Origin of the sequence: Halobacteriovorax sp. YZS-3-1 (assembly GCF_047084945.1) — a bacterium.
GTDB lineage: Bacteria > Bdellovibrionota > Bacteriovoracia > Bacteriovoracales > Bacteriovoracaceae > Halobacteriovorax_A > Halobacteriovorax_A vibrionivorans.
The window spans coordinates 879,632-994,974 of sequence record NZ_JBKIYI010000002.1 but is presented as its reverse complement, the minus strand read 5'-3'; the positions used below and the strand labels follow the sequence as shown (position 1 = coordinate 994,974).

103 protein-coding genes (1 of these 103 cut by a window edge) are annotated in these 115,343 nt (G+C 36.0%); 57 read left to right on the top strand and 46 right to left on the bottom strand.

Going from position 1 to position 115,343, the window contains the following annotated elements:
• The 3 genes from ACMAZI_RS14825 to ACMAZI_RS14815 form a co-directional block, all read left to right on the top strand.
• Positions 1-830, top strand: the 3' portion of a protein-coding gene (locus ACMAZI_RS14825) for a FecR domain-containing protein (protein WP_120404626.1). It extends 550 nt beyond the left edge of the window; only the last 830 of its 1,380 coding nucleotides appear in the window; its start codon lies off the left edge, out of view; it ends in the stop codon at positions 828-830.
• A gap of 132 nt (positions 831-962) precedes the next feature.
• On the top strand, positions 963-2,534 hold the full coding sequence (locus tag ACMAZI_RS14820; protein ID WP_412474418.1) for a hypothetical protein: 1,572 nt from the start codon (positions 963-965) through the stop codon (positions 2,532-2,534).
• An 11-nt stretch (positions 2,535-2,545) separates the two neighbouring features.
• Positions 2,546-4,822 carry a CHASE2 domain-containing protein gene (locus ACMAZI_RS14815; protein WP_412474417.1) on the top strand — a complete coding sequence of 759 codons (2,277 nt, stop codon included), beginning with the start codon at positions 2,546-2,548 and terminating at the stop codon, positions 4,820-4,822.
• 31 nt (positions 4,823-4,853) lie between these two features.
• On the opposite strand, the gene ACMAZI_RS14810 is transcribed toward ACMAZI_RS14815, so the two are convergent.
• The 4 genes from ACMAZI_RS14810 to adeD form a co-directional block, all read right to left on the bottom strand.
• Positions 4,854-7,997 carry a hypothetical protein gene (locus ACMAZI_RS14810; protein WP_412474416.1) on the bottom strand — a complete coding sequence of 1,048 codons (3,144 nt, stop codon included), beginning with the start codon at positions 7,995-7,997 and terminating at the stop codon, positions 4,854-4,856.
• A 184-nt stretch (positions 7,998-8,181) separates the two neighbouring features.
• Entirely contained in the window at positions 8,182-10,233 is a 2,052-nt protein-coding gene (locus tag ACMAZI_RS14805) for a thiamine pyrophosphate-dependent enzyme (RefSeq protein ID WP_114706287.1), read from the bottom strand.
• Positions 10,234-10,367: 134 nt separating this feature from the next.
• On the bottom strand, positions 10,368-10,871 hold the full coding sequence (locus tag ACMAZI_RS14800; protein WP_412474415.1) for a hypothetical protein: 504 nt from the start codon (positions 10,869-10,871) through the stop codon (positions 10,368-10,370).
• Entirely contained in the window at positions 10,861-12,621 is a 1,761-nt protein-coding gene (adeD, locus tag ACMAZI_RS14795) for an adenine deaminase (protein ID WP_412474414.1), read from the bottom strand. The genes ACMAZI_RS14800 and adeD overlap by 11 nt, the downstream gene beginning before the upstream one ends.
• 55 nt (positions 12,622-12,676) lie before the next feature.
• Between adeD and fbaA the strand changes: the two genes are divergently transcribed.
• The 3 genes from fbaA to ACMAZI_RS14780 all read left to right on the top strand — a co-directional run bounded on the left by fbaA (position 12,677) and on the right by ACMAZI_RS14780 (position 15,517).
• Positions 12,677-13,702 (top strand): class II fructose-bisphosphate aldolase, encoded by a 1,026-nt coding sequence (fbaA, locus tag ACMAZI_RS14790; RefSeq protein WP_114706290.1) that lies wholly within the window; start codon positions 12,677-12,679, stop codon positions 13,700-13,702.
• Positions 13,703-13,797: 95 nt separating this feature from the next.
• Positions 13,798-14,727 carry a TIGR01777 family oxidoreductase gene (locus ACMAZI_RS14785; protein WP_334679195.1) on the top strand — a complete coding sequence of 310 codons (930 nt, stop codon included), beginning with the start codon at positions 13,798-13,800 and terminating at the stop codon, positions 14,725-14,727.
• 19 nt (positions 14,728-14,746) lie between these two features.
• A complete protein-coding gene (locus tag ACMAZI_RS14780) occupies positions 14,747-15,517 on the top strand; it encodes a sulfite exporter TauE/SafE family protein (protein WP_114706292.1) in 771 nt (256 codons plus the stop codon).
• Here ACMAZI_RS14780 and ACMAZI_RS14775 read toward each other — a convergent pair.
• The 3 genes from ACMAZI_RS14775 to pepN form a co-directional block, all read right to left on the bottom strand.
• Positions 15,504-16,016, bottom strand: coding sequence for a hypothetical protein (locus tag ACMAZI_RS14775; RefSeq protein ID WP_412474413.1), 513 nt, complete (start codon positions 16,014-16,016; stop codon positions 15,504-15,506). The genes ACMAZI_RS14780 and ACMAZI_RS14775 overlap by 14 nt on opposite strands.
• Positions 16,017-16,092: 76 nt before the next feature.
• Positions 16,093-16,878, bottom strand: a complete 786-nt coding sequence (locus tag ACMAZI_RS14770) for a nitroreductase family protein (protein ID WP_114706294.1) — start codon at positions 16,876-16,878, stop codon at positions 16,093-16,095.
• A 12-nt stretch (positions 16,879-16,890) separates the two neighbouring features.
• A complete protein-coding gene (gene pepN, locus ACMAZI_RS14765) occupies positions 16,891-19,506 on the bottom strand; it encodes an aminopeptidase N (protein WP_412474412.1) in 2,616 nt (871 codons plus the stop codon).
• A 172-nt stretch (positions 19,507-19,678) separates the two neighbouring features.
• On the opposite strand from pepN, the gene ACMAZI_RS14760 reads away from it, so the two are divergent.
• On the top strand, positions 19,679-20,410 hold the full coding sequence (locus tag ACMAZI_RS14760) for a PilZ domain-containing protein (RefSeq protein ID WP_114706296.1): 732 nt from the start codon (positions 19,679-19,681) through the stop codon (positions 20,408-20,410).
• On the opposite strand, the gene ACMAZI_RS14755 is transcribed toward ACMAZI_RS14760, so the two are convergent.
• The gene (locus ACMAZI_RS14755; RefSeq protein ID WP_412474411.1) at positions 20,376-21,338 is read right to left on the bottom strand and encodes a hypothetical protein; all 963 of its coding nucleotides are present in this window, start codon (positions 21,336-21,338) and stop codon (positions 20,376-20,378) included. The genes ACMAZI_RS14760 and ACMAZI_RS14755 overlap by 35 nt on opposite strands.
• 105 nt (positions 21,339-21,443) lie before the next feature.
• Between ACMAZI_RS14755 and spt the strand changes: the two genes are divergently transcribed.
• The 3 genes from spt to ACMAZI_RS14740 are packed head-to-tail and all read left to right on the top strand — an operon-like array spanning position 21,444 to position 24,770.
• Positions 21,444-22,652, top strand: coding sequence for a serine palmitoyltransferase (gene spt, locus ACMAZI_RS14750; RefSeq protein ID WP_114706298.1), 1,209 nt, complete (start codon positions 21,444-21,446; stop codon positions 22,650-22,652).
• 16 nt (positions 22,653-22,668) lie between these two features.
• On the top strand, positions 22,669-23,799 hold the full coding sequence (locus ACMAZI_RS14745) for an N-acetyltransferase (protein WP_114706299.1): 1,131 nt from the start codon (positions 22,669-22,671) through the stop codon (positions 23,797-23,799).
• Positions 23,796-24,770, top strand: coding sequence for an NAD-dependent epimerase/dehydratase family protein (locus tag ACMAZI_RS14740; protein WP_412474410.1), 975 nt, complete (start codon positions 23,796-23,798; stop codon positions 24,768-24,770). The genes ACMAZI_RS14745 and ACMAZI_RS14740 overlap by 4 nt, the downstream gene beginning before the upstream one ends.
• Here ACMAZI_RS14740 and ACMAZI_RS14735 read toward each other — a convergent pair.
• The 4 genes from ACMAZI_RS14735 to ACMAZI_RS14720 all read right to left on the bottom strand — a co-directional run bounded on the left by ACMAZI_RS14735 (position 24,767) and on the right by ACMAZI_RS14720 (position 29,465).
• Complete coding sequence (locus ACMAZI_RS14735) at positions 24,767-25,381, bottom strand: sterol desaturase family protein (protein WP_114706301.1); 615 nt, start codon at positions 25,379-25,381, stop codon at positions 24,767-24,769. The genes ACMAZI_RS14740 and ACMAZI_RS14735 overlap by 4 nt on opposite strands.
• A 363-nt stretch (positions 25,382-25,744) precedes the next feature.
• Positions 25,745-26,824, bottom strand: a complete 1,080-nt coding sequence (locus ACMAZI_RS14730; RefSeq protein ID WP_114706302.1) for a metallophosphoesterase — start codon at positions 26,822-26,824, stop codon at positions 25,745-25,747.
• Between the two features lie 2 nt (positions 26,825-26,826).
• On the bottom strand, positions 26,827-27,789 hold the full coding sequence (locus ACMAZI_RS14725; RefSeq protein WP_114706303.1) for a GGDEF domain-containing protein: 963 nt from the start codon (positions 27,787-27,789) through the stop codon (positions 26,827-26,829).
• A gap of 8 nt (positions 27,790-27,797) precedes the next feature.
• On the bottom strand, positions 27,798-29,465 hold the full coding sequence (locus tag ACMAZI_RS14720; protein ID WP_114706304.1) for a hypothetical protein: 1,668 nt from the start codon (positions 29,463-29,465) through the stop codon (positions 27,798-27,800).
• Positions 29,466-29,678: 213 nt separating this feature from the next.
• Between ACMAZI_RS14720 and ACMAZI_RS14715 the strand changes: the two genes are divergently transcribed.
• Genes ACMAZI_RS14715 through ACMAZI_RS14705 form a run of 3 tightly spaced genes read left to right on the top strand, consistent with a single transcriptional unit; the run spans position 29,679 to position 31,830 of the window.
• The gene (locus tag ACMAZI_RS14715) at positions 29,679-30,740 is read left to right on the top strand and encodes a L,D-transpeptidase family protein (protein ID WP_114706305.1); all 1,062 of its coding nucleotides are present in this window, start codon (positions 29,679-29,681) and stop codon (positions 30,738-30,740) included.
• A gap of 11 nt (positions 30,741-30,751) precedes the next feature.
• Positions 30,752-31,486, top strand: a complete 735-nt coding sequence (locus ACMAZI_RS14710) for a hypothetical protein (protein WP_114706306.1) — start codon at positions 30,752-30,754, stop codon at positions 31,484-31,486.
• On the top strand, positions 31,486-31,830 hold the full coding sequence (locus ACMAZI_RS14705; RefSeq protein ID WP_114706307.1) for a bactofilin family protein: 345 nt from the start codon (positions 31,486-31,488) through the stop codon (positions 31,828-31,830). The genes ACMAZI_RS14710 and ACMAZI_RS14705 overlap by 1 nt, the downstream gene beginning before the upstream one ends.
• Before the next feature lie 64 nt (positions 31,831-31,894).
• On the opposite strand, the gene ACMAZI_RS14700 is transcribed toward ACMAZI_RS14705, so the two are convergent.
• Positions 31,895-33,283 carry a M16 family metallopeptidase gene (locus tag ACMAZI_RS14700; RefSeq protein WP_412474409.1) on the bottom strand — a complete coding sequence of 463 codons (1,389 nt, stop codon included), beginning with the start codon at positions 33,281-33,283 and terminating at the stop codon, positions 31,895-31,897.
• Positions 33,284-33,288: 5 nt separating this feature from the next.
• A complete protein-coding gene (locus tag ACMAZI_RS14695) occupies positions 33,289-34,680 on the bottom strand; it encodes a M16 family metallopeptidase (protein WP_158536814.1) in 1,392 nt (463 codons plus the stop codon).
• 66 nt (positions 34,681-34,746) lie between these two features.
• On the opposite strand from ACMAZI_RS14695, the gene ACMAZI_RS14690 reads away from it, so the two are divergent.
• The 8 genes from ACMAZI_RS14690 to ACMAZI_RS14655 all read left to right on the top strand — a co-directional run bounded on the left by ACMAZI_RS14690 (position 34,747) and on the right by ACMAZI_RS14655 (position 44,099).
• A complete protein-coding gene (locus tag ACMAZI_RS14690) occupies positions 34,747-35,535 on the top strand; it encodes an MBL fold metallo-hydrolase (RefSeq protein ID WP_412474408.1) in 789 nt (262 codons plus the stop codon).
• Between the two features lie 87 nt (positions 35,536-35,622).
• Complete coding sequence (gene ald / locus ACMAZI_RS14685) at positions 35,623-36,732, top strand: alanine dehydrogenase (RefSeq protein WP_334679201.1); 1,110 nt, start codon at positions 35,623-35,625, stop codon at positions 36,730-36,732.
• 357 nt (positions 36,733-37,089) lie between these two features.
• Complete coding sequence (locus ACMAZI_RS14680; protein ID WP_334679203.1) at positions 37,090-38,328, top strand: hypothetical protein; 1,239 nt, start codon at positions 37,090-37,092, stop codon at positions 38,326-38,328.
• A gap of 286 nt (positions 38,329-38,614) precedes the next feature.
• A complete protein-coding gene (locus ACMAZI_RS14675; RefSeq protein WP_240406493.1) occupies positions 38,615-40,216 on the top strand; it encodes an ABC transporter substrate-binding protein in 1,602 nt (533 codons plus the stop codon).
• A gap of 13 nt (positions 40,217-40,229) precedes the next feature.
• Positions 40,230-41,255 (top strand): ABC transporter permease, encoded by a 1,026-nt coding sequence (locus ACMAZI_RS14670; RefSeq protein WP_120404609.1) that lies wholly within the window; start codon positions 40,230-40,232, stop codon positions 41,253-41,255.
• Complete coding sequence (locus ACMAZI_RS14665) at positions 41,255-42,154, top strand: ABC transporter permease (protein ID WP_412474407.1); 900 nt, start codon at positions 41,255-41,257, stop codon at positions 42,152-42,154. Before ACMAZI_RS14670 ends, ACMAZI_RS14665 begins: the two co-directional genes overlap by 1 nt.
• Positions 42,155-42,172: 18 nt before the next feature.
• Positions 42,173-43,138: an ABC transporter ATP-binding protein gene (locus ACMAZI_RS14660; RefSeq protein WP_412474406.1), complete on the top strand. Its 966-nt coding sequence runs from the start codon at positions 42,173-42,175 to the stop codon at positions 43,136-43,138.
• A 19-nt stretch (positions 43,139-43,157) separates the two neighbouring features.
• Entirely contained in the window at positions 43,158-44,099 is a 942-nt protein-coding gene (locus ACMAZI_RS14655) for an ABC transporter ATP-binding protein (protein WP_412474405.1), read from the top strand.
• A gap of 28 nt (positions 44,100-44,127) precedes the next feature.
• Here the strand turns inward: ACMAZI_RS14655 and ACMAZI_RS14650 are convergent, their stop codons facing one another.
• Positions 44,128-44,655 (bottom strand): hypothetical protein, encoded by a 528-nt coding sequence (locus ACMAZI_RS14650; RefSeq protein WP_412474404.1) that lies wholly within the window; start codon positions 44,653-44,655, stop codon positions 44,128-44,130.
• A 157-nt stretch (positions 44,656-44,812) separates the two neighbouring features.
• On the opposite strand from ACMAZI_RS14650, the gene ACMAZI_RS14645 reads away from it, so the two are divergent.
• Positions 44,813-45,106, top strand: coding sequence for a hypothetical protein (locus tag ACMAZI_RS14645; RefSeq protein WP_412474403.1), 294 nt, complete (start codon positions 44,813-44,815; stop codon positions 45,104-45,106).
• A gap of 59 nt (positions 45,107-45,165) precedes the next feature.
• Here the strand turns inward: ACMAZI_RS14645 and rpmG are convergent, their stop codons facing one another.
• Positions 45,166-45,342, bottom strand: coding sequence for a 50S ribosomal protein L33 (gene rpmG / locus ACMAZI_RS14640; protein ID WP_120404605.1), 177 nt, complete (start codon positions 45,340-45,342; stop codon positions 45,166-45,168).
• 115 nt (positions 45,343-45,457) lie between these two features.
• Between rpmG and ACMAZI_RS14635 the strand changes: the two genes are divergently transcribed.
• From ACMAZI_RS14635 to ACMAZI_RS14620, 4 genes are all read left to right on the top strand, one after another.
• Positions 45,458-45,754, top strand: coding sequence for a hypothetical protein (locus ACMAZI_RS14635; RefSeq protein ID WP_120404604.1), 297 nt, complete (start codon positions 45,458-45,460; stop codon positions 45,752-45,754).
• A 131-nt stretch (positions 45,755-45,885) separates the two neighbouring features.
• Positions 45,886-46,155 carry a type B 50S ribosomal protein L31 gene (locus ACMAZI_RS14630; RefSeq protein ID WP_120404603.1) on the top strand — a complete coding sequence of 90 codons (270 nt, stop codon included), beginning with the start codon at positions 45,886-45,888 and terminating at the stop codon, positions 46,153-46,155.
• Positions 46,156-46,222: 67 nt separating this feature from the next.
• Positions 46,223-46,642, top strand: a complete 420-nt coding sequence (locus tag ACMAZI_RS14625; protein WP_120404602.1) for a hypothetical protein — start codon at positions 46,223-46,225, stop codon at positions 46,640-46,642.
• 193 nt (positions 46,643-46,835) lie between these two features.
• Complete coding sequence (locus ACMAZI_RS14620) at positions 46,836-47,345, top strand: hypothetical protein (protein WP_120404601.1); 510 nt, start codon at positions 46,836-46,838, stop codon at positions 47,343-47,345.
• A gap of 65 nt (positions 47,346-47,410) precedes the next feature.
• On the opposite strand, the gene ACMAZI_RS14615 is transcribed toward ACMAZI_RS14620, so the two are convergent.
• The 3 genes from ACMAZI_RS14615 to pyrE form a co-directional block, all read right to left on the bottom strand.
• Positions 47,411-48,439 (bottom strand): small ribosomal subunit Rsm22 family protein, encoded by a 1,029-nt coding sequence (locus tag ACMAZI_RS14615; RefSeq protein WP_412474402.1) that lies wholly within the window; start codon positions 48,437-48,439, stop codon positions 47,411-47,413.
• 87 nt (positions 48,440-48,526) lie between these two features.
• Entirely contained in the window at positions 48,527-49,798 is a 1,272-nt protein-coding gene (locus ACMAZI_RS14610; RefSeq protein ID WP_120404599.1) for a citrate synthase, read from the bottom strand.
• 139 nt (positions 49,799-49,937) lie between these two features.
• On the bottom strand, positions 49,938-50,570 hold the full coding sequence (gene pyrE, locus ACMAZI_RS14605) for an orotate phosphoribosyltransferase (RefSeq protein ID WP_412474401.1): 633 nt from the start codon (positions 50,568-50,570) through the stop codon (positions 49,938-49,940).
• Positions 50,571-50,748: 178 nt separating this feature from the next.
• Between pyrE and ACMAZI_RS14600 the strand changes: the two genes are divergently transcribed.
• The 3 genes from ACMAZI_RS14600 to ACMAZI_RS14590 all read left to right on the top strand — a co-directional run bounded on the left by ACMAZI_RS14600 (position 50,749) and on the right by ACMAZI_RS14590 (position 54,583).
• A complete protein-coding gene (locus ACMAZI_RS14600) occupies positions 50,749-52,116 on the top strand; it encodes a hypothetical protein (RefSeq protein ID WP_412474400.1) in 1,368 nt (455 codons plus the stop codon).
• 129 nt (positions 52,117-52,245) lie between these two features.
• A complete protein-coding gene (locus ACMAZI_RS14595; protein ID WP_114706333.1) occupies positions 52,246-52,677 on the top strand; it encodes a DUF3015 family protein in 432 nt (143 codons plus the stop codon).
• 46 nt (positions 52,678-52,723) lie between these two features.
• Positions 52,724-54,583, top strand: coding sequence for a DUF4105 domain-containing protein (locus ACMAZI_RS14590; protein ID WP_412474399.1), 1,860 nt, complete (start codon positions 52,724-52,726; stop codon positions 54,581-54,583).
• A 9-nt stretch (positions 54,584-54,592) separates the two neighbouring features.
• Here ACMAZI_RS14590 and ACMAZI_RS14585 read toward each other — a convergent pair whose 3' ends face one another.
• Complete coding sequence (locus ACMAZI_RS14585; protein WP_114706335.1) at positions 54,593-55,945, bottom strand: hypothetical protein; 1,353 nt, start codon at positions 55,943-55,945, stop codon at positions 54,593-54,595.
• Positions 55,946-56,034: 89 nt separating this feature from the next.
• Here ACMAZI_RS14585 and sfsA point away from each other — a divergent pair, with 89 nt between their 5' ends.
• Positions 56,035-56,781 carry a DNA/RNA nuclease SfsA gene (gene sfsA / locus ACMAZI_RS14580; RefSeq protein ID WP_158536815.1) on the top strand — a complete coding sequence of 249 codons (747 nt, stop codon included), beginning with the start codon at positions 56,035-56,037 and terminating at the stop codon, positions 56,779-56,781.
• On the opposite strand, the gene ACMAZI_RS14575 is transcribed toward sfsA, so the two are convergent.
• The 6 genes from ACMAZI_RS14575 to ACMAZI_RS14550 form a co-directional block, all read right to left on the bottom strand.
• Positions 56,776-57,597: a hypothetical protein gene (locus ACMAZI_RS14575; RefSeq protein WP_114706337.1), complete on the bottom strand. Its 822-nt coding sequence runs from the start codon at positions 57,595-57,597 to the stop codon at positions 56,776-56,778. The genes sfsA and ACMAZI_RS14575 overlap by 6 nt on opposite strands.
• 95 nt (positions 57,598-57,692) lie before the next feature.
• Positions 57,693-58,739: a quinone-dependent dihydroorotate dehydrogenase gene (locus tag ACMAZI_RS14570; RefSeq protein WP_120404592.1), complete on the bottom strand. Its 1,047-nt coding sequence runs from the start codon at positions 58,737-58,739 to the stop codon at positions 57,693-57,695.
• Positions 58,739-59,662 (bottom strand): hypothetical protein, encoded by a 924-nt coding sequence (locus tag ACMAZI_RS14565; RefSeq protein WP_114706339.1) that lies wholly within the window; start codon positions 59,660-59,662, stop codon positions 58,739-58,741. The genes ACMAZI_RS14570 and ACMAZI_RS14565 overlap by 1 nt, the downstream gene beginning before the upstream one ends.
• Positions 59,663-59,677: 15 nt before the next feature.
• Complete coding sequence (locus ACMAZI_RS14560) at positions 59,678-61,069, bottom strand: hypothetical protein (protein WP_412474398.1); 1,392 nt, start codon at positions 61,067-61,069, stop codon at positions 59,678-59,680.
• 47 nt (positions 61,070-61,116) lie between these two features.
• Positions 61,117-64,758 carry a DNA polymerase III subunit alpha gene (gene dnaE / locus ACMAZI_RS14555; RefSeq protein ID WP_114706341.1) on the bottom strand — a complete coding sequence of 1,214 codons (3,642 nt, stop codon included), beginning with the start codon at positions 64,756-64,758 and terminating at the stop codon, positions 61,117-61,119.
• A 77-nt stretch (positions 64,759-64,835) separates the two neighbouring features.
• Positions 64,836-65,273: a YqaA family protein gene (locus ACMAZI_RS14550; protein ID WP_412474397.1), complete on the bottom strand. Its 438-nt coding sequence runs from the start codon at positions 65,271-65,273 to the stop codon at positions 64,836-64,838.
• Between the two features lie 107 nt (positions 65,274-65,380).
• Here ACMAZI_RS14550 and ACMAZI_RS14545 point away from each other — a divergent pair, with 107 nt between their 5' ends.
• From ACMAZI_RS14545 to ACMAZI_RS14510, 8 genes are all read left to right on the top strand, one after another.
• Positions 65,381-65,854 (top strand): CBS domain-containing protein, encoded by a 474-nt coding sequence (locus ACMAZI_RS14545; RefSeq protein WP_412474396.1) that lies wholly within the window; start codon positions 65,381-65,383, stop codon positions 65,852-65,854.
• Between the two features lie 136 nt (positions 65,855-65,990).
• On the top strand, positions 65,991-66,617 hold the full coding sequence (locus ACMAZI_RS14540; RefSeq protein ID WP_114706344.1) for a hypothetical protein: 627 nt from the start codon (positions 65,991-65,993) through the stop codon (positions 66,615-66,617).
• Positions 66,618-66,642: 25 nt separating this feature from the next.
• On the top strand, positions 66,643-67,269 hold the full coding sequence (locus tag ACMAZI_RS14535) for a hypothetical protein (RefSeq protein ID WP_114706345.1): 627 nt from the start codon (positions 66,643-66,645) through the stop codon (positions 67,267-67,269).
• A 19-nt stretch (positions 67,270-67,288) separates the two neighbouring features.
• On the top strand, positions 67,289-67,909 hold the full coding sequence (locus tag ACMAZI_RS14530; protein ID WP_114706346.1) for a hypothetical protein: 621 nt from the start codon (positions 67,289-67,291) through the stop codon (positions 67,907-67,909).
• 38 nt (positions 67,910-67,947) lie between these two features.
• Positions 67,948-68,772, top strand: coding sequence for a TIGR02147 family protein (locus tag ACMAZI_RS14525; RefSeq protein WP_412474395.1), 825 nt, complete (start codon positions 67,948-67,950; stop codon positions 68,770-68,772).
• Complete coding sequence (locus ACMAZI_RS14520; protein WP_412474394.1) at positions 68,772-69,848, top strand: hypothetical protein; 1,077 nt, start codon at positions 68,772-68,774, stop codon at positions 69,846-69,848. The genes ACMAZI_RS14525 and ACMAZI_RS14520 overlap by 1 nt, the downstream gene beginning before the upstream one ends.
• 115 nt (positions 69,849-69,963) lie before the next feature.
• Entirely contained in the window at positions 69,964-70,884 is a 921-nt protein-coding gene (locus tag ACMAZI_RS14515) for a hypothetical protein (protein WP_114706350.1), read from the top strand.
• A gap of 307 nt (positions 70,885-71,191) precedes the next feature.
• Complete coding sequence (locus ACMAZI_RS14510) at positions 71,192-71,539, top strand: hypothetical protein (protein ID WP_114706351.1); 348 nt, start codon at positions 71,192-71,194, stop codon at positions 71,537-71,539.
• Here ACMAZI_RS14510 and soxR read toward each other — a convergent pair.
• Positions 71,522-71,971 (bottom strand): redox-sensitive transcriptional activator SoxR, encoded by a 450-nt coding sequence (gene soxR / locus ACMAZI_RS14505; RefSeq protein WP_412474393.1) that lies wholly within the window; start codon positions 71,969-71,971, stop codon positions 71,522-71,524. The genes ACMAZI_RS14510 and soxR overlap by 18 nt on opposite strands.
• A gap of 92 nt (positions 71,972-72,063) precedes the next feature.
• Here soxR and ACMAZI_RS14500 point away from each other — a divergent pair, with 92 nt between their 5' ends.
• Entirely contained in the window at positions 72,064-72,804 is a 741-nt protein-coding gene (locus ACMAZI_RS14500) for an SDR family NAD(P)-dependent oxidoreductase (RefSeq protein ID WP_412474392.1), read from the top strand.
• 42 nt (positions 72,805-72,846) lie between these two features.
• Here ACMAZI_RS14500 and ACMAZI_RS14495 read toward each other — a convergent pair whose 3' ends face one another.
• From ACMAZI_RS14495 to ACMAZI_RS14475, 5 genes are all read right to left on the bottom strand, one after another.
• Positions 72,847-73,206, bottom strand: coding sequence for a cyclophilin-like fold protein (locus tag ACMAZI_RS14495; RefSeq protein ID WP_412474391.1), 360 nt, complete (start codon positions 73,204-73,206; stop codon positions 72,847-72,849).
• Between the two features lie 358 nt (positions 73,207-73,564).
• On the bottom strand, positions 73,565-75,118 hold the full coding sequence (guaA, locus tag ACMAZI_RS14490; RefSeq protein WP_114706352.1) for a glutamine-hydrolyzing GMP synthase: 1,554 nt from the start codon (positions 75,116-75,118) through the stop codon (positions 73,565-73,567).
• Positions 75,119-75,132: 14 nt separating this feature from the next.
• Entirely contained in the window at positions 75,133-76,611 is a 1,479-nt protein-coding gene (gene guaB / locus ACMAZI_RS14485; protein ID WP_114706353.1) for an IMP dehydrogenase, read from the bottom strand.
• 91 nt (positions 76,612-76,702) lie between these two features.
• Positions 76,703-78,016 carry a hypothetical protein gene (locus tag ACMAZI_RS14480; protein ID WP_412474390.1) on the bottom strand — a complete coding sequence of 438 codons (1,314 nt, stop codon included), beginning with the start codon at positions 78,014-78,016 and terminating at the stop codon, positions 76,703-76,705.
• Positions 77,982-78,701 carry a hypothetical protein gene (locus tag ACMAZI_RS14475; RefSeq protein ID WP_114706355.1) on the bottom strand — a complete coding sequence of 240 codons (720 nt, stop codon included), beginning with the start codon at positions 78,699-78,701 and terminating at the stop codon, positions 77,982-77,984. The genes ACMAZI_RS14480 and ACMAZI_RS14475 overlap by 35 nt, the downstream gene beginning before the upstream one ends.
• 234 nt (positions 78,702-78,935) lie before the next feature.
• Between ACMAZI_RS14475 and ACMAZI_RS14470 the strand changes: the two genes are divergently transcribed.
• Entirely contained in the window at positions 78,936-81,137 is a 2,202-nt protein-coding gene (locus tag ACMAZI_RS14470; protein WP_412474389.1) for a protein-disulfide reductase DsbD family protein, read from the top strand.
• Here ACMAZI_RS14470 and ACMAZI_RS14465 read toward each other — a convergent pair.
• The gene (locus ACMAZI_RS14465; protein WP_412474388.1) at positions 81,134-81,955 is read right to left on the bottom strand and encodes a flagellin; all 822 of its coding nucleotides are present in this window, start codon (positions 81,953-81,955) and stop codon (positions 81,134-81,136) included. The genes ACMAZI_RS14470 and ACMAZI_RS14465 overlap by 4 nt on opposite strands.
• 169 nt (positions 81,956-82,124) lie before the next feature.
• The gene (locus ACMAZI_RS14460; RefSeq protein ID WP_120404581.1) at positions 82,125-82,403 is read right to left on the bottom strand and encodes an HPF/RaiA family ribosome-associated protein; all 279 of its coding nucleotides are present in this window, start codon (positions 82,401-82,403) and stop codon (positions 82,125-82,127) included.
• A 216-nt stretch (positions 82,404-82,619) separates the two neighbouring features.
• Between ACMAZI_RS14460 and ACMAZI_RS14455 the strand changes: the two genes are divergently transcribed.
• Together ACMAZI_RS14455 and ACMAZI_RS14450 are read left to right on the top strand one after the other, a co-directional pair.
• Positions 82,620-83,135, top strand: coding sequence for a MotA/TolQ/ExbB proton channel family protein (locus ACMAZI_RS14455; RefSeq protein WP_412474387.1), 516 nt, complete (start codon positions 82,620-82,622; stop codon positions 83,133-83,135).
• Entirely contained in the window at positions 83,132-83,533 is a 402-nt protein-coding gene (locus ACMAZI_RS14450) for an ExbD/TolR family protein (protein ID WP_114706360.1), read from the top strand. Before ACMAZI_RS14455 ends, ACMAZI_RS14450 begins: the two co-directional genes overlap by 4 nt.
• A gap of 21 nt (positions 83,534-83,554) precedes the next feature.
• On the opposite strand, the gene ACMAZI_RS14445 is transcribed toward ACMAZI_RS14450, so the two are convergent.
• The 3 genes from ACMAZI_RS14445 to ACMAZI_RS14435 all read right to left on the bottom strand — a co-directional run bounded on the left by ACMAZI_RS14445 (position 83,555) and on the right by ACMAZI_RS14435 (position 87,297).
• Positions 83,555-84,685, bottom strand: coding sequence for a glycosyltransferase family 4 protein (locus tag ACMAZI_RS14445; RefSeq protein WP_412474386.1), 1,131 nt, complete (start codon positions 84,683-84,685; stop codon positions 83,555-83,557).
• A 44-nt stretch (positions 84,686-84,729) separates the two neighbouring features.
• Positions 84,730-86,202 (bottom strand): LysM peptidoglycan-binding domain-containing protein, encoded by a 1,473-nt coding sequence (locus ACMAZI_RS14440; RefSeq protein WP_114706362.1) that lies wholly within the window; start codon positions 86,200-86,202, stop codon positions 84,730-84,732.
• A gap of 96 nt (positions 86,203-86,298) precedes the next feature.
• Entirely contained in the window at positions 86,299-87,297 is a 999-nt protein-coding gene (locus ACMAZI_RS14435) for an enolase C-terminal domain-like protein (RefSeq protein ID WP_412474385.1), read from the bottom strand.
• Positions 87,298-87,353: 56 nt separating this feature from the next.
• Between ACMAZI_RS14435 and ACMAZI_RS14430 the strand changes: the two genes are divergently transcribed.
• The 3 genes from ACMAZI_RS14430 (at position 87,354) to ACMAZI_RS14420 (ending at position 91,145) form a co-directional block, all read left to right on the top strand.
• Positions 87,354-88,286, top strand: a complete 933-nt coding sequence (locus tag ACMAZI_RS14430; protein ID WP_412474384.1) for a hypothetical protein — start codon at positions 87,354-87,356, stop codon at positions 88,284-88,286.
• A 14-nt stretch (positions 88,287-88,300) separates the two neighbouring features.
• A complete protein-coding gene (locus tag ACMAZI_RS14425; protein WP_114706365.1) occupies positions 88,301-89,944 on the top strand; it encodes a hypothetical protein in 1,644 nt (547 codons plus the stop codon).
• A gap of 100 nt (positions 89,945-90,044) precedes the next feature.
• Complete coding sequence (locus ACMAZI_RS14420; RefSeq protein WP_114706366.1) at positions 90,045-91,145, top strand: type IV pilus twitching motility protein PilT; 1,101 nt, start codon at positions 90,045-90,047, stop codon at positions 91,143-91,145.
• Positions 91,146-91,379: 234 nt separating this feature from the next.
• Here ACMAZI_RS14420 and ACMAZI_RS14415 read toward each other — a convergent pair whose 3' ends face one another.
• The 4 genes from ACMAZI_RS14415 to ACMAZI_RS14400 all read right to left on the bottom strand — a co-directional run bounded on the left by ACMAZI_RS14415 (position 91,380) and on the right by ACMAZI_RS14400 (position 96,257).
• A complete protein-coding gene (locus ACMAZI_RS14415; protein ID WP_114706367.1) occupies positions 91,380-91,625 on the bottom strand; it encodes a hypothetical protein in 246 nt (81 codons plus the stop codon).
• A 20-nt stretch (positions 91,626-91,645) separates the two neighbouring features.
• A complete protein-coding gene (locus ACMAZI_RS14410) occupies positions 91,646-93,844 on the bottom strand; it encodes a carboxy terminal-processing peptidase (RefSeq protein ID WP_114706368.1) in 2,199 nt (732 codons plus the stop codon).
• 113 nt (positions 93,845-93,957) lie between these two features.
• Positions 93,958-95,148 (bottom strand): tRNA uracil 4-sulfurtransferase ThiI, encoded by a 1,191-nt coding sequence (thiI, locus tag ACMAZI_RS14405; RefSeq protein WP_412474383.1) that lies wholly within the window; start codon positions 95,146-95,148, stop codon positions 93,958-93,960.
• Positions 95,149-95,156: 8 nt separating this feature from the next.
• On the bottom strand, positions 95,157-96,257 hold the full coding sequence (locus tag ACMAZI_RS14400) for a cysteine desulfurase family protein (RefSeq protein WP_412474382.1): 1,101 nt from the start codon (positions 96,255-96,257) through the stop codon (positions 95,157-95,159).
• 145 nt (positions 96,258-96,402) lie between these two features.
• Between ACMAZI_RS14400 and ACMAZI_RS14395 the strand changes: the two genes are divergently transcribed.
• Together ACMAZI_RS14395 and ACMAZI_RS14390 are read left to right on the top strand one after the other, a co-directional pair.
• Positions 96,403-96,885: a hypothetical protein gene (locus tag ACMAZI_RS14395; RefSeq protein WP_114706371.1), complete on the top strand. Its 483-nt coding sequence runs from the start codon at positions 96,403-96,405 to the stop codon at positions 96,883-96,885.
• A 58-nt stretch (positions 96,886-96,943) separates the two neighbouring features.
• Positions 96,944-97,741, top strand: coding sequence for a phosphatase domain-containing protein (locus ACMAZI_RS14390; RefSeq protein WP_114706372.1), 798 nt, complete (start codon positions 96,944-96,946; stop codon positions 97,739-97,741).
• A gap of 50 nt (positions 97,742-97,791) precedes the next feature.
• Here ACMAZI_RS14390 and ACMAZI_RS14385 read toward each other — a convergent pair whose 3' ends face one another.
• A complete protein-coding gene (locus tag ACMAZI_RS14385) occupies positions 97,792-99,351 on the bottom strand; it encodes an AMP-binding protein (RefSeq protein ID WP_412474381.1) in 1,560 nt (519 codons plus the stop codon).
• A gap of 47 nt (positions 99,352-99,398) precedes the next feature.
• Between ACMAZI_RS14385 and ACMAZI_RS14380 the strand changes: the two genes are divergently transcribed.
• The gene (locus tag ACMAZI_RS14380; protein WP_412474380.1) at positions 99,399-102,062 is read left to right on the top strand and encodes a PEP/pyruvate-binding domain-containing protein; all 2,664 of its coding nucleotides are present in this window, start codon (positions 99,399-99,401) and stop codon (positions 102,060-102,062) included.
• A 26-nt stretch (positions 102,063-102,088) separates the two neighbouring features.
• Here the strand turns inward: ACMAZI_RS14380 and ACMAZI_RS14375 are convergent, their stop codons facing one another.
• Positions 102,089-103,126: a DUF3419 family protein gene (locus tag ACMAZI_RS14375; protein WP_120404572.1), complete on the bottom strand. Its 1,038-nt coding sequence runs from the start codon at positions 103,124-103,126 to the stop codon at positions 102,089-102,091.
• Between the two features lie 63 nt (positions 103,127-103,189).
• Here ACMAZI_RS14375 and ACMAZI_RS14370 point away from each other — a divergent pair, with 63 nt between their 5' ends.
• Both ACMAZI_RS14370 and ACMAZI_RS14365 read left to right on the top strand, forming a co-directional pair.
• Complete coding sequence (locus ACMAZI_RS14370; RefSeq protein ID WP_412474379.1) at positions 103,190-104,125, top strand: hypothetical protein; 936 nt, start codon at positions 103,190-103,192, stop codon at positions 104,123-104,125.
• The gene (locus ACMAZI_RS14365) at positions 104,115-105,029 is read left to right on the top strand and encodes a GNAT family N-acetyltransferase (RefSeq protein ID WP_412474378.1); all 915 of its coding nucleotides are present in this window, start codon (positions 104,115-104,117) and stop codon (positions 105,027-105,029) included. The genes ACMAZI_RS14370 and ACMAZI_RS14365 overlap by 11 nt, the downstream gene beginning before the upstream one ends.
• Here ACMAZI_RS14365 and ACMAZI_RS14360 read toward each other — a convergent pair whose 3' ends face one another.
• Positions 105,030-105,530, bottom strand: coding sequence for a hypothetical protein (locus ACMAZI_RS14360; protein ID WP_412474377.1), 501 nt, complete (start codon positions 105,528-105,530; stop codon positions 105,030-105,032).
• Positions 105,531-105,957: 427 nt separating this feature from the next.
• Here ACMAZI_RS14360 and ACMAZI_RS14355 point away from each other — a divergent pair, with 427 nt between their 5' ends.
• Genes ACMAZI_RS14355 through ACMAZI_RS14340 form a run of 4 tightly spaced genes read left to right on the top strand, consistent with a single transcriptional unit; the run spans position 105,958 to position 111,204 of the window.
• Positions 105,958-108,324 carry a phosphotransferase gene (locus ACMAZI_RS14355; protein ID WP_412474376.1) on the top strand — a complete coding sequence of 789 codons (2,367 nt, stop codon included), beginning with the start codon at positions 105,958-105,960 and terminating at the stop codon, positions 108,322-108,324.
• Complete coding sequence (locus tag ACMAZI_RS14350; protein ID WP_412474375.1) at positions 108,317-109,942, top strand: AMP-binding protein; 1,626 nt, start codon at positions 108,317-108,319, stop codon at positions 109,940-109,942. The genes ACMAZI_RS14355 and ACMAZI_RS14350 overlap by 8 nt, the downstream gene beginning before the upstream one ends.
• A gap of 3 nt (positions 109,943-109,945) precedes the next feature.
• Positions 109,946-110,206: an acyl carrier protein gene (locus ACMAZI_RS14345; protein ID WP_114706381.1), complete on the top strand. Its 261-nt coding sequence runs from the start codon at positions 109,946-109,948 to the stop codon at positions 110,204-110,206.
• Entirely contained in the window at positions 110,191-111,204 is a 1,014-nt protein-coding gene (locus tag ACMAZI_RS14340; protein ID WP_334679240.1) for a diiron oxygenase, read from the top strand. The genes ACMAZI_RS14345 and ACMAZI_RS14340 overlap by 16 nt, the downstream gene beginning before the upstream one ends.
• 35 nt (positions 111,205-111,239) lie before the next feature.
• Here ACMAZI_RS14340 and ACMAZI_RS14335 read toward each other — a convergent pair whose 3' ends face one another.
• Both ACMAZI_RS14335 and ACMAZI_RS14330 read right to left on the bottom strand, forming a co-directional pair.
• On the bottom strand, positions 111,240-111,608 hold the full coding sequence (locus tag ACMAZI_RS14335; protein ID WP_114706383.1) for a response regulator: 369 nt from the start codon (positions 111,606-111,608) through the stop codon (positions 111,240-111,242).
• Complete coding sequence (locus tag ACMAZI_RS14330; protein WP_412474374.1) at positions 111,590-112,867, bottom strand: CFI-box-CTERM domain-containing protein; 1,278 nt, start codon at positions 112,865-112,867, stop codon at positions 111,590-111,592. Before ACMAZI_RS14330 ends, ACMAZI_RS14335 begins: the two co-directional genes overlap by 19 nt.
• 115 nt (positions 112,868-112,982) lie before the next feature.
• Between ACMAZI_RS14330 and ACMAZI_RS14325 the strand changes: the two genes are divergently transcribed.
• The 3 genes from ACMAZI_RS14325 to rpsD all read left to right on the top strand — a co-directional run bounded on the left by ACMAZI_RS14325 (position 112,983) and on the right by rpsD (position 115,163).
• Complete coding sequence (locus ACMAZI_RS14325; RefSeq protein WP_412474373.1) at positions 112,983-113,492, top strand: rhodanese-like domain-containing protein; 510 nt, start codon at positions 112,983-112,985, stop codon at positions 113,490-113,492.
• Complete coding sequence (locus ACMAZI_RS14320; protein WP_114706386.1) at positions 113,489-114,358, top strand: aminotransferase class IV; 870 nt, start codon at positions 113,489-113,491, stop codon at positions 114,356-114,358. The genes ACMAZI_RS14325 and ACMAZI_RS14320 overlap by 4 nt, the downstream gene beginning before the upstream one ends.
• Positions 114,359-114,530: 172 nt before the next feature.
• The gene (gene rpsD / locus ACMAZI_RS14315) at positions 114,531-115,163 is read left to right on the top strand and encodes a 30S ribosomal protein S4 (protein WP_114706387.1); all 633 of its coding nucleotides are present in this window, start codon (positions 114,531-114,533) and stop codon (positions 115,161-115,163) included.
• Positions 115,164-115,343: the final 180 nt, after the last annotated feature.

Here is a 115,343-nt window from a genome sequence, read left to right as displayed (position 1 = left end):
CACCTACTTCCGTAATGGTTAAAAGAGGTCAGTTATCAGGAGTTATGCCTGCAATCGACTCAAAACCAATTGCTCCAGTTAAAATTAATAAAAAACAACTTAAGGCCCTTGAAAATAACGATGGCTCAAAAATGACAAATGCTAAGGATAAGAAGAATAAGAAAGCAAAGCCAATGGCAAGAAATATTATCCCTCCAGGAGTTGATAGCAAGAGCTTTAGTGCTTCAACTAATACAGAAGTAGCTGATCAGATGGCAAAAGTTGACAGCAGCATTAGAGGCCCTGCTAGTGAAGCAAAGAAAAAGAAGAAAATTCAAATTTCACAAGATACTCCTAAAGGCTCCTTAAAAGATGGTGGCTATGTTGATACGGAGAACGCACTTTATATTCCACCGCCAAAGAATGCAGCGATGGACCCAATGACAAATGAAGTAATCGTTCCTGTTCAAATGGGGAGTTTTGATAAAGAAACAGGTATGTACACAAATGACTACTATGAAGTTGATGAAAGCGGTAATTTTATCGAAAAAGAAGATGATTCATTAACGAGACTACCGGCTTCAACATCTACTATGGATACAACAAATTCAGACATGAAAGAAGTAACTAATGTATACGATGTCATGGACGAGCAAATGGACGATACAATGAAGATGGACGATACAACAATATCTCTTACTGATCCAAATCGAACGACAGCTTCAACAGAAGAAGATAAAATGATGGAAGATACGATGAGTGATCGTGACGATATGATTGAAACGACAAAGGACCCACTATCTTCAACAAATCGCGCTGTTATCCGTGTTATCTTAGAAAAGCAGCCATAAACCAACTAGAAAAATCAACTATAGGTCGCATTAAGTCTAATGCGGCCAAATTCCCTCTGTTCAACTGCCCTAATTATCAGTAAAATTAATTGGCAAGCACCTAAAATTATAATTAAAGTTAAAGGAATGACTTTGAAGAAATTATTACTTCTATCACTATTGAGCTGCTCTCTATTTGCTCAAGGCCTACAATCTATATATCAAGAATTTGAAAATGCTAATTACGAAGATGTAATAGAAAAGCTTAATGAAGAGCAATACAAGAAAAGACAAGATCAGAAATACTTAGGAGTAAGAAGTTATCTTTTAGGAGTCTCTCACGCTAGACTTCAAGACTTTCAATTGGCCATAAAATACTTTAAGGATGCATTAAAGAATAAGAATGACGCTAAAGAAATCTATTATGAATTAGGGCAGGCCCAATACGCAATTAATCAACTTGATGATTCCATTAATAACTTTAAAAACTCGATAAAAATAAAGTACAAAGTTGAACAATCAACCTATTACATTGCATATATCAATCAGCTTAAAGAGGATCTTCCACAAGCAAAGAAATACTACAAATTACTTTTAAAGAATAAAGATACTTCAATAGAGATGAAGCAAATTGCTTATTATCAAGTTGCCCTTATAAACTTAGATATTGCAAAAGGTACCAATAGAGCATCTGAAATTGTTGAAAAATACATTCTTCCAGATCTTTACCGTGCTATTAATATACTTCCAAATAGCTCCACTGCTGATGATATTGATAAGAGAATTTTGGATATAAGAAAAGAGTTCTATTTAGAAGAAGATAAACTTGTTAACGGTGCTCCCCTACCAAGTCAAAGACTAAACCTAGGTGTAAGTGAAAAGATTGCTTATGATAATAACGTGACGAGATCTGATGACCTTCCATCTTCAACTGGTACAAATAAAGATTCATTCTATTCTCAAACACGCTTTAATATTAGTAAGGCCTATAATTTTAAAAGAAGATATACGCTAACGCCTCGATTTGAACTTACAAGTACGACTTACTCAGACCGAAATGATACTGCTATTTTTTCAAATGATAGTTATAATATCACTCCAGAAGTCGACTTTTCTTTTGCCTATAAATATAAGAAGAAACCTGCTCGTTTTTTTCTAAACTACACATATGATTATCAGGCCAGAGATATTAATAGTGAAAAAGATAGACAATATACTTATCGATCAAATCAATTCAGCTTAGGTACAGAACTACCACATTTTGAAATTGGCAATACATCAATCTCTATTAAGTCTCAAAGTTTTACTTACTACAACGACAGCTTAAACCGTTCATCAACAATTTTCTCAATCGATCAAATTATTAAAAAGAATTATGGTATCTTTATTCTTCTCTACCAATACGATATGAGTGATTACGAAAATAATGAGACACTTAGTACAAACTCACACTTATTTAGACTTGATTATCTCTATCCTGGAATATTTCCTAATACGACTTTAAATATTGGCCTTGCAGATATGCTTATAAGTTATGATGACGTGACACAAGATGCGGCAAGAGGTCTTGAGAGTAATATTAGTTTCAATACAAAGTTCATTCGAGTCATTAATAGAAATCTATCTTTTAATGTTGAATACCTCTACACAAATAATATATCAGATGAAGATGCCAGTAATTATACGGCCCATCAAACATCATTTGAATTAAATTACGATTACTAAAATAGGTTTTTATGAAGAATATTGTTAAGAATATTGGGCTTTTTATAATTATTATCTTTTCATGTGTCAGTGTGTTCTTCTCACTTTACAGTAAAGACTATGAAGCAAAATGGCGTGATCTAACTTCATATGCATCATTTTTTGAAAACCGTTTCTATGATTTTAGAATGCTTCAAACAATGCATAAGAGAAAGCCACACCCAAAAATCATCCTAGCAGATATCGATGATGACTCAATTAAAAAATTAAACTCATGGCCAATCCCTCGAACAAAATGGGCAGAAATGCTTAAGAAGTTACGTGGTTATGGAGCAAAAATTGTTGCATTTGATGTTTTCTTCTCGGAAGACTCAATGACATGTAATGGGCAAAACCCTGATGATGATCTCGTTGCAGCTATCGAGTATTTTCAAGAAGTACCAAATAATAGAGTTATTCTTCCATACAATCTACAAGTCGGAGGAACAGAACATTACACATCAATTCCAGATGATCTTTATATTTTTGCTCTAACGACAAAAGTTGGAGGGGCAAATTATGAGATGTATCCAACATTTATCTCAGACTCAGTCTATCCTCTACAAAAGCTTATTGATGCAGAAACCTCACTTGGTTTTATTGAAGCAACAGCAGATACAGATGGTGTTATTAGACATTATAAAGCACTCGCCTTCCCTTACGGTGAAGTTCACGTTCCTTCATATGGACTAACTGCCTATATGCACTGGATTGGGGAATTTGACGAATACGATGATCCATCAAAAATGGATAAAGTCTTTAAAACCCAACTTGATCTCAGTACCGCCGGTGGGAAGCCCATTTTAAAAACAAAGAAAGGCGATATTGAATTAAATCTCAAAGGTGAAACAAAGGTACGTTGGACAGGTGGAGAAGAAACCTACAAGCGTATTCCAATTTATGACATTATCACAAAGGATCCAAATGATGAGGAGCTAAAAGACTTATTTGAAGATGCTCTTGTCTTTGTGGGTGCAACTGCTTATGGTGCACACGATTTAAGAAATACGCCAGTTCACCCAATGCTTCCAGGAGTAATGGTTCATATGAACTTTGCTCAGATGCTTATTGATGGTTATTATTTTAAACCATTTAAAGAGTCGGCTAAACTATCTTGGCTGCTACTTATTATTTCAGTTATTATTCTTCTATTAGTTCAATTAAAAGAAAATCCAATTTATGACTTGGCCATCTTAGTTGTACTCGTAACGGTATTATTTTATGCAGATACTTATTACTTTGTTGAACAAGGATATGAAACAAAATTATTTTGGTGCTTCTTTGCGCTAACAATGTGCTATGGATGGAATACCATAGTAAATTTCTACATGGCCAATCAAGACAAGGCCTTTCTAAAGAATGCATTTGGGAACTATATTTCTCCAGAGTTAATCGATGAAATGTATGAATCAGGTCACGCACCGACTCTTGGTGGTACATCTGGAATTAGAACCGCCTACTTCACAGATATTCAGGGCTTCTCAAGCTTTTCAGAAAAGTTAAGTGCAACTCAATTGGTTGAATTACTAAATGAATACTTAACAGCAATGACTGATATTCTCTTAGAAGAAAAGGGAACTCTCGATAAGTATGAAGGAGATGCTATTATCGCTTTCTTTGGTGCTCCAATGGAATTACCTGATCATGCCCAAAGATCATGTATGGTGGCCCATCGTATGCAAGAGAAGCTACTAGAGCTTCGAAAGAAATGGGTCTCTGAAGGAGATAAATGGCCAAAGATTGTTCATGATATGCGCATGAGAATTGGTATTAACTCTGGTGATATTGTGACAGGAAATATGGGATCCGCTTCACGTATGAATTACACAATGATGGGAGACTCTGTAAACCTTGCAGCGAGATTGGAAGAGTCAGCAAAGCAGTATGGTATCTTTACTCAAGTTGCCAAAGAAACAGTTGAGATGGCCGGTGATAAATTCCTCTGGAGAGAACTTGATACAATTAAGGTTGTAGGAAAATCAATTCCTGTAACGACATATGATCTCCTTGGGCTTAAAGAGACTGCTCCTGACTACCTTAAAGAACTATCAGAGAAATTCTCAGCTGCAATTTTATTATATAAAGCACAAAAGTGGGATGAGGCCATTGAATTATTCAAGGTAACTCTTGAATTAGAGTATATGCGTTTTCCTGATCTAAAAGGCGTAAAAACAAATCCTAGTGAGATTTATATTAAGCGTTGTGAGGATTATAAGAAACTTCCACCTCCACCAGAATGGGATGGGGTTTTCACATTAACTAGTAAATAAAAAAGGCCCATTTTATGGGCCTTTCTTTATACTAATTCTTTTTCATATAATCATATTCAATTTTAATACTAACTTCTTTTAAATCTATTTGTGTCTTAGGATACGATTTATTGATAAACTTAACTTTATACTCTCCTAAAAGTGAAGGTCTTGCATAGAATTGAGATGCCTCATTTTCAGATAAATCTTCACCAATTAATCTTTCAAGAAAAGAATAATTTAACTTTGATGGTTCAAGGACACTGTGATGTCCTGAAATAGTATCAACACTAACACCCCATTCATAAGTTCTTTCTTGTCCGAGCTTATAGGTAATTCCATTTTTTTCTATAATATGGTCATTGCCATGTTCTATAGTTAAGAGAAACTTAGAAATTGATTGATCGCTATAAGAATCATTGAAGTCTGTATCAATTGTTACATCACGAATCTTTAGATTTTCTTGCCCTGAGAAATGGTCTTTTATTGAATACAGATTAAGAAAGATCTCATTACCTTTGTTTAATTCTCTAATCTGAGCATCATTGAGATGGATAGTAGTTGAGTCATTAATTAACTCTTCGCTTCGTAATGAATTAATTGATTTGAAAAATATTTTTGAGAGATTATCCTGATTTAATCTATAGTAGGTCATTAAATCAGAACTCTCATTGCCATCATTCATCAATATATCATTTTCCATTTTTTCAATAATAGAACTCAAAGACTCGTAAAAGCCAACTTCTTCATTATTGAATAAACGATATTGATACGAACTATACAGATTGTAGTTATAAAAAAGGATTCGATATTTAGCATCATCAATAATACTTTCAAAGTCCTGACCGAGTAAAAAAGTATTTCGCTCCAATAAGAGAAACTTTTCATTGGAAATGTTAGCAATTTTATTAAAGCCTTCATTAATATCTGACATTATTTTAGATACTCTAGAATTTATTTGGCGTACTTTTTGAGCTGCACTTTTTCTATTTTCGAGAATATTATTTAATAATAGAGTTAACTCATTAAACATCGGATCAGTTTGCTGAAGACGTAAGATTTCCTTTTCTACTTCATCTTTTGGATAAGAGATTTTTCGATATGAATTAATTTCTGCAAGAGTATTTTCAACGATAGGATAAGCGAACTTAGTAATATCTTTCATATATGTTTCTAATATCTTATTTCTTTCCTCTCTCTTATTTTCTTCATCTAATTTATCACGAAGTACACTATATCTAATTTTTTGAAATCCATTGTTCCAATCTTCTTTAGACTTAGCAATTGTTGGTTCGATCTTTTTTACAGCTTTATAAAGGCCACTTACATTTTTAATAGTATCGCTGAGACTATTAGAATCAATCCCTTTATCAATAAAACTCGTCAACGCCTCTACGGAGGCTCCCAATGCAGGTTTTCCAACAGGGATAACTGAAGCTACAGTTGCAATTGATTTTAAAACTTTAGACAACTTCGCTTTTCTTCTTCTATCTATTATATTATCTCTCGCTCTTTGTTCAATAATAGCTTGAACTCTGAGCAGTTCAGCAGTAAAGACTTTTTCGTCTCTTCTTAACTCATCAATCAACGTATTAACATCTGGTATTTGCCACAGAAGTTTTGGAATTTGATTATTACTCTTTTCAAGTTCCTTATATATTGAATCCTGTAAGTTTGATAAGATTCGTAACTTATCTTTGGTGTCAAGCTTCTTACTCTTACTTAAAGTCGCAAAATAAATTACCTCTAAAGCATTTAATAACTCATTTTTATAGATAGAGGTTGATGTCTCTAGGCTAATTAGAGGTACATTATTTAAAGAATTACCAAAATAGTTATTACCAAGATTGAGGTTTTGAAGATTTGATAAAATCGAAAGACAATGATTAGTTCGTACCACGTCCTCTGATGTAAAATCAGTGCAAAACTGTGATAGTTTTAAGAAGTAAGAGTGTGCTTGAACAACATGATTTCCAAGAAATAAATCCTTACCATACTTTATTGCATTAGCAAGATATCCATTTGTTAGCCAGTGATCACCTAAGGTAGTTTCTAATAATTTATAACGGCCATCATTTCCAAACTCTTTTTTGGCTTTTGGTGAATCAATATCTTTTCCTGGCCTAAACTCTTTAATCTGACGCTGTCTAAGTTTACCACTCACCCAGTATTCATGAATTGCAGGATTAGGAAGTCCAGCAGCTCCTCCTTTATAGTCAGGAGCACGCTTACCTGATTTTCCACCAACACTTGTAAAATACTTTGATTCAATTGAGATACGGCTTAATAGATTCCCTCCATCTCCACCGATACCAGGTCTTCCACCTGATACAGCATCTCCACCATCTTGTGGCCATTGCTTTTTACCAATTTCTTTATCCACTCTTACACTTACAGGTATCGTAAAAAATCGATTTGGATTTCGAGGATTAATATCTTCAACGATCTGTGTCGCGTATTGCTTATAAACAACACCATCTCCTAAATCGTTAAGACCAGGGATTGATCCATTTCTCCCATCTTTACCAGGGCCAGCATCTTGGCCTTTTCCACCAATTAAATTAAAGATAACTCTTTCATGTCCCCTAATATCGAGCTTAGAAATATTTAACTTGATATCACCTGCTTTTAATCCCTTTCTACCATCTTCAAAGCTGTTAGCATTATCTGGGAGAAATGTTGGTGTTGTTGAAAGAGAACCAAGAGGGCCTATGATAAGTTTTTTTGCATTAATTGTAACATTTGTCGAAGGAAGCCAAATTTTAGAATTAATGACAACTTCTTCAGCATTAATTTCAAGAATTTTAATATCAAGATTATTGGCCAAATAAGTATAAAGTCTATTACCTTCATTAATGACAAGTTTTATACCATTAAGCTTTGCGTATCTTGGACCCTCTTTAAATTCAATATTATTAAATTGACTTGTATCAGAGACTCTTTGATAACTAAAATCGACGTATTTCAAGTCTGAAGTATTTTTAATACTAAATCTCTTACCAATAAAAGGTATTGCAGAAGGAGCTAAGACTGACGTACTAAGCTGGACATCATCTTGAGATGAACGATTATTATCTTCACTACTTTGTGTGTTCTCATTATCATTTGAGATAGTCGAAACTTCATTAACTTGATAAGTATTCTTATCTCCGCAAGAAATTAATAACAAAATAGCAATGATAGATATAATCTTCAAAGTAGCCTCAAAAATATTTGTATATATGAAAATGTACATTAATGAGGAACCCGTATCCAATAAATTCTATATAATTGAAAGTTTTACATCAAATTGTACAAAAATCTTACGTGATATCTGATACTTACCTATAAAAAAGGCCTACATAATGTAGGCCTTTGCATTATGTAAATTTTGCGAATGCTTAGTAATTTAATACTTTTATGGCCGTTTCTACAACACGATCAGTGTTTGGAAGGATTGCTTTTTCAAGGATTCTATTGAAACCAACTGGAGTGAAAGTCGAACCAACACGTTGAACTGGAGCATCAAGAAGCTCAAATCCTTTATCGTTAATCATGGCCGCAACTTCACCACCAAATCCACCAAAGACCTTATCTTCGTGAACAACAAGTGCTCTATTTGTTTTCTTAATTGAAGCAAGAATTCCCTCTTCATCTAGTGGAGCAATTGATCTAAGGTCTACAACTTCTACGCTGTAACCTTGTTCAGATAATTTCTCAGCTGCTTCAAGACAGTGATGAACAGTATTTCCATATGTAATTAGTGAAAGATCTGTCCCCTCACGTCTTACACGACACTTACCAAAAGGAACTTCAAAGTCCTCTGGTACAACAGTCATAGCTTGTTTTGCGTTATATAGAGCTTTTGGCTCTAGATATAGCGTTGGACCTTCACTTCTCATTGCAGTTCTTAAAAGACCAGCAGCATCGTCAGCAAATGCTGGGCATACGATACGTACACCAGGGATACCTGCAAGATTACCTTCTAAGTTTTGAGAGTGGTAAAGACCACCACCGATATATCCACCAGAAGCTAATCTGATTAGAATATTTGGAGCAAAGGCACCGTTTGATCTCCAGTAGTCATGAGAACACTCTACGTATTGCTCCATTGCTGGCCAGAAGTAATCAGCGAACTCTGCACCTTCAACAACAACGCGGATATCTTTATTATAGCGAGAAAAACCGTTTGCCGTTCCTAGGATATAGTCTTCAGCGATTGGGCCATTAAATACACGCTCTTTACCGAATTCTTGTTGCATTCCTTTAGAAACATTGAAGATACCACCCTTGTCTTTGTTGGCCATATCTTGTCCCCAAATATAAGTGTCAGGGTTGTTTCTAAATTCTTTCTTTAGTTGTCCATTAATTGCATCAATGAACTTCATCTCTTCACCTGACTCGTTATGAGTTCCATCAACATACTTCGTTGGAACGTGTGGTTCAGGAAGTACGAAATCATAGATTGACTCAGGAGTTGGATTTGGAGCTTTCATTGCTTTCTTGTGTGCTTCAAGAAGTTCAGCTTTTGCAACAGCATCCATTTCATCAAGCTCTGCTTCAGTAAAGATCTTCTTTGCAATAAGCTCTTTTCTAAATGCAACTAGCGGATCTTGTGCTGCTGCTTCTGCTCTTTCTTCTTCTGAACGATATAGCTCGTGCTTATCAGAGTTAGAGTGAGAGTGAATACGAACACAACGAGCGTGAACAATTACAGGCTCTTGTTGAGTAGCTGCAATTTCTCTAGCTGTTGCCATTGCATTCATTGAATCAAAAATATCTTTCCCATCACAATGGATGATTGAAAGGTTTAGGAAACCTGTGAAGTTATCTGCAACGTATTCGTTAGCTGTTTGATCACATTTTGGAACTGAAATACCGTATCCATTATCTTGGAATACGAATACGACAGGAAGCTTCTCGCGAGATGCACCGTTGATCGCTTCATAACAATAACCTTCAGAAACTGAAGACTCACCTTGTGAAGAATAAACAACACCATCGTGCTTATAACGATTAAATGCTCTTGCAGTACCTACAGCGTGAAGTGTGTGGTTACCTGTACATGAAGAAACATTATGAATATTCCACTCAGGCTTTGCAAAGTGGTTAGACATGTGACGTCCACCAGAAGCAAGGTCAGTTGCTTTTGAAATACCATTTAAAAGAATTTCTTCAGTAGTTAGACCAGCTGAAAATGCTGTCATCATATCACGGTAGTATGGGTATAAATGATCCTTACCAAGCTCAAATGTTTGACCGATAGCTAGTTGAATTCCATCATGTCCAGCATATGGTGCGTGGTAAGACCAACCAATTGCTTGTTTAAGATAGTTTGGTGCACGGTTATCTAACATGCGTCCAAGTGTCAGTAGTTCATACCACTGCTTTAGTGTGGCCTTATCTGTATTTTTCCAAGTGTACTTCTTCTTAGGCTTAAGAACATTTGCCATTTCAAACCTCGTATTTTCATTTAGTTATAAATCTTGAGTGAGACGGAATTTAACCATAATTTACTAAATTTGGGAAGCAAATATGGGACAGGTATAACAAGGTAAAACGCAACGCATAAAGCGTGAATAAAGAGCTACTTACAGAACTTTTTATGACCTGCCGCACAGGCATATTCGAGATACTTTTTAGCAAATTCTGGTGAGGTGTCTTCAATGAGTGGAGCAAGCTTTCCACATGCCAGCATAATCCCTCCAGCACCATTTCGACAGGCCTTTTCTAAGAGTACTTGATAATCAGCGCTTGTTATTTTTGAAAAATTTTTACTCGCATACTCATAACACGATCGAGGGTCATCAAGGTCACACAAACGTTTTAGATATGTTTGATGAAGCTCATTGTCATTGTCTTTTTGAGCATAGAAACTTCCATCACGACAAGCTTGTAATTGACGTCCTTGGGGAAAATCGTCACGAAAACATATAATTTTTGCATCAGAGCGAAGCTTATTTGCCTCAACTTGAACTACCCGCTTTTCTAAAAGGGCCATGATAGGATCAAGAAATATGACGCTAATACCAACAATAATAGTTAGGAATAACCAACCAGGAATATAATCTAATAACTTTTTAATCTTCACATTTAAGATCGATGAACTCAAACTTCGTTACATCAACTAATCCCATATCTGTTATTTTTAAAGTTGGAATTACAGGTAGTGCAAGGAAGGCCATTTGAATAAATGGTTCATTTACTGCTACTTCAATTTCCTTACAGGCTTCTTTTAATTGAATAATTCCTTCATTAATTGTTTCAGCTGACTCTAAACTAAGAAGTCCAGCAATAGGTAGAGATAGAGATGCTGTTACTCTCCCCTTATCAACGACACAGAAACCACCGGCATTTTCGATAATTTCGTTTGCCGCAGTTGCAATATCCTGTGGAGTCTTTCCGATGACGACAATATTGTGAGAATCATGAGCAACACTTGAAGCAATGGCCCCTCTCGTAAGCCCCATCCCCTTTACTAAACCAAGGCTTGGTTTTCTTTTTTGACCGTATCTCTCAATCACAGTGATATATGAAATATCATCTTCAGCAAATTCTTCACCATCATACTTAACTTTTAAGTGATTAGTGATGATTTCATCTTTTACAATTTCCATCACATTATAAGTTCCAGCACTTAAATCATAATTAAAATCTGTCGGTGCTAAGAAGCTTCGTTTGATTGTATTCTCTTTTGGAGGTTCAGACTTATTAAGTTTATCCATAACTTTAGATGGAAGATCTAACTCACTTACAAGCTCACCTTTTTTGAAAACTTCTTTCACATCGACATCTTCAAGTTTTCCAACAAGAACAATATCTGCTTGCTTGCCAGGAGCAATTAAGCCTAGCTTCTTTAACCCAAAATGTTTTGCTGCTGAAAAGCTTGATAGCCTATAAGCAATATGAGCAGGTGTACCAAGCTCATTAATCATCTTCTTAATCATATAATTGATATGACCTTCATTGAATATTTCATATGGATTGCGATCATCAGTACAAAGAAGGCACTGACAAGAGTTGAACTCATTTACAACAGGAGCAAGAGTTTTTAAATTCTTTGCAACAGAGCCTTCACGAATGATTAGTCCCATCCCCTTTTGAAGCTTCTCTTTTGCTTCATCTGCAAAAATAGTCTCGTGACAATTCTGAATCCCTGCTGCGATATAGGCATTAAGCTGTTTTCCACGAAGCATTGGTGAGTGCCCATCAAGATTTAGCTCTGCAAATTCTTCGACTTTTTCAAGCACACCTTCTACACCATTAATGACCCCAGGAAAATTCATCATTTCAGCAAGGCCAAGAACACGAGGATGCTCCTTGTATTTCTTCATATCAATAATATCAAATTGCCCGCCATTTGTTTCAAACCCAGGTAGTGCAGGAATACACGAACTAACCTGAACAAATAGATTTTGATCCATTAATTCACTACATCTTAAAAACCAAGAAAACCCACGATCTCCCATTACATTTGTAATTTCATGTGGATCACAAATGGCCGTTGTTGTTCCAAGAGGCAGCGTTAGTCTTTCAAACTCAAATGGATGCATCATTGAAGATTCAACATGAAGGTGTCCGTCAATAAAGCCAGGAACCGCTGTCGCTCCCTGGGCATCATAAATACGTTTTGCTGGTTGATCGTCGTATTCCTTACCAATTCCAGCAATCGTTTTACCAGAGATAGCAATTGAGCTCTCAACCACTTCACCATTGACGAGATCAAGGATTTTTACATTTTTAATAAGTAAATCAATTTCACCATCGCCGCGAGCAGTCTTTAAGACCTCTCTTAACTCTCTAGGTGATAATTTTTGTGTTTCCTTATTTGCAAGTGACATCTTTGACCTCTATAATGTTTTTGAACTCACTTACTATAACTAAAAGGAGCACTGGATGCCAATAGCTACTTACGAACAATATTGCGATATGTTAGATAGCGCAAAAAAAGGCGGATACGCATATCCGGCCATTAACGTCACTTCAACGTCAACTGCGAATGCAGCAATCAAGGCCTTTGCCGATATGAAATCAGATGGAATCATTCAAGTCTCAACTGGCGGAGGAAAGTTTGCATCTGGGCAAGGTCTAAATGATGAAGTCCTTGGCGCCATCTCTCTTGCGCAACACGTTCACCTTGTTGCAGCTAAATACGATGTGCTCATTGCTCTTCACACTGACCACTGTCATCCAGAAAAAGTTGATAGCTTCCTAATTCCACTAATTGAAGAAACAGAAAAGAGAAGAGCTCAAGGCCAGCCTAATCTATTCCATTCTCATATGTTTGATGGATCAGTCCTACCAACAAATGAAAATATCGAAATGAGTAAGAAGCTTTTAGAGAGATGTGCTAAGAGTGAAATCATTCTCGAGATTGAAACAGGTGTTGTAGGTGGTGAAGAAGATGGTGTTAATAACGAAGATGCACCAGCTGATAAATTATACACAACTCCAGAAGAGATGGTTGAGGTAACAAAAGCACTTCGCCCTCTTGGTAAATTTATGTATGCTGCCACTTTTGGAAACGTACACGGAGTTTATAAGCCAGGAAATGTTAAGCTTCGTCCAGAAGTATTAAAAGAAGGACAAGCAGCAGTTGCAAAAGAATTAGGTGCAGATGCTGAAAACTGGCTTGTTTTCCACGGTGGTTCAGGAAGTGAACTTTCTGAGATTCACGAGACACTTGGATATGGAGTTATTAAAATGAATATCGATACCGATACTCAATATGCCTACTCTCGTCCAGTTGTGGATCACATGTTCAAGAATTACGATGAAATGCTTAAGATCGAAGGTGAAGTTGGAAACAAGAAGAAGTACGATCCTCGCGCTTGGATGAAGAAAGCAGAAAATGCAATGACTGAACGTATTTCACAAGCTTGTCGTGACCTTAAGTCCGATGGAAAATCAATCATTCTATAATTAAAATGTTCATAAATGAGTAGGTACAATTAAATCCTAGTGCCTACTCATAGTTTCTCGACAAAATTATCACATTCTCTTTCTATACTGACGCCATGAAAGTATTAATAACAGGTGGTACAGGCTTTATTGGCTCATTTCTAACAAACTCATTCTTAGAGCATGGTTATGATGAGGTACGTATTTTAACTCGCAACCTAGAAGGAAAAACAAGCACTCCTAAAGTGAAATACTTTGAGTGGGATGTTGAAAAAGGTCAAATGGATATGGCCGCACTCATGGGTGTTAATGCAATTATTAATTTGGCCGGTGAAAATATTGCAGATGGTAGGTGGACGACAGAGAAGAAGGATCGCATTTATAATTCAAGAATTAATGCGACAAACCTTCTTTATGAAAAATTAAAGCAGCTGCAATCCAGAGGTCTTCCTCTTCCCAATAAACTCATTAGTACTTCGGCCATTGGAATATATGGTGACCGAGCAGATGAGGAACTTAAAACAGATAGTGATGCAAGTGATGACTTCTTGGGACAAGTTTGTCGTGACTGGGAAGCGGCCGCAAAAAAAGTTTCAAAGCTTGGTATTAGTGTGAAAATTATTCGAGTTGGTGTCGTCCTCTCAAGTGAAGGAGGTGCACTAGCAAAGATGCTTCCTGCTTTTAAGATGGGAGTTGCTGGAAGAATTGGTGACGGCCATCAGTATATGAGCTGGATTCATATTAGGGATCTCGCAGACCTATATCGATTCTTGGTTGAACATGAAACGGAAAAAGATATTATTCACGGTGTTGCACCAAATCCAATAGAGAATATTGACTTCACGGAAACTCTTGGACGTGTTCTTCATCGGCCAACTTTCATTCCATTACCGGAGATTGCTGCGAAAACAATATTTGGTGAAATGTCACATGTCTTACTAGATAGCCAAAAGGTTTCATGTGAAGAAACAAAGGACTGTGGCTTTGAATACTCATTTAATTTTCTTGAGGCGGCATTAAGAGATACTCTTCGCAATCGTATCTAAAATAAGGCATAATGCCTTAATGGAAGATATCTCTCTAATTCAAGGAATTGGAATATTTATATTTATACTCTTTGCAGGCTTCATTGATTCCATGGCCGGAGGTGGTGGGCTTATAACAATACCGACATACCTTGCAGCAGGAGTTCCCGCACCTTTTATTCTTGGAACTAATAAATGTGTTTCATGTTGTTCAAAGTCCTTATCAATTTTTCGCTATATAAAGAATAAGAAAATCGACTTTAAGTTTATTCTTCCCCCTACGATAGCAGCATTCATTGCTTCCTTAATAGGTGCACGACTAAGTTCTATTCTAGATTCAAAGCATATGGTCTACATATTAATCCTCGTTATACCTTTTATTTTCATCATGAAGTATTTGAAAGGAAGACGTGGACTTGTGGACCCAAGTAAACTTGAAAAAACTCAAGTAATCATCAGATCATCGATAATCGGCTTAATGATTGGTGGCTACGATGGCTTCTTTGGCCCTGGAACAGGAACGTTTCTCATTATCTCCATGATGTTCTTTCTTCATTTTGATATTTTAAAAGCTTCACCACATGCTGCGTTTATTAATTACACAAGTAATGTTGCGGCCTTTATAACCTTTCTTATAAAAGGAGTAATCATGTGGAAAGTTGTGGCCATTGCACTTCCGGCCGGTTTAATTGGAAACTACCTTGGATCAAACCAGGTACTTAAAGAAAATAGGACAACGGTAACAACAGCATTTAATGTCGTCCTCGTTGGCCTATTAGTAAAATCCATTTATGACATTAGTATGATGTAGGACAAGTAACTTTCTTTAAAATAAAAGAGAATCCGCGGTCAATATTTCTGATATGAGAAATCAACTCAACGCTCCCCTCGTAGAAATCACCTCTTTTTTCTATAAAAAAGCTCATACGATGATCCACTTTCTTATAGGCATAAGTTCTTGAATCTCTCATATAGATATCTTCATCAATTTCATAAGAAAGACTGGCCTCACCTGACTCATACTTTCCTAAGTTCTTAAAAAATACCATTGGTGAGTAGGAATAATAGACTTTATCTCTAACACCTTGAAAGAAAGTGAAAACATTAATCTGCTCTGCACGATTAGACTGAATATTACGGTAAGTATAAGAAGTCCCAAAGTCCTCGAAGGTTGATAAATTACGTTCGTAATCTGGCCCATACGAGATAGATGAATCATTAATTTTAATTGTTTCAAAACACCCCATTAGATCATTTGGAGTTAATGCAAAAATATTAATAGAAATTAATAAGCATAATAAGTACTTCATAAGAAAATCCTTTTTCTATAATTGAATTACTATTTTAATAAAGATCTGTGTAAGAAACAAACAACCAATTCTTACATTAGTGCTTCTTAATGAACTCTTCCTTAGGGAATCGAAATTGTGGCCCATATACCCCATTTTCAGATCTCTTCCCAACGCCCAAGATCATCGTAATATGATCATGACATCCTAGACCTAGTAACTTCTTTGCTCTCTTAGCATCAAAGCCTTCCATCGGAAGAGTGTCATATCCCTGAGCTCTTACAGAGAGCATAATATTTTCACAAGCTAATGCTGTTGTTTTATGGGCCCAAGTTTTAAGTTCGGATGGAAACATTGGCTCGCGAAAGATCACTTGAAAAAGACCAATTGTATTGAAGAAGAGCCATTTAAAAGGAGATAAGATTCCAAAAGGTCCCATATAACCATAGGCCATCGGAGTGACCTTACTATAGTAGGCCTTTACTGCCTTTGGCACTTCCAACCCTTTCTTTTTATTTACCTCTTCTAACGAAGAAATCATTCGTTTTGAATTCTTTCTCCAAGTATCAGTCTTTGCCACACAGACAATTAAGTGTTTGGCCGTCTTAGCTCCATTTTGTCCAAAACAAAACTTTGCTAAACGACTTCTCGTATCGTCACTTTTAACCCAATGGAATTCCCATGGTTGTAAGTTTGATGAGTTTGGTGCCAGCAGTCCATGTTCGATTGCCTTTTGAACAACTTCATCAGGAACTTCTTCATCACCAAAAACACGGACACTTCGACGTGAAGTGATAACCTTTTCAAATTCCTCAAAGTTGATCTCAGGAGCAACCTCTGTGTAATTCAACTCAAGTTTCTCTGTAAAAATGTCATCACTCACGTCTAATATCCTTTATGAATTTAATGTTTTAGATAATTTTTCGTAAACATTCTTAGATGTTTTATCACTTTCAACAATAACAGTAAGTTCGGCCTTTGCTATCTCTTTAAGATCAGCAGGCATCTTACGGTAATCATTAAATGCACCAGCAAGTCTTGAAGCAGATTGTGGGTTAATTGCATCAACCTTTCTAATCATTTCAGCAATTAATTTCATCCCTCGTCCACTTTCATGGTTAAATTGAACTTTATTACGTGCAAATGAACCAATTAGAGCTGAAACAAGATTTGGAACATTCATATCAAAGACTTCGTCTTTCATTAGCTCTTGAACCTTATCAAAAGTAGTATCATCGCAAGATGAAGCTTGCACACTTAGCCACTTTTGCATAACAAGAGTTTGGTCTTTGAACTTATCATAGAACTCTTTTAATGATTCCTGACAACCTGGTAAGTTTTCATTAACCATAACACTTAATGAGTTCATCATATCTGTCATATTCGTTGCGTACTTGAAGCATTCACGAGCAAGCTCTTTATGCTCTTCAACTGTTGAAAGACACGCTAGAGCAAATCCTCTTAGCTTTCTCTCTCCCATCGCCTTAGCATCAACCTTAAATGGTCTCTCTGTACTAAGCTCATTATAAATTGAAGCTAATTCTAATTTGTAAGTATTAGCAAGAAGCTTAAATAGCTTATCTTTTGCTTCATGGATTGCACGGTAATTTGGAATATCAATTGTTGCAGCAACATCAATCATCGATGGAAGAGAAAGACAAACTGCCTTAAATTCTTCATCAATATTATTATCATTTAGAATCGATCCCCATGCTTTAATGAATAGTTCATCAACTTGATGATTTTCATCTTTTAGCATGGCGTGAATATTCTTTAAGGCAAGAGCTTGTCCAGCTTCATAACGGTTAAAGTCATCATTATCATTTGCCATTAAGAAAACGAAGTCCTCATCAGTTAAGTCAGAGCGAAGAACAACTGGCGCACTAAAATTTCTATTTAGTGAAGCAACTGGTCTTTCATTAACATTGGCAAATACAAATGTCTCAGTATCCGCTTTTATATGAAGGAGTCCACGATCGAGATCATTTTGATCATCACGGTTCTTTAAAGCTAATGTCATATCATTTCCAGCACTGTCAAGAAGCCCTAGCAAGAAAGGCATATGAAAAGGCTCTTTCGTTGGCTGCCCAGGAGTTGCAGGAGTCGATTGATTAACTGTTAAAGTAAATTCTTTAGCTTCTTCATCATATTTAGTTGTTATATCTAAAACAGGTGTTCCCGCTTGGTCATACCATCTTCTAAATTGTGAGAAGTCATAATTATCATTGGCAACACTCATAGCATGAGTGAAGTCTGCCGTTGTTACGGCCTGTCCATCATAAAGCTCAAAGTACTTATCCATCCCTCTTTGGAAGCCTTCTTCACCTAGAAGTGTATGGTACATACGAATTACTTCAGCACCTTTTTCATAAATCGTCATTGTATAGAAGTTATTCATTTCGATATATGACTTTGGCTGAATTGGGTGTGATTGAGGACCTGCATCTTCAGGAAATTGAGCGGCCTTTAGGTTTCTCACATCATTAATACGACATACTGATCTTGAATTTAGATCGGCAGAGAATTCTTGATCTCTAAATACTGTTAGACCTTCTTTAAGTGTTAACTGGAACCAGTCACGACAAGTTACACGGTTTCCTGTCCAATTGTGAAAATACTCATGACCAACAACTGACTCAATACCAAAGAAGTTTCTATCTTCAGCAGTTTCTTTTGAAGCAAGTACATAAGCTGAATTAAAAATATTAAGGCCTTTATTTTCCATCGCCCCCATATTGAATGAATCAACAGCGACGATCATATAAATATCAAGGTCGTATTCGAGTCTAAATCTTTCTTCATCCCACTTCATCGACTTCTTAAGTGATTCCATTGCATGATGTGATTTTTCTTCATTACCTTTATCAACGAAAACCTGAAGCTTAACGTCACGTCCAGACTTCGTTTTGAATGTATCTTCAATAACAGCAAGATCACCTGCCACAAGAGCATATAGATAAGCAGGCTTTGCAAATGGATCATTCCATACAGCAAAATGCTTTCCATCTTCAAGATCTCCACTTTCAATTAAGTTTCCATTTGAAAGAAGAAATGGATAGTCTTTCTTATCTGCAATGATCTTTGTCGTAAAAACACTTAAGTTATCTGGACGATCGATAAAGTAAGTTATTCTTCTAAAGCCTTCTGGTTCATTTTGTGAACAAAACATCCCACCTGACTTATAAAGGCCATCAAGAGCAGTGTTTGCTTTAGGGTTAATTTCATTATGAATCTCTAAAGTGAAAGCTTCGCTAGGAAGACCAGTAAGAGTTAGAATCTCGTTTTCTTCCTTATAATTTGAAAACTCTTCTCCATTAACTTTTACGCTTTTAAGCTTTAACTCTTCACCATTTAATTCAAGAGTATTTCCATTAACTGGTGTGATTTTCATTTTTGAAAAAACTTGAGTTTGTGTATCATCGAGATGAAATTCAAGGTCCACTGTTTCAATTTTATGAGTTGGGGCCTTGTAGTCGGCCAAATACTTGACTACTGGAGTTTCTGTTTTCATACGTACGTCCTTTTTAACTATCTATAAGTATCTAAAATAACGATTTTGCTCATTATAAGGCATTTATTTCTAGAATTTGCCACAATTTGAACTGAATGAAAACTTTGATTAAAATATATTTAATATTAAATAGTTAACGCAATAATTCAATAATTTAAAGTGAGCTAGTAAGATGGATGCTAATAAGAAATTTTATTTCTCTGAAATCCCCAAGGATGAGAGGTTAAGTTTTTTAAGAAGGGCCGTAAGTGACGGACTTAGCGTAGAGGTTTGGCAAAAAGGTCAAGACAAAGACAAAGTCGAAAAATTTAAAATAAAATCTCTCGATGAAGACAACCTTGAACTTTCAGTAGATTTTGACGCAAGCATCATTGCGAAACTTGCTGGTTCAAAGAATAAAGAAAGTGAAGTTCTAATTAAAATCACTTTTAAGTCTGTATACCTATTCTCTAGCTCGTTTCTAAGTTTCAATTCAGCAAGTGAATTATATAGTCTTAAAGCTGATCGACCTTTCTATAAAAGTCAGCAACGTACTAACTATCGACTACACGCAAACTCATATATCCCTATTCAAATTAAAATTGAAGAAGATGTATTTGACTGCAATGATATTTCTGCTGGTGGAATAAGCTTTAATTGCTCTTCTGAATTCAAAGAGAAGTTTGCAAAAGAGACCATCTTTGCCAAGGCCACTGTAAGACTTGCTTCTAAGCGCTTTGAGATTCCTCAACTTAAGATTGCAGCAACTTGGCCAAATGATTCTGACTCAGAAAAGCCTTTAGGTATTGGTGCCGCTTTTCAAAATATGGATAAAGATGTTGAGGAAGACCTCGTTCTTTCAATTAACTCTGAGGCCCGTGGAGAAGAGCTTAGAAAGCAGGCGGCGATGAAGAAAGGCACTTAGACTCCTTATTGCTCTTAAGCTTTAAAGACGAAAAATACTTATCAAGTTCTTCTTGATTAAGAGTCTCTTCTAATACCTTCTTATTTTTATGATCTATCAAATCTTTAAAAGACAATATCGTTGATATTTGAGGACAACCAATAGGCATAGAATTAATAAAGGCGTTTATTGCAACTTTATTGTCACTAGCTAGAAACTTCTTATAATAAATATCATGCCATCCATTTTGATAACGAGCTAAGTAAACAGCGACACCATCAAGATTCTCATCTATTTTAAAAAACCTCTTAGCAATAAAGGTTTTCAGTCCCTGATGATTTGGGATTGCACTTATAAGTGGCCCTAGTTCTTCATATTTTAAGACTTTAGCATCTATTAACTCTAAGTATTTCTTTAAATAGTCGGCCTTATCATACCAAGGAAGCGGTAACTTAACTGCCATAAGATAATATGACTTAATTGAGAGCTGTGAATCAAAGGAGTTGGCCAATTTTAAAAGCTGGGCCTTATTTTGTTGAAAGTAGTCATGACATAGACGGTGATGGCAACTTGCAAGACCTTTCATATACAATTCAAAAGATACTTTAGAGGCCTTATCAATTTGTATTTCACGACATCCTCCGACACTAATTAAGCTTGCGCAGACATAGAATAAGTCGTTTCCATATGTATCAAAGAATTGATTAAAGTTATTATCAATCTTCTCTTTTAGAGTTTTTCTAAATTCAATTGGGCCATTAAGTGAGCTAATAAGTTGTTTTTTCGTACACAAAGTACTTAAATCACAAGGTATTTTCCAGTCTTGAACTTCAGAACTTACAGTCTGAGAGACCTCTTTATCTCCCCCAATACACGATGCACAAATCGTTAAGATGATGAAGTGAATCATGGCACTTAAAATAGAAGAAAAGTTGAATAATTTAAACATGATAAGTACTACCTTAACGCATATATCTAAGTTGACTTGTCAACAATATATGGATAAATTCACTGCTACTCTATTTATTAATACAATTCTAATGAGATGTGAAATATGTCGTTGAAATTTTCAAGTGCAGCTGACCGTTTAATGGACAAAGCAAATATGCTTAAGTCTAAAGATCTTTATCCATTCTTTCGTCAAATTGGTGACTCAGAAGGAACGGTTGTAAAAATTGATGGCCGTGATCAAATCATGATCGGCTCAAATAACTACCTTGGTCTAACTCACCACCCACATGTGAAAGAAGCGGCCATAAAGGCCATTGAAAAATACGGTACAGGTTGTACTGGTTCAAGATTTCTTAATGGAAATTTAACGATACACGAAGAACTTGAAGAAAAGCTAGCTACATACCTTGGGCATGAAAAGGCCCTTATCTTTTCAACAGGTATGCAAACGAACCTTGGTGCTCTATCTGCTATTTGTGGGCCAAGAGATTGTATGCTCTTTGATTCTGAAAATCATGCTTCAATCATTGATGCTTCACGTTTAGCAATGGGAACAACTTTTAAATATCGTCACAACGATATGGAGTCTCTTGAAGAGCAACTTGAAGCTAATATCGATCGCTTCCAAAAAGTTATCATCGTAGCTGACGGTGTTTTCTCAATGACTGGTGATATTGCAAACCTTCCAGAAATGGTAAGACTTGCAGAAAAATATGGTGCCTATATCTACGTTGACGATGCTCATGGTATCGGTGTGATGGGAGAAAAAGGTGCAGGAACGATGAACCACTTTGGTGTAACTGATAAAGTACACTTAAATATGGGAACGTTTTCTAAATCATTTGCTTCTATTGGTGGTGTACTTTCAGGTGATGCTGAAACTATCAACTACGTAAAACACTTAGCGAGATCATTTATGTTCTCTGCTTCAATGGCCCCTTCAGCAGTTGCGACAGTATCTGCATGTATCGACGTTATCAATGAAGACGACACTCTTCATGAGAAACTATGGGATAACGTACAATTTATGAGAAATGGATTCCAAGAAATTGGGTTCTATACATATAATTCGCAAACACCAATTATTCCAATCTTCATCGGTGACGATGTGAAATCGATGCTTGTAACAAAATTCCTAAGTGATCACGGAGTTTTTGCAACTCCAGTTGTTCCACCAGCAGTACCTAAGGGAGAGGCCCTTATTAGAACAAGTTATATGGCAACTCATAGTAAGAGTGAGCTAACAAAAGTTCTTGAGGTATTTGCAAAGGCCAAGAAGGAATTTGATCTTCCTTCAACAATGGGACACTAGAAAGAAAGGAGCTTAGATGGCCATCTATATTGAGAAAGTAGACGTTTTAAACGATAAAAAGGCCCGTAAACGATTCATTGATATTCAATTTGAAATATATAAAGATGATAAGTTTTGGGTTCCTCAATTAAGAATGGAGCTAAATAAGTTATTCAAGTCAGGCCACCCTTTCTACAATACGGCCCAATGTGCTTTCTATATCGCCATTAAAGATGGAAAAGATGTTGGAAGAATCATGGCCATCAATAATCATAACTATAATAAATTTCATAATTCAAAAGAAGGACATTGGGGATTCCTCGATGCCATCGACGATATAAAAGTTTTTGAAAGCTTATTTAATGCAGCTGCAGAATGGTGTTCATCACTAGGCATGGAAAAGTTTATTGGCCCATTTAATCCTTCAACAAATTATGAATGTGGAACACTAATCAAGGGATATGGAGAGATTCCTGTTCTTATGATGATGTATAATTACGAATACTATCAGCAACATATTGAGTCTCTTGGCTTCACAAAAGCAATGGATCTACTTGCTTATCACATGAAAACCGAAACTCAGATGCCTGAAGTTATTAAAAAGATTGCAGAGCGTGCAGAAAAGAAAGAGTCCATTACTTATCGTTGTGTTTCTAAAAAGAGATGGCAAGAAGAAATAAAACTCATGTATGAGATTTACAACGATGCTTGGGAAGAGAATTGGGGATTTGTCCCAATGACCAAGGATGAGTTCTTTGCCATGGCCGCAGACCTAAAAACAGTAGCAGATGAAAAGCTTATTTTATTCGCTCTTGTAAACGGTGTTGAAGCTGGCTTTATTGTATGCCTACCCGACTTTAATCAAGTTCTACATAAAATCCCAAATGGAAAGCTATTACCAACAGGTATATTTCAAGTCCTAAGGGCACCTAAATTAATCGACGGTGTTCGAGTTATTACAATGGGTGTGAAGAAGAAATACAGGCTTTATGGACTAGAATCAATTCTCTATTTCCGAGCTCACGAAAATATTGCAAGCTATAAGAAGTATAAGAATATTGAAATGAGTTGGATTTTAGAAGACAACTTAAATATGAATAAACCACTTCTAAAAATGAATGCGGTACCATATAGGAAGTATCGTATTTTTCAAAAAGAGCTCGTATGAAAGTTTTAATTACTGGAGCGACTGGCTTTGTTGGCTCCCACCTATGTGATAAATTATCAGAACAAGGACATGAAGTTTACGCTTTAGTAAGAAATGAACAAAAAGCACTAAACTTAGAGCTGCCTGGAAAATATATTACAGGAAACCTCGATGAAGAATCAATTTCATCATGGGTAAAGAAACTTCCCTCAGATCTCGACTGTGTTATTCACACAGCTGGTGTTGTCTCTGCTAAGCATTCATTAACATTTGCAAAAACAAATCAGCTAGCAACACAAGATTTAATAAATGAATTAAGTAAGCGTTATGAGAAATTACATTTTCTTTTAATCTCATCACAAGCAGCTGCTGGACCATCTCAATCACCTATTGATGAGGCCCATGAATGTAATCCAGTGTCAGCATATGGTCATTCAAAACTAGCAGCTGAGCAGGCGCTAAGAGAGCTAGCTCCTGAAAGTTGGAATAGTACAATCATTAGGCCTCCAATGGTAATTGGACCAAGAGATAGTGCCGTACTTGATGTCTTTAAGATGGTAAAATCAAGATTTGTCACTGGCCCTGGCCTTGGATTTAGATCAAAACGCTACAGTGTTGTTAATGTCTTTGACCTTGTTGATGCAATTATCTTATGTGCAAAACAACAAAGTCCAAAGAATGAAGTTTACTATGTCACATCTGTTGATGAAGTAACTTTTGAGGAATTAATCAATGCAATCTCAAGTACTCTTGGTGTGAAGAAAGTATTCTTTATGTCTATCCCAATTTGGATACTAAGAATTGTAGCAGGTGCACTTTATACGCTGCCTATTCACCTTCCATTAACGAGAGATAAGATTAATGAGCTTGAGGCACATGCGTGGCTTTGTAAAAGTGAAAAGATCAAGGCCTTAGGACATATACCTCAACACGATCTAAGATCGACTATTGAGATGACAGCAAAAGATTATCAAGGGCGCAACTGGCTCTAATAACCTTCTTCTTTTTCTCCAGTAACCGTACGAAATACATAGTCCCAAAGTGGTGAACTCACACCATACTTTGCCTTTTCATGACGAAAGTGATGTTGAAGATGAAACTTCTTTAAGTAGCGCCCTACTCGACCAGTCATTTTAAAGTGGTGAGTTGCATAGTGTATATAGTCATAACAAAGATAGCCTACTGTAAAGAATGCCATAAAACCCGAAAGATAATACGCTGGAATAAATAGTGAAAAGAATCCCCATATCAATGCCATAATTAAAATGGCCGGAACAGGTGGCATCACAAGTCTTGTTGGATCATTTGGATCATCGTGATGGAGTCCGTGAAATAGGAATACAAATCGTTTTGTCAGTGGCCCTATAGGTTTTAAATGAAAAACAAAGCGGTGAAGTAAGTACTCTGTCAGAGTCCAAATAAGAAGTCCGCTAATAGCACAAATAATCATTTCAAAATGTGTATAACCTAAAGCAAAGTAAGAGCGATAGATAAGAAAAATGACAAAGGGCGTCCAAAGTAGTAATGGTATTATTGGGTGTACGTGAGTCATAGACTCAAGAACAGGGTTCTTAAATATTCTAATTGATTCGTATTTTTTCACTTTTTATATCCTATAAGTAGAAAAACCTATAAACACTAGTATTCATAACAAATAAGAAAAGAATAGTCAGCTTTTAGCTTCTTTTAAACTAATTTAAACCTATTTTTTATTGATGTCAGAAATCAAGAAAACATATTTTATAGAGCATGTAAATGCCTATACAGTAACGTATTAGAATAATGGACTAAGTTAATTTCTCATGCGAGTTACTGTAAGAAAAAATCCCTTGTTCTTTCTGTAAAATCGAATAAACTTATTAATAAGCAGAGACGAAATAAAGACACTTCGGCGTTTCGGGAAAGGACTTTTTAGGAACGTCGTCTTTTATTTCATTCAAAAAAACAATCCCAAATCATTTAAATTTTAACTAGTTCGAAGCTCTTCGATATATGGCTTCCATTGTCCCATCCATTGATTCATCGATGCATTTATTAGAGAAGAACTCTCCTGATGAACATTAACGCTACAATAAGTTAGGCTAAGAGTATCCTGATGTTTTCCAGCATCAATTGAAGGGATATTATTCCAAGTTCCAGTATTGAAATAGTATCGTCCTTCCGGAAAACGACGCCACTCCTGAAGATGAGTATGCCCCATAACAACAGTATGAATGGACGAATTGCGATCAAGAATCCTTCTGGCCATCCTTTCGTACTTTGGATAGATGGTAATCTGTTGAAGAATTTTTATCGTCGTTTTAAAGTTTGTATTTTGACGTGTGTAATAATTTGAATAAGTCTTAATAACGTAATTTACGCAAGTAAACATGAGTCGCCAAAAGAAGCGTGTATCATTGAATAGACACCATTTCACATAAGACGACATAGGCCTAACCTTATCAATATAAGGGCGCTCCTTCTTTAAACGAGGAAGAACATTGATACAAAATAAAGATCCCCAAGGAAAGTTTAGAATCTCTTTGCCAGCTGGACCTTTAATGAATTGCTTTGTTTTTGGAACTGTATTAATTGCTTCAAAACGATGTCCATGTTCAACATGTAACCCATTTTCTATAAATGTTTCAGTAAAGATAATTTCATTGCCACAGATTTCTTTGAATCTTTGTTGAGCTCCTTCAAAGAGCATTCCTGCATCGTGATTGCCAACAACATAAACAACACGCTTATGTGGTGCGCGCAAAAACTTCTTAAGGCCAGCAAAGAAGCGCGGATGTCCTTTTGCAATATCGTCAATCTGTCTTACAGTCATGTGCTCATCGACAACATGAGTAAAAACCCCATCAGTATCAATTTGAATAAGATTTAGTATGTCACCATTTAAGACAATGGTTACAGGCTTTGAATAATACTCATTTGTGGAAAAATAATCGCAAAATTCATAGAAGCGATCATCCTCGAAGAAATCTTCAAGAATATTGAATTCTCCGTTTTGCAGATAGCTGCCTTTTCCAATGTGAAGATCAGATAAAATTAGGTACTTCATATTTATGAGTCTGCAACACAGACTTTACCACGTCCAGACTTTTTTGCTTCATACATCATTTTATCGGCCATACCGATAATTTCATTTCGACTCGAAGCATTTACAGGGTAATTAGCGACACCAATAGAAACACTTAACTGTACGTCCTCATCCTCTTTAGAATTGATTTCAAGGTCAGCTTCAATCTTATATATTGTCGACTTTACTCTCTTTAGAATTCGCTCTCCAATATGCTTGGCATCTTCCAATGTTGAATATGGGGCCAAGACAACAAACTCATCTCCACCATAGCGATAACATAAGTCATCTTCTCTTACAGTTGAGCGAATTGTTTCAGCTACTTGTTTTAATAAACTTGTCCCAATTAAATGGCCATGACCATCATTGATACTTTTAAAGTAATCGATATCGATAAAAATAAGTGAAAATGATCTCTCTAGAGTTTCATATTCTCTAATTGATGCTTCAATATCACTTTTAAACTTTCTTTGATTATACAGTCCAGTTACATCATCAACATGAGCAAGAGATTGTAGTCGCTTAAGCTCTTTTATATGTAACAGACTTCTAAATTTAGATTGAATATAATTTTCCAACTGTGAAAATACTTGCGTAGAGAATTCACCATTAACAACGATAAAAAGATTTTGGCTTCCATTAAAGCCGACATCAATAAATCGGTACTTATCCCCTTCAATATCCACATGTAGGTGCTGAGTTTTAAGCGCCCCCATTAATTCCTGATAAACCTTATCTGGGTACTCCCCAGATATTTTATTATTATAGAAGTCTCGGATAATAGGATTTCCATCATCAGTTTGGATGGTCGCAAATACCAGAGGAGTCCTTGAGTTAAACTCATTTTTGATAAAATCACGAAAAGATTTAAGAACAATATTGAAGTTCTCTTCTTCCACATTCTGGCAGATATAATTTAATAGTGCTTCGTATTGTTTTTCCAACATAATCGTTTTTAGTTTTCCATTTCAATATCGCTCAAATCCAAATCAATTGTATCTGAAACAATACTTAAAGATCCTCTTAAGTTATTAATTAATCTTTCAAGTTTCTGTTGAGCGAGCATGCGCTCTTTCTTGGCCTGTTTTTCATTGATGGCCATATTTTCCATATTAAACTCTAATGTATCAATCTTTCTCTTAAGTTCTAAGATTTTCTCATCGCGAGCTTTTATTTTATTATCACTATCAATTGCCATAAGCTCTAGCTGACTCTCAAGTTCTTGCTCACGAGCACGAACGCTTGCGTGATCTAATCTCATGCGACTGCCGATTTCATTCATTTCTTCTTTCATCGCTTTATTTTTAGCTTCACTTAATTCAAGCCCATGCTTGTAATTATCCAACTGAGACTTTGTCTCTTCTATTTCAAAAGCATGTCGCTTTTTAGCAATAGTTAATTCAATTGATTTCTCATCTGCTTCAGTTCTTAAATTAAGATTTTCTCTTTTTAAAATCTCAACCATAGATTGAAGTTCATTTATCTCATTTAATAAATTAGTACGATCTGTCTTTAACTCATTTACAGTAACTCGTAGATCCATTAACTGCTCTTCACTCATAGACGAAAGAATATGCCCAGGGTGAATCGTAGCTGCAGGAGACTGTGCAACACCACTAGAATCATGAACAAATGAATCATGTTGTTGTGATTTACTATCTTGGCCAACACCGATATTATAACTTGCTGTTTGCTCATTTGATTTCATCGGAGCATGCACTGTTTTCGTTTCTTCAGCTTCATTTGAAGCAACCGCAGTAACAGTAGCCTCCTCTTCTTGTGGCCTAGGTGTTTCATTTACCATACCATCCAGTTGGGCCAGAGTATCTTCTTCTTGTTCTTGCCCTTGAACTAAGTCTTCATCATGATCATCTTCACTAAGTCCTAGCTCCACTTCTGCTGTATCTTCAACATCAGAATCAAGAGAGTCCAGGTCCTCGTCAAGCTCATCATCAAGACTACTATCAAGATCAATATCCAGATCATCATCCAAATTAGCACTCGCCTCTAAGTCATCGAGTTCGCCTAGATCATCTAAATCACCTAAGTCGTCTAGGTCACCAAGATCATCCAAGTCGTCTAATTCACCAAGATCATCTAATTCATTATCAATATCACTTGAAGCTTCTAGCTCTTGAGTATCTTCTTCAGATGGGAGCTCTTGATCTTCTTGTGTAACTGCTTCGACCTTCTTCTCTACTATGATCGGATTATTATCTAAGTCTAAGTCATCTTCTCTTGCTGCCTCTGCTGGTGCATTGGGAATATCTTCACCTTTGGCAGTTAAATCGATAGAAAGGCTTCCTGAAATATCCAGATCCATATCAGTTGGGGAACTTGCATCTGCTGGGGCATTTTCTACTTCATCACCATCCCCACAAAGAGACATATCTAAGTCATCATCGAAATTTAATTCAATTCCACCCTCATCTGCCTCTTCATTTGAAGAGTTAAATTGAGACAGATCCATATCTGTTTCCACAAGTGTTAATGAAGTCTTATCTTCTTGATCGGCCATTTGAGCTGAATTATCAGAGTCTGAACCTAGAACATCGTCTACAGCGCTCTGAATCTTGTCACTTTCTTCCGTCAATTCTTCTTGTGCTTTCTTGTGTGCTGACATATTTTTCCCCAATAAAGTGCACTAAATTTGTTTAAATCTAAGTTTTCTTGCTTTCCTACACTCTCCTTTTCGCCTTTTTTTGAAAAAAGTTAAGTATTTACGTCGCATAAAGTCATTCTGTTTAAGAATATTCAAAATAGATGAGGTTTCCACTTGAGAACTAGTGAGGAAATGTTCTACAATATTAAGCAGTTATCAAGATAAAGGCTATCCATGATTAAGAAACTACTAATTTTATCCAGTATTTTAACAACGACATTAATTTCGCTAAGAGCGAATGCTCAAGACTTTCTCCCATCAAATCTACTTTTGATGAATGATTACTTTGCTCACCATGTGATTGTTGCAGAGAAATCTACTCATACATTATATCTCTATGAAAATGATGAGGGAAAACCAAGACTAATAAAAACCTTCCAAATGGCCACAGGTCAAAAAGTTGGAAATAAAGAATATCAAGGAGACAAGAGAACTCCTGAAGGTGTTTACTTCTTTAACCAATTCCTAGATCACAATGACTTAATTAAACGTCATGGTGAACTTGGAGCACAATACGGAGTTGGTGCCTTCGTTCTTGACTACCCTAATCCTATTGATAAAGCACAAGGGAAAACAGGTGGCGGAATTTGGCTACACTCAACTGATAATGAACCAAGAATTGATAAAGGTCTTGATTCTAAGGGATGTCTTGTTGCCCACAATGTTAACCTAATTGATATCGCTAGATATATTGAAATCAATAAAACGAATATCGTTGTTGTCCATAATTTAAAATTCTTCAGTGAAGAAACATGGAAAAGAGAAAAGAACGAAGTCATTGATACTTTTAATGGTTGGCTAGATGCTTGGTCTAAGGAAGATACTGATAAATACCTTTCTCACTACTCTCGTACAGACTTTGAGGACCCATTTAGAGGTCGCTACAATACATTCGCTCAATATAAGAGAGCAGTCTTTTCTAACCCAGGAAAGCCAGAGATTAAAATCTCAAACCTTACAGTATTAAAAGCTGATGACTATGTTGTTGTTACATTTAAGCAAGACTATAAGAGTAACACTGTAAACGATATAGGAAAGAAGACTCTCTATCTAAAGCGTGATCCATATTATAAGTGGAAAATCGTCGCTGAGAGATGGCAGAGAATTCCAATGGATATTACAAATGAGAGGGAGCACTTAAGTTTTGAGCCGTCACAAAGGTTCTTTACTTCACAAGACCCAAAACAAATTTTCACATTGAACCTAACTCTAACTAGGCCATATAGCGAAAATTAAAAGGGAAACGGATGTCTTCAAATACCAAGGAAGCGGCAAAGAATAATCTTTCATTTATTCTTTATGAAAATAATAAGGTGCCAAGATACCTTCAATTAACACCTCGAGAATATAAGGCCATTCTCTATGTGCCTGTAGTCTTAACAGTATTTTCAATCTTTGCTTTGGCCGGTTCATACTTTTACACAAAGAATATCGAAAACCTAATTAAGGCAAAAGAGCCATTAATTATCAAAAATCTTCGCGACGAGAATTCTGGACTTACTCAAAAGAACTCAGAACTTACAACACTAAACCTTGATCTAACAAACCGACTTGCCAATGAAACGATTAGTGGAGCTTCTGCAAGTTCACTTAATATCATTGCCCCAGTAAAGGGACAAAAAGACTTAACAAGTCCTGCAAGTATCAAGATTGAAGATATTAAGGTTAACAAAGGAAATGAGAAGGTTGAGTTAAGCTTTAATCTTATCAATATTACACAAGATAATAATCGCGTTTCTGGCTATATTCACATCTTCTTATTTGATGGGAATAATTACTTTCACTACCCTGAAGGTGGAGATTCAATCAGAAACTTCTCTCTTAATTACACAAAGGGTGAGTCATTTGCCACTTCACGCTTTCGTCCTGTAACAGCTAAGTTTGATCTTCCAAAGACCAGTACAGCAATGTTTAAGGTTTTTATCTTTAACCGTCTTGGTGATATTGTTCATCAACAATTATTCAGAGAAGAGATCAAATAATGGACTTAAGAGATCAAAACTTCACATTTGTAGGAATTGGATCCGTTATAAAGGGCGATATTGTTCTTAAGGGGCCATCACATATTTGCTCAACAATTGAAGGCGATATTCAAATTGATGAGAGCTTTACTCTCACAATTGAGCCACAGGGAATTGTGGAAGGTCGAATTCGCTGCGGAGACCTTAATATCTATGGAGAAGTCTCAGGAGATATCACGGCCCAAGGTAAGGTAAAGGTTTTCCCTACAGGTGTGGTCAAAGGTCAGATCGTTGCTAAGAATATTAATATTGCTCCAGGAGCAACTGTTAATATGCAAGGGCATACTCTCGAATCACAATCATAAATTTAATATCTTAAATATTTAGAAAAATATTAAGGGTAGGAAGCGAAGTCCTACCCTTTTTTATTTATAGAAAGTTTTTGTAGTTATAGACTTTAACCTTACCAATCTTACGTAAGGCCTTCTTCATTGACTTGTCACCAAGAACAACAATCTTAACTTTATCATATGGGAAAGCAGCATATACTGTTTTTGCGACATCTTCTTGAGAGATTTTATCAACAAAGCTTGTGTATTCAAGAAAGCGCTTAATATCGACATTTGCATTATCAAGGTTAACTAATTGTCTCATAAAGCTTGATGGCTTTTGGAATTGAAAAGCAAAACCACCCTTTACGGCCTTTCTTACCTTTTCAATTTCACTCATTGCTATATTCTTTGCTTCAGAATTATCTTTAAGAATCTTTATTACTTCTTGAACCATCTGCCCTACTGTTTCTTCTTTTGTAAAAGTAGAAAGAACTGAGCGTCCATAATCTTTTTGCATGCCAGCAGTTGCCCAAGCAGAATAAGTTAAGCCTCTTTTTGTTCTAAGCTCTTTAACAAGAATAGAAGTGAATCCACCACCAAGATATTGGGACATAAATTCAAGGTTCTCAAATCCTGGATCTTTATCTTTTGCCATAAAGATTCCGGCCCTAACTTGTGCTTGATTTGCCTTAGGTACTTCAACAAAGTGGATTACAGGCTTTTGTGGGTCAAATGGCTTTAGCTCCTTAACTTTTGAGTCAAGAGTTCTTGTAAAGCTTGCTTTTGAATTAAATCCACATTCGTTTGTAATAATATTTTTAATATTTAAAACTGTTCTTGGCCCAGTTATATAGACTTTCTTTTTCACATCTTCTCTAAAGTACTTTAGGCGATCTAGAAGATAGCTTCTTCTCATGCGCTTAAGATCACTAAGTCTTCCTTTTACATCAGAGACGTAAGGAGTTCCTCTTAAGCTAATATCACGAAAAGCCGTTGAGGCAAGGGCCCCAGGATTTGAAACTAAGTTTTGTCTTTGAGCACGTAATAGCTTCTTTGCCTTTGCAAGTTCCTTTTTTGGATAAACAGCATCCCTAAAAATATGACAGATCTTCTTTGTTGTAGGAATGATATCTTTAGATAGGCCATTATACGAATAGCTTGAATACTCATGAGTAACATTTGAAGATGTTGAAACACCATAGAATTCGAGATTATCTGCGATCTCATTTAAGCTAAATCGATTAGTACCACTCTCCAAAAGATCAAACATCATATTTGTTACACCTTTAGTGCGGCCATCTTTCATTGCTCCATCTGCAAAGAAAATTGTGACATTATAAGTTGGAAACTTATCATCTTGAATATAAGTGACATCGATATTTTCCCACTTCATTTTCTCAATGCGATCAACTAACTCATTTGCATAGAGTTGGCCTGCCCCCAAAAGAAGAGATGTGATTAGAACTTTATTTAAAATATTTTTCATATAAATTACCTTTTATTACGATCCCAAATTGATAAGAAGGCATAGTTATTACCCGAGATATAACGCTTACATACGTCTCTCACCTTCTCCACAGTCATTTCATCATAGCTCTTCAGTTGTTTCTTATACTCACGATAATCACCAAAGTAGAATTCAGTTGAGCCTAAGAAGCTTGCAAGGCCATCATTTGTAGAAATTGCTTGGAAGTATTGCTTTAATAGTAAGTTCTTAGTCTTTTGTACTGAACGAGGTGTAATGGCCTTTGAGCATGAACGACGTAAACTTTTTAAAAGCTTATTACGACTTGTGCGAATACTGAATTTTGGAAGAATCTCTCCTCCAATAACAAAAACACCACCATTCTTTAGGCCATAATTGAAAGCATAAACGCTTGAAAGACGAGGTCTTTTAGAAACGACAAAGTTTTTAACAAGATAAGAGCTTGTACCAGTTCCTAAAATATCAGCTAAGAAGTCCAGGGCAAGTGCATCTTCATGAGTTATTGAAACAGCAGGAAATGCTAAACGAAACATTGGATTCTTTGCCTGTCCATTAAGGCCTTTAATATAAGGAAGCTTTGAAGTGCGCTTATAATTATCAACATTATCAAGCTTCTCTTTTTTCTTATCAAGGTCACTATTTGTTTTAATCTTTCCAATTGTATCCTTAACTTTATCTAGTACCGAAGAAGGATCGATATCACCAACAATGATCATCGTCGCATTATTTGGCGCGTAGAAGTTATGATAAAACTCCATCATCTGATCTCTTTTAAGTGCCTTTACGTCTTTTGCATCGCCAATAACAGAGCCTCCATATGGAGTTCCTTTAAAGATCGCCTTCATCATTGCAAGATGAATTTTTCCATTTGGCTTATTTTCATAACGCATTTTTCTTTCTTCAAGAACGACTTGTCTTTCTTTTTCAAAAGGAACTTCTTCAAGAACAAGATTTTGCATTCTCTCCGCTTCAAGCTCAATCATCTTCTCAACAGTAGAGGCCGCAATATTTTCATAATAAACAGTGTTATCAAATGTCGTATATGCGTTTGAATCACCACCGTAAGTTTCAATATAATCTGAGAAATACTCCGCTGGATAATTCTTCGTCTTCTTAAACATCATATGCTCTAGAAAGTGAGTCGCACCAGTCGTGCCTACTTTCTCATATCTTCCACCTACATCGTAGAATGTATAAATTGATGCAATAGGAAGCTTAGAGTCCCGTACTAGAAGTAACTTCAATCCATTATCTAACGTATGTTTTTGAATATCGATATTTAACTCTAAGTCACCAAGTCCAATATCTTTATGATTTGTGCCCTGATCCTGCGTCGATGAACACGAGACAAGAAATAAAAATACCAGGCAGGCAAAGTACTTTGTCGTTTTAAACATTAAATCTCCAATAAAAGTTAACATAAGTAGTTTAAAAGCTTATAATTTTCATGGCAATATATACTTATGAATTTATCAATCACATTTCTAGGAACAGGAACAAGTACAGGCATCCCAATGTTAGGATGTAATTGCAATGTATGTACAAGTTCAAATCCATTTAATAAGCGTCTTCGCACTTCTTTTCTCTTGCAAACGAAAAAGACGACTATCGTCTTTGACACTGGTCCCGACCTAAGGACTCAACTATTAAGAGAGAACGTCCAAGATGTTAATGGTGTTATTATATCTCACCCTCATGCTGATCACCTCAACGGGATTGATGATATAAGGCCATTCACATTCAATCATCCAATTAATCTCTACACATCAAGTGATTGTGCAAGAGTTATCCATGAACGATTTGGCTATATCTTTGGAAGTAATAAGGGGCATATCGGCTCAAGTCCCAGACTCTTAATGAATGAGATCAATATTAATGAAAAGATGAAAATTTGTGAGCTAGAATGTGAATTCCTTCAGCTTCCCCACGGAAATGGAACTTCATTAGGTTTGTTAACGGATAAGCTTGCTATAATTTCAGATTGTCATGAGATTGCGGACCAGACACTTTTAAAGCTTAAAAACTCAAACCTTGATGCGCTTATTATAGATTGTGTTCGAGAAGAGCCTCACCGCAGCCACCTAAACGTGGACAAGTGCTTCTCATATATCAAAGAAATTGGCGCAAAGCAGAGTTTTCTTACACATATGGGCCATGAATTGGAACATGACTCGTTGCAATCTAAGTGCAATGAGCACTTTCCTGCTAAAAATGTCAAAGTCGCTTATGACGGCATGAAATTCGATGTTTAAATTATTGTAATTGCACGTTAAAAACATTATATATTCTTAACAATTTTAAGATATTTTATTACGCCTTTAGCTTTGATGGAGTTTAGTATGATTATTGGTGTTCCAAAGGAAATTAAAAATAATGAAAATCGCGTTGGTCTAGTTCCAGGCGGTGTTAGACAACTAGTTCACGACGGTCACGAAGTGTACGTAGAAACAAATGCTGGTTATGGAATTGGTATTAGCGATGAAGACTTCATCCAAGCAGGTGCTAAGATTCTTGGCTCACTTGAAGAAGTTTTTGAAAAGTCGACAATGATCATCAAAGTAAAAGAGCCACAAGCTAGAGAGATTGCTCTTTTAAAGCCACACCATATTCTTTATACATACCTTCACCTTGCAGCAGATGAGCCGCAAACAACTGGTTTAATGGAGTCTGGATCAACTTCTATTGCATACGAGACAATCCAACCAGCAGATGGTTCACTACCTCTTCTAACTCCTATGTCAGAAGTTGCAGGAAGAATGGCAACTCAAATTGGTGCTTCTTACCTACAAATTGACCACGGTGGAAAAGGTGTTCTTCTAGGTGGTGTACCGGGAACAAGAAGAGCAAAAGTAACAGTTATTGGTTGTGGTGTTGCAGGTACTAACGCAATTAAAATGGCCATGGGAATGGGTGCTGACGTAACAGCAATTGACCTATCGACTAAGCGTCTTGCTGAGCTTGATGACCTATTTGATAACAGAATCACGACTCTATTTTCAAATATTGAAAATATCGAAAAGTCTGTTCAAGAATCAGATCTTGTTATTGGTGCGGTACTTGTACCAGGTGCAAAAGCTCCAAAGCTTGTAACAAGAGAGATGATTTCTAAAATGGAAAAGGGATCTGTCGTAGTTGATATCGCAGTTGACCAAGGTGGTTGTATTGAAACATGTAAGCCAACAACTCACCAAAACCCTACTTTCCTAGTAGATGGTGTTGTTCACTACTGTGTTGCTAATATGCCAGGTGCTGTTGCTCAAACTTCAACTTTTGCACTTACTAACGTAACTCTTAAGTATGCTCGTATGATTGCAAAATATGGTGTTGAAGAAGCAGCGAGAATGGATGCAGCATTCAAAAAAGGTATCAATATCTACAAAGGTAAACTCGTTTACAAGCAAGTAGCTGATGACCTTAACCTTGAATACACTCCACTTAATATTGATTAATATAAGAAAAGGGCCTACAAAGGCCCTTTTTATTATTTTCTAGATAAGTTTGAACAAGAGTTCTGACCTAAAATAATAAAGTGATCACCAAAGAAAAGCATGATATTAAATTCGTAATCACTTAGCTTCGTAATTCAACTCACCCCATCATTCCTCTCAAGATAACCTATCAAATTTACAACTGGGGTCATTTTTTAACCAAAATGCTCAACTTTCTCGATAATTCACTGATTTAAAGTGTTAGTTTTCTCAAAATATCTTACATTTAGGGAGTTAACATAAATTAACTTCAATATATTTTTCATTTTTACCTCAATCTCGCTAAAAGTTATTCATTAATTCTTTTAAGGGGGAGAAATGTCTAAGTTTATTAAGAGCATAATGCTTGTTCTAATCACTCTCACTGCTTTTGCCAGTGATAACCAATTAAACTTCTCATTCAATGGTGGACAAAATGATGTTCAAATTCTTGCCAAAGAAATTGAGGTAACAAAGTACAAACAAGAAGAATATGAAGGTACTTGTTACAATCAAATTCCATACCAAGACGAAGAATGTGGATACGAAACGAAGTATCGTCAATCTTGTCGCTACCGCTCAGGAAGAAATGTTTGCCACACAGACTACGAGCGTCAGTGTCGCTATGAAACAAAATATCGTGAAAGATGTACAACTGGCCCATCAAGACAAGTTTGTCGAAATGTACCAGGGCAAAGAATATGTCGTGATGTTAATGGACGTCGCGAATGTAAGCAAAGACCAGGTCGTCGTGTTTGTGAAACAAAGCCAGGTCGTCGTACATGCAGCCGTGAACCATACCAAGACCGTGTTTGTCGCTCACGCCCAGTTCAACGTTGTCACTGGGAGCCAGGAAGAAATATTTGTACAGATGAGCCATACCAAGACTACGTTTGTCGTACAGTAACAAAGTATCGTTCAGAGCCATACGCTTGTACAAAGACACGTACAGTACCTTACAAAGATACTGAAAAAGTAACTCACAAAGTAAAAGTTGAATATATTGGTGCAATCGAGAAAGCCGATGCAAACTTCACGCTAAACTTTGCAAACGAAATGAAGAGTTTCCAAACTGAAGTTGAAAACTTAAATGAAGAATCAACTCAGATTAACTTCCAAGTTGCAGACTTTAACGAGGTTCAAGATTATAACTATGAATCGACTCTAAAAGTTGAATTCTTTGACCTAGATAAAGCACGTGCTCCTATTCAAGTAACTCCTGCTAAAGTTGATATTAGCAAGCGAGGAAAGTTTGAATTAGAAGTATCTAATCTAGAAGGTGTTGAAGCGCTAAAGACAGAAATCGTAATCTACGATCGTGAAAAGAAGAGACTTCACTTTAAGAAGACTATTGATCTTTTAACTTTCAACAAAACTCTTCTTGATAATGGAAACGTTCTTCTTACAGGAGAACTAAAAGAGCACGGTTTTGAAAAAATCAAAAAAGGCTTCTTTGGTCCATTTGAAAAAGAGCGTAAGCTTAAAGTTACTCTTACTTTCTTTCCACTGGATTCAACTGTTCCAGGGCAAGAGCTAAAGCCAGTAACACATACGCTAAAAGCAGAAGCTGAACTTTAGAAAAAAGACCTTAAGCACACACTTAAGGTCTTCATTCAATTTTAGGGAATTGTTTGAAGGCCATGAAAATATAAATTGAACAAGAAGGCCTCTGTTTAGTTACAGGGGCCTTCTTTTCTCACTTCATTTCTACCTTTATCAATTGTGGTCATCACAATCTCTAGTACTTGAATAGTTAAGAAATTAAAGATTAAGCAATGTAATGCGCAGTGTTGTTTACGTTACAGCAAATGCTACGTACCATTTTATAAATAAAAAATAAATAAATCATTAAGGGAGCTTAGTAATGATTAAAAACCTAATGGCCATTTTAATGGTGGCCCTACTCGTTGTGTCTTGTTCAGGAAAGAACGGAGCAAACAAGAGTACTTTTGTATACTGTTCAGAAGGTTCACCTTCAGGATTTAATCCTCAATTTCTAACTGATGGCCCATCTCACAATGCGGCAGCTTACCCACTCTTTAATCGACTTGTAAGTTTTGAAACTGGAAGCACTAATATCATTCCTTCCATTGCTGAGAGTTGGACTGTATCTCAAGATCAACTAACTTATACATTTAATATAAGAAAAGGTGTTAAATTTCATACGACAAAATATTTCAAACCAACAAGACAGCTTGATGCAAGTGATGTTGTGTGGTCTCTAAACCGTATGTTTAAAAAGGACCATCCATATAATAAGGTAAGTGGTGGTATCTATGAATATTGGGATGGAATGGGAATGTCTAATATTATCAAAGATATTAAACAAACTGATAAGTACCAAGTTCAAATTGAACTTCATCACCCAGAAGCTCCCCTACTTGCAAACTTTGCAATGGCCTTCACAAGTATCCTTTCGCGTGAGTATGGTGAAAAAATGCTAGCGGCCAAAACACCTGAAGATTTTGATCGTAAACCTGTTGGAACAGGCCCATTTATTTTTGGATCATATCAGAAAGATACAATGATCCGTTATACAGCTAATAAAGACTATTTTAAAGGTGCTCCAAAAATTAAGAGAATGGTTTTTTCTATTATTCCTGATCCTTCAGTTAGAACGCAGAAACTTGTTGCAGGAGAATGCCACCTTGCGACTCAGCCTGCACCAACAGATATTGCAGCACTAAAAGCAAATAAAGATATAACAGTATTAGATGGTGCCGGTCTCAATGTTGCATACCTTGCTATGAACACTGAAAAGAAGCCTTTTGATAATATCCATGTAAGACGAGCAATAAACTATGCCCTAAATCGTGACTCTTATATTGATCCTATCTATCTTGGGTTTGCAAATGTTGCAAAGAACCCAATGCCACCAACAATCTGGGGTTATAACGACAATATCACTCCATATGAATACAATATTCAAAAGGCAAAAGAAGAATTAAAAAAAGCAGGTCTTCCAAATGGTTTTGAAACAACAATTTGGACTCTTCCGGTATCTCGTCCATATAATCCAAATGGAAAGAAAATGGGTGAATTAATGCAAGAAGATCTTGCAAAAATTGGTATCAAGGTTGAGCTTGTGACATATGATTGGCCTACATACTTAAAGAAGGCACACGCTGGTGAACATTCAATGATTCAAATGGGATGGACTGGTGACAATGGAGACCCTGATAACTTCTTATATATGTTATTAAGCTGTGAAGGAGCTAAGGCCGGCTCTAATTATGCAAATTGGTGTAATAAGGATTATGACCGTCAGGTTATAATGGCAAAGAGACTAAACGATCCAAAGAAAAGAGCTAATTACTATCTTGAGGCCCAAGAAGTATTTAAAAAAGAGGTTCCATGGATAACACTCTTTCACTCAACAGTTCACCGTGCCATGAGAAATAATGTAAAGGGATTCAAAATTCATCCTCTTGGAAATGACATCTTTACTGATATCTCTATCGAATAAGTAATTAAATTATATGAAAAACTTCTTAAAACAACGTTTTCTTCAGCTAATCCCAACAGTAATTGGGATTAGCTTATTTTCCTTTATCATTGTTCGCTTAGTTCCAGGTGACCCCGTTCTTCTTCTTTTAGGTGAACGTGGTGCTGATCCTAAAGTCTATGCGGCCATGCAAAAAACACTAGGACTCGATCGTCCAATTCTAGAGCAGTACTTTCTCTACATACAAAATATCTTCTCAGGAGATTTTGGCCAATCCATTGTGACGAAGCAAACAGTAGTTAATGAGTTCTTCTCTCGCTTTCCGGCCACTTTAGAGCTTGGAGTATGTGCGATGGTATTTGCCATCCTAATAGGAATCCCTGCCGGAGTCTATGCAGCTTTAAAGCGTAATTCTTTTATAGACTATCTATTAATGGGTACATCACTAGTGGGATATTCAATGCCAATATTTTGGTGGGGATTAATTCTCATTATTGTCTTTTCAGTTAATATGGGAATCACACCTGTTTCAGGAAGGTTAGATGTCTTCTATGAAGTACCAAGTATTACAGGTTTCATGCTACTTGATACGCTTAATCCTGAGGTCATTGAATTTGATGGTTTAGCACCATTTTTCTCGGCCCTTAAACACCTTATCCTGCCAACAATTGCTATGGGGACAATTCCACTTGCTGTTATTTCTCGAATGACAAGATCAAGTGTACTTGAGGTCTTAAAAGCACCATATATCCAAACAGCTAAAGCAAAAGGCCAAAGTTATCAAAAGATTGTATGGAAACACGCTGTAAGGAATGCACTTATACCAATCGTAACTGTTATTGGACTTCTTTTTGGAAGTATCATTACAGGAGCAATTCTTACAGAGACCATCTTTTCGTGGCCAGGTATCGGCCGTTGGCTAGTGGCAAGTATTCACGCTAGAGACTACCCTGTAATACAAGGAGGTATTCTCTTCATTGCTCTGATGGTTATCTTCATCAATACATGCGTGGATATAATCTACTCGATTGTTAACCCTAAAATTTCAGGTTCAAAATAATGAGTGACCAAGTAATTAAACAAGATTCAAACATAACAAATATTCAGTTATTAAAAGACTTTTGGGATCATTTTAGTGATAACAAAGGTGCAGTCTTTGGACTGGCCTTAGTTATAGGATTTATTCTTATAGCACTACTCGCTCCTATTATTGCTCCTCATGGGCAAAGTGAAATCTTTGAAGGACAACTTCGTATCCCACCAATTTGGGCAGAGGGTGGAAATATGTCTTTCTTACTAGGAACAGATGATCTTGGACGTGATGTTTTAAGCCGACTTATTTACGGTGCTCAAGTCTCACTCTTTGTTGGGATATCAATTGTATGTATATCAGCTGTAATTGGAACTATTCTTGGACTTCTTGCAGGCTACTTTGGTGGAAAGACCGATGCTGTCATTATGCGATTTATTGACATTCTCATGGCCTACCCAAGTATTCTTCTCGCTATTATAGTTGTCTCTGTAATTGGCCCAGGACTTATGAATGCGGTCTTTGCTGTTTCACTTGTAAGTGTTCCATCTTTTACACGTTTAATTCGTGCCAATGTTATGGAAATCAAAGACCTACAATTCGTTCAAGCAGCTAAAACTTTTGGTGCCTCTCCTATTCGCATCATGCTAAAGGAAATTCTTCCAAATTGTATGGCAACATTAATTGTTCAAATTACTCTAGGACTATCAGAAGGGATTCTCTCCACTGCGGCCCTTGGCTTCTTAGGACTAGGTGTTCAAGCTCCAACTCCTGAATGGGGAATTATGCTAAGTGATGCTAGGCCTTATATACAAAGTGCTCCATGGCTTGTCACGCTACCAGGACTTTGCATTCTAGCAGTCGTACTTGGCCTAAACTTATTTGGAGATGGGCTTAGAGATGCACTTGATCCAAAACTTAAGAGATAAGAAAAGAGAAATATTGCTATGAATTTATTAAAAGTTAAAAATTTAAATATCCACTTCAAGACAAAAAAAGGTCTTGTTCACGCGGTTAGAAATGTTTCCTTTGACGTTGAAAAAAGTGAGACTTTAGGAATTGTTGGAGAATCCGGATGTGGTAAGAGTATTACAAGTATGGCCATTATGGGACTCCTCGATGACAACGCCGTAGTCACTGCTGATGAATTAAGCTTTGATGGAGTTGATCTTCAAAGCCTTAACGAAAAATCATGGCAAAAGATTCGTGGTGGTGAGATTAGTATGATCTTCCAAGATGCCATGAGTAGCTTAAATCCTTGCTACACAGTAGAAAATCAGATTGAAGAAGTTTTAAAAATTCATAATCCAACAATGACTAAGCCCGATAGAAAGAATCGAGTCGAAAAGCTTTTAACACTCGTTGGTATTCCGGCTCCAAAAGAGAGAATGAAATCATATCCTCACGAACTTTCTGGAGGAATGGCACAAAGAGTGATGATTGCCATGGCCATTGCATCAGATCCTAAGCTTCTAATTGCAGATGAGCCAACAACAGCACTTGATGTAACTGTTCAACAACAGATTCTGGACCTTTTAATCGAGATCCAGAAAGAGACAGGTATGGCCGTAATTTTCATCTCTCACGATCTTGCTGTTGTAAAAGACTTTACGAGAACATTACAAGTTATGTACGCAGGTGAAGTAATTGAAAAAGGACCAACAGATGATGTCATTGCACACCCAAGGCATCCTTATACATTTGGACTTTTACAATCAATACCATCATTTGCAAACGATATCGACGCTCCCCTTTATTCAATCAAAGGAATGGTACCAGACCTTGCAGGTAGGCCCACAGGCTGCCAATTCAAGGAGCGCTGTGAATACTCTAGTAATGAATGTAATCATCTACCAAAACTAATCATTCATGATGATCGCTCTCTAAGATGTATTCACCCTTTAAACAACTAATCTAACGGATAATAAAATAATGATTGATACAATAAAAGTTACAAATTTAAAGAAGCATTACCCAGTGGGAGATAAAACTGTAAAGGCCGTTGATGGCCTGAGTTTTAATTTACAAGAAAGATCGACCCTAGGAATTGTAGGTGAATCAGGTTGCGGAAAATCCACTCTTGCAAAATGCCTCATGGGACTTGAATCTTTATCGGGTGGAAGTATCACAATAGCTGGAAAAGACTTTTCTCAAATGAGCTCTAAGGAGTTATATCATAATATTCAAATGGTTTTTCAAAACCCACTTGAATCCCTTAATCCTAGAAAAAAGGCCTGGGAGATTATTGCAGACCCACTCTTAATAAATGAGAAAGTGATAAAGAAAGAAGCTTTTAAAAGGGCCTGTGATCTAATGGAAACAGTTGGACTAAGACGCGAGCACGCCCATAAGTACCCACATATGTTTAGTGGTGGCCAGCGCCAGCGAATTGGTATTGCACGTGCCCTGATCTTAAAGCCAAAGGTTCTTATTTTGGATGAGCCTGTTTCAGCATTAGACGTCTCTGTTCAAGCACAAGTTTTAAATCTTTTAAGAGATCTTCAAAAAGAATTTAATCTAACATATATCTTTATCTCTCACGATCTCTCTGTTGTACGCTATATCGCAGACAAAGTTCTTGTCATGTATCTTGGAAAAGTATGTGAATATGGAAAGAGTGATGTGATATTTGAGACGCCTCACCATCCATATACAAAGACACTTTTAAAAAGTGCGCACGCTGTGGAAAATGAAGTGATAAAAGCCTTCCCTCCTCTTAAGGATGTGGAACTACCATCACCTCTTGATCCTCCATCAGGATGTAACTTTCATACTCGTTGTCCGCTTGCTGTAGAATCCTGTAAGAGCGAAATTCCTGAATGTCGTGATATCGACCAAAGAAGTGTTTTCTGCCACGAAGTAATTGCCAATTAAAAAAGCCTCGCTCAGCGAGGCCTATATTCTATTTTAATACATTTTTTAAATGCTTTACCAAGCGCTCCTTAGAAGGAACCTTGATTGCAACCTTACGACGACGATGACGTGGCCCATGTCCAGTTACTCGGCTAAAAACTGAGCCATCACAAAGGGCACCAGACTCATTCAAATAATTTAATTCATTTCTTACTGCACTGATATCAATTGTCATCCCAGGCTCATATAATGCATTAAGGAGTTCATTCATTTGTTCAGAATCATTATCACCTTCAAGTAAATCGATATAGAAATGCAGTTTATCTTGATGCGCTTTAATCACCCTTAAGAAAATAGGATAGGCCAGAAATGCAGGAAAAACATGTAAACCAAATATTGCATTTAATGCATAAGTTGAAACGTAGTGAACTCCGTTATGTGCATGAGTCGACATCTTAACCAATCTGCTATCATTAAACTTTGCAACATCTTGCTTATATTGTTTGGAACATGTCTGTGAGTAAACATTAGATGATATTGCTAAGGCCATGGAAATGACCAAGATTACTTTTTTCATTCTTCCCCCCCAGGATATGTGAAATATTTATATGAGAGAAAATAACAATAAGTAGCTTTAGTCTCTACTCAATTGTAAAAATTGACGATGGTGTCTAGTATTGTTACATAAACCCCAAGTACGACACTATTTTATGTATTCTTAACAAGGGGCCCCTATGAAATCACTTCTACTTACTTTAATACTAACAATTTCTACTTCAACACATGCTTGGATTGAAAACGAAGACCAATTTTCGTCTCACCCATACTATGAGCAAATGGTTGAGTTTATGTGTTTTAATTGTGGACCAAATGAAGGTGGATATCGAATTAACGATATTTATGCGATTGAAGAAACACAAGCAGAAGTATGCTACATCATGGATTATACAGTAACTTATGATGATGACTACGGTCCAGTTAACTACGATGAGTTTCAAGAATTCTGCTTTGAACCAGAAATAAAATAGCTAATAAAAAAGGCCCACTAAAAAGTGGGCCTTTTTTATATCTGAATTTAAATAATTAATTACTTAATTTCTTTGTGTACAGTGTGCTTTCTTAAGAAAGGGTTGTACTTTTTGATTTCTAATCTTTCTGGATTAGTCTTCTTGTTCTTAGTTGTTGTGTAACGAGATGGAGTTTGTCCATTCTTTCTCGCTTCTGTACACTCAAGTGTAATAATAACTCTTGGCCCCTTTGCCATAACTGCCTCCTAAAAATATATAAACCTAAAATTTCTCTTATAACTTAGTAATCGTAGGTAAGAAACTTACTAGAAATACATTGTCATGGCAAGGGCCAACTGTTAAAAATACTGCATGGAAATACAAAACTTAGTCAATTTGAAGAATTGGAACTTCGCCCACTACAATAGTGAGCATTTTAAGGCCTTTATTGGCATGACTGGCGATGTAGAAGAGACAAACGGAGCAATAAGAGAGGTCATCCTCTACTCTGTAACAGTAGTCGATGGTGAGGATAAAGAAGTATTTCAACGTGATTTCAAGTCGTTAAAGTCAGCAATTTCATTAATAAATGAAAACTATGGACATTGGCAATTTAACGACCCGACAGATAAGTCTGGCGGAGGTTGTAGTTCTTGCAGTGCTCACTAGCCGCAAGGAGTAAAACTCTTGACAATTTCTGCTATATAAGCGAAATTGCTCAAATCTCAAACTTAAATGTTAGAACACTTAAACGTAGAAAATAGCATTGTAACAAGCAATGCGAGAAAAAGAGGTTTAAAATGAAAAAAGGTATCCACCCAGAGTACAGAGACGTTCTATTCCACGATATCTCTGCTGACTTAAAATTTATCACTAGATCAACAATCAAAGCAGATGCTGAGCTTGAGTTTGAAGGGAAAACTTACCCATACGTAAAACTTGATATCTCTAGTGCATCTCACCCATTCTATACTGGTAAGCAAAAAGTACTTGATACTGAAGGTCGTATCGACAAATTCAGAAAGAAATTTGGTACTTCTTACGCTTCACTTGGGAAGAAAAAGTCTTAATTTACTTTTTAAATTTAAGATATATAAAGGCCTCGCATCGCGAGGCTTTTTTGTTTATAATTAAGAAATGAAATTCTTAATCCTAATCCTTATTACTCAAGTAGCATTTGCAAAGCTTGAAAATAAAATTAACTATATTGCTGATATCTTACTTAAAGAACAGTATTTAATTAATGACTCAAAAGAGCGTGCCGATTTCGTTAAAAGACAACTTATTGAAAAGTCCGCTAAAAGTCTTGATAATAAAAAACTTGAAAAGATTATTGACGAGAATACAGAGTTCATCGACCTGAAGAAAGAGATAGTCAAACGTATTAAAGACAAATACTCCGAAGAAGAAATAAATAAACTCATGGCAATCCTTGAGACAAAGGAAATGAGAAAGCTTGCTAAAGATGTCTTATCCCCTATTCTATTGATGCCCCACTTTAAAATGAATAAAGAAAAAATCATTTATGAAGTAAAAGAATTAAAGAAGTCTCAGTAATATTAGAAAAAAATCCTATCCCAACATATATTTTTAAGCTTAGATATTCTAAGTACTTGAGAGTTATACTTATAGATCACCTAAAGGAAAACCAATAATTTCAACAACTTAGAAAAGATTTCTTTAAAGAACTTATCAAAATTTACCGAAGTTATTATATCAAAAATAAGATTTTCTTTTCTAAGGGGGACGTGTGATCAAGAAATCAATTTCAAGAACAATAGCTATAGTTTCATTGAGCTTACTTGTTACAAGTTGTGCAAATATGAATTCGCAACAAAAAAGAGAGTTAGCAGAATGGGAAGCTGAAGGTATTGCAGTAAAAGAAAAAGATGAAGTAACTGCCGCAGTATTAAATGTACTTCCTGGTGTTGGTGACTTTTATAATGGCAATGTAGGTTATGGAATTACAAACCTATTATTTTGGCCGGCCTCAGTCCTTTGGGCCCCTTTCGGAGGTGTTGCTGGAGCACAGGAACAAAATTATTATGCAACAAAGAATTATGTAAGCTCTTTAGAAAATAATCGCAGAAGATTATTAGATGATCTTGATACGGCATTTATGACTCAAGAGATTTCAAAGAAAACTTATTATTACGGAAAGAATAAAATCAAAAAAATGAAAGTCACTGAGTTTAAAAATGAAATAGAACTTAGAGATATTATTCCAGTAAAACTACAAAGACTTCCAGCAAGTAATTAAAAAATAAAAGGCCTGTGAAAAACAGGCCTTTTTTATTTGTTAATTTTCATCATTAGATACTTATCTTAATCAATTTCAACTTCAATCTCTTTAACTCTAAAAGTAGAATTTTCAAGTTCCTTATCGATCGTATAAGAAAGCTTTATCCCAGAAGAGATAGCATCTAATTGTTTAAGCATTTTCTTTTTAAAGAGTTTTTTTGGAACTTCTAAGTTCACAATCTTATTCTCTATTGTACAAACTTCCCAAAGATAAGCATGTTTCACAATTCTCTTCAAACGTATTAAGCGCGCCTCATTCTCAACGACGGGCTTATTTTGATCACTTAAACTATAGAGATGAATTGTTGCAGGCATAACCTTACGATCAAGCTTTGCCACTTGTGATAGAGACTCAAGTTCATAGTCTAGACTTACTTTAATAGACTGATGACACCAATCATCAGTTTCTTGAAGAGGACAACTTCCCTGCCCCATGCATGGATAATTAACTTTATACTCAAGGTTTAATAGTTTTCTTCTAAGCTCTAAAACTTCTTTAAAGACCTCTTTGGTTCCCGGCTCAATACAGATGATGAACTTAGGCTTGAGGTTCTTTATTAGCTTAAAAGCTGCCTTCATTCCCATTTCATTTAAAGAGTTACCAAAGATTAGCGTTGAGTTTTCAATTTGAGGGACACGATTTTTAAAGAAAACCCTATCTTCTTTAAAATATTCATCGTTAAGCTTCTTGGCCTGTTTAAGCATTAACTCACTTTCATCAACACCAATGAACTCTTTTGCATTAGGCAAGAGATTGGCAGCAGCGTAAGTATAAGTTCCAGGGCCACAACCAATATCAATAATCGTCGTTTCTGAGATTGCAGACAAACTCTCCTCACTTAATTGAGAAAAGAGAAAGTCTAATTTATATGCATTTGTTGGGAAATAGAATGCTGTATATGCACTTATCAAATCCTCATTTGAGTAGTTCTCCTTTAAGTTTTTACGCTCACTTGTAAATTGTTGCGACTGAATCTGAACAAGCTTGCCAAGTTGTTGCTTATTTAACTTTGGATTTAATAGAGAGTTTAAAATTGCATCATAATCAAACATTTTCTTTCCTAATTAGAGGCTAAGTAAAGGCCAAAAGAAAGGGCCTCATATCGAGGCCCTTAATATCGTCATAATTTTATCTTAAAATTATCTTTTGATTACTGGCGTGTAATCTCTTTCATTCTCACCCATGTAAACCTGACGTGGACGTGAAATACGTACACCATCTTCTCTAAGCTCTTTCCACTGAGATAGCCAACCTGGAAGACGTCCTAATACGAACATTGCTGTAAACATATTAGTTGGAATACCAAGTGCCTTGTAGATGATACCTGAGTAGAAGTCTACGTTTGGATATAGGTTACGTTTAACAAAGTACTCATCTTTAAGAGCAACTTCTTCAAGACCTTTTGCAATGTCAAGAAGAGGGTCTTGAATATCAAGTTTTTCAAGAATTGTGTCACATGCTTTTTTAATGATTTTTGCACGTGGATCAAAATTCTTGTAAACACGGTGACCAAATCCCATAAGACGGAATGGATCTTCCTTGTCTTTCGCTTTTTCGATGAATTTTTGGTAATCACCACCATCTTTTCTAATTTCTTCAAGCATCTCAAGTACAGCTTGGTTTGCTCCACCGTGTAATTGTCCCCAAAGAGCTGTAACACCAGCTGCAATTGAAGCAAATACGTTAGCATGAGATGAACCAACAACTCTTACAGTTGATGCTGAACAGTTTTGCTCGTGGTCTGCGTGTAGAATTAATAAAGTATCAAGAGCATCTGCTACATCTTTATCAACTTCACCATCAAACATTAAGTTTAAGAAGTCTGATGAGTAATCAAGCTTAGCGTTTGAAGCTAGAGGGCTTTTCCCCATCGTCTTGCGATAGAATTGCGCCATCATAACTTTAACTTGTCCCATCATTTGAGTAATTGCCTTATTCTTAATTTCCTCAGTTGCCTCAGGGTTTAGGAATTCAGGATAAAACCCACTTAATGATGAAATAGCAGCAGCTAAAACACCCATTGGGTGTGCTGAACCAGGGAATTGATCAATGATCTTCTCGACTCCACCAGGAAGCTTACTTGAAGCAGCAATATCTTTGTTGAATGCTTCTAATTGAGCAGCTGTTGGAAGCTCCCCGTTGTATAGAAGATAAGATACTTCAGCAAAGTTTGAAGATTCAGCAAGTTGTTCAATTGGGTAACCACGGTATCTTAGGATCCCCTTTTCTCCGTCAAGAAAAGTGATCTTTGACGTACATGATCCAGTGTTTACAAAACCGATATCTAGAGTAATTGCTCCAGTTTGTGCTCTAAGCTTTGAGATATCTAAAGCGAGCTCATTTTCAGTTCCTTTAAGAGTTGGAACTTCGATCGTTTGACCATTGATTTCTATTTTTGCACTTTCGGCCATTTGTTTCCTCCAAAATTTAAGTTGGAATAACTTAAAAACATATAGATGTTAAGGTAATACGAATAATATTAGTATGATACATATATTCTTTTGCAAGATATGTCGACACGTCTTGCGTCTAAAACATGCGTCGCACAATTTAGACCTGCCAATTATCAGGGTCTTGCTGCCATCTCATCAGTAATTGATGGCCTTCTTTATTAATAATATCTTCAGACAAACAGATATCGGCTAATTGATTTAAATTTATTAGTGAAAAGATATCAATCTCCAACTCTTTTGCCACCTTCTTCGCATTAGGTGTCTGGTAGTCCACCAAACACAAAACAGAGTCTACCACATGGCCTTGATCGCGAATAAGCCTTATGACTTTTTCAATACTTGAGCCTTGGTTTACCAGGTCTTCAACTAAAAGTAGTTTACTGTTTTCGCCAACTTTTCCTTCCACTATCTTACCTGTCCCGTGAGACTTAGGTTTAGAGCGAACATAATTCATTGGTTCTTTTCGAGCATATGCCAATGCGGCCGCATGTGAAATTCCAGCAGTGGCGACACCAGTTATAAAGTCATATTTAAGATTATTATTATTTATCGTCTCACTTAAGAGCTCTATTGCTAAGGCCCACATTTTTGGATCTGAAGACATGAGACGATTATCACAATAAATCGGCCCTTCTTTACCAGAAGCATATTTAAATGGATTTTGTGGTGAAATTTTAATTAAGCCAAATTTTATCATCTCTTTTACAAGATCTTGAATTTTAGAATGCATGCTAACCCCTTTAAATTAGTTTAATCAAAATTATCCATCTTAAAAAGAAGAATCATTGTATAATAATCAACTGATTTACAAATATTTAACTAACTAAATTTTATTATTTCAATAACTTACCGATGAGTGGGCATAAGAAATACATAATTAAGATGAAATAATGAATTAAGGGGTTATTTTGAAGGCATTGTATATTTGTGATGAGAAAGATGAATGGGGATATATAAGAGACTCATTTTCTAGCTGCTTTCCCGATATTCAACTACACTGTGCAATCAGTGGTGACGATGCAATCGATTTACTAAGCTTCGAAGGTCCATTTGCTATGATCCTAATCGAAGTCTCATTAAAGAATGAGGACCCTTCTCAACTTGCTGGAAAGATTCTATCCATTACTGGTCAAAGACCTTTTATCTTCCTTGGTATGGAGGCAATGGTAAAAGAAAGGATTCCTGATGCACTATATGCAAGAAGTGAATCTTCTTCGGCCCTTTTTAGACCTATCGAAGAAGAAGACTTTGTTACGGCCGTCAATAAAGCACTTGCCTGGGTAAAAAGTGAAGATTTTGGTTCAAGTATTGAAGAATTTGAAGAAGATGATCTTCTACCTATGAAGATTAGAGGCTTCTATCTTTTTGAAACATTGGCCTATGATGTTTATCTAGAGCTAACTCAGACTAAATATACGAAAATCATTTCTGCAAATAAGAAATACTCTCATTCAACAATCCATTCTTATGCAAGAAAGAATATTAAGGTACTTTATTTAAAAAAGAACGATTACTTAAAATTCTTAGAGGAAGGAATTGAGAACTTATTAAAAGTCTTTGAGAGTAAGAAGAAGTTAAAGCAAGAAGAGGTTATCGAAAATCAAATTAAGGCCGTACTTCTTATTCATCAATATGTGAAGACAGTTGGTGTTTCAGAGAATGTGATTAACCTATGCGATAAGGTTATTCTTTGTAGTCGCGATATTGTTCTTGAGAATAAGAAGTATCGTAACGTACTCTCTTTATTTCCAAAGAGTGGGCCATTTGATATCGCCACTCAAGCAATTATGACTCTTTATTTATCACACTTTATTTTACAAGCGCTTGGCTGGGCGTCTGAGACATCTAAGAAAAAACTTGGTCTTGCCTCTCTTTTATATGATTCAATGCTTGAGAATGAAGACCTTATTAGTATTCAATCATTAGAAGATCCACAGCTGAAAATGTTTAAAGAAGAAGAACAGGAAAATTATCGTATCCACCCTATTAAGGCAGCAGAAATAGCACAGTATTTTACAGGCTATCCTGAAGCAGACTTTGTTATCGCGCAACACCACGAAAAACCTAAAGGAGACGGTTTTCCTAATAACCTAAGTACCAATAAACTTACAGCACACTCATGTGCATTTATCTTAGCAAATAATTTTATTCTAAGACTTTGTACAAGTACTGGTGGAAAAAAGAATCTTCTCAATATCTTTAGAGAGATGAAAGAAGTTTACAACCAAGGAAACTTCAAAGACCCACTAAATGCATTACAAAGAACGATTGTGTAAGTAAAAAAAATCTTAATTTTCATTATGATTTCTCATCTAAAAAACTTCCGTTCTTTAGTTTACATTTATTGGCCCTGAGATAAACTCTATTTATTGTAAATCATACATTCAATATTAAGGAGTTTATTGATGAAAAAATTATTATGCGCAGCTCTTTTTACAGTACTTACATCAACTGCATTTGCGGCCCATGGCCCAGCAGGTTGTGGTCTTGGTGCCGTAATCTTTGAAGGAAAGTCAGGTTTAGCTCTTAATGCTTTAGCTGGTATTACAAACGGAATCTTTAGTAACCAGACATTTGCAATGTCTACAGGAACTTTAAAATGTGAAGATGCTAAAACAGCAAGAGTTGCTGCAGTTTCATTTGTTGAAAACAATATGATTGCACTCTCTTCTGATATTGCAAAAGGTGAAGGTGAAAGTTTAGATGCTTACCTTGCCCTTATTAATGCAACTAACGCAGATAAGAACATTTTAAAAAGTAATTTTGATCTAATCTTTGCAGACAATGCAACTGCACAGATGGTTCATGAAAATATTAAGTCTGTTTTATTAATATAAAAAAAAGAGGGAGATGCCTCCCTCTTTCTTATTTTAAAGAAATACAATGTTAAAACAAGTTATCATAATAATATCTCTTTTAATCTTAGGGCCATATACCTATGGCCAACAAAGTAATATCGAGTTTTCTTCACAATTCTTATCATTAATGCGTTATCAAAAAACACTCTTTGGTGGTTATCAGTCTGCTGTTAAATCAAAAGAATACTTTTTGGCAAAAGATGGAATGACAAACCCAACCAGTGAGCTGAATGCATCGATAAGAGAAATCACTTCCCCCCCTATTAAAGACATGAATAAGCACCCTAAATGTCTTTTTCCAGCAAGAGTGAAATTTCTAAAAAAGTATAAAAAAATACCTTCATCGATTAATTTAAAAGACTGTGAAGTCTATCAGGCCTTTGTAAAAAAACTCAGTGTCGATTCTGTTTCCCTAATTTTTTCGTCTTATTTTATAGAAAAACCCGCCTCAACATTCGGTCATACATTTTTAAGGCTAAGATCAAAAACTTCTATTAAACAAAATAATGATCTCCTTGATTATGGAGTTGATTTCTCTGCCCAAGTAGACACTGTAAATCCTATTGTCTACGGATATAAAGGAATTACAGGTGGCTTTAAAGGCGAATTTACACTTATGCCCTATTACGTGAAGGTCAAAGAATACAATGATATGGAATCTCGAGATTTATGGGATTATGAATTGAATTTATCTGATAATGAAGTCGATTATTTTCAGGCCCATCTCTATGAAATGAATAGGGCCTATTTTGATTATTACTACCTTAGTGAAAATTGCTCTTATCATATTCTGGCATTCTTAGACGCGATAAAACCTGAATGGAAGCTTCTTGAAGAGTTGGATATAGCGGTACCTCCTGTTGATACAGTTTATGCTCTTTATAAGAATGACGAAATTATAAGAAACGTAAAATTTAGACCGGCTTCTTATACCAAAATAAATTTAAATATCAAGAATATGGATAAGTATCAAAGTAGCCTTTTTCAAAATCTCATAAATAAGAGGTATCAATTAAGCGAAATTAAAAATAATGAAAGTGATATATTTGTCCTAGACACATATAATCTCTATGTTGATTTTGAAAATGCAGAAGTCGATACGACGACAACATTGGCCAATAAAGAAAAACTTGAATACCGAAAGCAGAAATTTCAAATCAATAAGGCAAGATCTAAATTAACCGCAAGGCCAAAGCAAATTAGCTATCAGGAGGTTTATGATAAAGCTCCCCATAAAGGACACCTAACTGGGCGATTTGATATTAGAAATAATGTTGATACTAATGGAGATTATTTACAAATTGGCTGGCGTGGAGCTTTACACGATAAACTTGATACTCCAAACGGCTTCCTGCCAATGAGTACGACAGAACTCTTTAGTCTAGAATTTACATATAATAAATATCAAGATCAAGAATTTCGACTAAGTGAAGTGAGAATTGCCAATATTGAAGCTTATCGACCAGTAAGAAGCTTTGCTAATAATATTAGTTTCCAACTCGAGGTTGGATACAAAGAAAGAGAAATGTTTAGTAATCGTAACTTGAGTCCATACTTAGATCTAAATATTGGACAAGTATATGGTAGTGATAGCTTTATATTTGGACTTTTAGCAGCTACTCAGAATGCTTATATATATAATTCAAATTTAGATTATATGTTAAGCTACGGCCCAAAGCTATTCTTCGTTTACAGTCACGATAAATACTCTATTCATAGCTCCTACCAATACCTATTTCGTAATCAGTCGAAATTTAATAAGACACAAGAAGTTGAATTTGAAAGTCGTTATCACTTAAATAAGAAAATGAGCTTTAAGATTGGATACGAATATTTAGATAAGTTTTATCAACAAGGTTATGCAGGACTAAACCTATTCTACTAGCTTCATATCTTATATTTTAATATTTGCCAGTGTATTGATAATCTTCTTATAAGTGTGCTTCGTGAAGCGCTCTTTTAGTTTCTCCATTATCTCTTCAACATTTACAGGAACTTTATTTTCAATTTTTTGATAGATCTCTTCCGTAAAGGCTTCAGCGATAATAAGAACTTTTGCTAGTGGTGAAATATCATCTTTATAGCTTGTGGCAAAACCTTGACCATTAGGAGTACCATGATGTTGCATAATAATAACATCTGCACCTAGAGGACAACCTGGATAGCGTCTAATAGCATCTGCTGCCTCACTTGCGTGATTGATAATAATTTCTTTTTCATCTTCAGTGATATTTGGATCAAAGATAAGCTTATCCTCATACATTAGATCAGGATGTTTCTTGTAGATTTGAACTAGATACATATCATGAAAATAAAGAACAAACTTTAACTTCTCTTTGTGCGCATCACCGCCCCATTCAACATTATCGAGAATATGAGTAGAAACGTAACCTGCAATAATTGAGTGACTATAGAGAAATCCAGACTTTAGTGCCGCAAGGTCTTTAAGCAGAGATTTAAGATCAGGAACATCCTCAATAACCTCTTCCATTGTATCCATACACATCTGCGATAGTTGAATGACTTCTTTTGTAACTTCTTGATCTTCAAATAATTGTTCAGCAACAGCATCAATACTTTGTTCAACAAAGTCTAAAGATTCCTGTTGTGGAGTCTCTGGAGTTATTTGCTCCATACTTTCTATAAGTAGTTGAGTAACTTTTTTTGTGAAAGCAAAACGCTCTTTAGCTGGTATGAGTAAATTTGATACACCTTGATCAAGGAATTCTCTTACCTTTGGCCACACATCACTCTCTTTATCAAAGATTTTAGTTGGAGCAGATTGGCCATTATTTTCTAGCATATAATACGTGTCACAGAATGCTTTCTTAAATGGGAAGAAAAGTCGGATTGGCATCTCATATAAGTCTTCAGTAATAACTGCTAAGACCTCTTTTGGATTCATTCCAAGTGATTTGAAAATATTTTGAATAATTCCAGGAATATCAAATTGGTTTTTAACGATATGATTCTCATCTGGGATCAAGTCACCTTCACCAATTACAATAGAAGGAATATCTCGGTCGTTTTCAATGCAGTTATGATATGCCAATAATGCAGTATCCTCTCCATCAATACTTGCCATCGTAACTAATACATCAATTGCCACATCTGGATCTTCAATATGAATCAACGCCTTGTCTAAGCTCGATTCAAAAATAAGGTTCAACTCTGTATAGGTTTTCAAATTAACGCTATAAATTGAATTTAAGACCTCATTATCGCAGATAATTAATGCAGTTTTCACAAATTCCTCTTTAAATGATATTCTACAGATATTGTAGCATATACAATTACAGATAGTTAGCATTACAAACCAAAAGGAAAAAAATGCATTTGAATAAGAAAGATTTAGTAACAGGAAAAATTGTTGAGCGCTACAAGCGCTTCCTGCTCGATTTTAAACTAACTAAGAAATTCAAGGATTACGATAAGAATGAAATTCATACAGCTCACTTGGCCAATACAGGGAGCATGAAAAGCTGCTGGGAGCCTAATTGGAAGGTTTTAATGACCCATAGTGATGACCCAAAGAGAAAACTCAAGTTCTCTGCTCAGATGATCTCAAATGGAGAATCATGGATCATGGTCAATACTGGATTAACAAATAAACTTGTTCAAGAAGCATTAGAAAATGGCGCTATAAAAGAGCTTTCAAAATATTCTCACTTTAAAAGCGAAGTAAAAATTGGAAAAAGTCGTATCGACTTTCTACTTAGCAATAAAGAGATTGATAAGAAAAACCTTGAGTTAGATAACTCACAAGTAAAGTACAACTTTGTGGAAGTAAAAAATGTTACTCTAAAAGTTGATGATCAAGCACAATTTCCAGATGCTGTATCCACAAGAGGACAAAAGCATTTAGAAGAGCTAATGCAATTAAAAGAACAAGGCCATGAAGCAACCATGCTCTACGTTGTTTCAAGGGAAGATATTAAAAGCTTTAATGTAAGCGATGTGGACAAAAGATATAAAGAGCTTCTCCATGAGGCCAAGAAAAAAGGAGTTAAAATCCTCGCCTATCAGCTAAGTATGAATGAAGAAGAAATAAAATTAGCAAAGAAAATTCCAATCAAATTATAAGTTTGTTGATTCAATCTTTTCAATTTGACCAATAATACTTGAGTAGACCTTACTCTCAGTTGGAATCTTTGTTAGTAGTTCTCCAAACTTAAGATAATTCTCTTTAGTAATAAAACGAGACATCTGAGTTGCAAGAATAGAGTCACTTGAAGCAGGAGAAGCTTGTATTTCACTAATTATCTGATCACTTACCTTATGCTTAAAGCTTTCGGACTTAGAATAACGATCTAGCTCATGAATTAGTAAATTAGTAAGCTCTCGATTTTGAGATTTCTTTGCAAGCTTAACGATAGCATTAAGAGACCTAATATCACTCTTTTGAGTACTTAATAATAAAACTGAATTCTTCTTTAGTTCATCATGTGGAATATCAATTAGATCAAGGGCCGTTGTAACAATAGAATGGGATCTAAAACCTCTTTTAAGTGTGAAATTATAAAGCTTATTAACCTTATCACTAATCTTTGAAGCAACTAATTGCTCATAACGATCATAGTTTTCAGAAACTTCATCACTTTTAAAATATTCATCACAGATAGTGCGCAAGCATGATTTTAACTGAGAAAGAGATTCTTCATATGACTTATAAATATGCATATCTTCAACTCTTCTCTTCTTTAATGCTCGTGTGTTAACATCATCAGAAATCGAAGCAATTGTTCTTTTAACGAAATCAGGTGAGCGATCCACATGCTTATACGGATTCGTTCCTTGACCAATTTCTTGCATAATTGTTGTTTCGATATCACTGCTTGTTAGAAAAACCGCCCCACATATAGAAGCGAGAACGACAGTGTTGATAAAGCTCTTTATCATTGCTTTCCTTTAATATTAACCAACCTAATCACTTGTCGGTCAAGATCAAGAAAATATTAAGCAATACTTTATCTCTCGCTCTAAAAATCAAGCACTTAGAGCGCTTTTCTTTGATAATAATTTATGAGTTCATCAATAGACTTTAACTCAAGACGGGCCAAATCACTTTGAATTGATTCATTTATAGAAGAAAGTAATTTAGGTCCTTGAAAAATGAAAGCTGAATAAATTTGTAGTGCTCGCCCCCCAGCTCTCCAATACTCAACCACATCATTGTAGCTAGCAAAACCACCAACACCGATAAATTCAAGTGAAGGATAGTTTTTAATCTTTTCTAAACAGGCCTTACGAATATTATGTGCTTTCTTATAAAGAAGCTTTCCGGAAATACCACCAACTCCCCTTTCTGGCATAATCGTTGTATTCGTAGCGATTATACCTGTTAGATGAAACTTAGCAGCTGTTTCTAGAATTGCATCGATCTCATCCATTTCAATATCTGGTGCTATTTTTAGATAGAGATCCACCTCTTCTTCTTTCCTATCTAAGGCCTTAAATAATTTCTCTAACGCATCTTTTGTTTGGTGAGAACGAAGGCCAGGAGTATTAGGAGAAGATACATTGATGACAATATAATCCGCTATATCCTTAAACTTTTGATAAAGAAGTCCATAATCCTTAGGAGCTTCTTCATCAGGTGTTGTTTTATTTTTGCCAATATTGACGCCTAGAGGAATACTTAGGCCTTTTGATTTTAGCTTTAATACTTGCTGATACATAAAGTCTGAGCCCAGATTATTAAAGCCCATACAATTTCTAATAGACTCTTCTTCTATGTAGCGAAAAAGCCTTGGTCTTTCATTTCCGATTTGTGGACGAGGTGTAACAGTTCCAACTTCAATAGCGCCAAAGCCAACTTGAGATAAGAATTCATAGGCCCTTGCATTCTTATCAAGCCCAGCAGCAAGTCCAACGGGAGACTTCCACGTTAGGTTCCCAACTTTTAAACATGTTTTGGGATCAATATGAGTATTAAATAAAGATGCAAAAAGAGGAAAGCTCTCCATTAACTTTATCGTTAAATCATGAGCATCCTCTGCATCGAGTTTAAAAAGTAGAGATTTTAATGCTGAATAAACCATTAGTATAACTTTACAAAGTCACCTTCGTGAACAGAGCCCCCAGAATGGAGAATACCAATTGAAGCATCAGGTCCAACATAGTCAATGATCTCAATAGTTCCCTTCACTTCACCTTTAGAAACACCAATTAGTGCTCCAGTTTCAGGATCGTAAATATCAACACCTTCTGTTACAACTTTTAAGACGTCACCAATATTAAGTCCTGAATCTCGTCCAGCATTAACATAGATATTATTTCCTATAATCTTTGCAACACGACCAACCCATTCAAGCTTTGCGGCCGTATCTAGGATTCGAGGAATAGACCTTCTAACTGCAACCTTAACGACATACCTTAGAAGGTCTTGTCTATATTTTGATTTAGATTGTTGATCTGATTTAAAGAATCGATAACTCTTATCATCAGCATAACCATTTAAGGTGTCAGTATAGATTTCTTTATTTGAATTTACATCAAAGATGCGGATTTCGACTTTTGCCTCACTATAACTCTTTGTACTTCTAACAAAGCCAACCTCATCTGACTTTTCTCTGACTCGGGCCTCAATGATACGCCCAAAAATCACGAAGTTAATTCCTTCACCTTTGGCCTTTCTTGTCATCTGTACAAGCTTAGATCCACCTTGTGAGTAAACCTGTTTTGAGGAACCAAAAAGTCTTGCAGACATTGGATCAACAATAAATTGACCTGTTCGATTTATTTCACGTCTAAGCTCTTCTGTTGCCACAACACCAAGGTCCTGGCCTCCAAACGGCGACTCATTGAAAAAAGTTAAAAGGGCAACTTTCTTCTTAACACCTGTAAAGTGTGTCCTCTCCATTGGTCTCGCTTGACGTCCACGATTATCTCTTCTTTGAGGTGGAGCAAGCAGTGAACAAGAAGTTGCTAAGATTAATAAAATTGGTAAAAAATACTTCCTCATAACTCTTATGCCTTATTACTGTCTCTTTGATTCAACTTTTTTTGTTAATGGACTTTCATTATTATGAACAACATTAAAAACAAATGGAAGAGTATCATCTCTTTTTACGATGGCCTCATCACCAAGTTTAACTGTTTTAAACTTTTCTAAGACTTCCATTGCCTTATCTTTATCACCAGAAAAAGTGATTGTTATATTAACAACATTACGAAGAGTTGCAGAAATTTGTGGATCAAAGAAATAAACAACACCTTCTTCTTTTAGCATTCCTGCAAAATCAAAAGCTTCATTAATATTTTTCGTATTTTTTAATACGATCTCAAATGAGTTCTTGATAGAGACTTTTTCTTTAACAGTTCTCTTTAATGACTTCATTTCACTAATTGGAAGCTGATAAACAAAACTTGCGATCTCAGAGCTTTGCTTATGAGGATCTTTTGTCGAATACTCCTGAGAAGCTGGAGAAAAATCAGTAAAAGTAACCACGGCACCATCACGTAAGTCAGTTAGAACAAAACCACCAAAGGTTTTGATATTAATGATCTGCTGCTTTTCGTCCTTGTACTCTTTAGATAATGTAATATCTAAGTTCATCATAAGAGAGTTTCTAAGTTCATTTTGGCGTGAGCCAAAAATAGCAGTGTCATTGCCCTCTCTTAGTTGAGCAAGGGGCTGTTTTAAATGCTCATAGATTTCTTGTCGAGTTGACGGGTTTACAACTTCAATACCATCTAGGAAAACACCACCAACGCTGGCAGAAAGCTCTTGCAACCAATGTTCTTCAACAACATCAGTAAATTTTGATTTTGAGCTTACACCTACTTCTTCCCAAGTCAGATCGTTTAACTTGTAATTGATATTCAAATATAGCCTTGAGAATGTACGGTTCTTACCTGTACCAATAAATCGATAGTAGATCTCTGAAACAAGTTTACGATTAACTTTAGCGTTAATTGTAATGTAGTGAGTATCAGCTCGAGATAGAGACTTCGACATCTTCTTAATCGCATATGAAGTGATAATAGAATTGAACTTTCCATAAGAAGCTTGTGAAGTAAGTTTCTTATATCGAAGTCCTCGATCGTATCGATCTTTTTGGGCAGCACTTAATTGAACAGGATTCCCCTCTTCATCTACTGCACCAAATTTTTGATCATAATTTTCTTTTATAGGAGCAAAGTGCTCTTCAAACTTTGTTTCGTAATTTTGCCAAAATGTTTTTCGATCAAGGCCAAGTTTTTGAAGTTCTGAATCTAATACATTACGAACTGTATTGGCATAAAGTTGCTTTTTTATGAAAGAGAGGGTGTCACCTGGCTTTGATGTGAATTGACCCTTCGCTGTTACACTGGCCGCAAAAGTCGCACTTGTGCCTAAAAAAGCGAGTAAAATTATCAGTTTTCTCATATCCATCCCTAGATTTATTCTAATCTTTAATAACTTACGTGTTTATTTTACCTTACATCACTGATTTTTCCATCAATAATAAACTTCACCGCGTCTGCATCAAAAATCTCATTAATTTTCGCGGCCATCTGTGGCGTTGGGTTAACAAGATAATCACTTCCAAGTGGCATACGGGCCTTACCATTTTCATGTTCAAAAATAATATGCAGTGGAACAGTCCCTCTATGACCTAATATTGTTTGCTTAAGACGGTTTAGACGGCCTTCATTTAGTGAACCTGTATCAACATTTAGTCTAACTGATGACACTCGCTCCTCGGCCTGTTCTTTAAGTTTTTGTATCTTAGATGGGAAGAATTTTCGCGGTTCTTCTGCCAGGTTCACTTGTCCAGTCATAATGAGAGGATCATCTGTTGCCAGAATTTCTTCATACTGAACAAAGGTCTTTGGGAAAATGATACATTCAATCTTACCCGACAAATCTTCTAGGGTAGCAAAACACATGCGATCCCCTTTCTTTGTCATGATATTCTTACGTTCAACAATCATCCCCGCAAGAACCATATCCCTTTTTGACTGCCCATCAATATCTTGAATCTTCCCAATTGGCATCGATGCCATTTGTTCAATAACACCTTGGTAGCGATCAAGCGGGTGACCTGAAACATAGACTCCGATTAGCTCTGCTTCTTGAAGGAGTTTATCTCGATCATCCCAGTCGCTAACATAATCAATATCTAATTTATTTGCACCTGTATCTTCTGCACCTTCTCCAAGATCAAAGAGATTCGTTTGTCCCATCTCTTTTTCTTTTTGACGCTTCTGAGCAAAGGCAACAACCATCTCCATATTCTCAACCATCGTTCGACGATTAAGTTCTTTTTCACAACCATCAAATCCACCAACGCGAATTAATGCTTCAATAGTTCTCTTATTAACTTGGCGTAAATTTACACGCTCACAGAAGTCAACAAAGCCAACGAATGGCCCATTTTCTGTACGCTCTCGAATAATTTCTTCGACAGCACCTTCACCAACACCCTTAATGGCACCCATACCAAAACGAAGGTTTCCATCAACAACGTTAAAGAGCCAAAGGGACTCATTAACACAAGGAGCAAGCACTTCAATATCATGCTTTCTAGCATCGTTAATAATTGTCGTGATCTTATCTGTATTAGAAAGTTCTGTACTTAGAAGACCTGCATAGAACTCTGGTGGATAATAAGTTTTTAAGAATGCTGTTTGATAAGCAATATAAGAATAAGCAACGGCATGTGATTTGTTAAAACCATATTCCGCAAACTTTGCCATTTGATCATAAAGAGTTTCTGCAATCTTTAGATCGTAATTTCTTTCTTTTGCACCATCTAAAAAGATTTGCTTATGGCGCTCCATCTCCTTAAGTTTCTTTTTCCCCATGGCCTTACGAAGCATATCCGCTTGTCCAAGAGAGTAACCAGCAACCTTACGAGCAATGTTCATAACCTGCTCTTGGTAGATGATGATTCCGTAAGTATCGTTTAGAATTGGCTTAAGATCTTCAAATGGATAAGTCTCTTCTTTTCGGCCGTGTTTGATCTCAACGAATTCATCGTGCATTCCCGAGCCCATCGGACCTGGACGATAAAGGGCGTTAATGGCCGTAATATCATCGAGAGTATCTGGTGAAATACGACGACATAAATCCTGCATCCCTGAAGATTCCAGTTGGAAAACACCAATTGTATCCCCTTCAGAAATCAAGTCATAAACTTTCTTATCTTCGTAGTCGATTGCCTCGATATCAAAGTCAGGCATATAGTCACGCTTAATAAAGTCAGAAGCGTAGTCAATAACGGTTAGAGTTTTAAGTCCAAGGAAGTCAAATTTTACAAGTCCAATTAACTCAGAGAAGTCCTTATCAAATTGAACAACCTTCTCACCCTTTGCCCCTTTAAATAATGGACAATAGTTTACAAGAGGTTCAGATGTAATGATAACACCGGCCGCGTGAATCCCTGCGTGGCGATAGAGTCCTTCAAGTCTTTTTGAGATGGTAAAGATTTGGCGAATCTTAGGATCAGTTTCAATTAACTCCTGAAGTTTTGGCTCCATCTCAATTGCTTTATCAAGTGTAATTCCAATCTCATCAGGAATAAGTTTTGAAATCATATTGGCTTCAGCAAATGTTAAGTCATATACACGAGCAACGTCTTTTACAACGGCCTTTGCTTGAAGCTTACCAAAGGTAATGATTTGTCCTACTTTATCTTCACCGTATTTTTGCGTTACATATTCAATTACACGCTGGCGTCCCGCTTGACAGAAATCGACGTCAAAGTCAGGCATGGAAATACGCTCAGGGTTAATGAAACGCTCAAATAGTAAATTATATGGAAGTGGATTAATATTGGTAATCGTTAAGGCATAAGCAACGAGAGAACCTGCTCCGGAACCACGTCCTGGACCTACAGGAATTCCATTATCTTTTGACCATTGAATGAAGTCTGCAACGATAAGGAAGTATCCAACGAATCCCATTTGCATAATGAGATCCATCTCATACTGGAGACGCTCATAATACTTTGGTTTCTGCTCTTCCCAATCAGGTTGGTTAACAATATTTCTAAACTGAGGCCCATCAAAACGAGCTTGAAGTCCTTCTCTTACCTCTCTTATGAAATACTCATCAAGAGTTTCACCTGTATCAATTTCAAAATCAGGTAGATGATAAATTTGATTTCCATCATCATCATGCCAAGAAAGTTCAACATTACACTTATCTGCAATTTCCAGAGTATTGTCACAAGCCTCTGGGCAATAATGAAAAGCGGCACGCATCTCTTCAGGTGATTTGTAATAAAATGCATTTGAAGTCATGCGCATTCTATTCTCATCGGCGTAAGTCTTACCTGTTTGAATACAAAGTAGAACTTCTTGTGCAGTTGCATCCTCTGGCGTCATATAGTGAGAGTCATTAGTTGCAACTAATTTGATATTATTTTTCTTAGCAAAGTCGATAACCTTTTCGTTAACAATTTTTTGCTCAGGAATACCGTTTTCTTGAATTTCTAAATAGAAGTCTTCCGGTCCAAAAATATCGCTTAGTTTCTCAATTGCACGTATGGCCTTTTCATCTTGACCAGTAAAGAAGTTATAACCAACCTCACCTTTTAAACAAGCAGTCGTACAAATGAGACCTTCTGAATATTCACGAAGTAATTCTACATCCGCTCGGGGCTTATAGTAGAAACCTTCAAGGTAGGCTTTTGATAGAAGCTTACATAGGTTTTGGTAACCAGTATTATTTTTAGCAAGAAGAATTAAGTGGTGAATTTGTCTTGAAGACTCTTCAGCATCTTGAGAGCTAATATTAGCAGACTTCTTGGCAGCACGACGATCAAAACGAGAACCAGGAGTGAAATAAATTTCAGAACCAAGAATTGGTTTTATACCTGCATCTTTACAACGAGTGTAGAAATCAATAGCACCAAACATATTTCCGTGATCCGTTTGTGCGATTGCAGGAACACCAAGCTTTTGAGCTTCAGGTATTAAATCCTTTAAACGGATCGCTCCATCCAGTAGTGAATATTGTGTATGAAGGTGTAAATGTACAAAACTATCAGGGTGTGTTTCTTTTAATGATTTCTGAATTTCGTTGGCTTCGGTAGTGTCATTCGATTCGATGTTACTATCTTGTTCCATGGATTCCTCAAAATGTCTTATTTTATTAGTGTGTCGTGCATTTAATTATCCCATTTTCCAGGTGTTTTGTCATATTCTTATAATTCATTTGCTAACCAAATAACAAAGACATAACGCAGCGCTTTACCGATGAACATCATGATAAAAGTAGGCGCGACGCGACATCGAAAGTATCCTAGTGCCACGGCCATGGGATCACCAATTATTGGCATCCATGTAAGTGAAGCAAGTAAGGCCCCAAAGCGTTGAATGTGGTGTTGAAAATTAAGAACTTTCTCTTTACTAATTTTAAAGAATTTTTCACACCAACTTAATTTCCCCAGATGGCCAAGGTAATAACAACTCACTCCACCGAGAAAATTACCAAAGCTTGCGGCCAAGAAAATTGAAGTCTTGGGAAGTCCTAGTTTTACAGCGCTAAAGAGAAATACTTCAGAACTAAAAGGCAGGATCGTCGCTGCTGCAAATGAGATTAAGAAGAGGCCAAAAACCCCATATTCTTGAATAAGGTCCATTGTTCATCATTATGATTATTTTCAAACAATTAAGCAAAATCTTTTAACAATTCCCCAATAAAATCAGCATAAAGCCAAATACAAATTTAATTCAAGGAATGATCACCATGGTAAATTATACTCCACCAATTGAAAGGGATAAGGCCCCAAGACAACGAGAAAAGGATGAGCACTTTACATCAAGCTACAATATTATGAACCGAGTTATTAAAGAATCGCTGCCACTTCATGCAGATATGGATATTCAGCAAGCTGGAGAATTCTTTATTAAGCATCAAATAACAGGACTTCCCGTTGTTGATGAACATGAGCGTCTTGTAGGATTTCTTTCTCAAAAAGACTGTCTCAAATACAGCCTTGATGCCAAGTACTATAATCATGCATCATCTAAGGTCGAACATTATATGAGCGAAAATGTTGTGACGATTCCAAAAGAATCAACTCTAACATTCATCGTGGAATTATTTCTTCACTACCCCTACCACACCTTTCCCGTTATTGAGAATGGGCAAGTCATTGGAATCGTTGAAAGGACAACCGTCTTTGAAGTGATTCACAACATGAAGGGAACCAACTGGTAAATCTCTATAAACACGTAACATTTACAAGAAATCAGGCTGACTGTTTACAAATTTGATACAGATTGTATACATTCGCATTTTAATTCTTCGTCGCACTGGATAAAAAGCCTCAACGAAATAATGTTGGAGGTTTGTTATGAAGAATTTATTAGTTTTGGTTTGTACATTTTTAGCGTTAACGGCAAATGCTGAAGTTAGTAAATGGTGTAAAGATACGAGTTTTATTTTAGAGAATGCAATCGTAAGTGGTTTTGACACAACTACATATGAAGAAGAACTAGAAATTCTTCTCGATGCATCACACTTTGTACTTGAAAGTACTCCTAAGAAAAACTTCTTCTACTTTTACACAACTCTTGCAAGTGCAGTAGATGGAACTCAAGTATATGAATCAACTGAGCATCAAGTACTCTTCCTTAGAAGACACTTAAGGGATGCCATTAGTGATCTTGATAAATTCCACTACCGACTAACAAGAAAACTTTGTCTTTGGTGTTACGGTAATCACAAAGAATATGTACAAGACGTTCTCTCACGTGGACTAACTGAAGGTGAAAGAGCAAAAAATGATGAGACAGAACTTGCTGTTCTTGATCGAGTATCAACACTGGCAATTGATCTTATCGAAGATAGTACATTCTCAAGAAAATATGAGTGTGCAAAAAAGAGTTTAACTTTTGCACTTCAAACTAGAGATGTCATGAGTAAGAGAAGAAACGTACTGAGTGCATATCGTTTAATGAGAAATAACGGCTGTAACTAAGAAAAAAGAGTTAATTGGAGAGAGTATGAAAAAGTTAATTGCAACGATTTTATGTGTATCAGTTATGAGTACCAGCTCAATGGCCTTCTTTGGCAAGGAAAAAGGAATCTCTGGTAGATACAAAGGTAAAGAAAGGATATCTCTAAACTATAATGGAATTAGATTACTTGGTGACTGTAATGGTGATTCGCGATTTGGTTTTAATGTTGCCTCTGTTGCAGCTGCAGGCTTAGCGACACTACTTTCTCCTGCTGCATCCGTAGCAACTTTTGCCCTTATGCAAGGCTGGAAACAAGCAGCCTGTGTCGATAAGAGCGTTGGCCGCACGAATATCTTCAAAGTAAAACTTGAGGCAAAAGTAGTTGAAACAAACTCAGAAAGAATTACGTTAATGATCTCTTCAAAAGATAAGAAGAAGTGTGCAGGTTTTTCTATTAAGTTAATCGGTGAACCAGATGGTTTTGGCGCATATGACCTTTATAAGAATAAGGATTCATATTTAAAGAATGAAGTCTTTGGTACTGCGACTTATGCTGACAAAGAACTTGATATCGCTGTTACTGAGGCACTAGAACTTTATACAAAAGGTCGTAATGGACACAATTGTCTTTGGGATCTTAGGCACGGTCTAAATATTAGTCTAAAAAAATAATTTATTAGTGGGGGAAAAAATGAAAAAGTTAATAACGATTTTCACATTACTAACGCTTGCAAGCTTTAACACAAATGCTTTCTTTGGAAAGAAAGAAATCAGTGGAGAATATAAAGGTAAAGAAAGAATCGCTCTTGAATATCTAGGTGCTTCATTTTTAAAAGGCTGCTCAAGTTATAAATTGGGTGACTATGAACTCCTAGCACTGCTAGGAACTGGAATTGCTTATGCCGTTAGTCCAATCACAGGATTAATAACACTAGCAGCTTCCCAAGGAACGATTGGTGTTCTTTGTTTTGATCAATCAGTTACTAAAACGAAAAACTACAATATTAGACTTAAAGCATCTGTTACAAAGACAAGTTCTGATCGTATTTCGATGGTTATCACATCACAAGATAAGAAAAAGTGTGCTGGATTCACTCTTAAACTAATCGGTGAAGGTGATGGTTTTGGAGGTTATGATCTCTACAAGAATAAAGATTCGTATCTTAAAAACGAAGTCTTTGGTAATGCAACTTTTCACGGCGGAAAGTTTGACTTATCAATCTCAGAAGATATGAGCATGTTTACAAAAGGTCGCAAAGGTTACAACTGTAAATGGGATCTAGAGCACGGACTAAACGTTAGGTTTAAATAGACTTGAATTTAGAAACAAATTCCCCAAATTCAAATAATATGCATCACGTAGATATATTCAACTACGTGAATGCATCTTTATACCTACGAGATACTTGGCTAAAGAAGAAAGAAAATAACCCCAACTTTTCAATAAGATCTTGGGCCAACAACCTCGGTATCAAATCACATACTCAGCTACACCAGGTTTTAAATGGAAAGAGAAATCTTCCAAGCAAGTATATTATAAGCATTGCAAAGAATTTGAAACTAACGACAAGTGAAGCTGATTATTTTGAAAAACTCGTTAAACTTCAAGCGGCAAAGTCGGAAGAAGAAAGACTGTTTTATCTTCAATCGATACAAAAAAATAATGAATCAGTTGAGGTATATGAAGTCGATAGCTACGAATTAATAAGAAGTCCTCTAAACTTCTTTATCTTAGAGCTATTTTGCCTTATTGATGGGCAACTAACACCATTAAAGATTCAAAAGAGTTTAATCCATCACTACCCTTTAAATGAGATTAGAAAGAGTGTTGAATTATTAACAAAACTCAAAATGCTAATCGTTAAAGATGGTTCCTACCGAAAGGCACATGGAACTGTTTTTACGGCCAATGATATTCCTAACCTAGCAAAGCAGGAATATCATAAAAATATCGCAGAACTTGCAAAAGAAGCAGTTTCTAAGCAGGCACCACTTGAAAGAGAGTTTTCTGGATTTACTTTCGGTATTAAAGCAGAAAATCTTCCTCAGGCCAAAGAAGAACTAAGAAAATTCAGAGAAGAGTTTTCACAAAAATTTATAGAAAAGGATTTTGAAGGTAATCAATTATATCATTTAGCAATTAACTTTTTTGCTATTTCCAATAAGGTTGAATAATGAAAGTACTTTTAATTTTAGCACTATCGATTTTAACAATTTCAAATGCTGTACTTGCAAAACCAACAGTTCGCTCTGGTGGATCAGGTGTGGGAAATGGTGGAGATACAGTTAGACTAAGATTTATTAGTACTGGCCAAGGAATAATTGAATATTATAAAGATGGTTTTAAATCAATAGATGATGTCCTCATCTCACCTATTCTACTTAAAAGACATCTAAATATTCAAACAATTAGAACATCTAAAGATTTATTAATTGATAATCTTGGAAACCCTGTTAGTGCAATTGGAGAGCCAGGAAGTATTACTCTTTATGTGGGAGACGAGATACCTGAGCTACATTGGGATAATATATTTAAGAACTCGCGCTTAGCTAATATAATGGTTTTACATGAACTACTTAGGGCGCAAGGGATTAACGATGATAATTATGTGTACTCAAGCATTGTCCTTAAGAAACAAGATATTCTAGACATTGGTAACTTCAGAATGAAGTGGGCCAAGCAATCATTTGATATTGTAAAAACGACTCAACTTCGCTCATTTCATTCAAAGTCAATCAAAGAGGAATTAAACTACTTTGAACAAGCAAATAAGAAGTTAAAAAACTATAATACAATTGAGCTAGCAAAACTGATAAAGCTTAATATTGAATTTTCAAAAGCTATAAAAAAGGATGCCGGTGAGCTTTCATTATTAAAAACAATGAGAGCAGACTACAAATTATTAAGAGATGTTATACCTATGGTTGATAAGCTTTCATACCAAACGATTATGGGTGAAAATAACTATAAGATACTAAACTCTTTAACACTGCTTCTATTAAAGGACTTCTATTTTAAGGTAAGAATGGCCAACCTTGAAGTGAATCAAGAGAGTCTTTCAATGCTTAAGAATTATACATCTGAGTTCATCAGTGCCGTAAGCATTGCATCTGAAAATTGGCTTATCTGCACAGGGATTGAGCAAAGCCTCAATTCACTATCGAGTGAGTCATATGTAGTGGATAAGAGCGATATAAATATGATTATCTCTTCTCTACTAGGTGTTTTAAGAGACGAGCGCTGTATATAACTTAAGATTTCAACACCTTAGCATCTGTAAAAAATGCGCACTCCCCTCTCTTTTGTTGAACACGACCATCTATTCTGCGATTATGCAGCGATAAAGATAATAATGAGAGAGGGAAATGGTTTTTACCAGAAGACGCCATCGACATAAAGTCCCAAAGAATAAGGAACAGCTTGAGCTAAGTTTCGATTTGCCACGTGAGCAAGATCGTAACTTTCACTTAGGTGGAAAGTCTTTTTACTTCTTTGACTTTGACGATAATGTTGTCTTCCTTTCAACACCTATTATTATCTTTCATAATGAAACTGGCGAAGAGAAGCTTCTTTCTTCTCACGAATTCGCTGCTCACAACAAAATTATTGGTAAAGAAGGTTTATATAAAGATTATCATATGGACTTCGATGATGAGACGGGAACTTTCCGTAACTTTAGAGATTCAGATCTTTCGCTTACTCAACGATTAACCGGAAGAAAGCAGTCACTAATCACCGATATCCAGAATGCACTTGAAAGAAGTGATTCTACTTGGAAAGCTCCAAGCTGGAATCACTTCTATCATGCAACTTATAACAAAAGACCTGTTTCTATTATTACAGCTCGTGGCCACCGAGAAGATACCATCAAGCAAGGAATTGAGGTTATCTACAATGAGGGCCATCTTCCGAATATGCCGAATTTTCACACTGTCTACGCCGTTTCAAATCCTGAAACACGAGTACGTCTTGGTGGTGAAAGTGAAAACTACAATGTGCCAGAATTAAAGTACAAGGCCATTATTGAATCAGTTGAACTCGCTATAAAGCAATATGGATACTCTGACTATCATCGCTTTGGGATGAGTGATGACGATGCAGGAAATATTGATCTCATTACAGATGCGATGAAAGAGCTTAAAGCAAAATTTCCTCGTATGTCATTCTTTGTCATCCAAACTTATGATAACGGTTTCGAAAAACGTGAAGTTCTTGAACACTCAGTTGAAACAATCTTTTCTAAGAGCGAATCTCGCCTTGATCAGCTTAACCTTTTTGCTCAGTAACGAAGTAAAATTCTGAACACTGCCTAGGCAATTATTAAAAAAGTATTTCCTATTGTTAAAATTTAGTAAGATTTCTTTCATGGAAAAGAAATTTATCAAACAAGTATTGGCCACATTCTTTATATTCTTATTCTCAGCTCTAATGTCACGTGCTTTTAGTGGAGAACTCGTAAAACTTATCCAGTAAGTTCAAAATCCACTAAAAATCGAGAAAAATCTTACACTTTCTAACTAAGCTTAGATTATCTTTGCTTAATAACCGTTCATTTCTTAGAATTTGAAGTCCCCAAATAAAAAGGAATTTCAAATGAAGAAAATGACACAAATCACACTCGCACTAATTCTTGCTTCAAGCACTTTTGCTATGGAATGCGTTGGATCAAAAACATTTCGAGATAATCTTGGGAATTCACAACGTAAAGAAGTGATGCTTGAGAAGGCATTTGATTACTCAGATGACAAGATTCATGCAGATATTGAAGAAGCATACTTTGTCTTCACTAAATACGATCAAGAAAAATACGTCGCTAAAATCACTTTTGGACCAGATTATACAAAAGGTATTGCTTCAACAGCAACTTTCGACATGAATAATCGCTTTGAATTGGCCAGTGTAAATGGTGGTACTGTTTATAAGCTAGTCTGTCGAAAGTAAAATTTGTGGGCCAGGGCCTTTTTCTCCCAACTTATCGTTTGGGTTCCTTAATGGACAATCTTGAAGAGAGAGGCAGCCACACCCTATACATAGACCTAATTGAGACTTAACTCTCTGAATTAATTCAATTCTCTCAGTTAAAATACGATCCCAGTTCTCACCAAGCTTCTTCCAGTCATTGAGTGTTGGTCGCTCTTTATTTACAATAGACTTAAATGCATCTTTAATTTCTTCAAGAGAAAGACCTATCTTTTGTGCGACCTTAACATAACTCAATACTCTTAATTCATTTCGATGAAAGCGACGCTGATTTCCACTATTTCGATGAGACCTTATTAAACCTTTAGATTCATAGAAATGAATGGCTGATACGGCCACTCCACTTCGTTTTGCCATTTCACCAACTGATAAATATTCTTTCTCTTTATTCAAAACTTCCTCACTATTGACCTCAAGTTAACTTTAGGTTTTATAATTTAACTCAGAATTAAATTTATTTCAACATTCCAAATTGGAGGATAAGTATGACAAAAAGAAATGCCCTAGTAACAGGAGGAGCACGTGGAATTGGAGCTGCAACAGTTAAGGCCCTTGCGGCCGATGGAAATCGTGTGTTCATTAATTTTGTAAACAGTACACAAGCTGCAAATGATCTCGCAAAAGAGATAATCGATGCTGGTGGTGAAGCAATTCCTGTGCAGGCTGATGTTAGAGATGATGCACAAGTGAAGGCGATGTTCGATAAAATTGACGAGTTTGGAGGCGTTGATATCTTAGTATCAAACGCCAATATGAACTTCACTCCTAAGCCATTTACAGAACAAACTTGGGAAGAATTTTCACAAAAGCTAAATGATGAAGTACATGCCTCATATGTAACTGCGCAACTTGCTGCAAGGAATATGAAACAGAAGAAGTTTGGAAGACTAATCTTTATTTCTAGTACACTTTCTCAAGACCCTGCTCCTAACTTTATTGCTCACGGATCAGCAAAAGGTGCACTTGATAGCATGAGTAAATATATTGCACAAGAATTAGGTCAATTTGGAATCACATCAAATATTGTAGCACCAGGTCTTGTTCTTACTGATGCAACAAAAGGATCTGGAGAAGACTTCATTGAATTCATTAAGTCAATGACTCCAACTGGCCGAGTTGCTAATCCAGAAGATGTTGCAAATACGGTACGTTTCTTAGCAAGCGATGGCGCATCTCATATCACAGGAACTTATACTCCTGTTTGTGGTGGAGCATACCTACCATAATTTCGTGATAGAATAAAGGCCCTGTCTAACAGGGCCTATTTCTTATTTATTTACTTCTATTTGAACCTCGACATTATCCATTTTTTCTAAACTCTCTAAACCTGATGTGATTCTACCCATCGGAACAAGTCCACTTGCATATGAAAAGCCTTTATAGAAAATTGCAATATTTCCCCATGGCCCATAAAGGGTGATATCACCACGACTTGGTTTATAGCCACTCGGTGCTCCCGTCAAAGAAAGTGCTTTTGGAGGATCAAAGATTTTCTCATTTGAGGCATAGTCCTTAACTTTTACCTTTATTGGTAATTGCTCATAAAATGAAACAGAAGTTGGATTATTGTCTAAAGTAGCAATTATCGCTTGCCCCTGAGCTTTAAAGTACGCGACACCTTTATGCATTTTTAATTAGTTATACGAAAAAATATTAAGCCAAAAGTATATTCATGATTTTAACAATTCATTAAATTAGAAAAACTAATTTTCACACGAAAACCTAGTTAGAATTAATAATATCTAAGACAATTTCCTTAAAGAAATAATTTAAAAGAATGAAAATAAGAATATAACTTGTTTAAATTGTATAAAGGTGTCGCGTACTCTTAGGCGCTGGGTTGGGTGGTACTACAATTCGTAGACCTTCCCATTGCGCCTAAGGCAACAAGGCCGACATAAACGTCGGCCTGTTGAATAAGTATTAAAATTCAAGCATGGGGCGCTATAGCCGCGTCAAATCTTGGCTTTGCCAAGATGACCGCGGCTACTCCCATTCAATGGTGCCAGGAGGTTTAGACGTAATATCATAAACCACTCGTGTGATTCCCTTAACCTCATTAGTGATACGAGATGAGACACGAGATAAGAATGCATGAGGCATATCTGTCCAAGTAGCAGTCATTCCATCACTAGAATTAACCATACGAAGACAAATAACTTCTTCATAAGCACGGCCATCACCTTTTACACCAACTGTTTTAACTGGAAGTAAAACTGTTAAGGCCTGCCATGTTGATTGGTATAAATTATTTGCGTGTAATTCTTCAAATAAAATTTGATCACTTTGTTGAACTTGTGCAATACGAGTCTCTGTGAGCTCTCCTAGAACACGTATCCCAATTCCAGGACCAGGAAACGGGTGGCGATGAACCCAGCCGTGCTCAAGACCTAATTCCTCTCCCATTTTTCTTACTTCATCTTTGAAGAGGTAACGAAGAGGCTCAAGAAGCTTTAAGTTCATTCTTTCAGGAAGTCCACCAACGTTGTGGTGAGACTTAATTGTTACTGACTTTCCATCTTCTTCATGTGGAGAAATTGACTCAATAACATCTGGATATAAAGTTCCTTGAAGAAGGTATTCAAAATTAATATCGTGTGAATCCTGATATTCTTTTACTTTCTTTTCAAAGACATCAATAAAAGTTTTACCAATGGCCTTACGCTTATCTTCTGGATCTGACTTCCCTTTTAGATTGGCCATAAACTCATCCTTAACATCGATAACTTCAATATTAAGATTTGTTTTTTCTTTTAATATTTCGATATGATTATAATCTTGTGGACGAAGAAGTCCGTGATCAACAAAGAAACAATAGAGGTTATCTCCAATAACTTCATGTGAGAGTTGAGCTGCAACTAGTGAGTCAACTCCGCCAGAGAATGCACAAAGAACCTTTGATTTTTCAATTCCGCGTACAAGATCTTTTGCTTCTTCAAGCATCTCTGTAGCATCCCAGTCTTTTTCAAGCTTTGCTACATCTTTAAAGAAATGATTTAAAATATCTTTTCCATGTTCACTATGTTCAACTTCTGGATGAAACTGAAGACCCATCATTGGACGCTCTTTATGCTCAATAGCTGAAACAAGTCCGTTTGCAGACTCCATGACCAAATCAAAGTCTTTTGGTAGCTTCGAGATATGATCAGAGTGTGACATCCAAACATTGACTTCATCAGGAACACCATCCATTTTAAATCCATTTAAAAGATGGATCTTAGCATGGCCATATTCACCGATTGTTCCCTTTTCAACAACGCCGCCAAAGTACTTCCCCATAAGTTGCATACCGTAGCAGACACCTAAAATTGGAAGGTCCTTATTATCAAAGACAAAGTCATAATTGGTATCATCTTCAAAAACAGATTGTGGCCCACCAGAAAGAACTAAAGCATTAGGTCTTTTGCCTTCTTTGAAGAATTCACGGGCCTTCTTTACTGTGATAATCTCACTTGAATAACCAAGTTCTCGAGACTTTCTTGTAATTAATTGTGTGTATTGTGAACCAAAGTCCACGATCCATATTTGTCTTGCACTCATCTTTTTAAAACCTTTTATTTCTCAATTTGATAATTTGGTGCTTCTTTTGTAATCATGACATCATGTGGGTGACTTTCTTTTAAAGACGCCGCTGTGATTTTTACAAATTGTGCTTTTTCTTGCATTTGAACAATTGTTTCTGCACCGATATAGCCCATACCACTTCTAATACCACCATTTAATTGATAGATATTTGAAGCAAGGCTTCCACGATAAGGCACTTGTCCTTCAATTCCTTCTGGAACGAGTTTTTGATCATCAACATCACCTTGACCATAACGATCCTTAGAACCAAGTTTCATGGCACCAAGAGATCCCATTCCGCGGTAAACTTTATAAGTTCGTCCTTGATATAAAACCATTTCACCTGGAGTTTCATCACAGCCAGCAAACATTGAACCTAGCATGACACAACTTGCTCCAGCAGCAAGGGCCTTAACAATATCTCCAGAGTACTTGATTCCACCATCTGCGATAAATGGAATAGCTGCCTTATGACAAACTGTTGCACAGTCCATAATGGCCGAAAGTTGAGGAACCCCAATACCGGCAACAACACGAGTTGTACAAATAGATCCTGGACCAATTCCTACCTTTACTCCGTCTACTCCGGCATCAATTAGGGCCTGACAAGCTTCAGGTGTTGCAATATTTCCGGCGATAATATCAACATTTTGATCTTTTTTAATTAATGAGCGTACTGTTTTAACCATCTCAATAACACCTTTAGAATGTCCATGAGCAGTATCAATAATAATGCAATCAACATCTGCATTAATTAGGTGTTGAGCACGCATAACTTCTTTATCTCCCACTCCAATTGCAGCAGCAACACGAAGTCTTCCGAGACTATCTTTATTAGAATTTGGAAAATTAATTCTCTTTAAAATATCCTTAATCGTAATCAGCCCTTTAAGCTTACCTTCCTTACAAACGATAGGAAGCTTTTCAATGCGATTCTTATGAAGGATCTTTTGTGCTTCATCTAATTCAATTCCTTCAACAGCAGTAACAAGCTTATCTTTTGGCGTCATGATATCTTTAACTTTCTGATTTAGGTTTTGCTCAAATCTAATATCTCGACTTGTTAGGATTCCGATTAGATAGTCCTTATCATCAACAACTAGAACACCTGTAATTTTATTCTTACTTGTTAATCGGATGACATCCTCAAGATGCATATCTTCTTTAACTGTAATTGGATTTAAGACAACACCTGATTCAAATTTCTTAACTTTTTCCACTTCCCAGGCTTGGTCTTCAGGTCTCATATTCTTATGAATAACCCCTATTCCACCTTGTTGGGCCATAACAATTGCAGTTTTTGATTCTGTAACTGTATCCATTGCCGCAGATACAATTGGAATATTCAAATGAATATTTCGAGAAAATTTTGTGTTTAGATTTACATCCCCTGGTAGGACTTCAGAATAGCCTGGCTTAAGTAAGACATCATCATAAGTTAAGGCCTGTTCAATTGGTGTGTTTGACATTTTTTAATCCCAGCTAAATAGTTAAAATATAAGCAAAATAATTGCTTATATTTTAACTGAGATCATTTTTTTATAATAGCTGGATTTTTTTTTAGTACGCTTGCTTATAATCCTGACTATAACTCTCAAGATCATTAATTAAGCTATTGATAGCATCGTTATGCTTCTTTTGATTGATATATTCACGACGCAAAGAACTCTCAAAGATATCGTTCTTTAGATCATCCCTAACAGGACTTGGAACAGATGCCGGATTACGAGATGAGCTCTTCTTTATTGGAGTTGTAGCCGCCTGTGGCGCAGGCTTCGCTGGACGAAACTTTCTTACTGGTGCCGGCTTTTCCGGAGCGATCTCAGGGGCCATTTGTGGCAGATCTGGAGTTGAAGAATCATCAGAGGCCGGAACTCGCAAGTTCGAACGATGAATATTTACTTCTACATCAGATTTCTTTGTATAACTTGGCTTAAACTTCTTTTTTACAGGCTTTTTCGCAGGTGCCTGTGAAGCAAGTTTTCTCATTTTTTCTCTATAAATTCTCTCAAGTTTTTCACTTCTGCTGTTTTCTTCTACTGGAACAGAAGCAATATTACGTCTTGTTTGATCATAAGTTGAACGACGTACAACAATTTCACCAGGCTTATTAGATACTCTCATCTCCTCTCTTAAATGAACTGAGGCCGTAGAGCGCTTTGCCTTCTTTGAATAAAGCTCTTGTTTGATTTTATTATCTTTGTGTGTTGGTGCCTTTGCAGCAATTCGTCTCTCATCCATTGGCTTAACTGCTGGGAATAAAGATGTGACTGCCTGATATGCACTTGAAGAAATTGGTGTTGGAACTCTTGGCGCACCATTTTCATAATCTTCTTTTATAAATGAAAATCGTCCTGGCCCAACTTTTTCTTTCATAAATTCATAAACATTATTATTAAAAGTATGTGTACCTTTAATACTTAGAATTTGAGTTTTTCCATTATCTGGATCATAAGAAGCAATGAACTCTCCATTATTGTAATTTATTGTCGAGTTTACTGTTTGTAATTGAAATGAATCATCAGTCTCTTCCATTGACTTAACCCAGATATATCCAGACTTAAGTTCAACAATCTTATTTAGAACTGAAATATAACTTGAACCAGAGACATGGTATTCGTGATCGAAGTAATCTCTAAAAACAAGCTCTGCTCCGACTTCTGTAAAGATATCATCGAAATCATAAAGATAACTTCCAGCATCGACCTTCTTTGTCTTATCGCCATTAGTAACAAAGACATTCCCTTGAACCTTGGCAACAACGGCACGAGGAGTTCTCTCAACTGAGGACTCAGGTGCGGCCATAACAAAAGAGCTTATTAATGTTAGAACGAGTAAACTAGTTCTTTTTATACTTCTGTACGATTTTCTCATAGTGCCCACTTAAAATATTCCATTCAGGAGTGTTTCTATATTTCTTTCTGAATTCTTCAACGACAGCAAAGAATTCATCTCTTCTATTTTGCTTTAGGTAACTCATTCCAAGCCAAAGCTTAGCACCTAAGTAATACTTTGAAGTTGGATACTTTTTTGTAAGATATGTGAAGTACTTCTCACTCCAATCATAATGCTTACCTGACTCGTAACTTGCGACACCAGCTTGAAAGAGGAAATCAGCATCGACATCTTTTGAGTTAGGAAAATTCTTTGTGTATGAGTTAAAGAACTGTGCACTCTTTTCATAATTTTTCGCATCAAATTCTTTTTGAGCAATAGAGATCATCTCTTTTGCATCCCACTTATACACGTCATACTTAACAAGGTCGTTACTATTTACCTTTGCAACACTTGCAATCTCACGTTGCTTATAAGTCTCTTTCTTTGGCGCTTTATCCTTCAATTGTGTTTCAAGATAGAAATTGCGACTTTCAAGAGTCTTAACCTTATAATTGGCCTGCATCAGCTTGTTCTTTAGATCCTGATTCTCTTTAGATAAAAGAAGAATTCGATCCTCTAGTCCGTTAATAACTTGAGCACGTTTTTCAAAATGCTCAACATAACTACAAGATGTTAGCGAAACCACGGCCATTGCAAAAAATAATTTATTCAAGGTTTTCACGTTTTTTTCCTCGTTTATTAGTACCTCTTCTATTATCTCTTCGGATATCAGACTAAAATATTTAGTAAAAATTAGACCAACGTAATTTCAAGCACTTAATAAATTTAAGCTTTTAAATGTCTTTTCTCGGTTTTTAACGTCAAATCTTTGTCAAATCATGGATTTAGCGTGAATTTTTAGCGTATAATTACCGCTAAGGCTTTATCAGTTATTAAGAATCATTAAGGATAAAAGATGAATAAATTAAGACTTGTGCTCTCTATAGTATTTACGGGAGTACTCCTAAGCAGTTTTACAGCTCATGCTCAAAAAGAAGACTACTCTGATCTCCTAAAGACACAAGTAACCTCAACTAAAATTAATGACTCCAACTTTCTCGTCATCAACCTACGTAATAAAGAAGGATGGCACACCTATTGGGAAAATCCTGGTGATTCTGGACTTGCCACAGAGTTTGAGTTTAAAGACCAAGGAGATAAGATAATCCTTGAGATGGTTGAATGGCCTACTCCTCATAAGTTCATTGAAAAAGGAGATATTCAAACATTTGGTCATAAGAACGACTACTCGTACTTCTTCTATTTAAATAACCAATTTAAAAATAGTGATAACTTTCAAGTTCATCTTAAATATTTAATCTGTCGTGATATTTGTATCCCACAAGAAAAAATCATTAAAGGAACATTTAGCGATGGAAAATTTTCATCAAGCCAAAATGAAATTACGATCTCTGAGAGTGAAATTGTAGAGCGATTCAATAATCTTCCAAGAAAGAGAACTCTACCAACATATTTAAATATCACACTAACTCAACATGGTGATGATATGGCCCTTTTCTACAATATTACTGGAGAAGGACAAAAGCTTAAGAGAGCTCAAAATATTCTGACACCATATACAACGAGTCCATTCACTTTTAAGAGAGAAAAGATTTATCAAGATAAAAAGGGAAATCATTACGGCTCTTTCATGATGGACTGGGATGGTGCATATCTTGAGCCAGAATATCCCCTACCAGAAGATGGTAACTTTAAAGAGCCTATTACGTTCAAATTTGTCTTTAATGATCCAGTGACTAATGAAAGTTATAGAGTTGATTACGAAGTGGCATCTTTTGGAAAAAATGGTGAATCATTTTCTAGTTTCTATAAAACCTTAACACCAGTAGATAACACTCAAAAGAAAGTTGATTCAAAAGTAATGAATAACCAGTCAGGTTCTTCACTACCTTACTTTCTACTCATGGCCTTTATTGGTGGTTTAATCTTAAATATCATGCCGTGTGTATTACCGGTAATTTCACTAAAGCTCTTTGGATTAATTAAACACTCAAAAGAAAGTCGTGGGCGAATCTTTAAGCACAATCTCTTCTACTCTCTTGGTGTTATGGCCACATTTGTAGCATTAGCAGCTGCGATTGTTGGATTAAAGGCATCAGGTGAACAAGTTGGTTGGGGCTTCCAATTACAATCTCCACTCTTTGTTTCTTTAATGGTCTTTGTCATCTTCATTATGGCCCTTAACTTATTTGGACTATTTGAATTCAAAACTCCAGGAGGTTCAACCTTAGGAAATGTTGAAATTAGGAATACGTACTCAGGTGATTTTATCAGCGGTGTTCTTGCAACGATTCTCTCAACACCATGTTCGGCTCCTTTTTTAGGAACCGCACTAACTTTTGCATTTTCTGAGTCGACGTTAAATATCTTTTTAATCTTTTTATTTATCGGTCTAGGACTAAGTGCTCCATTTTTATTAACAGGATTCTTTCCTGCTCTTATCCGTTTCTTACCTAAGCCAGGTATGTGGATGGAGCACGTTAAAAAGCTACTTGGCCTAACACTTATCCTTACAGTAGTTTGGCTACTAGACGTTTACTCCGCTCTTGTTGGTTCTGCTGTTGCCATGATGTATATAAAATCAGCGCTGGTATTTACTTTCTTCTTCTTTTACATGAGAAAGAAAATGACCAAGAAAGTCTATGCGACAATTCTCGTTCTAATCCCTACTTTATACTTAGGCTATACTTCTGTTACAACTCCACTTAATACTAGTGGAAGTGGGAACTCTCTTATTGAAGACAAAAAGCGTGAAGGCCTAGAGTGGGTAAAGTGGACAGAAGACGCTATGAACCAGCGAATTAATGAAAAGAAATTAACTTTTATCGATTTCACAGCACGTTGGTGTATCACATGTAAAGTTAATGAGAAGCTCGTTATAAATACAGATTCATTTAAAGAGATGGTTGATGAGAATAATGTCGACTTACTACTTGGAGACTGGACAAAGAAAGATGAGCATATCGGAAGATGGCTTAAGTCACAAGGAATGGTAGGAGTTCCGGCCTACTTTGTCATTGACGACAAAGGTAATCTTATTAAACTTGGTGAGACAATTTCATTAAGTGAAGTTAAGAAGGCACTTGGTGTAAACTAATCAAGTAACTTAGCAACTGCTGAAGGCCCAACATTTGCTTGTGCTAAAAAGGCAGTTGCTGACTCCATCTTTATTGACTCCAAGGCCTTTTTAGCAGCAGACTCTCCAAAGTCAGTATCTTCAATCTTTGATCTCGCAGACTCTGAGTTTTCATAATTAATTTGTAAGTTTGTTGTCGTACTCTCGATGCGCTTCATTGTTGAGCCAACCTTTGAGCGAGAGTGTGAAATCTTCTCTATCATATCATCGGCCGCTTGCATGGCATTTCTAGCACTCTCCTTGGTATTAACAGAGTGTGCACTAAGGTGGCGATTTGATGTCATAATTTCACTAATATTGTAGCGAACTCGATCATTCTTAGCATCATTTCGAATCCCCACCTGCATCTCAAGGTCTCGACCTGTGCCATCGAGAAGTCTTGTTCCATTGTATTGAGCATTTTCTTGGACTCGAATCATCTCACTAGTAAGCTGCTTAAATTCTCTATCAGCATTTCTTCTCTCACTTGGCGCGTATGTGTCGGAGGCCATTTGGATTGAAAGTTCTTTTAGACGTATTGCAATATCATGCATCGTCCCCATCGTTGCATCAGCAATTTCTAGCATTGAGTAGCTATCGTTTGAATTTCTTTGGGCCTGGAGATTAGAGCGGTTCTGGGCCGTCATTTTAAGCGCAATAGCAGAACCTGCAGGATCTACTGCAGCTTCATAGATACGCTTAGCGCCTGATAGTTTGCGAGTCTCGCTCATATGGCGATCATTCACATTACCTAACATTCGCTTCGCTAATTGCGATGTGACGTTAGTACCTACTCTCATCCTTGATATTACCTAGTTAGTACTTGTTAAATTCACTCTAACCTTGAGTGAAACTGAATGTTATTGAATTTATCGGAAATTTTTGCCCAGAGCTTAAGAAAATTCCTTGAGCTCTGGGCGGTGTTTGGAAGTTAAAATGAAAAGATTATCTAATACCTAGTAATCTCAACTAACTGGCAGCTTTTTGATCTCGATACCAGTTTTTAAAGGCCACTAGAACATCTGCTGCGGCTTGGTAAACGTTGTCTCCTTTAGCTTTTTTATGGAATTGATGCTTATGACCATTAACATTTGCAGAGAACATATATTCTGGACCTTTTTTGTCGGCCACGAATTGGATATGCCCCACATTTCTATGATCGTGTGAGATACCTTTTAATTTCTTTGCAACATAGTCTTCAAAAGCATCTGAGTGATCGACATTGTGAAAGCTTAAATTGTATTTCATAGGACCTCCGTTTGTTTTTTCCTATTTATCTCTACAAATACATAATAGCACTCTCATCTTTTTTGAAATCTGTTTTATGTTAGGTTTTTGTCAAAAAGATTTAAAGTAATAAATTGTTTGAAAGGTGTATGAAATAGATCATATTTTAGTGTTCTCATGACACCATATTTATCATAAAATTAGATAGTTACATTTATTAAATTAGAAGGAGTTTTAATGCGCTTATACGAATATATCCAGCAAGGTGGATTGATTATGTACATTCTACTATTCATCAATATTGTTGGATGGGCAATTATGTTATCTAAGGCATACTTTCTCTCTGTGGAGATGAAGATGACTTCTCAGACATCAAGTGACATTCAAAAAAGAATTACTGATGTTGGAGAAAAGGATGCAACGTCAAAAATCGAAATTGCAAAGCAGTATCTAGCAGGTCACGTTATGAGTGCAGAAAAGGGTCTAAATACAGTTAAAATTATTGCAACAATCTCTCCACTACTTGGACTACTTGGTACCGTTGTTGGTGTATTAAAGGCCTTCCACGTAATGTCTCAAACAGGATTATCAAATCCAGCATCATTTGCTCAAGGTATCTCAATGGCCCTTATTACAACAGTTGGTGGGATGATTGTCGCAATTCCTCACTTTGTTGGTCACAACTACCTACTAGGAAGTGTGGATAAATTAGAATCAAAATTAGAACAAGAAATTATGGAAAAAATTCTATGAGTTCCAGAAGTAAAAAAAGAACAAGACAAGAAGCAAGCGCGGATATCACCCCCTTAATTGATGTTGTCTTCCTCCTTCTTATTTTCTTTATGACTTCAACTGTCTTTAAAAAGTCAGAATTAGCGCTACTGTTAAATCTACCTAAGACAGAGTCTGGCGAGAAAGCTTCCCAAGACTCTAAAGTTTTAACAATAGAATTATCAAAAGAAGAAGTGGCCATTGCTGGAAAGAAATTTACAGTGGATGAGCTTGACGAAAAACTAGCAGCAATTAAGGATAAGAATAAGCCTATTGATCTTCGAGTAGATAAAGAAGTTCAGTATGCAAGGCTTGTAAAGATTCTTGATGTCTTAAAGAAGTACAGTCTTACAAATCTTTCACTTATTACTGAAAAGTAGATAATAAAGAATTATAGAGAATTATAGAGAATTATAAAGATCAACTAAGTTCTGGGCCGTTTGACGACGATGAAATTTTTCAACAAAGTTACGGCCCATTTCAACCATCTCAAAAGCAAGATCATGATTAGTTAACACATTGCTAATCTGCTCACTTAACTCTTGTTTGTTATTTGGATCAACATAAATCGTATTTGGGCCACCAGCTTCTGGAAAGACAGATCCTTTAGACGTAATAACTGGTGTCTTTGAGAATAATGCTTCAATAATTGGAATTCCAAATCCTTCAAAGAAAGATGGAAAACAAAAAAGATCACTACGTTGATAGAAGGCAGGAAGATCATCATTAGTCACATTTGAAAGGATAATAACTCTATCTTCAAGTCCCTTTGAATGAATATAGCTTTCAACCTGTTTCTTATACTTACCACCATTTCCAACAATAACGAGTTTGTGATTAATTGATTTCTTAAGATCAGCGTAGGCCTTAACCAACGTCATGGTATTCTTATTTGGCTCAATTGCACCAACATAGAGAATGAATTTATCGTGGATTCCGTAACGCTCCACTGTTGCTACTTGTTTTTCAACAGGTATTGGCGAATAAAAACGTGGATTACAAGTTTGGTAAACGACACGAATTTTTTCGGCCGGACAACCGAGATAATTAATTAAGTCCGTTTTAGTTTGTTCACAAATTGCAATTACCACATCTGCAACTTCTGTAGCATACTTAATTTTTTTAAAATAAACCTGGCGATCAAGCCATTTAAAGTTTTGAGGAAAACGTAAGAATAATAGATCATGTATTGTTACTACTGTCTTGATTCCTGTTTTCTCTATACCTTGTGGGAGTTCGTGACTTAAGCCGTGAAAGATATCTAGTTCTAAATCCTTGGCCTCTTGGGCAACTTTAAATGAACGCCATGAAGCTGGAAACTTACGTGAAACAAAATCTTTAGGCCTAACAACATTAAGGTTATTGTATTGATCGAGCCAATGAATGGCCCTGTCGTCATTAAAGTCTGGCGTAAATAAGTAATATGATTGTTCTGTGTGATAGCGACTTAAACTTGCAATTAAATCTCTAGAATAATTCCCTAGTCCACGAAAGTTATGAAATGCTCTTTTAGCATCGAATCCAATTTTCATCTTTACAGTATAAGGCCCGGCTTAAGGGAAGACAAGCTATTTGCCTATCCCTCACTTGGTACTTTAATAACCTGACCAGCATATAAAGCACTTCCTCTAATACTATTAACTTTCTTGATCTTTCTTATAGAAGTTTTAAATTTACGAGCTATTGCAGTTAGATTATCACCGCGTCTAACACGATACTTTTTAAGAGCAACTCTTTTTGCATTATTAGAAGCGATCTTAAGCTTTTGACCAATAAAGATCTTACTTGAACGAAGGCCATTTAGAGACTTAATACTTCTAACTGAAACACCGTAGCGTCTAGCGATCTCGATTAAGTTATCACCTCTTCTTACACGGTGAGTAACCATTTCACCACGAGTTGAATATTTAAGCCTTTGTCCAACAAGAATCTTAGATCCTCTAATTCCATTGATTCTCTTTAAATCAGAAACTCTAACTCCTAGACGGCTTGCAATCGTACTTAGGTTATCACCTCTTCTTACTCGGTAAACACCAGCTGTTTTAGATGAGCTTGATGCTGATCCCTTTAAATACTTACGAGTCTCATATTCAGCAAGTGACTTATAGTCTGTGAAGTTACTTGAAGGTAAGAAGATATCTTGAGCACGTCTACGATTTACTTTAATCCACTTTCTCTTAAGATCAGGATTTAATACTTTTAATGTTTTGGCAGAAATCCCGCGAGCTTTTGCAAATTTATAAAGGTTAAATGAACTCGATACACGATGGGCCTTTACTTTTTCAAACGGACTATCTTTCGACTCAGTAATCTTGATTCCATATTTTTCAGGATTATTATAAATTTCTCTTACGGCCGCAACTTTTGGAACATAATAAATTGTTTCAGTTGGAATTAACTTTCTTGAAACTAATTTCATATAATCACGAGTCTTTCCCTTTCTGATAGAGCGAATAATCCCGTACTCACCTTTATTATAAGCAACTAAGGCAAGTTCCCATGAACCGAAAATATTATAAAGGTCTTTAAAGTATTGGGCAGCAGCTTCTGTTGATTTAATGATATGAGTTCTTTCATCAACATAGCTATCAACTCTTAGCTTATATCTTTTACCAGTGGCCTTAATAAATTGCCAAGGACCCACAGCAGCTGCTTTTGATTTGATAAAAGTATTATAACCTGATTCAATAAGTCCTACGAAGAATAAGTCTTCCGGTAGTCCATGTGAGCGCATAATCTTTTCGATAACATTTCTATACTTAGCTCCGTTATTTACATAACGAATAAAAAGATCTCTTTGTTTTTCAGTAAAATATTTTACCCAAAAGTCAAAGTGCTTCTTATGATAGTGTAGCTCTAGCCTATCCATATTATTGATGGTGTAAGACTTAAGGCTTTCTAATTCTTTTTCTTTATATTTTACAACTTCTTTATAAACAACACTCGGTTGTTCTACTTTTTCGTGGTCAATACCTTTAGTGTATTTAGGTTTAACGTTCGCGCAAGATACAAGAATAATTAGTGGTAGTAAGATATTGATTTTTTTCATGGGCCCTCAAATTTCGTGCTCAAAAATGTGTTATAAAATAATAAAACAACTTGTCCTATTATTTTAAATGAACACCCTAATTTTTCGAGGGGGAATTTAATTCATATTAGACAAAAAGACTTTTCCATTTTCCCAAATTACCTGAGGATCTAACTCATCTTTAATTTTAGTGAAACCATCAAAATCATAGTAATCAAAACCATAGGCAATATTGAATAACGATGAAATTCCAACAGTTGACTCTACCATACAGCCAAGCATCGTTTTAAGCTCTAGCTTCTTTGCTTGTTGCAGCTGAGAAAAGCACTTCATAAGGCTATTTGCCTTTGAAACCTTTAAGACAACACCGTGACATAGGTCCTTAAATGAATCGAGATAGCGATGATCTTCAATTCCTTCATCTAAGAAGATATCAATTGGAGATTCCTCTTTTAGCTTACGATAGCCAGCAAATTCAGAGCGATACAGCGGTTGCTCAATAAAGAGGACATTATCCCCTTTAATTAAAGCAAGATGTTCTAAAACAAGCTCTGCATCGGCTTCATAAGATTCATTTGCATCAAGAACAAAAGTTCTAGCAGACGTATTTATTATCTCGACTTGCGTAGGAAAAGTTTCTTTAGTTATTTTAAGCTTTAATACACCATCTGTTTGTGCTTCTTTTACAAGCTTCTCGCCTTCTTCAAGAGTTGAAAAAACAGGTAATGACTCAAGTGAGCTAACACTTTTTACAGTATTTGTTCCTAGGATCTTCCAAGGAGATAAGTCAGTGGCCCTAACAAGATAATCAAGGAAGGCCGTTTCAATTCCTAGTCTAAGTCTAGGCGTTTGAAAGTCGTACTGATCTAAATATAGGTTTAATTCATTAAATTGAACAACACTGTGATTTTCATAATCACGAGCAAATTCATCAAGCTCTAATCTTAATGAATCCACATCTATGTCTTCTTTAGATCCATAGCTAACTTCACCTCGACCAATGTATTGCCCATTTTTCAATGTGACATAAATAATTTGTTTTGCATTAACTTCTGCCCCTGAAATCTTCCAAGGTTTTGTTAGTGTTACGAGTTGAGTATCTATTGCCCATTCCATATTGTGACCTAAAGCTTTAAAATAATAAGTATATTGATAACTAATAAGACAAAAGTATGTTACCAAAAATAATTTCAAATATCACACTAGCATTTATTGCCATTGTTGTCCTATATACCCTGGCCCCACTTTTTAAAGATATTCTTGATAGTATCTTTAATTCAAATAGACCAAAAAAGAAGTCACATTCAAAAGAAGAATTTGATGAAATGGTTAAAAGAAAGATCGAAAGAATGTCCATTTCAGGTGGAGCACAAGGAGTTAAAGGACAATCAGGACAAGGCCCAAAGGAGAGATCATTCCTTTCATATTTTAAAGAAAAAGACTTATTTTCTTCACCAGAAGATGAGCAGTTCTTTGAGGGAATGAATTCTTCAATGCAATGGGGTGATTTTCAAGAAGCAAAGAAAATACTAAATCAAATTGAAAATGACTTTGAAATAATTGATAAAAGCGCAAGCGAAGGAATAAATCAATTTATCAAATCAATATATAATAAAGAAACTCTACTATCATTGAAAAAGTTAAATGGTGGAAAAATAGACAAACAAAGCTTTCTAAGCCTAGCATCAACTTTATTTGTTTTTAGGCATATTAATCAAATAAAGAGTAAGCGCTTTGCTGATCAAAACCAATTGCTTCTTATATTAAATTTAACTGCAATCAAAGACACAAAGGCCAAGATCAAGTTAATAGAGAGTTATATCAACGCTGAAGCAATCGATTCCATAAAAGAGTCCCCTATTTTGTACAGGGATTTGATTAGTGGGCTAAATAAAACGTTTGATCAATTATATCCACTACTTCCTCTAAAAACTGAGAAATTAGAAAAGGAATTTAATAATCTTAGTGAGAGTGACCGAAAAAAGAAATATAAGAAATTAGTGCAGATCTATCATCCAGATAAATGGCATGGAGATTTAAAATCACAGGCCATCGACGATAGGCTTAGAGAAAATTTTAATTTAATTCAAAAGCTTTATAAGTAATAAAAGAGAAGATTATGCAAAAGAAAAAAGAACAGATTATTAGCAGTATTGAAAAAGAGCTCATCAAGATTATCAGTGAGACAAATGGAATCTCATTAAGTGATACTCTTGAGCTATTGGCTCACTCTCCAAGTATTCGCGATAATCAGTTACTGGAAAAACCAGTTTTGGAATTCATGAAGCTTCTTTCTTCTTTTCAAATTGACGAAGTTGATATTGAAACAGTTTTGAATCATCCAGTATCTGATGCTGTTTTTAACTTCTTTAAAAAATTTCCACTGCCATATTATGAAGAACATATCCACTTAACAGGATCACTCAATGCAGAGTTCATATATCCTCGATTGAAAAAACTATTAAACGGTAAAAATAAGGCCATTTATGAAAAGAGGATTAAGGCCGTTTATGGAAAAGATGCTATTCCAATTGAGAGTGTTGAAGACGTTGATAATCTCATACGCCTTAAAGAAGGCGAGCAATTTGCGACATATCTAAGAATCCTATTTCTTGCAAAACTCATTCTAACAAATAAGAAGGCCCATAAAGATGCTGCCTATCACATGGCAAAAGAACTTTATGAAAATTATAATGTGGGAAGTATTCGACTTAAATTCACGCTTTCTCGTGCCTCAAAAATGGACTCAGAACAAATTCCAGGCATTAAAGAAGTAACAGAAGAGGATGTTGTTCTAGGACTTTATGAGGGCTTTAAGAAATTTCAACAAGAGGTTCCAAGCTTTAAATTTATCCTCTCACCTTCGTTTAGAAAGGAATTAAATTTCTTTGATAATGATAATTTTAAAACAAAGAAAGATCACTTTGAGCATCAAGTTGACGCCCTACTTGAGCTTTTAGAAAAGTATCCATACTTAAAAGAAAACTTGGTTGAAATTGATACCGTTGGTGATGAGAAGGCCCTTTATAGAAAGGCCCATTTCAAAGAGCTTAAAAGTGGTTTAAGAAAGCTACAATATCGTGGACTAAAGATTCGTTCTCACCATGGGGAGACATGGCTAACTCTTAAAAAAGGTATCCAGTCCGTTGATAATGCGATGAATATTTGGCATATCGATACACTTGAGCATGGACTAAGTCTTGGGATCAATCCTAATTACTACTATCATAGACTCTTTCAACGAATCATAGAGGTTAATAGCAAGCATCAGCCAATTGATGCGAAATCAATTCAAGGATTAGAACTTGAAGAGATGGAATGGGAACAAGATGCGGCCCATGTAAAAGAGAAGCTTTTAAAAGGAGAGCTTTTAAGTGAAGAAGATATCACGCTATTTTTAAAAACTAAATTTCATAACGCTCGTGAAGTTGAGCACTATCAACATGATATTCTAAACCGAATTATTCAAAAACGAGTCTCTCTCGTTGCACTTCCCTCTTCAAACTTAAAGCTTACTGGAGCTTTTCCAGATTTTAAGGACCACCCATTTTCTTGGTGGGAGAAGAAAGGTGTAAACTTAGGTGTTGGAACAGATAATTACATAACCTTATCCACTGACTTCATTAGAGAGATGCTTATTCTTCTCTACTCTGATGCAAATAACCTAAAAATCACCAAGCTTCTGATGCTCACAACAAAAGAGACCAGAAGGCCTTATATTAGTAACCTCCTGTGGGAGATGAGAAAAAGGTACGCTAGCTAAATCCACGCTAAACTACTGAAATGTTAAATGATACTAAACTTTTCTACGCGGTTTTCCGACAAGTGTTTAGACAGATTATTTAGACTTTAGGAAGAAAGCGATGGGTTTTGAATTCTCTCATTTTAAATCACTAGTAAATGTGGCAATTGATAATAATGCCAGTGATATTCATATCCGTGCTGAAGAGACGCCTTGTTTTCGAATTAATGGCGATATGGTTTCAGTAAAGTCCAATAAGACTTTAACAACAGAAAGTGTTCTCGACATTCTAAGACTACTTACAAAAGATAATAAACAAATTGGAAATCTTGAAGATATAAAAGATCTTGATGGTGCAGTGGACTTTGAAGACATATGTCGATTGCGCTTTAATTACTTTCGCTACAATAATAAAAATGGAATCGTTTTACGAGTTGTAAAAAAAGAAATTCCATCATTTAAAGAACTAGGACTTAGTGATTCTTTAAAACAAATTATAAGGGCCAAGCGAGGCCTAATTTTAGTAACTGGTGCAACAGGATCCGGTAAATCTACAACCCTGGCTAGTATGATTGATTATATTAATTCAAAAAGGGCCAAACATATCATTACCATTGAAGACCCAATTGAATTTATCCATACTCAAAAAAAGTCTCGTATTACTCAAAGAGAAGTTGGAATCGACACAGAAAACTTTGAAGACGGTTTAAAATTTGCTCTCAGACAGGATCCAGATATTATCTTACTTGGTGAACTCAGGGATCAAAAGTCTGTTGAGATTGCTCTTAAGGCAGCTGAAACTGGACATCTCGTTCTAGCAACTGTTCACACGACAGATGCCATCTCAACAATAAGTCGTATTATTTCAATGTTCTCATCAGATGAGCAAACAGAGGCAAGAAAGCGCCTATCTGACGCTCTTTATTCAACGATCTCACAGAGAATGATTAAATCAAAAAAATCACCAAATGGTGTGCGTGTTGCTCAAGAAATTATGGTAACAGGACCAGGTGTAAAAGAATGTATTCGAGGCGATGAACCAATTGACCGAATTCTATCAATTATTGAAAATGGTGGAACAAACTCTGGTGACATTCCTTGTGAAAGTTTTGATCAAGCAATCTTCACTCTTTTGGAGCGTGGATATATCACTGAAGAAGATGCATCTAAAGAGGTTCGAAGCGCCGGTGACTTTATGAGAAAACTTATGCTTACAAAATAAGAAAGGCCCCGGTGGGGGCCAGGGCCAATCCGTCTAACAAAATTAGACTAACTTGATGTGAGGATAGTAAGAAAAGACTTACATGGTACTTATTATTCGTTACTTTTCGTTTTTTTTTAAGTGCGCAAAATTAGTGCTAATAAAAACTAAAAGGCCAAGTTACGAGAACTTGGCCTTAGTTAATTATAAATATATTTTTTTATTGAAAGTTTTACTTCATTTAACCTGAAATAGTTATTTCTGATATGAAAATATTTCTTTTACGACTTCTTCTACGGCCTTTTTAGCGTCATCACACTGGGCCTTCCAATGTCCGTGATCAAGTTTTGGATCCTGATTCATAATCAACTCCCCTAACTCCTTGGTACGATCATTAAACTTTTTTAGAAGCTCAACTGAAAGTTGCTCATCTTCCATATTCTCGAGCACTTCCATTACCTTATTCATATCTTGATTATCTATTAAGTCCTTTAAGTTCATTTTTCTTCCTTAATCGATTCTTACTTCTTTAGCTGATCGATCATATCACGCATGATATGGATCGCCTCTTCAAGTCCAGCATCCTTACGAAGAGATGATACCCACTCTTCCTTACGTTGCTTAAAGTCGTCCTTCCACTGCTTCTCTTCACCTTTCTTAACAGTTTCATGAGACTTTAATGACTCTTCAAAGTGAGTGATAGTAAGCTTCGTATTTTCTTCATCTAATTTTAATTCTTCAAGCTTCTTCTTATTCGCTTCTTCTTCTTTCATCCACGAATCGATGTTTAGCTTAAGCTTTGTATCTTTACGTCTTTTTCTCAAATAATCAACACTTTCTTGTACTTTTTGTAAGCGATCATTCTTAGCAACACGCTTTTTAGAATTAGAAATTAGTTTCTTAAGATCATACTGATGCTTCGTCCACTTCTGAAACTTCTTAGGCTTAATTTGATCCCACTTAAGTGAATAAGTTAGATCTTGCTCACGATTTTCAGCGTAGGCCATTGGATCTGGTATTACGATATCAGGAGTTACACCTTTATATTGAGTTGAACCACCTGTTATACGATAGAACTTTTGGATTGTAAGCTTTAGAGCACCAAACTTCTCACCAAGCATTTTATCAAGGCCTTGATCAAGGTTGTAAACAACTTGTACTGTACCTTTACCGTGAGTAACTTCACCACCAACTACGACAGCTCTTTTATAATCTTGCATTGCTGCTGCGAGAATTTCAGATGCCGAAGCAGAGTAACGGTTAACCATAACAATTAATGGCCCATCATATTCAACCTCAGGATCTGTATCAGCAAGTGTTTCTACTTGGTGCATATAGTTCTTCGTTTGAACAATTGGACCCTTCTTAATAAATAGCCCAGACATTAATTGTGCATCAGTTAAAGCTCCACCACCATTATTTCTAAGATCAAGAATAATTCCATTAACCTTCTGTTTCTTAAGTCTCTTAATTTCGGCCCTAACATCGTCTGTACAATTAATTGTTCCATTGAATTCACGATAGAATTTTGGAACATTGATATAACCATACTTACCTTTAACACCATCAAGTTCAAGAACAGAAGACTTAGCAAATGAAGCTCCGATCTTTACAACATCACGAGTAATACCAATTGTCTTTCTTGTTCCGTCTGCTTTTTTAACGTGTAGGCGAACAACAGTTCCTTTCTTACCTCTAATATAGCGAACAGCATCGTCAACTCTCATCCCTACGAGATCAACAGGCTCTTCTTTTGAATCACCTTCACTTACAGCAAGAATAAGATCATCAACTTCAAGTTCTTTTTGACGCCAAGCTGCTCCACCAGGAACGATCTCAACAACTTTGATATATCCTTCATCTTCAGATAAAACGGCACCAATCCCTTCAAGTTGACCAGACATATCAATATCAAAATCTTCTTTCTTCTTTGGAGCTAGGTAGGCCGTATGTGGATCAAATACAGCACCAATTGAGTTATAAAAAATTTCCATATAATCTTCACGTCTCTCTTTTAATAGTCTTTCAAAATAGAGACGGTATTTTTTATCAATTGCTTCATGTGCCTTAGCTAGAATTTCTTTTTCCGTTAAGATTTTTTCAGACTCTAGCTTCTTTTTTGATTTCTTTTCTTTTTTATCTTTATCTTTCTTATTTTTTCCATTTTTAAGATCTTCTTGATCTTCTTTGATAGAAATATAACGTGCCATTACCGATTGCTTGAAAGTTAAGCGCCAGTTCTTTTCAAACTCACTCTTATCCTTTGCAAAGTGTCTTTTTTCAGGGTCAAGTTCAATAACTTCATTTCCTCTGAAGTTAAACTTATTTTCCTTAAAAAGCTTCTTACGTAACTCGTCTGCTTGGTTGATTCGATCAACCTTAATCTTCATGGCATCCAGAACTAACTTATAATTTCCAGAACGCATTTCATCGTCCATAAGAAGTTCATATTTTTCAAGTTTTTTGACATCAGACTTGTATAGGAATTGCTTAGAGAAATCTATTTTCTTAATGAATTCTTGAAAAGCATTTTTTGATAAGTCGTTATTAACTTTCAACTTTTTATAATGAAGTTGCTCAAGGACTTCGATTAAACGATTTCCTAAGACTTGATCTTTATTGATACTAAAAAGGCCATTTTCTGCATGAAGCGCAAGTGGCGTTGACAACAAGGCAAGACCTAATACTAGGCCAAAAGTAGTTCTTAATTTCTTGTGCATTGAAGCTCCGATTCTAATAAAATTAGGTAGTTCCTAACCTCTATTTTAAAGCTTCTTATTAGTTTATGAAAGGACAATATATCAGGAATAAATTACTCGCCCATTAGCGAATGTCATTTTTGTGTAAAGTTCCCTTCAATGTCATAGCGATACACTTCAGCATTATTGACACAATCTCTAATCAGTTGATGCATATCGTGCTCTTCCATAAATTCCATAAAGTATTTTATATCTGCTTTAATCACTGGGTGCTTTGGCGCAAACATAGAACACGCATCATCATGTGGAATAATCGATGTCTCGAAAGTTCCAATTTTTTTTGCATAAGAGATAATATCAATTTTATTCATACCTACTAAAGGCCTTAGTGTTAACATCGGACAAGAACGATCAAGTACACTCATATTATGAATTGTTTGACTCGAAACTTGAGCAAGCGCATCTCCCATAACGAGAGCATTTGCCTTTACTCTCCTTGCTAGATAGGCCGATGCATCCATCATTAACTTTCTAAAAAATAATGTGCGGTAATCTTCTTTACAATGTTTTGCAAGATAGTTTTGAATATCACCAAAAGGAAGGACATAGAGCTTGATTCCATCATTTTGAAAACGAGATAGACTCTTACCAAGTTCAATAATCTTATCTTTTACTTCTTCACCCACATAAGGATAGGCCCAAAAAAATGCGAAAGTTTGTCTCATTCCACGTCGTGCCATCATATATGAAGCAACAGGAGAATCGATCCCACCAGAAAGAAGAGTCACGCCGTGACCACTTGTTCCAACAGGAAGTCCACCAACACAAGGAATCTTCTCCCATGAGAGATAGATTTCTTCATTCATGATTTTTATATCAACCATGATATCTGGATTGCGAACATCAACTTTAAGATCAGTATTTTTTAATAAGGCCGTGGCCATGTAGCGATTAATTTCATCACTATTTTTAGGAAATTGTTTTAATGCTCTTTTAGTATGAACTTTAAATGTTTTTACATTTTCAAGGGCACCAATTTCTTTAACGGCCAGCTCACAAACATAATCAAGATCAAGTGGACAGCTTCTCATTGGAGTAACAGAACTTAGCCCTGGAACCCAACGAAGACGATCAATTAGCTCATCGCTAAATGGTTCCTCACTTTCTACAACAAGTCTTTGTTGATTATTCTTTAATTTCCAACTCGTGTGATGAAACTTACTAAAGATTGGTGAAAGATTTGATTGCAGCTTACGATAGTAATTCTTGCGATTCTTTCCCTTTAGCCATAATTCATCAACAGTTAAAATTAAACTCTTATACATATTTAGTCCTACTTAATTAAAAAACCAATTTCATCTATCACTTGCTTAAATCCATCTAACATTGCATCCACCTCTTCTTTCGTCGTGGACTTACCTAATGAGATACGAAGGATGTTCTTATGATATTTCTCATCAATACCAAGGCCTACAAATAAAGGATTCTTTCCCTTTATCTTTGCCGAACATGCAGTTGAAGAAGAGATCATAATTTGCTTCATTTCTAAATGGCGCATTAGAACGTCACTTGCAATACCTGCAAATTGAACACACAAAATATAAGGAGAAGTATTACGCTCTTCAAATGGATAACTGATATTATTGTGAAACGAAGCTAGCTTCGTTTTTATTTCTTCTTTTAGCTCACTAACTCGGGCCATATTCTTAACTAAGTCAGCAAAGGATAGCTCGCATGCTTTAGCAAGCGCTAAGATAAGTGAAGTCGCTGGAGTTGAAGCTCGTAGCCCCTTTTCGTGTCCGCCACCTCGTAAGTAGCGCTTTAATTTTTCACTTAGACTTGAGCGATAAATTAGCCCAGCGATACCGCGCGGACCTCCCATTTTATGGGCCCCGAAGGATACAAAATCAATTTTTGAATTCTTAAGAGTGAATGGAACTTTACCAAAGCCTTGAGTGGCATCAACATGAACAAGACAACTCTTATTCTTCTCTTTTATTTTTTGGGTAATTGACTCTACATCAAATAATTGTCCAGACTGAGAATTGACAAGGCTTATGCAAACAAGCTTTGTCGTGTCATTAACGGCATCTACAATTTCATCTATTGATCTTAGGCCTTCACCACCATCAATAACCTTAGTAACAGATGGATGATCTCCAGCAAGGTAGACAATCCCATCCTCAATACTTCTAATAACCTGGTTATTTGACTCCGTAGCAGAAGAAGTAAAAATGATTTCAAATTGTCCCTCTCCAGAAAGTCCTAAACCTTTTAAGATTTCTTGGCGGGCATTTTCGATTTTTTTAGCGCAGGCCTTTCCAGCTGCGTGCTTGGCCGCAGGATTTGGGTAATCTAATTCAAAACTCTTAGATAGCACTTCCACAACTTCTGGATAAAGCTTTGTGGAGGCCGCGTGATCGAAATAATACATAAGATGCCTTATAACACGAAATAAAAACTAAGTACCCTAAATAACGATATTTTTAGACACTGTCCATAAAATAAACGGCCTAAGGCCCTGAAACCCCGTCTCATCACCCCTGTGAAATTGGCATCGTCGTTGCATCTTATTTAGTATGAAAATACGTTACTTCTTACTCATATTAATTGGAGTCTACCACTTTAGTTCAAACGCTTCACAAGCGGCACTGGCAAGTCGTTATCTCTACAATACACAAGCAAATCTTGAAGAGTTCTCAAGGCTTACTTCACGCGGAATGGGAACATTAGCAAAGAGAAGTCTCTCTAATGGAGAGCAGTATTTAGAGCAGCTTAATCTCATGAAAAATGAGCTAAACCGAGACCAATTAAAGCTATTAAAAGAGCTAGAAAGTGAATTATTAGAAAAGAAGAAACTTACCACAGAAACAATTAGTACCTGTGATTACCGAAATATTGAGCACTTTAAAGAATTAGAAAGATTAAAGGAGCTTAAGGCCCGCGGCGAGATTCTAAGCTTTAACGGACATAAAAAACTCTATATTTTAAAGACCCTAGAGGTGCGAAATTGTAAGCAATTTGCCACTTGGATGGAAAACTTTAACGAAATCTCTGTATAATGTTCAAAAATTAGCTATGCGTCATGATTTTGAGGATTTAATTTCCTAACATCAAATCATGAAGAAACTTATTCAAAATTCGATACTTACACTTCTTATTTCCACTTTCTCAACTGCAGGGCTTGCAGCTGAGACAATCCTAATTTCTGATATCGACGATACAATTAAAATTGGTCATATCAGAGATAAGATCGATACCGTAAAGAATGCATTCAAGGTCAATAATATCTTTCTAGGAATGGCAGATCTTTATCATATTATTAAGGATCGAACTGGAGCAGAAGTTTACTATCTTACAAATGCTCCAGAAGAATTAATGAAGTGGTCTCATTCAACTCTTTTATATCTTGGTGACTTTCCACAAGGAAGTCTTGAGATTAGGCCAATTAAGGTATCAACTAAAGTATTTAAAGCACAAAGGCTAAGAGAATTAATTGAAAGAGAAGATCCGAAAAATGTAATTCTAGTTGGTGATAACGGAGAGCATGACAATACTTTCTATCACGATATTGCTCAAGAGTATCCAGAAGTTAAATTCTATACGTATATTAGAGCTGCATACCACTTTGACGAGAGCAATGCTCTTTATCCAGACCAAAGAAGTTTTGTGACACCATTTGAAATTGCAGATAATCTGTATCAAAGAGATGTCATTGAAAAAAGAGACTCTCAGGAACTCCTTGATCTCCACCTAAAAGACTTTATGAGAGAAACAAATGTAGATGATGATGGACCAATGTACATACCAGCATGGCTTCGTTGTCGTGGACACAAAAGAAGTTTCTGGTCGATCTTTAGAAGTACTCTACCGAGTAAGCTAACAAAGAAAATTAATTATATCTGTAATAAATATTAGTCCTGTGAGCAGGGACTAAAATAGTGATTCGAAGCTTTTTATCCATTTCCTTATAAAAAGCTTCGAATCTCATTTCGATTAACTCTTGAAAAGTGTCTCGTATCAACAGGAACTTCTCCAAAACGAATCTCAACATTTCCTAAGTTCCACTTGGCAATAAATTCACCTACAGCGTCTTTTAAGCTCTCCTGACCCTCGACAAGACATAAGACCTTTGTATCAACTTGAACAAATGCAACACGAGAGATTCCATCAACTTTGGCCAATTCATTTTCAAGATGAAATGTAGGAATTAATTTTCCATCTATCTTCAGGCAATCTTTTAATCTTCCTAAGAGATAAATTTTATTATCTTTAAGATAACCCACATCCCCAGTTAAATGCCAAAGAGTCCCGTTCTCATCTCTATGCTTTGTGGTTTTATTTGCTGGATGATTATCAATATATTCTTTAATTACATGGGGCCCACTTAAACATATCTCACCCCACTGCACATCTTGATTAAAATCAAAGGCATTATCAACTTCTTTAATTTCTACATCTAAAACATCGATGACTTGTCCGAGTCTAAGCCCCACTCCATCATTGTTAATATACTCATCAATAGGAGTGAAACTGATAGGCTCCACTTCAGTTGAGCCATAAATGATATGGATTTCAACTTGTGAAGAAGCTGACTTAAAGGCATTTAAGACAATACTTGCATCCTTTGTCGTTATCTCTGCCCCACCGATGATAATACTTCTAAGGCTTGGAATTTTTATCTCATTTTCACTTATGTACTTGGCAAGTTTTTTAATGATCATAGGAGTGGCACTAAAGCGCGTAACATCATATTGATTCATTTGTTTTACAACTCTTTCAGGTTCAAACTCTCTAATTTTTCTAAAGTCCATATCAGGAAAGATTGTGGTTATTCCAAGTCCTAAATTCTGCAAAACAAGAGTTGGAAAAAATGGCATATCCACTTCATCGTCTTTGTGAAGCCAAAAATATTCAGATACTATTTTTTGGGATAAAAAGATATCAAGACTTCGATTTGCGGCCTTAGGCCTTCCTGTTGAGCCACTTGTAAAAGAAATAAGAACCGGAGCATCTGATTGGAGAGGAACTTGTTTAAACTCCAATGTTGGATCATCTTTTATCTTAGTTAATTGAGTTGAAAAAAGACAACTTTGATCAAAAGTAAAACGCTTCATCTTCCAAAGAGCTGGTAGAAAAGGTGTCCACTTGAGAAGCTCTTTTACTGAAATGATTGCCTGTGCATTAGCATCCACGAGGGCCTGCTTTAACTTCTCTTTAGGCATTGTAGAATCAACAGACACCACAACTAGTCCCAAATAAAAAATAGCACACATGAGTTGATAGAGTTCCAGTCGAAGAGGCATAATAACAATTATGCGATCCCCTTTCTTTAGGCCTTGAGACTCTAGTGTCTTGATCCATGCTCCAACTTCTTTCATGAAGTCTTCATAATTAAGATCTTGGCCTTGATAAACAAGACAGCGCTTATTTAACTGAGAGCGAAAATGCTCGTCTAAATAATGGCAGCCATTTATTGGTATCCCCGAGTACCCCAGAGTTTTCCTTATATCCTCAATTTTTTTCATATGATAATATTAAATGAAATCTATTAAAAAGTAATGTTGGGTAGGAAATGTATCTATTAACGAAATCGCAAGCATTGCTTGCAACAACGAATGAAATTGGTGGAAAGGCTTTTAATTTAGCTAAACTTGAGAAGTGTAAAGTACAGACCCCTGATTGGTTTTGTCTCTCTACTCATTATTTTCAAACATTGATTGACAAAAATGATAAGCTAAAGAGTCTTATTGATGATTATACAAGATTAGAAAATCTCGACTCACTAAAGCAATTGATCGCGGCCATTCATAGTGAAATTGATAAATGTGAAATTGATATAATTGAAGATGTCATGGCCCATGTTAATGGAGAGCTCCACTACGCTATAAGAAGTTCTGCAGCTGATGAAGATGGAAGTCATTTCTCATTTGCAGGACAACTGGAGTCATTCCTCTACGTCCAAGGTAAAGATAGAATCGCTCAGGCCATTCGAAACTGCTTTAAAAGTAACTTTTCACTAACTGCACTTACATATCGATTTAAGAATAATATTCATCATACAACACCCAAGATGGCCGTTATCATTCAAGAAATGATTGATCCTCAAAAGTCGGGTGTTCTCTTTACTGCAAACCCTATAAATGGGCACAGAGATGAAATGCTAATTTCAGCAAACTTCGGTCAAGGTGAAGGTGTTGTAAGTGGTGAATGTAATACTGATGAATTCACTATTGATGATCGCGACGTGATTAAAAGTGAAATTAGAGAAAAAGATTTCAAGATCATCGCTGACTTTGAAAATAAGACCACAAAGAAAATCGATGTAGAAAAAGATGAAGTTAAATCACCGGTCTTATCTCATGATGAAATAAGAGCAATTAGAGAACTTGCCTTTTCTATCCTTAAAATTAAAAAGAAGCCTCAAGATATAGAGTTTTGTATTCAAGATGGTGAAATCTACATAGTACAAACAAGAGATATTACCTCTTTACCTATGGATAAAAGACATGAATTTATGAATGTCTTTGATAACTCAAATATTCAAGAATCTTTTAATGGTGTTACAACTCCCCTTACTTTCTCATATGCATCTAAAATGTACTTCAAGGTTTATCATCAACTTCTAGGTCTAACGGGGCTAAGCGAGAAAGAACTAAAGAAACACGAAAAACGACATAAGAATATGATTGCGCTTATCAATGGGCGCGTCTTTTATAATATTCAATCATGGTACAAAGGTCTTTTGCTACTTCCATCTTTTAAACAATCAAAAGGTGATATGGAAAAGATGATGGGAATTACAGATCCAGTTGACTTTATCGAAGATAAGGACCTTTCATTTTCCCAGCGCATGGCCATGATACCAAATATGATTAAATCCTTTGGCAGCCTACTGTGGTATTTTTCTAAAATAGATAAGGTCGTTGCTGATTTTATGGATGGCTTCTACGAAGTATATAATAAAATCGACTTTTCAAAGCTTAATCGCCTTAACCTTACACAGCTCTACGATCTAACTGAAGAACTGGATCAGAAAATCACTGAAAAATGGCATGCCCCTCTCATCAATGACTTCTACGTTATGATGATGAATGGAAAGATGTATCGTTGGATGGATAAATTAGGCTATGAAAATCCAGATCTTGTTCTAGGAAATCTCCTCTCTGGTGAGTCTGATATTGCTTCAACACAGCCAACTAAGGAATTACTAAAAATAAGTGATGAGATAAAAAAGTGGGACAATACTCTTGTTGATGAATTTCTTAAAGTTGAAAATAAGAATGTCTTAGACTTTATCTATTTAAATGATAAGAAAGTTTATCAAATGTGCTTAGATTATATTGAGGCTTTTGGTGATCGTACAATTGGAGAATTAAAACTTGAAAGTCTTTCTCTACGTGAAGATCCAAGCTTCTTAATAAATATTCTAAAGAACTATGTCGTTAAAAAGAGCTTAGGATATGAAACCTTCATTGCTGGCGAAGTCGAATTAAGAGAAAGTGAAGAAAAGAAAATTGCTCCTGTTGTAAAAAAGAAATTATCATTCTTTGCAAGAAAGCGCTTCTATAAGGACCTTGCAAAGCTACGTAAGGCGATTCGCTACCGCGAAAATACAAGACTACTTCGTACAAAATCATTTGGTATTTCCCGTCAAATTTATCGAGAAATGGGAAATCAAATGGCTTCATTTGAGCTTATTAATTCACCAGAAGATATTTTCTTTTTAACTTTAAGTGAAATTGAAGAATTAAAAGATGCAAGGATTGTGCAAACACGATTAAAAGACTTGATTGAACTTAGAAAGGCCGAGTACGAGTCATATGAAAATGATGAGCCGGGCCATCACTTTAAAACTTTTGGTTTCGTACATGCTGGTAATGACTTTATCTATGAAGGACACACACAAATCGATCCAGATGGTGCCCTAAAAGGTATTGGTTGCTATCCTGGGCAGATCAATGGTGAAGTCGCTCTACTTTTTAAGCCTGATGAAGGAATAGATGTAAATGATAAAATCCTTTGTACAGTTAGAACAGATCCAGGATGGGCCCCACTCTTTCCTTCAATCAAGGGACTATTAGTTGAGAAAGGCTCAACTTTATCTCACTCAGCAGTCATTGCAAGAGAGTTAAAGATACCAACAATTGTAGGTATACCAGGCATCACTAAAATTATTGAAAATGGTGATGAAGTTGAAATGGATTGTGAAAGAGGAATTGTAAAGATAGTAAAATAAAAAGGACCTAACTAGGTCCTTTTTTATTATGCGATTCTTCGATAAAGTTTAATATTATAAACACCAACCTTCTCATTTTTAATCTCTGAAGAAAATTGATCTGTAATATCCTCAAAGCCTGCAAGATCAGGCTCAAAGACTCTTAGATAGTAGCGAACACAAATTACTCCACCAACTTTAATTGAAGGCTTGGCCTTTTGAATAAAGTTATTTCCAAGCTCATCATCAAAATAACTTGGAACATCAGAATATGAAAAATAATCATATTGTTTTTCGCCATTTGATAAAGTAGAGACGATATCACCTATTTGATAATGAATTTCAGATTCTTTTACACTTGTTTGAAGGCCATTGAAGCTTCGACACCTAAGAGGTGTATTCGTCAACGTTACTTCACCAAACAGACATAGACTTAGAAAGAAATTATCCTTTATCAAAGTTGTAGAAAAAAGTCGAGCAAAGCGTGAACGATAGAATTTCACATAACTTTCTTTCAAGTTCTTTTTAATAAAATCCCCACTATAAAGTAAAGAATTCATCATGGCCTTATTACCAACAATGGCCAAAACCACCGTCCAGCGCACGCTAAACGAAGTTGAAGTGATGATATATTTCTGCTCTTCTATACTTTGGCAATTCTTTAACTGGCGAATAAGTTTGTGGCCAAGAATCTTTCTGGCAAGTTTAGAAAACTTAAGAAAAGTTTTCTCCCAACTTCCGGCCAGGGCAGCAATTTCATTACTATCGAGAATATCGTGAAGCTCAATATTTATTCCAATACTCTTTAAAATCGATGAATCATCGTGATAAGCACGAAGAAAGCTTACTTCATCTAGCTCACAAATGGCCTTCTCATAGGCCCTCGCCCATTCAATTTGAATCTCTGAGACATCGAATAAATCTAGCTGACAGCCAGTTTGAGGTAATAAGTAGAGACCGCGAGGTCCTGCTCCACAAATAGAACCAATGCTCTTGGGCTTCAACTTTTTACAAATATTGGCCTCTAGCTCAATGTCTTCGTTAGCTAATGAATAATTAAGTTTATCAGTAAAATATTTCGCCATAGTCCAATTATAAATGTTTTCATTATATAATGATATTAAGAAAATAAATTCAAATGAGGGTGTATGAGTAAAGACATTAGTCACATTACAATGGAAGATTCATTTTTAAAGAGATACTTCGCTTGGTCACAGGAAAGATTTCCAATCGATAATGTTATCTCAGGTATCATTACATATTTTGTAATGTCTCGCATCGCACTCTTTCTAACTGATCAAAGTCTCGATTTTGTCGTAATGGATCTTCTTGGAGCCGTTGCTGTAATTGGACACTATTATATTTTAAGAGTCTTTGATGAGCACAAGGACTTTGAAATTGATTGTATCAATCATCCAGAAAGAGCACTTCAAAGAGGACTTATAAAGCTCTGGCATCTCGATATCATGGCGGCCATCTTCACTGTCATCTGTGTAAGCTTTTCATTATTAATCTCTAATAATTATCTAAGTCTTATTTGCTACGGGATTGTCTATATTTGGTCCGTTCTTATGGCAAAGGAATTCTTTGTTGGAAGCTGGCTTGAAAAAAGACTAACTCTTTATTCTTTCTCTCACATGCTGGTCTCTCCTCTTATCATAATTTGGATCTTTTCAACAAAGTGGCAGGTTCCTCAATTTGAAACTTATTCTATTATTGTTCTCGTCATGGCCTTAACTTCTGGCTTCTCTTACGAAATTACAAGAAAGACAAGAGGCCCAGAAGAAGAAAGTGAAACTCTTGATTCTTACTCAAAGATCTACGGCATTGGTGGAAGTGTGCTCATTATCTCAATTATGAATATTATTACACTTGCCTGTTTTCTATATTTCACAACACTTATCCCTAACCTTCGTGGTGTTACTGTAGGAATGGGAATAGCTGGCTTTGCAGCAGCACAGTCAACTCTTTTAAAGTTTTTAAAGAAACCTAGCCTAGATGGAAGAAAGAAGAATGAAAAATCATTTGGACTCTTTGCTCTTCTTCTCTACGTTGCACTACTAGTAGGTATGTATGGAAATTAATTTAGAAGGCCTATCAATTCAACATAAACAGGAGTTTGAACTCTTTAAAGACAATGATTCCATCTCAAGCATTGAGCAGTTTAGTGATGATGACTCAAGCGCTGTCTTTTTCCTAATTGATAACAAGGCCTATTTTGGATTTTGCCAAGGTAAGCTTAATAATAACTTCATTGATGCTGCCAGAGAATATAAGACCAAGCATCAAAGTGAAAAGATTGTAGGGCCATTAAACTTTTCAACTTATAATACATATCGCTTAAAAGAAAATGAAGACCTTCCCCATCACTTAATGGAGCCGCCATATGAGCCTGAGCTTTATCAATTATTAAAGTCACATGGTGAAATCTTTGAAAGTTATCTAACGTATGAAATTAATGACTTTGAAAAACTCTTAGACTGGTCAAAGCAATTTGATGAAATCGATGATAGTGTCATGAAAGATCAATACACTCTCCAAGTCATTGATACAAAGTACTGGATGGATAATATCGAACGCTTTTATAAAAGTGCAGATCAAGTCTTTGGAGAAAATCTAGCTTATTCAACTCTTTCATTTGAGACTTTTAAAGCAAAGTATGGAGAGCAAGCAGCGGGACTTATCTGTCCATTTACTTCTCGCTGTCTCATTTCAAAAGACAACCAACAAATAGTGGGAATAATTTTAAACTTCATTGATATCACGGCCGCTGACCGAAAGAGACTTCTTATAAAAACGATGGGAGTTCATCCAGATCATCGCCATATGGGGCTAAGCTTTATCTACTTACTTAAAGAAATTATTCCTCAAGTACGTCAAAACTACGACCAGGCATTCCTCTGTCTTATGCGAGAGGGAAATCTACCATCACTTTTTGCTAAGGATATTTCACAAAAGGATCGCCATTATCACTTATTTAGTCTTTGATTAGTCTTTAACTTCAACAAGCTTTTTTGGCCAAAGCCTATAAAGAAAGAATATTAAAAGCCCAACAATTGCCACAAGAAAGCTAATTTTACTTGATACACTTTGTATCGATAGTAAGAACACCCCCACGAGGATACTAATCATAGCAAGACAAAAGCAGAATCGATTCTTACTTTCAGGAATAACACCGACAAATCGTCTTGTGCAATTTCCACAAGTCTGAGGCTTCTTTATTGCATGCATCCAAGAGATTGTGCGCTTCCCGCAACTTGGACAAGGACGAATATTGAAATCCTTAAGTGCGGGCTCTGTCATTTTCAAATCACCATCTAAAGTCATCTCAATATCCATACTCTTCTCTTTTGCTCTCTCATCAATAAACTTTTTTAAACAGTAAGTTATTAACTTCAACCAGATCAACGCAGCGATGGTGACAATGAGAAGTAGTAATACTTTCTCTGTATAGCTTCCAACAGAAATGAACCCTTTCAGTTGCGTCATTAAGTAGTTATAAAATTCAATAATCATAAATATTTTGATGTAGCCTAAGAAATTCGTATAAGTCGTATCTCTTTTAAAATCTGACTAATTTTCGAAATACACATCTAGTAATATACGACACTTTATCGTTTAATAGTCAAAAAACATGAGCAATATCAGTAACTTAAGAAAGATCATAGTTACAAACGATAAACTACTGTAATCATAGAAGTTACAAACACCAGAATTTTAAGAAAACCCTAAACGATAATTCTTCAACAATAACAAGGGTTTATAAACAAAGCCTTATTCAAGAAAATTTATGTTCAAGTTTTTAAAAAGTTTAATCCTTTAGTTAATAGAGCAAAACAACGTAAAAACTCTGAACACCTATAGTATTAATTTCAAACTCCCCCATGTGAAACGCTCAAAACGCTATATTAGAAGGATGAAGATAGAACAAACACACACAAATTCTGCAAATGTGGAGCTTGCTCCTGCCCCAAAAACTGCTCAGAAAGCGACAAAGAAGAGGCTGTCGGCCCCATCTCGTTTTGACTACTCTGAGGCAGCTCGTCTAAAGCGTATCGAGCTTCTAGAAGAGCAATGTGGGCAAGACCTTGATGCCATTGCAACAACGGACCTGGATGGCCTAAATTTAAAGGGAAATATCGAGTCCTACGCTGGAAGTATTTCAATTCCTATGGGAATTTGTGGGCCACTGAAAATGAATGAAAAGGGAGAGACGGAAGAGCTCTATATCCCTATTGCAACTTCAGAGGGTGCTCTGGTTTCTTCAATTAATCGTGGTGCACTTGCTGTTTCACTATGTGGTGGTTTTAAAGCAAAGGTCACTAGAAAGCGCATGTATCGCGCACCTGTTTTTACATTTGAAGATATTGATCATGCTGATGAATTTAAGGCATGGCTTGAAGATAATTTTAATACAATCAAAAGTATCACAAAGAAATATTCTAATTTTGCTGATCTAAAAAAGATCAAGACGACTCTTATTGGTCGCAATGTTCACGCTAAATTCATTTATGAATGTGCAGATGCTTCTGGTCAGAATATGACTACAGTTTGTACTTGGCAGTCATGTCTATGGATTAAAGAAGAACTTCTTACTTCTAAGATTAATCTTATTGAATTTTTCTTAGAAGGAAATGGCTCAAGTGATAAGAAAGTTTCAGTTGGATCGGCCATGCAAACTCGTGGAACTTACGTGACTGCAGAATGTGTGATCACAGAAAAAGTACTAAAGAGAATCCTTAAAACTTCAAGTACAGACTTGATCAACCTATATCTTAGATCACTTCCAATCACACGCCTTGAAGGGATGATGGGATATAACGTAAACGTTGCCAATGCAGTTGCTGCAATCTTTGCTTCAACGGGACAAGACCTTGCTTGTATCCATGAGTCATCTACGGCGGTTTTAAATTTTGAAAAACACGAAAAAGGTTTATATGTAAGTTTAACTCTTCCATCTCTTGTAATCGGTACAGTTGGTGGTGGAACAGGACTTGGCCATTATAAGAATTGTCTTCAAGCAATTGATTGTGCAGGAGCTGGAAAGGTTGAGCGTTTTGCAAAAATTATTGCAGGAGCTGCTCTATCTCTTGAACTTTCAACAATGTCGGCCATCTGTGGTGGACAATTTGCTTACGCTCACGACAAGCTTGGAAGAAATAATCCAAAAGATCAGCTTAAGACAAAAGATATAACAAAAGACTTTATCAAAGAAAACTTCTCTGATCTTTCTGAATCACTAAAAGAAAGTGAGACTATTGAACACGATGTAAAAGTTAACGTTGAAAATGGAATCATCACAGAAGCAACATCAAGAGTTGTAAATAAGTCGCTTGGCTTTACTGCACTTGAAGTGGATAAAGAAAAACAAGTTATTTTAAAATCAAAACCACTAGATACTGATGTAATTGCAGGCCTTGCAGCAATTGCTGGTTTTGCAGATAGTGATATAAGACGCAAATTCTTAAAAACTATTCGAGATAACGAATTTACAAAATGTCATATTAGAGAAATAGAAGCTTACCGAATGGTATCACGTGATTTTTCACGTTATATACCGACTCTACACGGTACCTATATCAATACTCAAAAAGAAGCATATTTAATTCTTCTTGAAAATTTAAACTTCTCACAAGTAGAGCTTATTAATACTGAAGCCTCTCCAGAGCTGTGGATTAGTTCAACGAGAGAGCTTATTTATGATGCCATTTCAAAGGTACACACAAGCTTTCTTTCAAGTGAAGAAGTTAGTAATTCTTCACTAAACTTAGGAAAGACGAAAGTTGACGCTGATTTAACTAAATCAATTATTACCTATATCCGTGCTCAGCGCTACATAAGTGCAGAAACAGAAAGTAAATTAGAAGAAATTCTTTCTAATATCAATAAATGGGCAAAGCTTATTGATGAAGGTCCAAAGACTCTTACACACAATGACTTTAACCCAAGAAATATCTGTTTTAAGAAAGGTCGCCCATGTTTTTACGACTGGGAATTATCAAGATTTAATTCTCCATACCGTGATCTAGTAGAGTTCATGAGCTTTACAACTCCAAGTGAGGAGATTGCAAGTGATATTGAATTATTCTTTGAAAAAGACGGTATTGAGCTAGAGAGAAATGAAAAATTAGAAAATATGTTGGCATGCTCATATGAGTACTTACTTAATCGCGTACTCTTCTACTATGTTGGTCACAGTGTAAATGAATATGTATTTATGCCACATATCTTTAATAAAACGCTTGAAATCATCCAATTCATTGAAGGAGAGCTTGATGCATAATCTAATTCAAAAGCTACTTTCACACTCGATTGAAGAAAGAAATAAGAAAGTCTTATTCTTTTATAAGAATTATAAGCTTGTGTCTTCTCTATCCATTAATGAGATGATGGAAAAAGCATGTCAGATTGCATCTAAGATTATTGAAAACGATATTAAAGATGAGAATATAATTCTATCTTTTGAAAACGAAGAAAACTTTGTCACTTACTTCTTTGGGATCATCTTATCTGGAAATACACCAGTTCCAATGGCCTCAAATGCCCTGATGCTAAAGAAAGACTTTGAAGAGCTACTCTTTCAATTTGCCTCTAGTGCAAAAACAAAGTATATCGCCGCAAAGAAGACACCAGCGGGCTACACAAATATATTAAAATTAGATGAAGCAAAAAAACTGGCATCAAGCTTTGCAAACCCAACACTTGAAGATACTTGTTTTATTCAATACTCTTCAGGTTCTACTTCTGCACCAAAGGGCGTTGTTATTCGTCATAAAAATCTACTGGCAAATAATGAGCAAATTAATATTGGGATTAAGCTAACAGATAAAGACTCGATTTGTACTTGGCTTCCGCTTCATCACGATATGGGACTAATAGGAAGTCTAATGACAGCACTTCTAAGTAATTTAGAATGTCATATTGTGCGAACTCAGGATTATGTTATTGCCCCTCACAAATGGCTACACCTTGTGAGTGAAACAAAGTGTAGTGCCCTTTGTATACCAAATTCGGCCTACTATGTTTGCGCCACAAAGATTCCAGAAAGCAAACTTGAAGGGCTTGACCTAAGTCATATTCGTTTTGCTCAATGTGGAGCTGAGCCAATCAAGGCAAATGTTCTCGATGCTTTTAGCAAACGCTTTAAGAAATATGGATTTAACTCAAAGGCCATAATGCCTGTTTACGGACTTGCAGAAGCAACCCTTGCTGTTACCTTCCACGAAGTAGGAACTCAGTATAAAAAACAGTCTCGTGACAATGAAGAGTATATCTCATGCGGGAAAGTCCTCTCTCCTACTGAGCTAGAGATAAGAAATAGTGAAAATGGAATTGGAGAAATCTATATTAAGGGGCCATCAATTTCAGACCACTACTATGGCCGTGCCACTCACCTAGAAGATGGATGGCTCAATACTGGTGATCTAGGCTTTCTAGATGAAGACAAAAACCTCTATATTACAGGAAGAAGCAAAGACTTAATTATCTGTAATGGAGTTAATATTTATGCCAACGATATCGAGTTTGAGGCCGCAAAAGTACCTCAAGTAAAACTAGGTCGCATCGTGGCCTTCAGTGTACCAGGACTAGATGGTGAACTGGCCAAAATCGTTATTGAAACAAATGAGAAGTCATTAGAGGGCCGCAATAAGATTAAGGAGCAAGTTATTGAAATCCTTAGATCTAAAATTGCACTAACTTTAGACAGTATTATCATTGTTCCAGAGTTGACCCTAAAGAAGACCACAAGTGGAAAAGTAAAAAGACAGGATGCGAGACAGCGCTTTCTTAAGGGAGAGCTAAATAAAGTTGAAAAACGCTTTGGCCTTAACTTACTTGCATCAAAGTGGATTAAAAATAAGTTTAAGTTTAATTTCTTATTAAGAGAAAAAATAGGATAAATAATGGCACAAAAACTTCTTACATATTTAAATGAAGCAATAGCAGAAGTTTCAGATAAAGAAGTTGTGCTAAGTGAAGACACAAAGTTTGCAACTCTTGGACTAGATTCATACGATGCCATGAGTTTTATCGCCAGACTTAAAGAAGACTTTGAAGATCTACCTGTTACGATCTTCTTACAGTGCCAAACAACAACAGACTTAATTAAATACTTAGAAAATAATCATAAAGAAGAGATGGAAGAACTATGGAAACAAGATTAGTAGAAAGACTGCAAAGACTTAATAAACAATCTGTGGACCGTGCTTTCACTGTAGAAGCTCTTGATTGGACAAAGCCAATTGATAAGAGTTTAAAGTGGACACCAGATGAGATGATTACAATCTCATATCTTCCTAGTTATGACTTATTAACTGATGCTCAAAAGCTTCGCTTTAACCAATTAATTGGCCTTTCAATTTGCGAGCAATTTATATGGTTTGAAAATGTACTTCTCAATCCAGCTCTTAGAAGCTGTAAGAGAATCTATAAGCTAAATCCAGAAATGAACGAGGCCATCGATCACTTTATGGAAGAAGAAGATAAGCACGGTGAAATCTTTCTTCGTATGCTAATGAAAGCTGAACCTGAGAATTACTCAAAAGAGAATCCTCTAAGAATTTTTAAGCTTTCTAAGACTCAAAACTTTATCATGAAAATTGTGACGAAATTTCCACAAATCTTTCTATGGTGGATTTGGATTGCCCTATTCTTTGAAGAGCGTACATTAGATATCTCGAAGAAATATAATAAGGCCCTAAAAGAAAAAGATGTTGATTGGAACTTCTGGCAGTGCCATTACTACCACATGCTTGATGAAGTAAGACACCAACAGATTGATGAATGTTTCCTAGCAACTTTCTACAATAAGGCCAACCCTATTCTTAGAAAGATTAATGCCAAGGTATTTATCAACTTCATCTCTAGCTACTTTGGACCTAAGAGAATGGCCACTCGAATTCTTGAACTAATGCAAGAGGAATTCGATGACCTAAGTACTGAAACAATTAATACTCTAAAAGATGAATTTGATACTCTTCGTACAAATGTTGAGTTTCAAAGAAGTGCTTTTTCAAGACAAGGCCTTGGCCGTACTTATGAACTGCTTGCTCAATATGATGAAATGGATGACTTTTGGGATCTATTAATTGAGGAAAGTAAGGAAGATCACCTTGGAAAAAATCGCTTTGTTCGCGGTACTCACTCAACAATTCTAAACTAAAAAAAAAGGCCCTGTTAAACAGGGCCTTGATATATCTATTGGCTTAAATCGCCTTTTAAACTCGTTAGTAATTCATCAAGATCAAATGGCTTATAGAAGAAGCGAGTTACCCCTTCTTTCATGGCCTCTTTAAGAGAAATATCTGCTTGGCCAGAGACGAAGTAGAAAACCTTATCCTTTTGTTCTTTGTGACTATTTGAACAATCAAGTACGACCTTTCCATTACCATCGGGCATCTTATAGTCAGAAATAATCGCATCAAAAGTTCCACCACTATTGATTAGTTTAACAGCGCTATTCCCAGAACTTGCACATTCAGTCTCATAACCTTCAAACTGTAATTCTTCAGCTAAAAGCTCTAAAATATCTGGTTCGTCATCAACGATTAGTACTTTGTAAGGCATGTTTTAATTTCTCTTCTAAATGTATAAGTCGATAATAATGTAATGCATCCTATTATAAATACTATATTTTGTAAAATAAAATAAATTGATAAACTATATAGTTTAATAGTATAGGCCAAGGCTTTGTTTTCTAAGATATATTTTACAAACTTTGGCGCTGTTCCATAATAAAACTCGACAAATAATTGCCCTGCTCCAAAGCTCATTAAGTACTCATCTCGAATATGGCGAAAGTAATTTAAGACATAGTGGTCATGGCCAAAGCCTGCAGTGACTAAATAACATTGATTCTTGGCCAATAATTTCTCAATTGGTTTAGGGTTAATATCACTACTTTCAACAAGTGTTCCGATAAAACCAAAATGATCAACGTAAGCGATGGCCGCACGATAATTTAATCCATTTGTCAGCCTAGAAACTTTTATTGTTCCATCTTCACCTTTTTCTTCAATAATTTCTCTGAAGTTAGTCTTTGCTACAGCGGCCGATGGATTAACTAAATATAAGGCCATTCTAGAAATATAAGAACCATTTCCTCCGTGATCACCTGTATACTCAATGATCCCAGTTGCATCCCCGTCAAAAGTTGCATTAATAACTAGAGAGGATTTTGTCTGAATATCTTCTGATGCAGCACTCATGACTAATTTAAAATAAAGTGCTTGTCCGACAGTATCTGGAATAACGATATTATCTTCATTTGGTGGATAGTCAGTTCCATCTGGCTTTAAAAAGAAAACCAATTCGATCTCATCTTTAATTGTTGCAAGCTTATCTGTAAAACCAGCGCAATTTAATTCCGATGTTGAACATAGATCAATGAAGCTGACAAAAGGAGCTTCCACATCAGAGCTAGGAATTTGAGTCACAATTCTAAAGCTGGCATCTGATCCATTACTATTATCTTTTACAGCAACATATAATTCCTCATCGCTGTAACCTTTAGTATCGATATCCTGAAAGTACAATCCTCCATCAGTAGAAACGACATCCGGTAGATCACTTGAAGTATCAAAATAATAAGCTGCTTCTTGGCTGGCCGTAACTTTTACTGGAACATAAAGTGTAATTGCAGCCTCTGGAGTCGAGCTATCACCACCCATATTAATAAAAAGCTCATTAAGGTTGGTACCTGAATCACCTCTTAATCTAAAAATAGGTTCCTCTATGTCATCAAGTCCCAAGCTAGCAGCGTGTGAGAGTTGACCTGCGATGAAGAATAAATTTAATAAGATGAGTGATTTCAATAATTTTTGCATATTAAAATTATGGTTTATCTTTTCTTCTTGGTCAAATAATAATAGATTTGATAAGAATGAAGTCACTTATAAGTTACTTAAATAACATAGATTCAAAGAGCAGATAGGAAGCACAATGAAGTATATTATCTTGTCATTATTATTTCTTACTTCGTGTATCGACACTGAAGGTATAAAGAACCAAAAACAAGTTATAACAAGTATGGCAACGGCCCTTGGGAAGAAGTACCCAAGTGTAAAATCTGTGGACTGCCAATATCTTTCAAAAAGACTATTACGCCGCGACAACAGACTCGTTCTCGTTGATGCTCGAAATATCTATCAATACGATGTCTCTCATATTCAAAGGGCCATTCCCCTTTCAAAACTCCATGAGACTCACCAAAGCCTAGATGGACGCGAAGTTATCGTTTACTCAACGATTGGAACACGTGCAACAAAGGCCATTCTTGAGCTAGCAAAGTCAAATCAGAAAACGGAATTTAAAAACCTCTTTGGAGGAATTCTAGACTGGCTTCAATGTGGGGAAAAGATTTATAAAGATAATAAAGAAGTGAATAAGATACGCTTTGAAAATGACGCTTGGAATATCGTTCCTAAGGGATATGAGTCGATTCTTCCATGAAAGTAATTAGTATCAATGGCCAAATTATTGATGAAGAAAATGCTAAAATCTCAGTATTTGATCGAGGCTTTCTCTATGGTGACTCTGTCTATGAGGTAACTGAAGTTCGAAATGGAAAGATTGGTTTTCTCGACGAACATCTTGAACGTCTTCGTAACTCAGCTCTTAAGATGCATATGCACCTTCAATTCACGGCCAAAGAGTTGGAAGAACAAATTATGAAAGTTGCCACAAAGCTTCATAAAGAGGGATTCCAGCGTTGCTATATCCGATTAGTTGTTACCCGAGGTGAAGGTGAAATTACACTTGATCCAAAAGCGGCCAGCAAACAAAACCTCATTATTATTGGAAAAGACTTACAAGAAAATCCAAAAACTTGGTATCAAGATGGTGTTGAAGTCATCGTCTCTTCAACACTTAGAAACCCAGTTAAATCAATGGACCCAAATATAAAGTCAGGAAATTATCTCAACAATATCCTAGCTTACAACGAGGCCCGTGAAGCCGGCTACTTTGATGCAATCATGCTCAACCAAGACGGTAATGTAACTGAATGTACAACAAGTAACCTGTGGATCGTTAAGGATGGCGTCTTTAAAACTCCCCCAATTGCGGCCGGACTTTTAAAAGGTATTACTCGAGAAAATGTCATTAAGATTCTAGGTGAAAATAATATCCCTTTTGAAGAGACAAATATTACTGGCTCCCAATTAAAAGAAGCAGATGAGTGCTTCCTAACATCCTCTACAAAATACCTTGTTCCTATTGTAAAAATTGATAATCAGGCCATTGGCGGAGGGCGTCCAGGAGCTAAAACATTACAAGTACTTGAAATCTTTAAAAAGCAACAAGGCATTCCTCTATAATTTCTTGTATTTACGAATTTATTCATTGACAAAAGTAATGACTATTAGCTATAAAGCTTCAGTTGCATCCGAAAATATTAGATAAGATTGATGGGCCTAAGGCTTTGTGCCTTTGAGATGTGATGCAACTTTATCCTTGTCCCACCCAATCTTAATTCATAAGGAGAGCCTCATGGCAAAGAGTACTACAGCGAGATCACGCTTTAAAATCCAAAGAGCACTAGGTGTTGAACTTCCAGGTCTTGGTAAAGGTGGAGCACTAGCTCGTCGTCCATACGGTCCAGGTGTTCACGGTAACAAAAGAAAGAAAATTTCTGACTATGCCGTTCGTCTAAAAGAAAAACAAAAACTAGTATTTCACTACGGTCTAAGAGAAAAGCAACTTGTTACTTACGTTAAGCAAGCTAAGAAGAACACTGCTGGTAAGCCGTGGATGGAAGTACTTCTTACAAACCTTGAGTCAAGACTGAACAACGTTGTTTTCAGACTTGGATTTGCACCATCAATGATGGCAGCTTCTCAAATGGTTTCTCACGGACAAGTACAAGTTAACGGAAAGAAAGTTGACCGTTCATCATACATCGTTAAAGAAGGTGATGTTGTTACTCTAACTGAAAAAGGTTACAACAACCAACTTTACAAGCAAACTCAAGAATCTCCACGTTTCGCAGCTGTTCCAGCTTGTTACAATGTTGAAGGTTCAGACAAGAAGAAAGCAACGATGGTTGCTGCACCTCTTGAGTCAGATGTACCATTTGACTTCAACTCTCAGCTAGTAATTGAGTACTACTGGAAAGTTAAGTAAGCACTCGCGGCATTGGTTGCCCAAAGGCAACCTATTGGACGCGATGCTAGCTCCCCTCGAAGAGGGCAAATTATCTATTCAACAAGCCGGGTTCAAGCCCGGCTTTGTTGTATCTGGAGCTATGGGAAAGCCTTAGCGATAGAAATAAAAAAGCTCCCTACAGGAGCTTTTTTAATTCTT

Bases quoted from the DNA above. Each gene is read 5' to 3' on its own strand.
- spt (WP_114706298.1), top strand. From the start codon at position 21,444: ATGTCGTTGAAATTTTCAAGTGCAGCTGACCGTTTAATGGACAAAGCA.
- ACMAZI_RS14415 (WP_114706367.1), bottom strand. From the start codon at position 91,625: ATGAACTTAAAGGACTTAATAGATAATCAAGATATGAATAAGGTAATG.
- ACMAZI_RS14455 (WP_412474387.1), top strand. From the start codon at position 82,620: ATGCGCTTATACGAATATATCCAGCAAGGTGGATTGATTATGTACATT.
- ACMAZI_RS14325 (WP_412474373.1), top strand. From the start codon at position 112,983: ATGAAGTATATTATCTTGTCATTATTATTTCTTACTTCGTGTATCGAC.
- ACMAZI_RS14595 (WP_114706333.1), top strand. From the start codon at position 52,246: ATGAAAAAATTATTATGCGCAGCTCTTTTTACAGTACTTACATCAACT.
- ACMAZI_RS14440 (WP_114706362.1), bottom strand. From the start codon at position 86,202: ATGAAAAAAATCAATATCTTACTACCACTAATTATTCTTGTATCTTGC.
- ACMAZI_RS14560 (WP_412474398.1), bottom strand. From the start codon at position 61,069: ATGAGAAAACTGATAATTTTACTCGCTTTTTTAGGCACAAGTGCGACT.
- ACMAZI_RS14540 (WP_114706344.1), top strand. From the start codon at position 65,991: ATGAAGAATTTATTAGTTTTGGTTTGTACATTTTTAGCGTTAACGGCA.
- ACMAZI_RS14545 (WP_412474396.1), top strand. From the start codon at position 65,381: ATGGTAAATTATACTCCACCAATTGAAAGGGATAAGGCCCCAAGACAA.
- dnaE (WP_114706341.1), bottom strand. From the start codon at position 64,758: ATGGAACAAGATAGTAACATCGAATCGAATGACACTACCGAAGCCAAC.
- ACMAZI_RS14460 (WP_120404581.1), bottom strand. From the start codon at position 82,403: ATGAAATACAATTTAAGCTTTCACAATGTCGATCACTCAGATGCTTTT.
- ACMAZI_RS14760 (WP_114706296.1), top strand. From the start codon at position 19,679: ATGGATGCTAATAAGAAATTTTATTTCTCTGAAATCCCCAAGGATGAG.
- ACMAZI_RS14320 (WP_114706386.1), top strand. From the start codon at position 113,489: ATGAAAGTAATTAGTATCAATGGCCAAATTATTGATGAAGAAAATGCT.
- ACMAZI_RS14745 (WP_114706299.1), top strand. From the start codon at position 22,669: ATGGCCATCTATATTGAGAAAGTAGACGTTTTAAACGATAAAAAGGCC.
- ACMAZI_RS14755 (WP_412474411.1), bottom strand. From the start codon at position 21,338: ATGTTTAAATTATTCAACTTTTCTTCTATTTTAAGTGCCATGATTCAC.
- ACMAZI_RS14565 (WP_114706339.1), bottom strand. From the start codon at position 59,662: ATGAGGAAGTATTTTTTACCAATTTTATTAATCTTAGCAACTTCTTGT.
- ACMAZI_RS14430 (WP_412474384.1), top strand. From the start codon at position 87,354: ATGTTACCAAAAATAATTTCAAATATCACACTAGCATTTATTGCCATT.
- ACMAZI_RS14390 (WP_114706372.1), top strand. From the start codon at position 96,944: ATGAAGAAACTTATTCAAAATTCGATACTTACACTTCTTATTTCCACT.
- ACMAZI_RS14400 (WP_412474382.1), bottom strand. From the start codon at position 96,257: ATGTATTATTTCGATCACGCGGCCTCCACAAAGCTTTATCCAGAAGTT.
- ACMAZI_RS14420 (WP_114706366.1), top strand. From the start codon at position 90,045: ATGGGTTTTGAATTCTCTCATTTTAAATCACTAGTAAATGTGGCAATT.
- ACMAZI_RS14395 (WP_114706371.1), top strand. From the start codon at position 96,403: ATGAAAATACGTTACTTCTTACTCATATTAATTGGAGTCTACCACTTT.
- fbaA (WP_114706290.1), top strand. From the start codon at position 12,677: ATGCCAATAGCTACTTACGAACAATATTGCGATATGTTAGATAGCGCA.
- ACMAZI_RS14535 (WP_114706345.1), top strand. From the start codon at position 66,643: ATGAAAAAGTTAATTGCAACGATTTTATGTGTATCAGTTATGAGTACC.
- ACMAZI_RS14775 (WP_412474413.1), bottom strand. From the start codon at position 16,016: ATGAAGTACTTATTATGCTTATTAATTTCTATTAATATTTTTGCATTA.
- ACMAZI_RS14365 (WP_412474378.1), top strand. From the start codon at position 104,115: ATGGAAATTAATTTAGAAGGCCTATCAATTCAACATAAACAGGAGTTT.
- ACMAZI_RS14380 (WP_412474380.1), top strand. From the start codon at position 99,399: ATGTATCTATTAACGAAATCGCAAGCATTGCTTGCAACAACGAATGAA.
- ACMAZI_RS14500 (WP_412474392.1), top strand. From the start codon at position 72,064: ATGACAAAAAGAAATGCCCTAGTAACAGGAGGAGCACGTGGAATTGGA.
- ACMAZI_RS14340 (WP_334679240.1), top strand. From the start codon at position 110,191: ATGGAAACAAGATTAGTAGAAAGACTGCAAAGACTTAATAAACAATCT.
- ACMAZI_RS14435 (WP_412474385.1), bottom strand. From the start codon at position 87,297: ATGGAATGGGCAATAGATACTCAACTCGTAACACTAACAAAACCTTGG.
- ACMAZI_RS14570 (WP_120404592.1), bottom strand. From the start codon at position 58,739: ATGGTTTATTCAGCATTAAAATCTCTACTTTTTAAACTCGATGCAGAG.
- ACMAZI_RS14465 (WP_412474388.1), bottom strand. From the start codon at position 81,955: ATGAGAGTAGGTACTAACGTCACATCGCAATTAGCGAAGCGAATGTTA.
- pyrE (WP_412474401.1), bottom strand. From the start codon at position 50,570: ATGCATTCTAAAATTCAAGATCTTGTAAAAGAGATGATAAAATTTGGC.
- ACMAZI_RS14370 (WP_412474379.1), top strand. From the start codon at position 103,190: ATGAGTAAAGACATTAGTCACATTACAATGGAAGATTCATTTTTAAAG.
- ACMAZI_RS14740 (WP_412474410.1), top strand. From the start codon at position 23,796: ATGAAAGTTTTAATTACTGGAGCGACTGGCTTTGTTGGCTCCCACCTA.
- ACMAZI_RS14780 (WP_114706292.1), top strand. From the start codon at position 14,747: ATGGAAGATATCTCTCTAATTCAAGGAATTGGAATATTTATATTTATA.
- ACMAZI_RS14670 (WP_120404609.1), top strand. From the start codon at position 40,230: ATGAAAAACTTCTTAAAACAACGTTTTCTTCAGCTAATCCCAACAGTA.
- ACMAZI_RS14650 (WP_412474404.1), bottom strand. From the start codon at position 44,655: ATGAAAAAAGTAATCTTGGTCATTTCCATGGCCTTAGCAATATCATCT.
- ACMAZI_RS14815 (WP_412474417.1), top strand. From the start codon at position 2,546: ATGAAGAATATTGTTAAGAATATTGGGCTTTTTATAATTATTATCTTT.
- ACMAZI_RS14635 (WP_120404604.1), top strand. From the start codon at position 45,458: ATGGAAATACAAAACTTAGTCAATTTGAAGAATTGGAACTTCGCCCAC.
- ACMAZI_RS14360 (WP_412474377.1), bottom strand. From the start codon at position 105,530: ATGACGCAACTGAAAGGGTTCATTTCTGTTGGAAGCTATACAGAGAAA.
- ACMAZI_RS14615 (WP_412474402.1), bottom strand. From the start codon at position 48,439: ATGTTTGATTATGATGCAATTTTAAACTCTCTATTAAATCCAAAGTTA.
- ald (WP_334679201.1), top strand. From the start codon at position 35,623: ATGATTATTGGTGTTCCAAAGGAAATTAAAAATAATGAAAATCGCGTT.
- ACMAZI_RS14730 (WP_114706302.1), bottom strand. From the start codon at position 26,824: ATGAAGTACCTAATTTTATCTGATCTTCACATTGGAAAAGGCAGCTAT.
- ACMAZI_RS14515 (WP_114706350.1), top strand. From the start codon at position 69,964: ATGGTTTTTACCAGAAGACGCCATCGACATAAAGTCCCAAAGAATAAG.
- ACMAZI_RS14590 (WP_412474399.1), top strand. From the start codon at position 52,724: ATGTTAAAACAAGTTATCATAATAATATCTCTTTTAATCTTAGGGCCA.
- thiI (WP_412474383.1), bottom strand. From the start codon at position 95,148: ATGTATAAGAGTTTAATTTTAACTGTTGATGAATTATGGCTAAAGGGA.
- rpsD (WP_114706387.1), top strand. From the start codon at position 114,531: ATGGCAAAGAGTACTACAGCGAGATCACGCTTTAAAATCCAAAGAGCA.
- ACMAZI_RS14425 (WP_114706365.1), top strand. From the start codon at position 88,301: ATGCAAAAGAAAAAAGAACAGATTATTAGCAGTATTGAAAAAGAGCTC.
- ACMAZI_RS14480 (WP_412474390.1), bottom strand. From the start codon at position 78,016: ATGAGAAAATCGTACAGAAGTATAAAAAGAACTAGTTTACTCGTTCTA.
- ACMAZI_RS14715 (WP_114706305.1), top strand. From the start codon at position 29,679: ATGATTAAGAAACTACTAATTTTATCCAGTATTTTAACAACGACATTA.
- ACMAZI_RS14805 (WP_114706287.1), bottom strand. From the start codon at position 10,233: ATGGCAAATGTTCTTAAGCCTAAGAAGAAGTACACTTGGAAAAATACA.
- ACMAZI_RS14675 (WP_240406493.1), top strand. From the start codon at position 38,615: ATGATTAAAAACCTAATGGCCATTTTAATGGTGGCCCTACTCGTTGTG.
- ACMAZI_RS14335 (WP_114706383.1), bottom strand. From the start codon at position 111,608: ATGCCTTACAAAGTACTAATCGTTGATGACGAACCAGATATTTTAGAG.
- guaA (WP_114706352.1), bottom strand. From the start codon at position 75,118: ATGAGTGCAAGACAAATATGGATCGTGGACTTTGGTTCACAATACACA.
- ACMAZI_RS14550 (WP_412474397.1), bottom strand. From the start codon at position 65,273: ATGGACCTTATTCAAGAATATGGGGTTTTTGGCCTCTTCTTAATCTCA.
- ACMAZI_RS14350 (WP_412474375.1), top strand. From the start codon at position 108,317: ATGCATAATCTAATTCAAAAGCTACTTTCACACTCGATTGAAGAAAGA.
- ACMAZI_RS14705 (WP_114706307.1), top strand. From the start codon at position 31,486: ATGGACTTAAGAGATCAAAACTTCACATTTGTAGGAATTGGATCCGTT.
- ACMAZI_RS14695 (WP_158536814.1), bottom strand. From the start codon at position 34,680: ATGTTTAAAACGACAAAGTACTTTGCCTGCCTGGTATTTTTATTTCTT.
- ACMAZI_RS14330 (WP_412474374.1), bottom strand. From the start codon at position 112,867: ATGCAAAAATTATTGAAATCACTCATCTTATTAAATTTATTCTTCATC.
- ACMAZI_RS14410 (WP_114706368.1), bottom strand. From the start codon at position 93,844: ATGCACAAGAAATTAAGAACTACTTTTGGCCTAGTATTAGGTCTTGCC.
- ACMAZI_RS14385 (WP_412474381.1), bottom strand. From the start codon at position 99,351: ATGAAAAAAATTGAGGATATAAGGAAAACTCTGGGGTACTCGGGGATA.
- ACMAZI_RS14450 (WP_114706360.1), top strand. From the start codon at position 83,132: ATGAGTTCCAGAAGTAAAAAAAGAACAAGACAAGAAGCAAGCGCGGAT.
- guaB (WP_114706353.1), bottom strand. From the start codon at position 76,611: ATGTCAAACACACCAATTGAACAGGCCTTAACTTATGATGATGTCTTA.
- ACMAZI_RS14785 (WP_334679195.1), top strand. From the start codon at position 13,798: ATGAAAGTATTAATAACAGGTGGTACAGGCTTTATTGGCTCATTTCTA.
- ACMAZI_RS14525 (WP_412474395.1), top strand. From the start codon at position 67,948: ATGCATCACGTAGATATATTCAACTACGTGAATGCATCTTTATACCTA.
- ACMAZI_RS14355 (WP_412474376.1), top strand. From the start codon at position 105,958: ATGAAGATAGAACAAACACACACAAATTCTGCAAATGTGGAGCTTGCT.
- ACMAZI_RS14720 (WP_114706304.1), bottom strand. From the start codon at position 29,465: ATGTCAGCACACAAGAAAGCACAAGAAGAATTGACGGAAGAAAGTGAC.
- rpmG (WP_120404605.1), bottom strand. From the start codon at position 45,342: ATGGCAAAGGGGCCAAGAGTTATTATTACACTTGAGTGTACAGAAGCG.
- ACMAZI_RS14530 (WP_114706346.1), top strand. From the start codon at position 67,289: ATGAAAAAGTTAATAACGATTTTCACATTACTAACGCTTGCAAGCTTT.
- ACMAZI_RS14510 (WP_114706351.1), top strand. From the start codon at position 71,192: ATGAAGAAAATGACACAAATCACACTCGCACTAATTCTTGCTTCAAGC.
- ACMAZI_RS14445 (WP_412474386.1), bottom strand. From the start codon at position 84,685: ATGAAAATTGGATTCGATGCTAAAAGAGCATTTCATAACTTTCGTGGA.
- ACMAZI_RS14665 (WP_412474407.1), top strand. From the start codon at position 41,255: ATGAGTGACCAAGTAATTAAACAAGATTCAAACATAACAAATATTCAG.
- ACMAZI_RS14690 (WP_412474408.1), top strand. From the start codon at position 34,747: ATGAATTTATCAATCACATTTCTAGGAACAGGAACAAGTACAGGCATC.
- ACMAZI_RS14725 (WP_114706303.1), bottom strand. From the start codon at position 27,789: ATGTTGGAAAAACAATACGAAGCACTATTAAATTATATCTGCCAGAAT.
- adeD (WP_412474414.1), bottom strand. From the start codon at position 12,621: ATGTCACTTGCAAATAAGGAAACACAAAAATTATCACCTAGAGAGTTA.
- ACMAZI_RS14655 (WP_412474405.1), top strand. From the start codon at position 43,158: ATGATTGATACAATAAAAGTTACAAATTTAAAGAAGCATTACCCAGTG.
- ACMAZI_RS14495 (WP_412474391.1), bottom strand. From the start codon at position 73,206: ATGCATAAAGGTGTCGCGTACTTTAAAGCTCAGGGGCAAGCGATAATT.
- pepN (WP_412474412.1), bottom strand. From the start codon at position 19,506: ATGAAAACAGAAACTCCAGTAGTCAAGTATTTGGCCGACTACAAGGCC.
- ACMAZI_RS14625 (WP_120404602.1), top strand. From the start codon at position 46,223: ATGAAATTCTTAATCCTAATCCTTATTACTCAAGTAGCATTTGCAAAG.
- ACMAZI_RS14630 (WP_120404603.1), top strand. From the start codon at position 45,886: ATGAAAAAAGGTATCCACCCAGAGTACAGAGACGTTCTATTCCACGAT.
- ACMAZI_RS14470 (WP_412474389.1), top strand. From the start codon at position 78,936: ATGAATAAATTAAGACTTGTGCTCTCTATAGTATTTACGGGAGTACTC.
- ACMAZI_RS14345 (WP_114706381.1), top strand. From the start codon at position 109,946: ATGGCACAAAAACTTCTTACATATTTAAATGAAGCAATAGCAGAAGTT.
- ACMAZI_RS14660 (WP_412474406.1), top strand. From the start codon at position 42,173: ATGAATTTATTAAAAGTTAAAAATTTAAATATCCACTTCAAGACAAAA.
- ACMAZI_RS14520 (WP_412474394.1), top strand. From the start codon at position 68,772: ATGAAAGTACTTTTAATTTTAGCACTATCGATTTTAACAATTTCAAAT.
- ACMAZI_RS14680 (WP_334679203.1), top strand. From the start codon at position 37,090: ATGTCTAAGTTTATTAAGAGCATAATGCTTGTTCTAATCACTCTCACT.
- ACMAZI_RS14700 (WP_412474409.1), bottom strand. From the start codon at position 33,283: ATGAAAAATATTTTAAATAAAGTTCTAATCACATCTCTTCTTTTGGGG.
- ACMAZI_RS14375 (WP_120404572.1), bottom strand. From the start codon at position 103,126: ATGGCGAAATATTTTACTGATAAACTTAATTATTCATTAGCTAACGAA.
- ACMAZI_RS14610 (WP_120404599.1), bottom strand. From the start codon at position 49,798: ATGGCCGAAAGTGCAAAAATAGAAATCAATGGTCAAACGATCGAAGTT.
- ACMAZI_RS14710 (WP_114706306.1), top strand. From the start codon at position 30,752: ATGTCTTCAAATACCAAGGAAGCGGCAAAGAATAATCTTTCATTTATT.
- ACMAZI_RS14645 (WP_412474403.1), top strand. From the start codon at position 44,813: ATGAAATCACTTCTACTTACTTTAATACTAACAATTTCTACTTCAACA.
- ACMAZI_RS14575 (WP_114706337.1), bottom strand. From the start codon at position 57,597: ATGATAAAGAGCTTTATCAACACTGTCGTTCTCGCTTCTATATGTGGG.